This is a genomic window from Fluviispira sanaruensis (assembly GCF_004295685.1).
Lineage (GTDB): Bacteria > Bdellovibrionota_B > Oligoflexia > Silvanigrellales > Silvanigrellaceae > Silvanigrella > Silvanigrella sanaruensis.
Map to the genome: position 1 here is coordinate 115,343 of NZ_AP019368.1, position 115,343 is coordinate 230,685.

99 protein-coding genes, 1 tRNA gene and 1 other RNA gene (2 of these 101 running past the window's edge) are annotated in these 115,343 nt (G+C 32.4%); 56 read left to right on the forward strand and 45 right to left on the reverse strand.

Annotated features, from left to right (window positions below):
- Together icd and EZS29_RS00510 are read left to right on the forward strand one after the other, a co-directional pair.
- Window positions 1-208, forward strand: the 3' portion of a protein-coding gene (gene icd, locus EZS29_RS00505; protein ID WP_130605469.1) for an isocitrate dehydrogenase (NADP(+)). Its footprint begins 1,025 nt before the window's first position; the window shows 208 of its 1,233 coding nt (coding positions 1,026-1,233); its start codon lies off the left edge, out of view; its stop codon occupies window positions 206-208.
- 4 nt (window positions 209-212) lie between these two features.
- Window positions 213-1,295, forward strand: coding sequence for a hypothetical protein (locus EZS29_RS00510; protein ID WP_130605471.1), 1,083 nt, complete (start codon window positions 213-215; stop codon window positions 1,293-1,295).
- On the opposite strand, the gene EZS29_RS00515 is transcribed toward EZS29_RS00510, so the two are convergent.
- Window positions 1,265-2,065: a YkgJ family cysteine cluster protein gene (locus EZS29_RS00515; protein WP_130605473.1), complete on the reverse strand. Its 801-nt coding sequence runs from the start codon at window positions 2,063-2,065 to the stop codon at window positions 1,265-1,267. The two genes, EZS29_RS00510 and EZS29_RS00515, sit on opposite strands and share 31 nt — an antisense overlap.
- A 151-nt stretch (window positions 2,066-2,216) precedes the next feature.
- Here EZS29_RS00515 and EZS29_RS00520 point away from each other — a divergent pair, with 151 nt between their 5' ends.
- The 14 genes from EZS29_RS00520 (at window position 2,217) to EZS29_RS00585 (ending at window position 13,905) form a co-directional block, all read left to right on the forward strand.
- Window positions 2,217-4,379, forward strand: a complete 2,163-nt coding sequence (locus EZS29_RS00520) for a sensor histidine kinase (RefSeq protein ID WP_130605475.1) — start codon at window positions 2,217-2,219, stop codon at window positions 4,377-4,379.
- Entirely contained in the window at window positions 4,376-5,782 is a 1,407-nt protein-coding gene (locus EZS29_RS00525) for a sigma-54-dependent transcriptional regulator (RefSeq protein ID WP_130605477.1), read from the forward strand. The genes EZS29_RS00520 and EZS29_RS00525 overlap by 4 nt, the downstream gene beginning before the upstream one ends.
- Window positions 5,779-6,897: a lysylphosphatidylglycerol synthase domain-containing protein gene (locus EZS29_RS00530; protein WP_130605479.1), complete on the forward strand. Its 1,119-nt coding sequence runs from the start codon at window positions 5,779-5,781 to the stop codon at window positions 6,895-6,897. The genes EZS29_RS00525 and EZS29_RS00530 overlap by 4 nt, the downstream gene beginning before the upstream one ends.
- A 227-nt stretch (window positions 6,898-7,124) precedes the next feature.
- A complete protein-coding gene (locus EZS29_RS00535) occupies window positions 7,125-7,556 on the forward strand; it encodes a hypothetical protein (protein WP_130605481.1) in 432 nt (143 codons plus the stop codon).
- Between the two features lie 106 nt (window positions 7,557-7,662).
- Window positions 7,663-8,166, forward strand: a complete 504-nt coding sequence (locus tag EZS29_RS00540; protein ID WP_130605483.1) for a hypothetical protein — start codon at window positions 7,663-7,665, stop codon at window positions 8,164-8,166.
- 49 nt (window positions 8,167-8,215) lie between these two features.
- Window positions 8,216-8,542, forward strand: a complete 327-nt coding sequence (locus EZS29_RS00545) for a hypothetical protein (protein WP_130605485.1) — start codon at window positions 8,216-8,218, stop codon at window positions 8,540-8,542.
- An 81-nt stretch (window positions 8,543-8,623) separates the two neighbouring features.
- The gene (locus EZS29_RS00550) at window positions 8,624-9,082 is read left to right on the forward strand and encodes a Sec-independent protein translocase subunit TatA/TatB (protein WP_130605487.1); all 459 of its coding nucleotides are present in this window, start codon (window positions 8,624-8,626) and stop codon (window positions 9,080-9,082) included.
- 317 nt (window positions 9,083-9,399) lie between these two features.
- On the forward strand, window positions 9,400-9,660 hold the full coding sequence (locus EZS29_RS00555) for a hypothetical protein (protein ID WP_130605489.1): 261 nt from the start codon (window positions 9,400-9,402) through the stop codon (window positions 9,658-9,660).
- A 21-nt stretch (window positions 9,661-9,681) separates the two neighbouring features.
- Window positions 9,682-10,008, forward strand: a complete 327-nt coding sequence (locus tag EZS29_RS00560) for a hypothetical protein (RefSeq protein ID WP_130605491.1) — start codon at window positions 9,682-9,684, stop codon at window positions 10,006-10,008.
- Window positions 10,009-10,095: 87 nt separating this feature from the next.
- Window positions 10,096-11,022: a DnaJ C-terminal domain-containing protein gene (locus tag EZS29_RS00565; protein ID WP_130605493.1), complete on the forward strand. Its 927-nt coding sequence runs from the start codon at window positions 10,096-10,098 to the stop codon at window positions 11,020-11,022.
- Window positions 11,023-11,117: 95 nt separating this feature from the next.
- A complete protein-coding gene (locus EZS29_RS00570; protein ID WP_130605495.1) occupies window positions 11,118-11,420 on the forward strand; it encodes a hypothetical protein in 303 nt (100 codons plus the stop codon).
- Window positions 11,421-11,425: 5 nt separating this feature from the next.
- The gene (locus EZS29_RS00575; protein ID WP_130605497.1) at window positions 11,426-13,219 is read left to right on the forward strand and encodes a lysozyme family protein; all 1,794 of its coding nucleotides are present in this window, start codon (window positions 11,426-11,428) and stop codon (window positions 13,217-13,219) included.
- Window positions 13,220-13,223: 4 nt separating this feature from the next.
- Window positions 13,224-13,550 carry a DMT family transporter gene (locus tag EZS29_RS00580; RefSeq protein ID WP_130605499.1) on the forward strand — a complete coding sequence of 109 codons (327 nt, stop codon included), beginning with the start codon at window positions 13,224-13,226 and terminating at the stop codon, window positions 13,548-13,550.
- A 40-nt stretch (window positions 13,551-13,590) separates the two neighbouring features.
- Window positions 13,591-13,905 (forward strand): DMT family transporter, encoded by a 315-nt coding sequence (locus EZS29_RS00585; protein ID WP_130605501.1) that lies wholly within the window; start codon window positions 13,591-13,593, stop codon window positions 13,903-13,905.
- Here the strand turns inward: EZS29_RS00585 and EZS29_RS00590 are convergent.
- From EZS29_RS00590 to EZS29_RS00600, 4 genes are all read right to left on the reverse strand, one after another.
- Window positions 13,902-15,113, reverse strand: coding sequence for an MFS transporter (locus tag EZS29_RS00590; protein ID WP_130605503.1), 1,212 nt, complete (start codon window positions 15,111-15,113; stop codon window positions 13,902-13,904). The two genes, EZS29_RS00585 and EZS29_RS00590, sit on opposite strands and share 4 nt — an antisense overlap.
- Window positions 15,114-15,173: 60 nt before the next feature.
- Complete coding sequence (locus tag EZS29_RS00595; RefSeq protein ID WP_130605505.1) at window positions 15,174-15,509, reverse strand: hypothetical protein; 336 nt, start codon at window positions 15,507-15,509, stop codon at window positions 15,174-15,176.
- A gap of 32 nt (window positions 15,510-15,541) precedes the next feature.
- Window positions 15,542-15,682, reverse strand: a complete 141-nt coding sequence (locus EZS29_RS15790; protein WP_172603691.1) for a hypothetical protein — start codon at window positions 15,680-15,682, stop codon at window positions 15,542-15,544.
- 180 nt (window positions 15,683-15,862) lie between these two features.
- Window positions 15,863-17,626: an acyl-CoA dehydrogenase family protein gene (locus tag EZS29_RS00600; protein ID WP_130605507.1), complete on the reverse strand. Its 1,764-nt coding sequence runs from the start codon at window positions 17,624-17,626 to the stop codon at window positions 15,863-15,865.
- A 216-nt stretch (window positions 17,627-17,842) separates the two neighbouring features.
- On the opposite strand from EZS29_RS00600, the gene EZS29_RS00605 reads away from it, so the two are divergent.
- The 5 genes from EZS29_RS00605 (at window position 17,843) to EZS29_RS00625 (ending at window position 21,168) form a co-directional block, all read left to right on the forward strand.
- Entirely contained in the window at window positions 17,843-18,985 is a 1,143-nt protein-coding gene (locus tag EZS29_RS00605) for an acyl-CoA dehydrogenase family protein (protein ID WP_130605509.1), read from the forward strand.
- A 91-nt stretch (window positions 18,986-19,076) separates the two neighbouring features.
- Window positions 19,077-19,538: a 6,7-dimethyl-8-ribityllumazine synthase gene (ribH, locus tag EZS29_RS00610; protein ID WP_130605511.1), complete on the forward strand. Its 462-nt coding sequence runs from the start codon at window positions 19,077-19,079 to the stop codon at window positions 19,536-19,538.
- A complete protein-coding gene (gene nusB, locus EZS29_RS00615) occupies window positions 19,535-19,978 on the forward strand; it encodes a transcription antitermination factor NusB (protein ID WP_130605513.1) in 444 nt (147 codons plus the stop codon). The genes ribH and nusB overlap by 4 nt, the downstream gene beginning before the upstream one ends.
- 36 nt (window positions 19,979-20,014) lie before the next feature.
- Complete coding sequence (locus tag EZS29_RS00620; protein WP_130605515.1) at window positions 20,015-20,755, forward strand: hypothetical protein; 741 nt, start codon at window positions 20,015-20,017, stop codon at window positions 20,753-20,755.
- A gap of 20 nt (window positions 20,756-20,775) precedes the next feature.
- Entirely contained in the window at window positions 20,776-21,168 is a 393-nt protein-coding gene (locus EZS29_RS00625; RefSeq protein WP_130605517.1) for a PilZ domain-containing protein, read from the forward strand.
- Between the two features lie 8 nt (window positions 21,169-21,176).
- Here EZS29_RS00625 and EZS29_RS00630 read toward each other — a convergent pair whose 3' ends face one another.
- The 3 genes from EZS29_RS00630 to EZS29_RS00640 all read right to left on the reverse strand — a co-directional run bounded on the left by EZS29_RS00630 (window position 21,177) and on the right by EZS29_RS00640 (window position 26,410).
- Window positions 21,177-24,041 (reverse strand): DEAD/DEAH box helicase, encoded by a 2,865-nt coding sequence (locus EZS29_RS00630; protein WP_130605519.1) that lies wholly within the window; start codon window positions 24,039-24,041, stop codon window positions 21,177-21,179.
- Window positions 24,042-24,120: 79 nt separating this feature from the next.
- Window positions 24,121-25,662, reverse strand: a complete 1,542-nt coding sequence (locus EZS29_RS00635) for a penicillin-binding transpeptidase domain-containing protein (RefSeq protein WP_130605521.1) — start codon at window positions 25,660-25,662, stop codon at window positions 24,121-24,123.
- A gap of 64 nt (window positions 25,663-25,726) precedes the next feature.
- Entirely contained in the window at window positions 25,727-26,410 is a 684-nt protein-coding gene (locus EZS29_RS00640; protein ID WP_130605523.1) for a hypothetical protein, read from the reverse strand.
- A 118-nt stretch (window positions 26,411-26,528) separates the two neighbouring features.
- On the opposite strand from EZS29_RS00640, the gene EZS29_RS00645 reads away from it, so the two are divergent.
- From EZS29_RS00645 to EZS29_RS00660, 4 genes are all read left to right on the forward strand, one after another.
- Window positions 26,529-26,966, forward strand: a complete 438-nt coding sequence (locus EZS29_RS00645; RefSeq protein WP_172603692.1) for a bactofilin family protein — start codon at window positions 26,529-26,531, stop codon at window positions 26,964-26,966.
- A 56-nt stretch (window positions 26,967-27,022) separates the two neighbouring features.
- Entirely contained in the window at window positions 27,023-27,520 is a 498-nt protein-coding gene (locus EZS29_RS00650) for a hypothetical protein (protein WP_130605527.1), read from the forward strand.
- Between the two features lie 88 nt (window positions 27,521-27,608).
- Window positions 27,609-28,550, forward strand: coding sequence for a COX15/CtaA family protein (locus EZS29_RS00655; protein ID WP_130605529.1), 942 nt, complete (start codon window positions 27,609-27,611; stop codon window positions 28,548-28,550).
- Window positions 28,525-29,715 carry a multidrug effflux MFS transporter gene (locus tag EZS29_RS00660; RefSeq protein ID WP_172603693.1) on the forward strand — a complete coding sequence of 397 codons (1,191 nt, stop codon included), beginning with the start codon at window positions 28,525-28,527 and terminating at the stop codon, window positions 29,713-29,715. The genes EZS29_RS00655 and EZS29_RS00660 overlap by 26 nt, the downstream gene beginning before the upstream one ends.
- A gap of 4 nt (window positions 29,716-29,719) precedes the next feature.
- On the opposite strand, the gene pgtP is transcribed toward EZS29_RS00660, so the two are convergent.
- The 9 genes from pgtP to rnpB form a co-directional block, all read right to left on the reverse strand.
- Window positions 29,720-31,102 (reverse strand): phosphoglycerate transporter protein PgtP, encoded by a 1,383-nt coding sequence (gene pgtP / locus EZS29_RS00665; RefSeq protein WP_130605533.1) that lies wholly within the window; start codon window positions 31,100-31,102, stop codon window positions 29,720-29,722.
- Between the two features lie 436 nt (window positions 31,103-31,538).
- Window positions 31,539-31,850, reverse strand: coding sequence for a hypothetical protein (locus EZS29_RS00670; RefSeq protein ID WP_130605535.1), 312 nt, complete (start codon window positions 31,848-31,850; stop codon window positions 31,539-31,541).
- A gap of 180 nt (window positions 31,851-32,030) precedes the next feature.
- The gene (locus tag EZS29_RS00675) at window positions 32,031-32,699 is read right to left on the reverse strand and encodes an O-methyltransferase (protein ID WP_130605537.1); all 669 of its coding nucleotides are present in this window, start codon (window positions 32,697-32,699) and stop codon (window positions 32,031-32,033) included.
- Window positions 32,700-32,793: 94 nt separating this feature from the next.
- A complete protein-coding gene (locus tag EZS29_RS00680) occupies window positions 32,794-33,132 on the reverse strand; it encodes a 2Fe-2S iron-sulfur cluster-binding protein (protein ID WP_172603694.1) in 339 nt (112 codons plus the stop codon).
- 16 nt (window positions 33,133-33,148) lie between these two features.
- Window positions 33,149-33,928, reverse strand: coding sequence for an enoyl-CoA hydratase/isomerase family protein (locus EZS29_RS00685; protein WP_130605541.1), 780 nt, complete (start codon window positions 33,926-33,928; stop codon window positions 33,149-33,151).
- Window positions 33,929-34,013: 85 nt separating this feature from the next.
- Window positions 34,014-35,129 carry a DsbA family protein gene (locus EZS29_RS00690; protein WP_130605543.1) on the reverse strand — a complete coding sequence of 372 codons (1,116 nt, stop codon included), beginning with the start codon at window positions 35,127-35,129 and terminating at the stop codon, window positions 34,014-34,016.
- Between the two features lie 73 nt (window positions 35,130-35,202).
- Window positions 35,203-36,015, reverse strand: coding sequence for a hypothetical protein (locus EZS29_RS00695; RefSeq protein WP_130605545.1), 813 nt, complete (start codon window positions 36,013-36,015; stop codon window positions 35,203-35,205).
- Window positions 36,016-36,110: 95 nt separating this feature from the next.
- Complete coding sequence (gene metK / locus EZS29_RS00700; RefSeq protein WP_130605547.1) at window positions 36,111-37,355, reverse strand: methionine adenosyltransferase; 1,245 nt, start codon at window positions 37,353-37,355, stop codon at window positions 36,111-36,113.
- A gap of 76 nt (window positions 37,356-37,431) precedes the next feature.
- Window positions 37,432-37,782, reverse strand: an RNA gene (gene rnpB / locus EZS29_RS00705) — RNase P RNA component class A.
- Between the two features lie 1,562 nt (window positions 37,783-39,344).
- Between rnpB and EZS29_RS00710 the strand changes: the two genes are divergently transcribed.
- Window positions 39,345-40,454 carry a hypothetical protein gene (locus tag EZS29_RS00710; RefSeq protein ID WP_130605549.1) on the forward strand — a complete coding sequence of 370 codons (1,110 nt, stop codon included), beginning with the start codon at window positions 39,345-39,347 and terminating at the stop codon, window positions 40,452-40,454.
- Window positions 40,444-42,234 carry an ATP-binding protein gene (locus EZS29_RS00715; RefSeq protein WP_130605551.1) on the forward strand — a complete coding sequence of 597 codons (1,791 nt, stop codon included), beginning with the start codon at window positions 40,444-40,446 and terminating at the stop codon, window positions 42,232-42,234. Before EZS29_RS00710 ends, EZS29_RS00715 begins: the two co-directional genes overlap by 11 nt.
- On the opposite strand, the gene EZS29_RS00720 is transcribed toward EZS29_RS00715, so the two are convergent.
- A complete protein-coding gene (locus EZS29_RS00720; protein WP_130605553.1) occupies window positions 42,196-42,771 on the reverse strand; it encodes a hypothetical protein in 576 nt (191 codons plus the stop codon). The genes EZS29_RS00715 and EZS29_RS00720 overlap by 39 nt on opposite strands.
- Before the next feature lie 957 nt (window positions 42,772-43,728).
- Here EZS29_RS00720 and glyS point away from each other — a divergent pair.
- From glyS to EZS29_RS00745, 5 genes are read left to right on the forward strand one after another with little or no spacing between them, the layout of a single operon-like run.
- Window positions 43,729-46,926: a glycine--tRNA ligase subunit beta gene (gene glyS, locus EZS29_RS00725; RefSeq protein WP_130605555.1), complete on the forward strand. Its 3,198-nt coding sequence runs from the start codon at window positions 43,729-43,731 to the stop codon at window positions 46,924-46,926.
- A 3-nt stretch (window positions 46,927-46,929) separates the two neighbouring features.
- On the forward strand, window positions 46,930-47,895 hold the full coding sequence (gene ribF / locus EZS29_RS00730) for a riboflavin biosynthesis protein RibF (RefSeq protein ID WP_130605557.1): 966 nt from the start codon (window positions 46,930-46,932) through the stop codon (window positions 47,893-47,895).
- Window positions 47,879-50,206, forward strand: a complete 2,328-nt coding sequence (ppk1, locus tag EZS29_RS00735) for a polyphosphate kinase 1 (protein WP_172603695.1) — start codon at window positions 47,879-47,881, stop codon at window positions 50,204-50,206. The genes ribF and ppk1 overlap by 17 nt, the downstream gene beginning before the upstream one ends.
- Window positions 50,206-51,780, forward strand: coding sequence for a Ppx/GppA phosphatase family protein (locus tag EZS29_RS00740; protein WP_130605561.1), 1,575 nt, complete (start codon window positions 50,206-50,208; stop codon window positions 51,778-51,780). The genes ppk1 and EZS29_RS00740 overlap by 1 nt, the downstream gene beginning before the upstream one ends.
- 13 nt (window positions 51,781-51,793) lie before the next feature.
- Entirely contained in the window at window positions 51,794-53,575 is a 1,782-nt protein-coding gene (locus tag EZS29_RS00745; protein ID WP_130605563.1) for a hypothetical protein, read from the forward strand.
- Here EZS29_RS00745 and rnhA read toward each other — a convergent pair whose 3' ends face one another.
- The gene (rnhA, locus tag EZS29_RS00750; RefSeq protein WP_130605566.1) at window positions 53,576-54,034 is read right to left on the reverse strand and encodes a ribonuclease HI; all 459 of its coding nucleotides are present in this window, start codon (window positions 54,032-54,034) and stop codon (window positions 53,576-53,578) included.
- Between the two features lie 75 nt (window positions 54,035-54,109).
- Here rnhA and EZS29_RS00755 point away from each other — a divergent pair, with 75 nt between their 5' ends.
- The 5 genes from EZS29_RS00755 to ubiG all read left to right on the forward strand — a co-directional run bounded on the left by EZS29_RS00755 (window position 54,110) and on the right by ubiG (window position 58,507).
- Window positions 54,110-54,733 carry an outer membrane beta-barrel protein gene (locus EZS29_RS00755; protein WP_130605568.1) on the forward strand — a complete coding sequence of 208 codons (624 nt, stop codon included), beginning with the start codon at window positions 54,110-54,112 and terminating at the stop codon, window positions 54,731-54,733.
- Window positions 54,711-55,376, forward strand: coding sequence for a hypothetical protein (locus tag EZS29_RS00760; RefSeq protein WP_130605570.1), 666 nt, complete (start codon window positions 54,711-54,713; stop codon window positions 55,374-55,376). The genes EZS29_RS00755 and EZS29_RS00760 overlap by 23 nt, the downstream gene beginning before the upstream one ends.
- A complete protein-coding gene (locus EZS29_RS00765) occupies window positions 55,279-55,965 on the forward strand; it encodes a GNAT family N-acetyltransferase (protein ID WP_130605572.1) in 687 nt (228 codons plus the stop codon). The genes EZS29_RS00760 and EZS29_RS00765 overlap by 98 nt, the downstream gene beginning before the upstream one ends.
- A 118-nt stretch (window positions 55,966-56,083) precedes the next feature.
- On the forward strand, window positions 56,084-57,271 hold the full coding sequence (locus EZS29_RS00770) for a 3-oxoacyl-[acyl-carrier-protein] synthase III C-terminal domain-containing protein (protein WP_130605574.1): 1,188 nt from the start codon (window positions 56,084-56,086) through the stop codon (window positions 57,269-57,271).
- 489 nt (window positions 57,272-57,760) lie between these two features.
- Window positions 57,761-58,507: a bifunctional 2-polyprenyl-6-hydroxyphenol methylase/3-demethylubiquinol 3-O-methyltransferase UbiG gene (gene ubiG / locus EZS29_RS00775; RefSeq protein ID WP_130605576.1), complete on the forward strand. Its 747-nt coding sequence runs from the start codon at window positions 57,761-57,763 to the stop codon at window positions 58,505-58,507.
- 20 nt (window positions 58,508-58,527) lie between these two features.
- Here ubiG and EZS29_RS00780 read toward each other — a convergent pair whose 3' ends face one another.
- From EZS29_RS00780 to EZS29_RS00800, 5 genes are all read right to left on the reverse strand, one after another.
- The gene (locus EZS29_RS00780; protein WP_130605578.1) at window positions 58,528-61,617 is read right to left on the reverse strand and encodes an efflux RND transporter permease subunit; all 3,090 of its coding nucleotides are present in this window, start codon (window positions 61,615-61,617) and stop codon (window positions 58,528-58,530) included.
- Window positions 61,618-61,634: 17 nt separating this feature from the next.
- Window positions 61,635-62,561: an efflux RND transporter periplasmic adaptor subunit gene (locus EZS29_RS00785; protein WP_130605580.1), complete on the reverse strand. Its 927-nt coding sequence runs from the start codon at window positions 62,559-62,561 to the stop codon at window positions 61,635-61,637.
- An 8-nt stretch (window positions 62,562-62,569) separates the two neighbouring features.
- A complete protein-coding gene (locus EZS29_RS00790; RefSeq protein ID WP_130605582.1) occupies window positions 62,570-63,919 on the reverse strand; it encodes a TolC family protein in 1,350 nt (449 codons plus the stop codon).
- Between the two features lie 245 nt (window positions 63,920-64,164).
- Window positions 64,165-64,485, reverse strand: a complete 321-nt coding sequence (locus tag EZS29_RS00795; RefSeq protein ID WP_130605584.1) for a MerR family transcriptional regulator — start codon at window positions 64,483-64,485, stop codon at window positions 64,165-64,167.
- A gap of 4 nt (window positions 64,486-64,489) precedes the next feature.
- Window positions 64,490-64,843 (reverse strand): response regulator, encoded by a 354-nt coding sequence (locus tag EZS29_RS00800; RefSeq protein WP_130605586.1) that lies wholly within the window; start codon window positions 64,841-64,843, stop codon window positions 64,490-64,492.
- Between the two features lie 133 nt (window positions 64,844-64,976).
- On the opposite strand from EZS29_RS00800, the gene EZS29_RS16160 reads away from it, so the two are divergent.
- Entirely contained in the window at window positions 64,977-67,250 is a 2,274-nt protein-coding gene (locus EZS29_RS16160; RefSeq protein WP_130605588.1) for an NADP-dependent malic enzyme, read from the forward strand.
- Window positions 67,251-67,300: 50 nt separating this feature from the next.
- Here EZS29_RS16160 and pepQ read toward each other — a convergent pair whose 3' ends face one another.
- A complete protein-coding gene (gene pepQ / locus EZS29_RS00810) occupies window positions 67,301-68,623 on the reverse strand; it encodes a Xaa-Pro dipeptidase (protein ID WP_172603696.1) in 1,323 nt (440 codons plus the stop codon).
- A gap of 225 nt (window positions 68,624-68,848) precedes the next feature.
- Between pepQ and EZS29_RS00815 the strand changes: the two genes are divergently transcribed.
- From EZS29_RS00815 to EZS29_RS00830, 4 genes are all read left to right on the forward strand, one after another.
- Entirely contained in the window at window positions 68,849-69,502 is a 654-nt protein-coding gene (locus EZS29_RS00815; RefSeq protein ID WP_130605592.1) for an NUDIX hydrolase, read from the forward strand.
- Window positions 69,503-69,579: 77 nt separating this feature from the next.
- Window positions 69,580-70,392, forward strand: a complete 813-nt coding sequence (locus EZS29_RS00820) for a Cof-type HAD-IIB family hydrolase (RefSeq protein WP_130605594.1) — start codon at window positions 69,580-69,582, stop codon at window positions 70,390-70,392.
- Between the two features lie 131 nt (window positions 70,393-70,523).
- On the forward strand, window positions 70,524-71,384 hold the full coding sequence (locus EZS29_RS00825) for an HlyD family secretion protein (RefSeq protein WP_130605596.1): 861 nt from the start codon (window positions 70,524-70,526) through the stop codon (window positions 71,382-71,384).
- Window positions 71,385-71,388: 4 nt separating this feature from the next.
- Window positions 71,389-72,939, forward strand: coding sequence for a DHA2 family efflux MFS transporter permease subunit (locus tag EZS29_RS00830; RefSeq protein WP_130605598.1), 1,551 nt, complete (start codon window positions 71,389-71,391; stop codon window positions 72,937-72,939).
- A 75-nt stretch (window positions 72,940-73,014) separates the two neighbouring features.
- On the opposite strand, the gene EZS29_RS00835 is transcribed toward EZS29_RS00830, so the two are convergent.
- Window positions 73,015-75,600, reverse strand: a complete 2,586-nt coding sequence (locus EZS29_RS00835) for a non-ribosomal peptide synthetase (protein ID WP_130605600.1) — start codon at window positions 75,598-75,600, stop codon at window positions 73,015-73,017.
- Between the two features lie 339 nt (window positions 75,601-75,939).
- On the opposite strand from EZS29_RS00835, the gene EZS29_RS00840 reads away from it, so the two are divergent.
- The 3 genes from EZS29_RS00840 to EZS29_RS00850 all read left to right on the forward strand — a co-directional run bounded on the left by EZS29_RS00840 (window position 75,940) and on the right by EZS29_RS00850 (window position 82,280).
- Window positions 75,940-80,571 carry a non-ribosomal peptide synthetase gene (locus EZS29_RS00840; RefSeq protein ID WP_130605602.1) on the forward strand — a complete coding sequence of 1,544 codons (4,632 nt, stop codon included), beginning with the start codon at window positions 75,940-75,942 and terminating at the stop codon, window positions 80,569-80,571.
- A 180-nt stretch (window positions 80,572-80,751) separates the two neighbouring features.
- On the forward strand, window positions 80,752-81,342 hold the full coding sequence (locus EZS29_RS00845; protein ID WP_130605604.1) for a cupin domain-containing protein: 591 nt from the start codon (window positions 80,752-80,754) through the stop codon (window positions 81,340-81,342).
- Between the two features lie 65 nt (window positions 81,343-81,407).
- On the forward strand, window positions 81,408-82,280 hold the full coding sequence (locus tag EZS29_RS00850) for a phytanoyl-CoA dioxygenase family protein (protein WP_172603697.1): 873 nt from the start codon (window positions 81,408-81,410) through the stop codon (window positions 82,278-82,280).
- A gap of 165 nt (window positions 82,281-82,445) precedes the next feature.
- Here the strand turns inward: EZS29_RS00850 and EZS29_RS00855 are convergent, their stop codons facing one another.
- Entirely contained in the window at window positions 82,446-83,000 is a 555-nt protein-coding gene (locus EZS29_RS00855) for a hypothetical protein (RefSeq protein ID WP_130605608.1), read from the reverse strand.
- A 107-nt stretch (window positions 83,001-83,107) separates the two neighbouring features.
- Window positions 83,108-85,561 (reverse strand): leucine--tRNA ligase, encoded by a 2,454-nt coding sequence (leuS, locus tag EZS29_RS00860; protein ID WP_130605610.1) that lies wholly within the window; start codon window positions 85,559-85,561, stop codon window positions 83,108-83,110.
- A 295-nt stretch (window positions 85,562-85,856) separates the two neighbouring features.
- Between leuS and EZS29_RS00865 the strand changes: the two genes are divergently transcribed.
- Window positions 85,857-86,405 carry a DUF1003 domain-containing protein gene (locus EZS29_RS00865; RefSeq protein WP_130605612.1) on the forward strand — a complete coding sequence of 183 codons (549 nt, stop codon included), beginning with the start codon at window positions 85,857-85,859 and terminating at the stop codon, window positions 86,403-86,405.
- 3 nt (window positions 86,406-86,408) lie between these two features.
- Here the strand turns inward: EZS29_RS00865 and EZS29_RS00870 are convergent, their stop codons facing one another.
- Window positions 86,409-87,143 (reverse strand): EI24 domain-containing protein, encoded by a 735-nt coding sequence (locus tag EZS29_RS00870; RefSeq protein ID WP_130605614.1) that lies wholly within the window; start codon window positions 87,141-87,143, stop codon window positions 86,409-86,411.
- Window positions 87,144-87,192: 49 nt separating this feature from the next.
- Here EZS29_RS00870 and EZS29_RS00875 point away from each other — a divergent pair, with 49 nt between their 5' ends.
- From EZS29_RS00875 to ligA, 3 genes are all read left to right on the forward strand, one after another.
- Window positions 87,193-89,547 (forward strand): DNA translocase FtsK, encoded by a 2,355-nt coding sequence (locus EZS29_RS00875; RefSeq protein WP_130605616.1) that lies wholly within the window; start codon window positions 87,193-87,195, stop codon window positions 89,545-89,547.
- 27 nt (window positions 89,548-89,574) lie between these two features.
- Window positions 89,575-90,933, forward strand: a complete 1,359-nt coding sequence (locus tag EZS29_RS00880) for a helix-turn-helix domain-containing protein (protein ID WP_130605618.1) — start codon at window positions 89,575-89,577, stop codon at window positions 90,931-90,933.
- 76 nt (window positions 90,934-91,009) lie between these two features.
- The gene (gene ligA, locus EZS29_RS00885) at window positions 91,010-92,980 is read left to right on the forward strand and encodes an NAD-dependent DNA ligase LigA (RefSeq protein ID WP_172603698.1); all 1,971 of its coding nucleotides are present in this window, start codon (window positions 91,010-91,012) and stop codon (window positions 92,978-92,980) included.
- On the opposite strand, the gene EZS29_RS00890 is transcribed toward ligA, so the two are convergent.
- The gene (locus EZS29_RS00890) at window positions 92,966-94,132 is read right to left on the reverse strand and encodes a ComEC/Rec2 family competence protein (RefSeq protein WP_130605622.1); all 1,167 of its coding nucleotides are present in this window, start codon (window positions 94,130-94,132) and stop codon (window positions 92,966-92,968) included. The genes ligA and EZS29_RS00890 overlap by 15 nt on opposite strands.
- 209 nt (window positions 94,133-94,341) lie before the next feature.
- Between EZS29_RS00890 and EZS29_RS00895 the strand changes: the two genes are divergently transcribed.
- Window positions 94,342-94,418, forward strand: a tRNA-Arg gene (locus EZS29_RS00895).
- Window positions 94,419-94,450: 32 nt separating this feature from the next.
- On the opposite strand, the gene EZS29_RS00900 is transcribed toward EZS29_RS00895, so the two are convergent.
- From EZS29_RS00900 to EZS29_RS00915, 4 genes are all read right to left on the reverse strand, one after another.
- Window positions 94,451-95,818 (reverse strand): hypothetical protein, encoded by a 1,368-nt coding sequence (locus EZS29_RS00900; RefSeq protein WP_130605624.1) that lies wholly within the window; start codon window positions 95,816-95,818, stop codon window positions 94,451-94,453.
- Between the two features lie 24 nt (window positions 95,819-95,842).
- Window positions 95,843-97,174, reverse strand: a complete 1,332-nt coding sequence (locus EZS29_RS00905; RefSeq protein ID WP_130605626.1) for a site-specific DNA-methyltransferase — start codon at window positions 97,172-97,174, stop codon at window positions 95,843-95,845.
- A 94-nt stretch (window positions 97,175-97,268) separates the two neighbouring features.
- Entirely contained in the window at window positions 97,269-98,276 is a 1,008-nt protein-coding gene (locus EZS29_RS00910; protein WP_130605627.1) for a hypothetical protein, read from the reverse strand.
- A gap of 492 nt (window positions 98,277-98,768) precedes the next feature.
- Complete coding sequence (locus EZS29_RS00915) at window positions 98,769-99,008, reverse strand: hypothetical protein (RefSeq protein WP_130605629.1); 240 nt, start codon at window positions 99,006-99,008, stop codon at window positions 98,769-98,771.
- A 163-nt stretch (window positions 99,009-99,171) separates the two neighbouring features.
- Between EZS29_RS00915 and EZS29_RS00920 the strand changes: the two genes are divergently transcribed.
- Window positions 99,172-100,077 (forward strand): DNA adenine methylase, encoded by a 906-nt coding sequence (locus EZS29_RS00920; RefSeq protein ID WP_172603699.1) that lies wholly within the window; start codon window positions 99,172-99,174, stop codon window positions 100,075-100,077.
- Window position 100,078: 1 nt separating this feature from the next.
- Here the strand turns inward: EZS29_RS00920 and EZS29_RS00925 are convergent, their stop codons facing one another.
- From EZS29_RS00925 to EZS29_RS00950, 6 genes are all read right to left on the reverse strand, one after another.
- Window positions 100,079-101,026, reverse strand: a complete 948-nt coding sequence (locus tag EZS29_RS00925) for an acyl-CoA desaturase (RefSeq protein WP_130605633.1) — start codon at window positions 101,024-101,026, stop codon at window positions 100,079-100,081.
- Window positions 101,027-101,230: 204 nt separating this feature from the next.
- Window positions 101,231-102,088: a 16S rRNA (cytidine(1402)-2'-O)-methyltransferase gene (gene rsmI / locus EZS29_RS00930; RefSeq protein ID WP_130605635.1), complete on the reverse strand. Its 858-nt coding sequence runs from the start codon at window positions 102,086-102,088 to the stop codon at window positions 101,231-101,233.
- An 8-nt stretch (window positions 102,089-102,096) separates the two neighbouring features.
- Window positions 102,097-102,939, reverse strand: coding sequence for an MBL fold metallo-hydrolase (locus EZS29_RS00935; RefSeq protein WP_130605637.1), 843 nt, complete (start codon window positions 102,937-102,939; stop codon window positions 102,097-102,099).
- 15 nt (window positions 102,940-102,954) lie between these two features.
- Entirely contained in the window at window positions 102,955-104,562 is a 1,608-nt protein-coding gene (locus tag EZS29_RS00940) for a hypothetical protein (protein ID WP_130605639.1), read from the reverse strand.
- A 24-nt stretch (window positions 104,563-104,586) separates the two neighbouring features.
- Window positions 104,587-106,599: an ATP-dependent helicase gene (locus tag EZS29_RS00945; protein ID WP_130605641.1), complete on the reverse strand. Its 2,013-nt coding sequence runs from the start codon at window positions 106,597-106,599 to the stop codon at window positions 104,587-104,589.
- Between the two features lie 17 nt (window positions 106,600-106,616).
- On the reverse strand, window positions 106,617-107,486 hold the full coding sequence (locus EZS29_RS00950; RefSeq protein WP_130605643.1) for a prepilin peptidase: 870 nt from the start codon (window positions 107,484-107,486) through the stop codon (window positions 106,617-106,619).
- Between the two features lie 92 nt (window positions 107,487-107,578).
- Here EZS29_RS00950 and smpB point away from each other — a divergent pair, with 92 nt between their 5' ends.
- Entirely contained in the window at window positions 107,579-108,043 is a 465-nt protein-coding gene (smpB, locus tag EZS29_RS00955; protein ID WP_281276325.1) for an SsrA-binding protein SmpB, read from the forward strand.
- On the opposite strand, the gene EZS29_RS00960 is transcribed toward smpB, so the two are convergent.
- Both EZS29_RS00960 and EZS29_RS00965 read right to left on the reverse strand, forming a co-directional pair.
- Entirely contained in the window at window positions 108,040-108,504 is a 465-nt protein-coding gene (locus EZS29_RS00960) for a hypothetical protein (RefSeq protein WP_130605647.1), read from the reverse strand. The genes smpB and EZS29_RS00960 overlap by 4 nt on opposite strands.
- Before the next feature lie 5 nt (window positions 108,505-108,509).
- Complete coding sequence (locus EZS29_RS00965) at window positions 108,510-109,154, reverse strand: hypothetical protein (protein ID WP_130605649.1); 645 nt, start codon at window positions 109,152-109,154, stop codon at window positions 108,510-108,512.
- A 461-nt stretch (window positions 109,155-109,615) separates the two neighbouring features.
- On the opposite strand from EZS29_RS00965, the gene EZS29_RS00970 reads away from it, so the two are divergent.
- Window positions 109,616-109,819 (forward strand): hypothetical protein, encoded by a 204-nt coding sequence (locus EZS29_RS00970; RefSeq protein WP_130605651.1) that lies wholly within the window; start codon window positions 109,616-109,618, stop codon window positions 109,817-109,819.
- A gap of 109 nt (window positions 109,820-109,928) precedes the next feature.
- Here EZS29_RS00970 and EZS29_RS00975 read toward each other — a convergent pair whose 3' ends face one another.
- Window positions 109,929-110,339 (reverse strand): hypothetical protein, encoded by a 411-nt coding sequence (locus tag EZS29_RS00975; RefSeq protein ID WP_130605653.1) that lies wholly within the window; start codon window positions 110,337-110,339, stop codon window positions 109,929-109,931.
- A complete protein-coding gene (locus EZS29_RS16165; RefSeq protein ID WP_281276289.1) occupies window positions 110,333-110,464 on the reverse strand; it encodes a hypothetical protein in 132 nt (43 codons plus the stop codon). The genes EZS29_RS00975 and EZS29_RS16165 overlap by 7 nt, the downstream gene beginning before the upstream one ends.
- A gap of 120 nt (window positions 110,465-110,584) precedes the next feature.
- Between EZS29_RS16165 and EZS29_RS00980 the strand changes: the two genes are divergently transcribed.
- The gene (locus EZS29_RS00980) at window positions 110,585-111,475 is read left to right on the forward strand and encodes a shikimate dehydrogenase family protein (RefSeq protein WP_130605655.1); all 891 of its coding nucleotides are present in this window, start codon (window positions 110,585-110,587) and stop codon (window positions 111,473-111,475) included.
- Here the strand turns inward: EZS29_RS00980 and EZS29_RS00985 are convergent.
- Entirely contained in the window at window positions 111,465-112,667 is a 1,203-nt protein-coding gene (locus EZS29_RS00985) for an aminotransferase class I/II-fold pyridoxal phosphate-dependent enzyme (protein ID WP_130605657.1), read from the reverse strand. The two genes, EZS29_RS00980 and EZS29_RS00985, sit on opposite strands and share 11 nt — an antisense overlap.
- A 114-nt stretch (window positions 112,668-112,781) precedes the next feature.
- Here EZS29_RS00985 and tilS point away from each other — a divergent pair, with 114 nt between their 5' ends.
- Both tilS and ftsH read left to right on the forward strand, forming a co-directional pair.
- Window positions 112,782-113,921, forward strand: a complete 1,140-nt coding sequence (gene tilS, locus EZS29_RS00990; protein ID WP_130605659.1) for a tRNA lysidine(34) synthetase TilS — start codon at window positions 112,782-112,784, stop codon at window positions 113,919-113,921.
- Window positions 113,922-114,079: 158 nt separating this feature from the next.
- Window positions 114,080-115,343, forward strand: partial view of an ATP-dependent zinc metalloprotease FtsH gene (gene ftsH / locus EZS29_RS00995; protein WP_281276290.1) — the 5' portion only. The gene runs 710 nt beyond the window's last position; only the first 1,264 of its 1,974 coding nucleotides appear in the window; its start codon is at window positions 114,080-114,082; its stop codon lies beyond the right edge, outside the window.

The window sequence follows — 115,343 nt, forward strand, 5'->3', positions numbered from 1 at the left end:
AGACAAAGTAAATCCAGGTTCCGTTATTTTAAGTGGAAACATGATGTTTGAATATCTTGGTTGGATTGAAGTTGTACAAATGATTGAAAAAGCATTTGAAAAAACTTTGGCGCAAAAAATTGTTACTTATGATTTTGCACGTCAACTTGAAGGGGCGAAAGAAGTTAAATGTTCGGAATTTGCCAAAGCAATTATTTCGAATTTATAAGTAAATGGAATATAAGAATAATACAAAATTCTTAATTCAAGTTAAAGCTTTTTATGGTAAATACTCTGTGCTTTTACCATGGTTGAGTTTATTATGGGGAATAATTTCGAGTTTTTTGTTAATTCGAGATTATTCCAAATCAATTCGCCTTTCAGTCTTTACACTTTTGTTCTTATTTTTTATTATTTCAATGTCAACTTGGTATAGTTTTATAAAAAATAGTTCATCAGATAATATTCAAAATTTAAAAAAAATTCAAAAAAGTCTTCATAAAAGAAAAGATCTATTTGAATTTTTTGGCTCAACAGCTACGCAATATTTTGTTCAATATATATTTATGTTTTGCCTACCTTTTGTTTATTTTAAAAAGAGTTGGTTTTGGTTTGTATTATTACTTGTATTTTCTTTACTTACATTGTGGGATCCTTTTTGGACAAGATTATTTCGTTATTCTTTTTTTCGACTTTTACTTAGATTTTTAGCTTTTTATTTAACATTTTCATTTTCATTTGTAGTTTTATTTCCAAAAAGTTTAGATGTTTTTTATAATTTACTTCTCGTTTTCGGTATATTGATAATTTTCCCATGGAAAAGAATATTTTCGCATAATAATTTTAAATGGACTCAATTTATTTCGACATCTATCATGGCTATAATTATGATTATTCATGCTTTTCTGCCATATGAATTTAAATTTCCTCTTCTTTCGATTTGGATCGAAGATGCACGTTTTTCATTTGAAAAACCGAAATCTATTGATTTTAAATCAATAGATACAAATAAAATAGATAAAAAATATTTTCTCGGAAAAATGAACTCAAATTCTAAACTTTGCTCTATTACTCCGATTATTGCGCCTATTGGTGTTTCATATGAAATTATTCATGAATGGTATGTAGATAATCAATTTATTGATAAGATATTGTTACCAGAAGTTAAGGGGCTTAATAATAAAGATAAATTTAATACTTATTCATGTAAAAGATACTTTCCAAATATTAAAAATGCAAAAGAAATAAGAGTAAAAGCATTTTTAAAAAATGGTATATATATTGGTCAAGATAGTTTTTCAATTAAGTCTGATTGAGCCTCTTCTATCGCTAAAAAATCTTTTTCAGTTAAAGTGTAATCAATACTTTTTAATAATTCATAATAAAGGGAAAAATCATTTAATTCTTGCGCATATTCTTCTTTAAGTTCATTTTCAGAAAGTTTTTTTTCTAATAAAAATGAGCCCAATCCTTCTTTTGTACACAAAGCAGCAAGTAACAGTGGCAAATGCCCAATGGTGCTTCTACCAAAAAGATTACGCTCATATTGGCGAATTTTATCTTGCGCAATAGAGCCATTGAGAGCAATGCTATCAACGCTTCTGTGCTCACTTTTTAATTCGCACAGTTTTGGAGAATCAATGCTATTGTAAAAGTCACAGATCAGTGGACGATAGTCAAAAATTCCACAGGATCCAGAATGTATTGAGTCATCTTTTTTTAAAAGAAATGGACAGGGTAGTTTTTCCTGTAAAAATGCTTTTTGATCTGAATCGATTAAGGGTAATTTCCCATTTTTTTTTGTAAACTCAAAATATTGATCTTTGTATTTAAATAACATTTCTGCAAGATTATTAAGATTGTAACCAGTCGCAAGCAATTTATTGAGTAAGACAAATGCTTCTCCTGCAGTTGCTGGTATGATTGGGAAGTGACAGCAGGCACCACAGCCTTTCTGGCAGGTAATATTTTCATTTGGAAAATCGATTAAAAATTGTTTCAATGAATTTTTACTGGAGACTTCATATTCATTATAGGTATTATCAATATAGGGTATTAATTCTGTGATTGCTGTCTTATAATCCATTGCAAACTCTCTTATCAAGGTGAAAACAAAAAAAAGTTAATACCTTGGTTTCGTAAGTTTTCCAAGTTATATTTATAATTTGATTCTATATTAAAAAAAAGTAAATTTATACTGAGATGGTTTGTGAATACTTAGGAGATAAAAATTGCCCATGAATATTCATTCACGTATGTATAAATTAATCCTCTGGATTATTTTTTCAATTGTAATTGCCGTGTCTGGAAGTGCGTTGGAAAATAGTATAATGAATGAGGGAGTTCTTTTTAGCAACAAATTTTTTGGTAGCTCAGTTTATTTATTTTTCTCAGCAGTGATATTAAATGTCATTCTTCTGCTTCTCTTCGTATTTTTAACTTTTAGGAGTGGTGTAAAACTGATTGTTGATAATTCGCGCGGGGTTTTTGGAAGTAAATTAAATACCAAGCTTGTCACTGCATTCTTATTTTTCTCTTTATTACCAACGGTTGTATTGCTTTATATGTCAACAAAATTTGTCAACACAAATTTTGAAAAATGGTTGCCTGCAAATTTTGTTGAAACAACAGAAGAAACATTAAATAGTGAAGCAGCCTATCAAGCACAGATTTATTCTTTAATTAATTCACAATCTCCTAATAAGGATAATTTTCAAGTATATGATTTTGTAAAAGAAAAAAAGAGCAAAAAATTATTACATCTTTCAAAAAAAGCTCAGACATTAGAATCTGATATAAAAAAGAGCCTTGAAAAAAATAATTCAGCTTATCATATTAAAGCCTCTTGGTTTGAGTTTGGGACAGAGCGAATGATTTTAATTGCTGAGAATTCTAATTATATTTATGGGATTATATCACCAAAAATGCTCCATCCTCAATGGCTATTATTAAAGAACGAATATCCAGAATCTGTAAGTTCTGCAAAAGTTATTAGACTTTCCTATTATATAATGCTTGGTGTTATTACGCTTCTTATTATATTTTCTGCAACATGGCTTGGTTTTACTATTGCAAGAGAAATCACCGTGCCTCTGCAAGTTCTAGCAAATGCAACTGAAAGCGTTTCTCATGGAAATTATTCTGTGAAAATAGATGATATTGTATCGGATGATGAAATGGGTAAACTTGCCCTCAGTTTTCGTTCAATGGTAAGTGATTTAAAACAAGAAAAAGAAAGAGTAGATTTATTTTCTGATGAATTAAAGCGGAAAGCAGAAGAATTGACAATTAAATCTGAGTATAATGAAGTATTGCTAAAAAATGTGAATGCTGCAGTTATAGTTTTGAGTGCAAATCTTTATGTAGAGACTTGGAATCAAAGAGCGGAAAATCTTTTCAATAATAAAGAGGGAGATGTCATTGGGACTCATATTTCAAAAGTTTTTGCCGAAAAAGATTTTCAGCAAATTATTTTAAAATCGCTTTCTGATGTTTCGAATTCACTGCTAAAAAGAGTGGAAATGGAATGGAGTGGTTTTCTTTTTGATAAAGAATATCAGTTGCAGATATCTATTAGTTTAATCTGTTCCCCTAGAGGAAAAGTGGGAAAAATAATTTTTATCAATGATATATCTGATTTTGCAAAGGCACAGCGATTGGCAGCATGGAAAGATGTTGCAAGTCGTATTGCCCATGAAATTAAAAATCCTTTAACTCCGATTAAATTGGGAGCGCAAAGACTTGAGAAAAAGTATACAAATTATTTTATTGGGAATGATAGGGAGACATTCAAAGAATCGATAAAAGTTATCTTACAAAGCACAGAAAGTATAAAAATATTGGTAGATGAATTTATAAAATATGCAAGAATGCCTCATTCAATGTTAATAGAAGGAAACATAGTTGAAGCAATTTATATGGCAATGCGTGGTTTTGTTGGAAATACAGAAAATATATCTCTTATTTTTGAAGTTTTTGTAAATGATAATATGTATCGTTATGAAAACGAGGATAAAATTGATTACTTACCTGAAATTCTTTGTAATTTTGATAGCAATCAAATAACTCGTTTATTTGTTAATTTAATAGCGAATGCCGTAACAGTATCAGCTGAAAAAGTTACGCCAGTTATAATTTCGATTTATGCTAAAAAAAATGATAATATTTTACGAATAATGGTAAAAGATTCTGGTTCTGGACTTACATCTGATGTTAAATCAAGAATTTTTGAACCATATTTTAGCACTAAAAAAACAGGAATGGGCCTTGGACTTGCGATCGTCAAACAAATAGTTGATGAGCATTTTGGTCATATTTCAGTGGAAGAAAATCATCCTAATGGAACAATTTTTACTGTAGATATTCCAAAAGGAATTAATTTTATTAAAGAGGAAATATGAGCGATTACTTCGGAAAAATATTAGTCATTGATGATGAAAAGGATATTTGTTCTACTCTATCTGGGATATTATGTGATGAAGGCCATAAAGTTTTAACTGCAAATAATGCAGAGTCAGGTTTGAAAATTGCTAAAAAAGAACTGCCTGATGTTTGTTTTTTAGATGTATGGTTGCCTGATATTGAAGGGACTGAAGTCCTTGAGCGTTTAAAAATTGTAAATCCTGATCTCTCCATAATTATGATGAGTGGACATGCAAACATCGAAACAGCAGTCAAATGCACACGTTTAGGAGCGATGGATTTTATAGAAAAACCTCTCAGTCTAGACAAGGTTTTACTGAGTGTTCAAAACTTATTAAGAATTAAAAATTTACAATTTGAAAATCAAAATTTGAAAAATCGAGTTGAAAAGAAATATACCCTTTTAGGCAAATCGGAATCGTTGCAGCATATTATCTCAGCGATTGATATGGTAGCAAAAAAAAACACAACGATACTCATTACAGGTGAAAATGGCACAGGTAAAGAAAATGTATCAAGATTGATTCATGAAAAATCGAATCGAAGAAATAAACCTTTTATTGCCATTAATTGTGCAGCTATACCTGAAGATTTAATTGAAAGTGAATTATTTGGTCATGAAAAGGGAGCTTTTACTGGAGCCATAGGAATTAAACGTGGAAAATTTGAATTGGCTCACAATGGCACTCTTTTTCTTGATGAAATAGGAGATATGAGTTTAAAAACACAAAGTAAATTGCTGCGTGCGTTACAAGAACATAACATAGAGAGACTTGGTTCTGATGAAACAATATCTGTCGACACAAGAATTATAGCTGCAACAAATAAAAATCTTGAAGAAGAAATTAAGAAAGGAAATTTTAGAGAAGACTTATTTTATAGAATTAATGTAATTCCAATCCATTTACCTCCATTACGAAATCGTAAGGAAGATATTGAACTTATATCATCTCACTATTTATCTCTATATTCAGTTGAAAATAGTATTAAAAATAAAATTCTTTCACCGCAAGCAATTCAAGTTCTAAAAGCATATCCTTGGCCAGGTAATGTGCGAGAGCTAAAAAATATCATGGAAAGATTGTCAATTATGGTCAAAGAAGATATTATAGAGCCCAATCATTTGCCATACCCTATTCACTCTGCACGAGCTGACAAGCATGAAGAAGAGTTTCATCTTTTTTCTTCTGATGATTTTCGTGAAGCAAGAGCAAAGTTTGAAAAGATTTTTATTCAGAAAAAGCTTGAGTCTTATGATGGAAATGTGTCAAAAACAGCGGAGTCTATGGGAATGGAGCGAAGTCATTTGTATAGAAAAATGAAGCAATTGGGATTGATAAATGAAATTGAAAAATTATCAGAAGAGGATAAATTAGAATGAAATCTATAGCTAAGTTATTGTTATTATTAATTATATCAATTTCATTCATATATTTCATGCATACAAAGAACATTTTGGATGTTAAATCGCTCGCTTATGCGATTGAAAACAATAAAAAATATTTATTATTAATTTCGATTCTGCAATTATTAAATTGTCTTTTTATGACCCTTCGCTACCATAGTTTACTTAAAATATTTAGTATCAAAACAAATTTGCAAAATGTAACTGCAGCAACTTTTGTGAGCAATGGGATTGGGCTTTGGATGCCAGGTTCACTAGCGATTATTGAAGTCATTCGCATAAGTCTTATGCTTGGAGCTCATTATCAAAAAACAGATAATTATTCAAATATGACGCAAATTAAAAATACGAATCTTGCTGAACTTGCTGCTAAATCAAAACTCGCAGCAGCATCTTTATTTGATAGACTAATTGGATTTTTTGTTATGCTATTTTTCGGAAGCATAACAACATTTATTATTTATCTTCAAACAATTCATTTAAATGATACTCTATATTCAAAAAATTTATTATTTCTTTTTTCACTATCTTTTATCTTGATGCTCATAATTATTGTTGTTCCATTTTTAGCAAAATCAATTTATTTTCGTAGGTTTTTAGAAAGAGTTGAAAGACTCATTTTGACAACATTTAAAAGTGGGAAAATGCATCTATTTTTTAAAAAAATCTTTAGCGAGATAAATTCTCTTTTAGATGTTATTTCTTTAGGAATTCGTTCCATTCGCTCTTTTTTGGGGCCCATTATTTATAGCTTTATTTGCTTAATAATGGCAGTCTTTGGAACTTATTATTCAAGCATAGCGATCTCAAATCCTATACCATTGCATGCTATTTTTGCAACTGTATCAATATTATCAATAGCTTCATTGATTCCTATGGGTTTTGGTGGGGTGGGGGGCATGCAATTAGTCGCTGTTGTCCTATTTTCTATTTTTGGCATATCTCCTCAAGCCGCGAGTTCTGCTCAACTTTTACAGACGAGTGTCAACTTATTGGCTATTACAGGGGTTGGCCTGCTCTTTGCTCGATTGAGTGCAGGGCAAATACGTGCGATTTTAGATGCTAGAAAAAAGGAAACAGTGGTTTCTTAAAAATTTAAAAGAAAAAGTGTGCATTATAATAATAATCAGACACACTTATTATAAAAATGTGATATACTTTCCTTATGAACTTCGTTGCGCTATGTAAGGCCTTAATAATTTAGTATATTTCAAAAATCCTTACAATTTAGAACCCAATGGCGCATATGTATGTTATTGAATAGTGTGAAGAAATATTTATTTTAGGGTTTTTATACAGAAAAGAAAGGAGGAGGCATATGCAACCCAAAATATTAGATAATAATTTTATTTCAAGTTTAGATCTTGAAAATATTAAGATTCTAAGACAGGTGTATGAATGGGTTCAATACCATACTGAATTATGCCATCTTTATTCTGTAGAGGAATCCTTTGAGAAAAAAGGTATTTTAAAAGAAAAAGTAGCATCCTCTTTTGAAAGAGGCAGATTATTGATTGAGAAAATTATTCCTCTGCAAGTTGAAATGCGCAAAAGACCTTCAATTCCATTATCGGGAGTGAATCGCTTTGCACCTCCGAAAACAGATGCCTTTAAAACTGTTCGAGCTGAATCAGCGGTTAAAAAAAACGTCAGTTACCCATTCAACGCAGAATTTGGCACGAAAGGGAATGCAAAGAGGATTCCATTGCCAAGTCGAACATACTTAAAAAAGTCTAAATTGCAAAACTGAAAAAAACTGATCAATTTTTAAAAAAATTGATCAGTTTTTTTTTATTAAGAAATTAATTTTTATTTCCTGTAATAAGAAACGGGTGGATGCTTTTTAAAGGAAATTTATGAAAAAATTAATTTCAATTTTGTTTTCTATTGTTATAATATTTATAGTTATTTATGCAATGTTTAAATTCTTAAATGGTATTCAAAAACAAAAAGATAAAAGCTTGTCGCACTTTGAAAATAAAAGTATCAACATATCAGGTTTAAAATCTAAGTATCAATATATTATTGAAGGTATGTTTTGGGATAAAAATGACCTTTTCGTAAATATTGACCAATTTCAAGTTAAGCCAAATCAAGTTGATCTTATCCAAAACCAGAAGTATTATCTTTTTTTGAATCTTGCCGATCAAGATAAATGCTATTTTGGAGACTTTATTTATAAAAATTTATCTAACAATTTTTTTATTTTTTCAAAGTGGCGTAGTTTCAAAGCGGATAAATTTATAAATTATGCAAATTATATAAATGAAAATATTATGTTAATAGTATATAATGAAAGTCATTTTTATGCTGAAAAGAATAAACAAAATTGTCAGTTTTGGGTTAAAATTAAGAGCTAAATTACTTATACTTATATTATTTATTCCATGTAGTTCTTTTGGAACAAATATGAATACTATTGAAATGAGTGTTTCTAAGTGTAAAAAATTATCAATGCGTAATATACTAAAAATTGAATCGAAAGCGAAAAATATTGTTAATATTAAAAAAGATAATATAAATAATCGTCTTTTACTATGTGGATTATCTGTAGGGAAAACTCAAATTAAAATTTGGCGAGCTGATACTTGGGAGGAAGAAACTATTATAGCTCATGTCAAACCTACTAGAAAATTACAATCTAATTCGCCAAATAGTACGTATGATAAAAGTTATCCCAAAAATGAATTTTTGCTTGAAAAGAAAATTGCAGGTTGGGGGTTCTCCTATAAATAAACTTGCTTTCAATAACTATGCTTGCTATCTGAATAGAGTTTATTATTATTGATTAAGCTGATTGCTTAGAGGTAGTTAAAAGTGTTTGGATTCAGTGGCGGTGAAATCCTTCTTATAGCATTTATTGCACTCATACTCTTTGGGAATGACAAGTTACCAGAAAATATGAAAAAACTGCTTAAGGGCCTTAACCAAGCAAAAAAAGTTGCGAGTGATGTGCAGCAGTCTTGGCACGAGGTTAAAACCGATGTCCAAAGAAGTATCAATCTGGACCTGGAAAAAGAGGAGCTTTTGGAGCTGACAAAGCCTATTGAATTTGATTATAACGTCAATATAGCTGATATTCCTTATTATGAGAACCCAAAAGATGAGATCGTTTCTCAAGATGAAATTGATGAGTTTCACAATTCAGAGCAGCAAAGCAATGAAAACACAAACCAGCAAGATATTGATATTACTAGTGAAAAATTTAATGATTTGCAACCTTCCTCCGCGCTGGAGTATTTAAAGTCCAATCATTTTGTGGGTCCGAGAATATAATTAATCCGTTTTAAATAATATTTGACTACTTAAGCAGTCACATAAATGACTCATGCTATAATTATTAATCCTCTATTTATTATGGCGATACTTTATCCAGAAGAGCAGGAATTGAGGGGGTTATATTTTGATCCATGAAGTTTGATATATTTGATTTTATATTAATATTATTTTTAATAATGACTGTCTTTATTATTTTTTATTTTATAAAGTCATTTAGGAAAAGCTTCCATAAGAAAAATAAGAAAATCAGATTCGTATTGTTTAATAAAAGAGTGCAGCGGGTTAAAAACTTTGAAAACTTATCGGAGCGAATTTTGTTAGATATCTTAGAAGCGCTGAAAAATGGAGAGAATTCGCATGAGCAAGCAATAGCTCTTCTTCCGCTCCTTTTGGATATTAGAAAAATAGGAGAGCAATTAATTAGACAGCAGAATTTTTTTCATACATTTTTATTTCCGATGTTAGAAAATAGATTAAAGCCTAGATTAGAAAGATTGATTCATGTTGAAAAGTTGCTAAAGTCGCTTCCTAGAAAAGGTTCATCATGTGAAAATTTACAAAATGAGCTTTCATAAACCAAAGGATGTTATTGAATTATGGAAAATATAGAGAACTTATTCAAGCGCACTAAAAGAAAATCAAGTGAAATATGGTATTGCAGAGAGTATTGGAGTGGTGATTCTCGCGATGGACAATACGTTAATGGTGATGGTTACCACTATTTTGAAATGTTAGGCGATGGTTTTGTGCAAAAAGCCTTTGAGTATTATGAAACAGATGATGGGGAAGAAAAAGTGACTCCGACCCCTGAACTCGTTGGAATTAATTGGTTTGAGTTTTTTGGTTTTGAAGATGAAGAACTCCTTGAAGAAGTTCCTGAGCATGAATTTATCTATATCGAACAACTTATTAAAAAATCTTGATCCTCCCTTGCCATCAATCAATTGAGCATTAAATTTCTCCAAACCGAGGCACGAGTGAGTGTTGACGTTGGTAATTTGGAGAGAGAAATGAAATACTACGAAATTCTTGGACTCAATAAATCTGCTAGTTCTGATGATATCAAAAAAGCTTATCGGAAATTAGCTATGCAATATCACCCAGATAGAAATCCAGGAAACAAAGCTTCAGAAGAAAAATTTAAGGAAATGTCTGAAGCTTATGCTGTCTTATCCGACCCTGAAAAAAAACGTCAATACGACATGCTGGGAGACACGCGCTTTTCTCAGCAGCAAAGCTCAGGATTTCAAGAAGATATTTTCAAAAATATGGATTTTGAAAGTATTTTTAAGGATATGGGTTTTTCTGGTTTTGGTGGAATGGGAGGCGGACGCTTCGGAGGGTTTGGGAATAGAACTCAGAATGCTCGAAGTGGGAGGCGTGGGGGTATGCGCGCTGAACCTGAGGATTATTCAAAGTATGATCTTGAACATGACCTAGAAATAGGCTTCATGGATGCTTATAATGGTTCAGAACGGCATGTGAGTTTTACATTAAGTAATGGTGAAAGAATTGATTCAAGAATAAAGATTCCTGCAGGGATTGATTCAGGCAAAAAATTACGAATTCGCAGCCATGGACAAACTGCTCCTGATGGGCATAGAGGAGATCTCTATTTAAAAGTAAAAGTGATGCCTCATCCCGATTTTGTCAGAATCGATAATGACATTGAAGTACCTGTAAGCGTTCCTTTCAGCACACTGTGCTTAGGTGGGCAGATAGAAGTTAAAACTCCTCAAGGTATAAAAAATGTGAAAATTCGTGCGGGAATGCAAAGTGGTATAAAAGTTCGCTTAAAAGGTCTTGGTTTTCCGCTCATGAATACCAGTGAAAATGCGGATCTTTATGCTATTTTAAGTGTCAAAGTTCCAAGCGAAAGCGAAATAAATCAAGATTTAAAAGAAATTCTTGAGCAACTTCAAAAGAATGGATATTAAGTGTAGAACGAAAATGTATATTGTCTGTAAGATTGGTTTTTATAAAATTTAAAACCAATTATGATTTATTTTGAAATACATAAAAAGGAAAATATATGGGAATCAATTACGTTATAAATAAAGGGATAGCTGCTGTCAAAAATGAGCTTATAGAAATTCTTGCAAGAGAAATAAAGAAAGATTATGTTCATACTTCGTGGGATAATAACGATCTTATTATTGAAATTAAAAAGATGGGCTCCAGTAAAATAAATATAGCGTTCAAAGAGATCGGTAACGAAGTAAGAATAAATGAAGTAAAACGCAATATTGCTATGATGCATAAACCATTTACTGCAGAAGTTGAAAAAATGGTTGATGATATTTTAGTCAATAAGCTAGGAGCTAAGAGGGCATAAAAAATTTGAGTTACATTCTTGTTTCTCAAACAAAAGAAAGTTTAATTAAGCACGCTTTAATTCTATTATTTGCAGTGTTAAGCGTATCATGCTCAACAACTTTCTTAGCTTCTGATAAATTAAATCAAAAACAAAAACAAGATTTCAAAATGAATCTTGAAGAATTATTTAAAAATAAAATGATTCAAGAAGATCTTGATATAGCAACTACGACATATCAAGTGCTTTCTGCCTTTGAAGAAATAAAAGATAGTAAATTTGAGTTCGCTAATCGAATTTCAAAAGATTTATTATATACAAAAGGTTTATCAAATTCAATATATAAATTTGCATTTAAAGCTTATTCAATATCATCTATTCTTCTGCTGAATGAAAAAATTTCTAATAAAAATATGAGCAATGATATTGACTTTTTTTCATTTCAAAATAATCAATGCGAAATTCTTTGTGATAGTTATGGCTGGAAATCATTAGCACGTGATGATTCATCTTTGTTTACCCCTGAAGGCTATAAAGAAGAAATTTTATCAGATGACTTCTTTGCTTTTGTTAATAAGCAAAAGCCTGAATGGATTTCGGAGTCGATCTACTTAGATCAACATGTAGCAGCTTATAATAGTTATATTAAAAATCTGATCAAAAATGAAAACAGTTCGGTGAGTGATTTGCATTTAGAGAAATTGGAGGATCAATCAAGCATAGATAAAGAAGAAGTCGATGCACTTTTTTCATTTGTGAATGGTGAATTTACAAAATCTAAAACAATTTTTTTGAGTTTAGCAGAAAAGTCTTCGAATCCACAAGAAAGAGCTATTTATTATTATTGGATTGGGCGTGCGTATACTGCGGAGAAGAAAAACGAGGATGCTAGAAAGTATTTTGTAAAATCTGGAATAGAAAATCCTTTGAGTTTATATGATGCGTTATCAGGGCAAATGATAAAAAACCCTTCTGGGCGTTCCTCAACAAATGAGCTATCTCCTTTCCCAGATTCTTGGGAAAAAGAGATGGAAAAATGGGTTACTTATCCCTCTATTATTTCTAATTCTAATATAATAAAAACTTTAAAAGCAGCAATTATACTGGCTTCAAAAATTAAGATTGAAAAAAATATATTGCGACTCGATGAATACCAGGATTTTATAGTTAAAAACGAAAATATTGAAACTTTACTCTTAAAAGATGAAATCAATTGGTTAACTAAAAATTGGCTGAAAGAATTTAAAAATTGGCCAAAAAATGAAAAGCCAGACATAATTGGAAATAATATAGCATGGCTCTTATTTATTACTGGTCAAAATGTACAGTCAATTATGTTTGTTTCACAAATAAAAGACACTCTCGATCCATTTTCTGACAATAATAATTTTTTATATTTCCTTTTTTATCCAAGATTATATAAAGAAGAAGTATCTTTTGCAATCAAACAATGTCCTGTTGATCCCGATTTGGTATATGCAGTCCTCAGACAAGAGGTTTTTTATAACCAAAATACGGAAAGCAAAGATTCTATTTTGAGAAAGACATGCTCATTAAAAGCAAATCTTGCAAATTATAGAAATGGTATAGTCACTTCTTTATCGGGTTATCATGTTGGTGAAGAATTAACGGATGAGTGGATAAAATATAGAGCTAAAATAAATGATGATGCTATTTTTATGGAAACAATTCCTGATGAGAAAGCTAAAGATTTTATTAAAGAAACCGTAAAAAATTATTATAATATTAAATGGATTTATTTTAAAAAAGATTCCATAAGTGAAACGCTTATGAATTTGTTTTTTGCATTTGAAAGGTAATTTAATGGCTTGGGCATATTTAGTGTTAGCAGGGCTTTTTGAAGTGGTTTGGGCGATTCATTTAAAAGATGTCGATGGCATTTCTGCTACTAAGCCTTTAGTGATTACTTTAATTGGGATGATTATTAGTTTTGGCTTCCTCTCGCTTGCATTAAAAAAATTACCTATTGGCACCGCCTATGCAGTATGGACAGGCATTGGTGCTCTTGGAGTCGCTATTTATGGGATAATCTTTATTGGGGAATCTGCAAGTTTATTAAGAATATTGAGTTTAATAGTCTTGGTATTGGGTATATTGGGTCTCAAATTTTTTACCCCTCAAAAGAATTAAATCAGTCAATTTTAAAAATTAAAATGAGAGGATAAAATATATGGCTTGGGTATACTTGGTGATTGCAGGTTTATTTGAAGTTGTTTGGGCTGTTGCTTTAAAAAATGTTTATGGCTTTAGAAATATAAAAGCTTTATTGATTACAATTATTGGAATGATAATCAGTTTTGCTTTTCTTGGGTTGGCATTGAAACATCTCCCAATAGGTACAGCTTATGCAATTTGGACAGGGATTGGCGCGGTTGGAGTTGCTATTTATGGGATTATTTTCTATTCAGAAGTGTTAAATTTCAAAAGAATTTTCTGTTTGATCTTAGTTCTTGTTGGAATTTTTGGTCTTAAAGTTTTTAGCTAGTTCTGCTTCTTCAAATAATAAGCTTTTTCTTTTGTATACATTCTTTTTTGATAGATAAATAATATGAATATAATATTTATTGAGCAAAAAAAACTTAAAATAATGAGCATAACGAGCGATGAAAAATATTTTTCTAATAAATAGACCACTCCCCCTGCAAGTGGAGCTGAGATAAGGAGAATAGATGTGTTTGCTCCGAATATATTTCCAAGTTTTTCAGCAGGAATAAGTTTTACTCTTTCTATTCTAAAAAATATACCAAATAAAGAACTGCCTGTTATTAATAAGCCAAAAGCAAATGAAAAAAATATTCTTCCTAAATCTGATGCAATTAGGATGGCGCTCATTAAAAGGCAGAAGGATCCCATGTAGGCAAAGAATATTTTACTTTTATTCTGCATAATTTTAGGAATAAAGTATGCAAGTAGAAGTGAAATAATTCCACCTAGAATATTAGGTAATGTTGAGAGAGATTCACTTGTTTGATAATGAGTTCTCATAATTGGAATGAGCAGGGTTTGGAAAACACCAAAAAATAAATTCAAGAGAATTTCAGCTAAAGTGATCATTAAAAAATATTTATTTGAGAGATGAAATTTAAAAACAGACAAATTTATTAATTTTTTTGAGAAATTATTAAAATTTACTTTAATTCTTTCTATTTTAATTGTTTTAATATTTATAAAAAATGTTAAAATATAGCTTAAAATAATAATAAAAATAGTATTTCTATTATTAAAAATAGTGAGTGAAGCACCGATAAGCATAGGCCCTATTAAGCGGGCTGCTGGTTCAAGTAATTGTGATTTTGTTTGGAAATGAATCATTTGTTTTTCATCTAAAATGCGACTCGCTGTTGTCTCATAAAAGACCATGAGAATACCCGAGCTGACAGTTATAATAGGTGAAATAAGCCAAATATAAGGAAAACTGTAAAAAATATACCAAACAAATAATAAGAATACTCTGGAAGACTCAAGCGATCTAATAATCCAAAGGCAATTTTTTGAATCTGCAAGATTGCCAAAAAAAGGAATGAGGAAAAGTCTTGGCAAAAAGTCAAACATATACACGAGGCCCACTAAGGCTATATTCCCATTAGATATACTATAAATAAACAACGGTAAATAAAAGCCCTTTGCATTATCACCAATTAGGCTCACAGTTCTTAAACTGGAAAATGAAATAAAGCTTTGCATATTTATCATTTATTTTTCTCTGTTGTTTATTTACTACAAAATAAGGCTACATATTATTTGGGTTGATATTCACTTATGATAAATAATATTAAAGATCTCCCAATAACAATTTATTGCACCTTCTTCAGAATGAGACTTAATAGTCACATATGCGAATGCGTCGTACCATTTTTGTGGATAGCTTAACTTTACACCTTCTGGGACTTGCAATTGAATTTTGCAGTTTGGTGGTAATCTTAATTGACTTGTTGCTTTGAGTCCCTTTTGAGGTAAAAGGCGAGCGATTAAAGTGATTTCATTTTCATCGAGATTAGGGAGCGAATATTCTTTATGTGTCTGAAATAGATTTGCAATTAAGAATTTTTCCAGTGCATATCTAAGAGTCTCTGTAAACATCATCATCACTTGCCCGCCGCCTATGCGACAGGCTATTTCGTTTATAAGAAAGTTATTATTTTTCTTCCTGCAAAATTCGATGGAATTGCTTCTAGAATTTGTGCTAAAGTTTTTCCGATTATTTGAGGAAAATAAGTGGATTCTACCAGCAGAACTTGTATTTTTTCTAAGTCTGAATTCACAATGATCTTCCTCTTAAAAGAGTGTTTTAAAACGAATATGTAATGACAAATAATTCATTAAAATTATCTATAACAAAAAAAATATTTCAAGTTTGTAAGCATTATAATTAAAGTTAAACTAAAAAATATAGAAGGTGAGGTGGTTCTAAAAAAATAAATATAAAATAAATGCTTAAAACACTATTTAAAATTATCGATTGCAAAAGGATATTTTTCAGTATCAATCAATTTCTTAGCGATGATTTTAATTTTATCATCGTGATTTGCTTTTAAATTATAAATATTTTGATTGATTCGCGCTTTTGCATTTCGAATAATTAATTTTGCCATGGTGAGTTCAGCTTCATTTTTCTCAGGGCCACCATGCTTTTCTAAGACGGAATTGATCCTCGATAAAACAGAAGAAATCACATATGTGTCAATGGCGATGTCTGCGAGTCGTGACAATTGCAATTGCTCATCAACAAGTTTGTGTCCGTAAGTGCGAATGAGTTTAGAAGCAGAAGTAGTTAGCGCATGTGTGGCTGTTGAGAGTCTTTCGCATTCTTTTTCGAGGGCAGGGTGAAAACCTTCTAGCTTTTCTGTCAGCACACTCTTTTTAACTTCACTAAAGGCAAATTCAGATAAAAAGCCAATTTTACCTATAGCGCTGTTTAAGAAGTCTACACTTTTTATATTTTGAAGTGACTGAAGTTCTTTGCCTAGACGTTGGTATTGAGAAGCAGGCTCTTTCAAACCTGTCATCGCTATAAAGAGTCTTAATATTTCGTTTGTTCCTTCAAATATAAGACCTATGCGCCCATCTCTGAGCTTTCTTTCAATGCCATATTCAACCATATAACCATTGCCACCGTGAATTTGCATGGCAGTGTTGATTGTTGCCCAACTTGCTTCCGTAACAAATACTTTACAAATAGCAGCCTCAATACTGTAATCTGTGTCGCCAGAATCGACTAAATTGGTTGCGAAATAGGTTGCAGACTCAGAAGCATAAATATGCATTGCCATTTCACTTAACATGCTTTGGATAAGGCCAAAGTCAGAAATACTGTGGCCAAATGCTTTTCTATTTTTTGTGTAAGTTATGCACTCGTCCATAGCGGATTTCATAGCGCCCAAAGCACCGCCTGCTAAGCCCATGCGACCTTGATTTAAAATTCCCATGGCAATTTTAAAACCGTCACCTGACTTTCCTAATATATTCTCTGCAGGGACTTTTACATCTTTAAAAAAGACTTCAACAGTGGATGAAGCTTTAATTCCAAGTTTAAGTTCTTCAGAACCATGAGTGACACCACCCATGTCTCTGGTTACGATAAAGGCGGTGATTTTGTCTTCGCCATTAACTTCTTCCTTCGCAAATACGGTGAAAAAGTCGGCGAAGCCTCCATTTGTAATCCATAATTTTGAGCCGTTGATCACATAATGATCGCCTTGTTTAACGGCTCTCGTTTTAATTCCAGCGGCATCGCTTCCTGCGGTTGGTTCTGTTAAAGCAAAGGAGGCAATCATCTCGCCCGTCGCAAGTTTAGGCATATATTTTGCCTTTTGCTTTTCATTTCCATATAAATAAAGTCCTTTTAATCCTATCGAACTGTGTGCACCCGCAGTTAAAGTAACAGATGCGTCGTGTTTATTTAAAAGTTCAAGAGTTCTTGTATAAAATGTTTGGGTAAATTCGCTTCCACCAAAAGCTTCAGGAATAATAAGTCCAAAGAGCCCCATTTCTTTCATGCCCTGAATAATTTCTTTTGGTAATTTTTTTTCTTGGTCGAATTTTAGACTATCAACATTTTGTTTCATCCAATCATTAATTGAATTTGCCATCAAGGTGTAATCATTTTCTCGATTGGTATTAAAAAATGGATAATGATGCAGAGATTTTTCTGATATATGCCCATTAAATATGCTTTTCATGAAACTAAATTTTGTATTACCAGACATAAAACCTCCTCGTTCTTACTATTTTCAATCTGGATAAGATAACTTTACAATAGTAAATTAGCTGAATTGAATGAAGAGAGCAAACTGTTTGAAATGCAAACTGTATTTACTGTCAATGTCACTTATAGTGTATTGCAAGCATTGCTAGTTTTAAAATTTAAACATATTTTGAAGTATAGAGAATTTTATTTTATTTATTTTTAGGAGAAAAAAATTATGGCTATGTTTGAATTAAACGAAACCCAAAGGCAATTGTTTGAAATGGCAAAAGATTTTTCTAATAAAGAAGTGTGGCCTAAAGCACGTGAATTGGACGAAACAGCAAAATTTCCAATGGAATTATTAAAGAAGACACATGAACTTGGAATGTTAAATGCATTTGTGCCAGAAGAAGTGGGTGGACTTGGGTTAGGCACATTTGATCATTGTTTAATTTCTGAAGCTTTGGCCATGGGGTGTGCTGGATTCTGCACGGCAGCTTTGGCCAACGATTTGGCAGCTGTTCCGGTTATTCTTTCTGAAAATAAGCATGCATGGAAAGATTTTTTGGCACCTATGGTTGAAGAATGCCAAATGGCTTCCTACTGCGTAACAGAGCCAGGCGCAGGAAGTGATGTTGCAGGGATTAAGACGACTGCAAAAAAGTCTGGTGATAAATATATTATCAATGGGTCAAAAATGTGGATTACAAATGCTAAATACGCTTCGTGGTTCTTTGTTCTTGCTAAAACAGACTCATCTAAGGGGCACAAAGGAATGTCAGGATTTATTGTATCTGCAAAAACCCCTGGTATTACGATCGGTAGAAAAGAAGATAATATGGGCCAACGTTGCAGTGACACACGGGGTGTGACCTTTGATAACGTTGAGGTGCCTGCTAAATATTTACTTGGTAAAGAAGGCGACGGGTTTAAGCTCGCCATGGGAGCATTTGATCGGACAAGGCCTGCGGTTGCAGCCGAAGCACTCGGTTTGAGTCAGCGGGCGATGATGTGCGCAATTGATTATGCAAAGCAAAGACAGGCATTTGGAAAAACTATATCGGAAAATCAGGGTGTTAGCTTTATTATTGCAGAAATGGCACGGGATATTGAAGCTTCGCGTTTACTCGTGTGGAAAGCTGCTGATGAGGTAGATGCGGGGAGAAAAAATACTTATTATGCGTCAATTGCTAAAATGTTTGCTGCGGATGCCTGTATGAGAATTACCACAGATGCGGTTCAGATATTTGGTGGATATGGATATAATAGAGAATATCCAGTTGAAATGCTTATGCGGGACGCAAAGATCTTTCAAATATATGAAGGCACATCCCAAATTCAGAGAATGATTGTAGGAAGAATGCTGCTAGACATCTAAAGAATTCTTTAAATAAATGAATTGCTGTGCTAAACAAACTGCGGATTGGTGTCTTCTTTTTGTGAATTTTTAGAAAGATTTGGTGTCAGAGATGATAAAGACTGCAGAAGCAAAAATTGGCATTGTGGTTGCAAGATTCAATGAGGTTATAACGTCTCGTCTTGCTTCAGGTGCAAAAAATATTCTCATTCGGCGTGGTGTAAAGCCTGAAAATATTATTGAAATTGAGGTACCAGGGGCGTTTGAAACCCCATTTGCAGCTCAACTTTTAATTGATAATAAAAAAGTTCATGGAGTCGTTGCTCTTGGAGCTGTGATTCGTGGATCGACAGATCATTATGATTATGTTTGCTCATCAACAGCGTCTGGTTTGATGAATGTTCAGCTTTCTCGTTCAGTTCCTGTTTGTTTTGGCATACTTACTTGCGATACAATGGAACAAGCAATTGATAGAGCTGGTGGAAAACTTGGCAACAAAGGCAGCGATGTTGCTGATTCGTTATTAGAAATGATCTTGCTTAGATCCTCATTATTAGGAAATTTATCATTATGATTGAAGGTGTAACTGGACTCAAACCAGCCGATTTTAAACAAGTGAGAAGGTTTGCAGTTCAATTTGCTTATCAGCAAGATGTAAATCAACAATATGTTATGCAAAAAAGTGTTTTAGAACAGTTTATTAAGCAATCTGAAGTGTCTGAGAATCAAAGAGCCTTTTTGCGATCTTTATTAGCTGCTGTATTTGAGAAAAGCAAAATAGTTGATGATTTAATCGAAAAAAATGCAAAAAATTGGAAAATTTCGCGCATTGCTCGAGTGGATTTAGCAGTTCTTAGAATTGCAACAGTTGAGCTTTTAGAACGGGGCGATACAGATATTGGAGTTGTTATTTCAGAAGCTGCTTCTATTGCGCAAGAATATGGCTCTTCAAACTCGGCTTCATTTGTTAACGGTATTCTCGATGCGATTGCTAAAACGGTACGTTCTGCTTGATTTAATATTTATTGATCAAAAAGGCGAATTATTGAAATGAGAGAAATTTACCTACTAGAAAATATCGAAGCCTGTGCGCGATTTGTTACTGAACGTGTTGCTCAAGGATATTCTTTAGAGACTTTTTTAGGTATTGGAACATTTTCAAGTCAAGTTTTAAAAGATCAAAGTAAAGGTGTTTTTATTCAAGCTAGTCCAGCATTTCTTGAGAAAGAATTATCGGAGAGTGTTATTCTAGGGCATTTTTCAGTATTTGAGCAGGAATCACTTTTATTGCAAGTAAATGAAGAAGGACATAAATCTTTACCTATTTCGAGATGGTTTCTTGTAGGCCAGCATTTAAGCTTATTTTCCTCTCCTCGTATTGATGTTTTAAGATATTTGCCGCTTAAAGAACTTATGGGAGTGAGAACTCCTGAAGAATTTATGCAAGTATACTTAAGTTATTTATTTCCAAATATTCAAGAAGTCAGAGCACAATCTATTTTATTTCTTTTTGATATAAAAATGCTTTGTGATTATATACGTTCATTTTTTATGTGGCTCATAGATAAATATGAATTAGTAGGTTTGAAAGAGTCTATACTAAATTATTCAGAAATGGATTTGCAAAAAAAAGTAACGGAAGAATTTCTTTGGTTCTTAGCAGATTCAGCATTACACCCTTGTATTGGGGTTTTTCCGTCTACCCAAAAATGTTTTGATTTTCTCATTCACTCTGCTCGTATTTTACGAAAACAAGGTAATCTGACAGATGAGACTTTATTCAAGTTTTAATTTTATCATTGGTGAAAAATATGGTAAAAAAAAGTCATGAAAAAAGAAAAAGTAAGAGACATGATATTAATTTTATAATTTCGATTTATCAAAATAAAAAGCCTATAGCGCTTCATAATGCTGTTAAAGATTTTTCTTTAAATGGTTGTGCGATTTATATTTCAAATAATCATATTTTCAAAGTGGATGAAGTTGTAGAATTGCATGTAGAAGAGAATTTTATTAAAAAAAATTTAGAAATAAAAATTGAACCAATTGTGGGAATAATTAAATATTTAGATAAGGAAAATATATTTTATGCAGGGATTGAGTTTAATAATCTTAGTGAAAATAATGTAAAAGTAATAAAATATATTATCGAAAATGGGGTGATTTTAAAAAAATTCCCACAAACTTGGCAGCTATCTAAATAGTATATTTTTTATATATTATAAACTTCAATGCTATCTTCGTCATTTGACTCAATTTCAGAATCATCAGAAGGTGCTTTTAGAAGCTGCAAAAGATCGTCGCGTGAAAGATGCTTAAAAACTTCTTCGTCTTGTTCAACAAATCTTTCAAAAATCATTCTTTTTCGACTAATAATATCATCAATTCTCTCTTCTAATGTTCCCCTTGTTACGAGTTTATAAACTTGAACATTTCTGATTTGACCTATGCGGTGAATTCTATCGGTTGCTTGATTTTCTTTTGCAGCATTCCACCATCTGTCAAAGTGAATAACAACACTTGCTGAGGTTAAATCGATCCCAGTACCACCCGCTAATAAAGATCCTATAAATACTTTTACATTTTTATTCTCTTGAAATTCTTTAACAATATTACCTCTATTGACAGATTGACCCGTTAAAATCACATGCTGAATGCCTTGAGCATTCAGTCTTTCCGAAAGTTTAGCGACCATTTTTGCATATTGGGAGAAAACCACTACTTTTTGGTTACTCTCGAGAGCCTCTCCAAGCAATTCATCAAATACTTTTAACTTTCCACTACCTAGCTGTGAGTATCTTGGATCAATTATAGAAGGGTCGTCACATATCTGTTTTAAAAGGCTTATCAAACTAAATATATGAATATAAGGAACAGGACTTTTTTCATTTTGTAAATCATCGATTAATTTTTTTCCTTTTAAATTTAAAACTTCATTATAAAGTTTTTTCTGAGCTAAATTTAAATGACAGTAACGAATATCTTCAACTTTATCTGGAAGATCGGTCAGGACATCAAGTTTATTTCTACGCATTTTAAAAGGATGTATAAGGCGATGAAGTTCAATGTCGGCGATTGGGTCATTGTTTTCATCGTTTGACATATATTTCTTTTTAAATTCACTATCACTGCCTAAATAACTAGGAGCAATATAATCAAATAAGTTTTTAAGTTCCATTAAATCATTTTCAAGCGGTGTCCCTGTTAAACAAAGACGCATATTGCTATCAATTTTGCATGCGGCTTTATAGGTCCGAGTGCTTTGATTTTTAACTAAATGCGCTTCATCTAAAATAACTAAATTCCACTTTTTTTGCATAATGAGTTGAATGTCTCTTAAGAGAATTCCATAACTTGTTACAAAAACAAAATGTCCTTTTGTATTTTTTTGTATATCCATTAAATAGTTTTTGCGTAGCGAACCATGATAACAGATACATTTAACTTTTGGGATATATTTAGTCATTTTATCAAGCCAATGGTCAATCACACTGGTAGGACAAACAACTAATGATATTGAAAAATCATCACGTTTAGCAATACTAGAAATAAGACCCATCGCTTGGTGAGTTTTACCAAGTCCCATTTCATCTGCAAGCAGACCACCAAGTTGGTTGCTATAAAGCCACCAAAGCCATTTTAACCCATCTTCTTGGTATGGGCGTAAGTTAAGCTGAGTTTCTTTTAATGATGGTAATGTAAGTTTCTCTCTCGATATGAGACCTGCACGTATTTTATTTATAATATCTGCTTTACCTTTGACTTTACTTTCTGTGCCAAATTGTTCATGAAAACGTATAAATTCGAGGGTTGAGAGTTTAATTTGTCCATCGTTCTGTAATTTATTTTGGAGCCAGTCAAACTCGGAGTTGATCTTTACAAATCCTTTTTCAGTTTGCAGATACTGTTTACCTTCGGCTCGAGCTCTTAATATCTGTAAGAGTGTTCCAGAGGTATTTCCATCTATTTTATCTTCAGCTTTTGAATTAAACTTAGCATCTATTAAAATTGCACCATCTAAAGATTTATTCAGTGTGAATTCTGGAATAATGGTTTTATTAAAAACTTTAACTTTGGATAAACTATTATGTAAAACAACTTCAGCAGTTTCTTTTAAGCGCATAAACTCACTTTCAATCAAAGTTGCTGCTGTGTCTCCTTCTACAATTCCTGATTTAGGATATTCTTGCCAACGTGAAATTTGAGTTGTGTTCATTTTGTCAGAAAAAGGAATATAACCGATTTTTGCATAAAAGATTCCATGTTTTCCGACATGAGATGTCTGGAGATCGCTTAAAACTATTTTTTTTATTGAATTATTATCTTTATAAATATTTATGTTTTTTTGAATTAAAAAACCAGAATTTTTATGATTTTTAATATCGAAATATCTTTTTGCAGTTACTCCATGATCGATGAGTTTAAGAACACTTTTTGACGCTTTTTCATATTGGTTGGTATTGAATAAAAGTTTGCAAGTGTCATCAATGCCAAAGCGGTAGTTTAATTTTTTTGTAGCATCAAGCTTAACGAGTACATTCAACCACGGTTCTTCTTTGTCTAAATCAATAGAAATAATTTCCAATACATTGGAAGTAAAAATATTTTCAAAACTATTACTTTCTAATGTCTGTTTCGCATCATTTATTATTTCCCATTTTTCTTGTGCATTGAATGCACTCGATTTATTTTCATCCGTTTGGGTGAGTTTTGGTTTGGCTGTTGTGCTATTTAGATAAAGTTCAGATCCGCCTGTACCTAAATTAAATTTTTGTAAATAGAGAGCTTTTTCTTGATCTAGATATATACAAAATGCAGCAATATGTGCGCATTTTTCAGCTCTTCTTCTATTTGCTTGGCAAGTACATTCCATCCATTGAACAAATTTTCCGTGCGCATGAATTTTCATCCGCACTTCATAATTTTCACCAATACCCGCCTTTACTTTTCCACTTAAAAGCTCTCCGTAGGAGTTGAAATTGTAAACTCCACCAGATCTAAAAATTGAAATTCCATTTTGCCAATTATTAGCAAGGAATTGTGGGAAAACGAAATCAATAAACGAATGAGAAGTCATTTTTATTCTGTCTAAATTTTTGTTTTTAGTAAATTATTTACTAAAAACTTATGGTGATAATAGGAATTAGAATAGCGAATTAATTACTGCGACTCGCTACTCGACTGTCATTTTTTTCAAACTTTAAATAATCTGCAAGAGTTGTTTGAGCAACTGAACTTGCTCTGACGACCCAATTTTGTGGGCTTGCCACGACTGTCCCAATAGCTATGCTATTCGGAGAGTTAAGTGGAGCAATACCACTAAACCAAGTGTAAAGAACATCCCTATTTTCTGGATCGAGCAAAGTTCCCGTCTTGCCGCCAATTTCATTGGCGTCCGCTCGAGTTCCTGCTTTATGAAAAGTTCTACGGCTCGTACCCGATGATATTGTTGCTAACATCAAGGTTTCTATTTTTAAAGCAGTTTGTTGAGAGATAATTCGTCCAATTTGCATAGGTTTTGCTCTGTAAACTTCCTTTCCGTCCGAATTGTAAGCCGCTTCTATTAAATAAGGTGCCATCATTATACCATGATTATTAATAGTTGCAGAAAGAAGAGCCGCATGTACGGGGTTTAATTTCGTAGCGCCAAATCCTGCACCTGCTTCAGCCACTTCTTGAGGAGTTGCTGTGTCAGGGTCAGGGAGCAAAAACATACTTGTTTGCAGCTTTAAATCGCTTGGAATAGGTTTATTGAACATAAACTTTTCAGCATAGGACTTCAGTGAAGCTAAACCAACCTCATATAGAGCTAAACGGGCGAAGGCTGTGTTACAGCTAGAGCCAAAAGCTTTGGCAAAGGTCATTTTTTGCTTATCTCGAGAAGGATCGGCTAGCCAATTGCCATTTCTGAGATTGCCGCAACCTCCACGAAAAGAAATTTCATCGTATGGATTCAAATTTCTTTTTTCTATGGCGGCCGAAGCTGTGATAATTTTCATTAAGCTTGCTGCTGGTGCGCGCGAGCTGACCGAAACACTGGCATTGCGGTTGCCACCATTTTGTGAAAGGGCAAGGATTTTTCCTGTTTTTGGATCAATAATGGCTGTTGAACCATTAATAATTCTAGATTGACTTAAGTACTTTTCTGAAGCGTCTTGCAATTGAGGGTCGATTGTAAGTTCTAACTTATAATTTTTGTAATATGAATATATTTTTCCATTTTTTAAAAACATTTTAGCTGAGATTTCCGGCCATTCTACCTGGCCAAACGGTGTGTTCAAAGGTGTCCCGTTGTTATTTAGAGATTCTCTGGGATCGGTATAAGCTTTTACTTTGACAGTATTTGGGTTTAATTTTTTAGAATTAATTAAATATGAGCCAGAATATGCAGAAAAAAGCACAGGTTGAGCAGTGACATAATTTGTTTTTAAATCATTTCTTCCGTAGCGTTCATAATTACTTGCTTTATATTTTGACTTTTTACTTTGTTTGTAAGTTTTTTTAAATTTGAATTTATTTTGATTTATTTTTTGTTTAGTTAATTTTTTATCTTTGGCTAAAAATGCGACAGTTTTTTGAGTTTTTGAATTAATGTTAGTATTATTCACTTGCGCATGTATTGGTGTCGAGAAAAAAAATAAAGAAACAATAAGAGAATGAAGAGGCTTTTTTAAAATATTAGAAAAAGAAAAATCCATTTTTGTATCCTCAAACTCCGTTTTTTATAGTGTACCATAAACCAGCTTGGTTTTGTTCAAAGTATTATAGCTTTAAATCTTTTTGGGTCAGGATCCAGCTTTTCAATACCGTGAGCAAAACTTTGTTCTGGTACTTTATCGGTATAAATCGATCAGATTGAAACTCCCATGAAATTTGCTTTTCAAGATAGTCAATCGAAGTTAAATATCTTGATTTTTTCTCCTCAACAAGACTTTTCGGCAGATTCGAAAAAATAGAAAGACAAATATAAGTTGCGGTCGGACAAAATTCATAAATTTTTGTTAATACACGTTTACGTAATGATATCATTTCGTTTTTAAAGTTTGCGTCTGTAACCTTATTATAGCTACCTATAACCACTTTCCCGTGAGGAGAGAGACCTTTTTCAATGATTTCCTTTTCTTGGCATTTAAATTGAAAATCATCGAAACAAATTGGGACTTCAATAACTTCAATATAAGGTAGGGTTTTAGAATTTACTTTCCATGAAATATAAGCAAAAGGTAAAGTATCATAAATACCTCTAATTGATTCTCCTGTGCTTGGAAAAATGGGATAAAACAAAGGTATATTCGTGTCAATATTATCATCACAGTGACATTTTAATTTTCTTTTAGTGACAAGATTATTAAGTAATAAATTATCTTTCCAAATATTAGGTAACAGTTTTAAATGAGGCAAAGAGTCAAATAATTTATTTGCGGCAATTCGTACTTCATGAGTCATAATGTTGTCCTATGCCATTTTTGGGCTCGCAGAATTTTCTGCAAATTTATATTTTTAAGATGTCGATTCTATATGTGGTTACAGAATACCTCAATCTTATCATTTTAGGAGTCAAAAGGTGTTTTCAAAAGTGAAAGATGCTAAAGTCTTGTCGTCAGTACAAGGTATTGAGAATTCTTCAAAAAAATATAAAGGTGTGCCTTTTTCTTTGCTGGGCAATCAAACATTTTTTCAAGGAAAAGTTATTTTAAAAGGTGAAGCACGATTGGCAGGGCATGTTGAAGGCACTATTATTTCAGAAGATATTTTGATTTTAGAAGAATCAGCTCTAATTAAAGGTGAGATACATGGAGTGATTGTGGAAATAAGCGGTATTTTTGAAGGTAACCTTTATGCTGCTGACACTTTAAGGCTCACATCTTCTGCCCGAGTGGAAGGAGAAATATCTTCTTACAAATTAATTGTGGAAGAAGGTGCTAAATTGCGTGGAAAACTCTCTTGCTTAGAGGCTCCAAGGCATTCAGTTGATGAAATCGTTTTGAGCGTAGTTTCTTAATAAATTGAATGCATGTTTAAATTTCTAATTCCTTTCTCTGCAAAAGGAGAATGCGGTTGAATTCAGATAATGTTGCAGGCAAAGAATCTATCAAAGATCTTTATAATGAAGCTAAGCAGAGAATTAGATTGATTTTGAGTATGTTTGGGCGCTATGAGCCTGAAAAAATCAATCCATTACCTGACGATAAATCTTTTGCTGCAATTTCTAACTTAATAAATAGTATTATGAGTTCAGCTCAATTTGAGTCAGATAATCAATATCGAAATGCAATTGTTGAAATTTCAAATTGGATGAATTGTGCATTTAATAAAGAGTTCTTAAATAAACATGAAGCATTGTATCCAAATCCTTTGTATGTTGTGAGAAAAGGAGCTGAAATTCTACACTCTTTTTTGCATAGAGATTTAAGAAGAAAACAATTTTCTTCCGAAGAAGATGAAATTTATAGAAATTATATAACAATGATTTCAAGTTTGCCTGATCCGCGCAATAAAAAACTCGATCAAGAAGATGTTGATGGTATGATTGATAATCTTTTAAAATCAAGTTAAATTTTAACCTGCATATTGATTCTCAACTGTCTCTTCGTTATTGTCCGTTTTTGACTGATTTTTATTCAATCGCCAAAACGGAAATTTTATGAAAAATATTAAAAATTTTGCATTTTACAGTTGGGCTTTCCTTGTTTTTAATTTTTTTGTTGTTCTAAATGGTGCCTTTGTGCGGGCCACGGGTTCCGGTGCGGGCTGTGGTGAGCATTGGCCTCTCTGCAATGGCCAGTTCATACCTGATTTTGCAAAAGTTCATACAATCGTTGAATTCTCCCACAGAACATTGAGTGGGCTTGCTGGAATAGGTGCAGTTGTCCTTCTTGTTTGGTCTTTTAAAGTGACTGAAAAAGGCAGCCCTATTCGAAAAACAGCTTTTTGCTCATTTTGCTTAATGGTCTTTGAAGCCCTGCTGGGAGCAGGTCTTGTGCTTTTTGGTTTGGTGGCAAATAACTCTTCTGTTTTTAGAGCTTATGTTATGTCCTTGCATTTAATAAGCACTTTTCTATTACTCGCTTCAATTGCATTAACAGCTTATTATTCTTCGGGTTTTGGGATAGCTCAGCTGCGGGGACAAAATAAAAAAATATTTTTAATTGCGATAGCAATTTTTGGATTATTTTTTATTGGAGTAAGCGGTGCTATAACTGCTTTAGGGGACACACTCTTCAAACCAAATTATGTTGGCGAAGGGTTATTTGCAGAAAATGAAGGGACAACACACTTTTTGAAGTCGTTGCGAGTCTATCATCCTATTTTTGCCGTTTTAATCTCATTCTATATCATTGTAATGACTTGGAACTTTGTTCATAAAAACTCTGCAAAAAGAATTAAAAAATTTGCTTACTTTATTACGTGTATTATTGTAGTCCAAATCTTGTGTGGTTTTATTAATATTGTTTTATTAGCACCTGTGTGGATGCAAATTGTACATTTATTAACGGGTGATATTGTTTGGGTTGCTTGTATTTTATTTTGCAATGAAGTCCTTGCTGAGGAGAAATTTCTTGAAAAAGTGTTCCGATATTCTTAAGATTTTTATATTGATTTTGGTTATTTCTCTGCCTTCCTTTTCAACAGATTCTTATATTCCATCCCTTCCGCACATGGTTGAAGATTTAAATACAACCCAACCTCTCATTCAATTGACGCTCAGCTTTTATATGATTGGCTTTGCTATCTCTATGTTAACTTGCGGATCTTTATCCGATCGATTTGGGAGAAGACCTATTTTATTATTTGGCCTATCATTATTTTTAATAGCATCGTTTGCATGTGTTTTTGCCCAAAACGTTTGGTTTTTAATTATTGCTCGCTTTTTTCAAGCGCTTGGCGGTTGTTGCGGAATCGTTTTAGGGAGAACAATTGTGCGCGATTCCTTTGAGAAGAAGGATCAAGTCAAAGTTTTAACTTATATGGCAACAGGTATGGCTATTTCCCCTGCAATTGCACCGATAATCGGTGGTGTTCTGCAAACCTACTTCGGGTGGCGTTCTTCATTTGTTTTATTAATTCTCTTATCAGCATTAATATTAGCTTTAGTTTATTTTAAGATAGAAGAAACAAATAAAAATTTAAATCCCAAAGCTACACATTTTGTGGCTCTTTTTAAGAATTATAAAGAAATTTTATCGAATAGAACTTATTTAGGATATACTTTAACTATTTCATTTGCATGGTGTGCTTATTTTTCATTTATATCTTCTTCGTCTTTTATTTTTCAAGATATAATAGGTGTGTCTTCTGTTATTTATGGTGTTATATTTGCTTTGGTTTCTATTGGGTATATTTTTGGGACAATTATGGCGAGAAAATTATCAGCAAAATATCATTTAAACTATGTGCTAAGCTTTGCAACTCTAATATGCTTTTTAAGTTCTTTAATGTTAATAACTTTTGCATTATTTAATTATGTTTCAGTGTTGGCTATTTTACCACCAATTATAGTATTGATGTTTGGTATTGGTATTATTTTTCCTTTGACTCAAGTTGGTATGATGGATCTCTTTCCTAAAATGCTAGGAATTGCTTCGGGATTATTCTTTTTTATTGAAATCATGTTTGGTGTATTTGCAGGATATTTATCAGGTTCATTTAAATCAGAAAATCAAATTCCAATGGCGACTGTTATTTTTATATCTTCAACTTTTTTAATTGTTTTTTATTATCTTTTAATTATGAAAAAAAAGAATGTCTAGCAAACTAAGCAATCTTTTTTTCTTTTAACGATAAAGTTTCTGTATTTGGGTTATAGCTGCGAGCTGCATATAAGAAGGATAGGAACAAGCAAGCAAAAATTCCGCATGCAATAGTGACGATAAAAAAACTATCCCAGCCAAATTTATCAATTATAATACCGATAGGACCACCAGCAACAAAAGCTCCTAAATAACCAATCCATCCTATAAAACCTGTTGATGTTGCTGCTGCTTTCTTGTGGGATAGTTCTACGGCTGCTATGCCAATGAGCATTTGTGGGCCAAAAATAAAGAAACCTAGTGCACCAACTATTAGAATATCTAAATATAAATTCGAAACTGACATCTGCCAGAAAATTGAAATTAAAATGGTTACGAAAACTGTATAGAGAAAATTAACTGGACCTCTTCCACCTTTAAATAATTTATCAGATAACCAACCAGCTGCAAGACTGCCAAAGACTCCGCCAATTTCGAAAGCAAAAATAACTTTCCCAGCATCCATAGAGCTTGTGTAACCTTTTTGTTCCATTAAATATGGCATTGTCCAATCATTAACAGCAACTCTTATGATGTAAATAAAGAAGTATGCTCCAGCTAAAATCCAAATATATTTATTTTTCAAAATATACTTCATAAATATTTCTTTTACAGTAATAGTTTTTTCAGTATTTTCTTTTATCTGCGTAATAGGTAATTCTTCATTTTTATACTTTTCAATAGGAGGCAAGCCCAAAGTGGCAGGCGTGTCGCGCAAGCGATTGATAAGCAAAAAGCCAGTGAAAATTGCTAACCCACCTGCAACGTGCATTGCAGAGCGCCAGCCCCAATATTGGACGCAAAATGCAATGAGCAGAGGTACGAGAGCCCCTCCTACGTTGTGTGAAGTATTCCATGCTCCCCACCAACGCCCTCGCTCAGACTGTGAATACCAATAGGTTAGAAATTTTGCGCAGGGAGGCCATCCGAATCCTTGAAACCAGCCATTCAACATCCAGCAAATTGCAAAGATCCAAAAGGAAGACGCTGTACCAAAAATAATATTTAAAACACCAGTTAAGATTAGGCCAATGGCCATAAAATATCTAGCATTGGCATTGTCAGAGAGCATGCCACTTATGAATTTACTCAAACCATAACTGATGGCCATTATACTACCAATCCAACCTAGACTTGCTTTGTCCATATTTAAATCCACAGCTAAACTTGGTATGGCAAAAGTAAAAGATTTTCGCGTGACGTAATAAACTGCATAGCCGATATACATTGAGTAAAAGATTCTAATTCGCCAATGCTTGTAGTCATTGTCTATAGTTTTTGCATCAGTTATTTCAGGTAGAGGTTTTGGTTGCTTTAGAGAAGAAAATAAAGCAGAAAATTTAGCCATAGAAACTCCTACGGGGAAGCTTTTTTAAAACCTCATTTATTATTAAATAGTTATCAAAACATCTGTTAGACAGGTGTTGAAAAAACATCTGGAAATACACTCTTAATGCACTCTTTTGAAAATAACCATAGCTAGACAGGAAAATTTGCTAAAAATATACTCACTCAATAATATTTAAATATTAAAATAATATTATAAATAATTATAATAATTAATAATATTATAAGTTATTTTTTGTAATTATATTTTAAATATAAAAATATTAGAATAAAACTATATATTTTATTATATAACAGAGTTTTTCGAGTAAGGAGATATGGGTGATATTTTCTATATAAAATACCGAAGATAGAAATAAAATCCAATTTTTTCTATCTGCAGGGATAATAATATTAATGTTTTGCATGAATCAGTTGCTGTATGGTCGAGGCAATACCTATATCATTGCTTTACGAAAAACATGTTGGCAAAAATTATTATTGATATTTTCTATCGATTTTTTCGGTTCAAACTCATGTTGAATATCATTTTCGTCAATTTCATTCAGCAAAGTATTATCAATATCAAAAAGATCATCTTGATTGAAAATGCTTAAATCACTTTCACTTTCTTCTGAAATCTGCGGAACATGAGAAAATTTTCCTTTGGCAAGATTTGTGTGCAAAATTTCGGCTTTAGTTTGCCCATGCTTGTAAGAAAAAAGAAAATTTAAGCAAATGAAGGTGACTACAAAAAGTGTTATTTTCACTAGGAATCCTTTATAAAGTTTTTATATAAATAAAATTCAGTAATTAGAGTTCATTCTACGGAAATTTATCCCTAGAATGCAGCCATGAGAAAAGGATGCTAGAGAAAACCATGAATAAATGCAATAAAATAATGCAAATATGAGGAAATGTGTGTAACTATCCAATATTTATTGATTATTTTAGGATACGCGTACCCCAACGGTTAAACCTTCGCCTGTAGGCAATATAGTGGCTATAAATTGTGAATTATTGGCAATTCTGTAGTTAAACTCGCGAATGCTCTTGACTTGTTTTTCTAATTCTAAAGTTTCAAAATGACTGTCGTTAATATGTCCCCAAGCGAAGGTGTTGTCCGCTATAATCACCCCACCAATTTTAATATTTTTCTCAGCCCAAGTGAGATAATCAGGATAAGAGACCTTGTCTGCATCTATGAAAATAGCATCAAAAGGTGCTTCTTTTTCGAGTTCTGCTAAAACAGAAAGCGCTGAACCGAGATGTTGCTTTACTAAGTGATCAACTTTTGCATTTTTAAATGACTGTGCAGCGGCTTCAAAGTGCTTCTGTTCGATTTCGATCGTGTGTAAAACTCCTTTATTTCTCATGCCTCTTGCAATACAAATTCCTGAGTATCCAGCAAGAGTTCCGACTTCTACAACTTTTTCAGCTTTTGCCATGGAAATAAGAATTTCTAAGTGTTTTCCATCCATATCACTGACATGAATTCCTGGAATATCTAGTTTTTTTGCTCTTTCACGAATTTCTTTTAAAATATTGTCTTCAGGTTTAAAAGTATTTAATGCATAGGTTGTTATATTTTTATCATTTTGTAAAAATTCTTTTTGCATACGTCCCTCATTTAGTAAAATAAGAATCTTTCATCAAGAACATAATTAAGTGAAGCAATTTTTGTGTGTATCATAAAAGAATGTTTAAGGCAATTTACCAATAATCAGCTTGGATTGTGATATCACCACTCACTCTGCAGAGGCAGGCTAATCTTTCGTCAGGTGATTTTTGATTATTCGCAAGTGTTTCTTTTTCAAAATTATTTTTTTCTGAAATAGACTGAGGATTTTTCTCTGTTACCTTAAGGTGACAAGCACCACAAACTCCAACACCAGAGCAAGCAGAACCTATAGGTAATCCCCTTTTTCGGATAAATACCCATAGATTTGAGCCTCCCCGCATTTGAAACTCATCTATTTTTTTTCCAGTTTTATTCAGGACTGTTACTGTAATTAATTTTGCAAGAATTTCTTTGCTTGGAACTTTTTCCATAGGTTTCTCATTCGTATCAAAATTGAGCGGGTCTTTTTTCAATAAACGCACTGATTCCTTCAACAGACTCAGCTTGGTTTAATAAATGACCGAACTGATGTGATTCTATATCACAAGCTTCTTGAAAATTGCAGTTTTCGCCAGAACGAATAACGAGTTTTGCTGTTTTTACAGCTAAGGGTGAATTTTTAATTATTTTATCAGCGATTTGTTCTGTAAAAAAAACAAGATCTTCATGTTTAACAACATGATTGATCAACCCAAAGGTATATGCCTCGGATGCAGAGTATCTCTCAGCAGTTGCAATCCATTCAATGGCCCGTGCTGTTCCTAAACGTTTTCTTAACCTCTGCGTTCCTGAAAACCCTGGAATGAGCCCTAGAGTCACTTCAGGCAATGAAAAACGTGCATTTTCAGATGCAATAATAAAATCACATGCAAGGGCAAGTTCAAGCCCTCCTCCTAAAGCAAAGCCTTGTATACGTGCAATGGTAATTTGTGGGAGCTGCTCAAGTGAATTAAAGATTTCAGCACCCCACTTGGAAAAGTTTTCACCTTCTCTATTTTTATTATGCAATTCTTGTAATTCTTTTATATCGGCTCCAGCAACAAACGATTTGTCACCCGATCCGCTAACAATTAAAATATGAACTGAACTATTATTTTTCAAAATATCGCAACATTTTTTAATTTCTGCTAAAACATTTTTGTTTAATGCATTTAAAGCTTTGGGACGATTGATCTCTAAATATGCCTTTTTATCTTTTATTTCAAACTGAATGATATTGTCTGACATATAAAACTCCAAAATAATATAGACTACAGCCTAGAAAGCTATTGTCTATATTATTTCATTTTTAAAGGATCTGCTATTTGAATTTTTAATTTTTTGCTGCAAGTTCTTTTTTAATAATTTGGTCGAATTCAATTTTAGGTTGGGCTCCCATGAGTTGTGTTCCATTGATATAAAATGCCGGTGTAGCGTTGATACCAAGTTTCTGACCATATTCTATTTCATTTGCAATTTTTTCTTTGACTGAAGAATCATTTTTGCATTTATTAAATTCATTTAAATTTAGACCAATATTTTGTGCAATTTTATTGTATAAAGTTGGCCCAAGTTTTGTGTTATTTGCGAATAAAGCATCATGCATTTGCCAATACTTATTTTGTTGAAAAGCGCATTCTCCAGCAATTGCAGCGTTCATTGCTTCTGGATGAATTTGTGTAATAGGAAAGTTTTTAAATACAAAGCGGACTTTTCCTTTATATTCCTTAAGTATTTCTTCCACAACTTTGTTAGCATTTGCGCAGAAAGGGCATTGGAAATCAGCAAATTCAACTATTGTAACAGGCGCATCGTTTGGACCCTTACTGGGAGAGTTTCCAATATCAATTTTTACTTTTGGCTGAAATGGTTTTGGCATGCCCGTGACTTCAATTATTCCTTTTGCGCTCGCATCGGCAATAAAGTTTTTAAAATAAGCATTTCTTTTTTCTTCACTTAAATAATTGCGAACCATAGCTGCCTGTTCGTTAAATGGCTTGCCTTTTAAGCGGGGATGGTCTGCATTTTGTGTAATAAATGTCTTGATTTCTTCGGAGGATACAGTTTGAATTTCTTCAAGAAACATCTGCTGTGCTGTTGATAAACTTGCGATATTTTTTTTCTTCATATAATCTTTTATGACGTTATCAAAATATCTTTTTGCTAAAAGTTCTTCAACTATGGTATATACTTTGCTCTCTGCATCAAAAAGACTTTGACGTTCTTGAGAAGAAAGATCTGAACGTTTTAAAGTTGCATTGCTATATGTTCCTAAAGAATCACCTGAAAAGTTTTGTGAAAAATCTAAGCTTTTTGGTATGCTCACTGCACTCGGAGTCGTAGAGTTTGAATTGGAAAATCTTTTGTAGTCGTGAAAAAAAAGAGGAATTGAGCCTGCAATTGCTGCTATAATAAAGACTCCACCTATGATAAATTTTCCTGATGACATGAAAACTCCTTATGAATACATACAAATTGAACTTATTCCTTCTAGTGCTCTTTAGAAGGGCAGATCAAGGTCTCTATTTATTTTGCACGCTTTTGATATTTTCAGCAAGTTCTTTAGCATAACGGGATTCTTCAGTCGTCCCATCAACATTTGGTAGTGTTTCAGCTTTTTTAAAAAGTTCCAAGGCCAGATTTTTGTCGCCTGTTTTTTCCTTAAGAACACCAAGATACATTGTATTTAAACGAAATTTTGGACTTGTTTTGATTGCTTTATTAAAATAATCTTCCGCAATTTTTTTATCACCAAAAGAAATAATGCCACCTGGTAATTCTTGATAATAACGACCCAGAATTCTATATGGCCCTGCCCAGTGGTAGTTTGGATCAATTTTTGCAGCTTCAATTAATGCATCTCTACCTGGTTTTGCATTGCTTAATGCAGTAAAAATTCCTTTTTCAAGTCCATAAGAACCGAGATCAATTGCATACCAATAATGTCCTTCTACGCGATTCGGATTTACTTTTCTTGCTATTTCTCCTGCTTCATACCCAAATTTAAATATTTTAATTTTATCATCACTCGTAAACTTTTCGCGAAGTATAAAATTTCCACCGTAATATGCTAAACGTGCAATTTTCCAAGCTATCTCAAAATCATTTGGTATTTTATATCTTGATTTAAGAAGAGCAGCTATTTCTTTTTCTGTTGGTTCGTCATGTCGCTTTTCCCACAAGAGATCGAGTTGCTTTATCGAATAAGTGACTTTTATTTGTTCGGTTTTTTGATTTGTGTCTGTATCATTAGCAAAAGAGTTTAAAGAAAATGTACTTGAAAATAAGACAGTAGTAGATAAAATAATATTTTTTATATTTAAGGAAAAAACCATATGTACCCCTATCGACAATTCGAGAAATTAATTCAATTTCGATAGGGTATATTTTTTTTTTAAGGCTGTAAATAATTTAAATAATCTAAAATTAATTAAACACAGTGCTTAAGGTCATCAATTTTATCTAACTTTTCCCATGGAAAATGATTTCTGCCAAAATGACCATAGGAAGCAGTTTCGTGATATGTGAAATTATTATTTTGTGGATTTAATAGATCAAAAGTATTTACTATGCCAGAAGGAGTCATATCAAATACTTTTCTCACAGCATTTTCAATCTTTGCTCTTTCAACTTTTTCTGTTCCATAAGTATTTACATTCACACTTACAGGTTGTGCGACACCGATTGCATAAGCAATTTGTACGAGAGCTCTTTCTGCTAAGCCAGCAGCAACAATATTTTTAGCGATATAACGTCCCATATAGGCTGCAGAGCGGTCTACTTTAGAAGGATCTTTCCCTGAAAATGCACCACCACCGTGTGCTCCGTGACCACCATAGGTATCAACAATAATTTTACGGCCTGTTAAGCCACAGTCACCCTGCGGACCTCCAATTACAAATTTACCAGTGGGATTTATGTGGTATTTTGTGTTTGAGTCGAGAAGATGTGAAGGGATTGTTTTTTTAATAATATTTTCAATAACGAAATTTCTAATAGTTTCTTGGGAAACTCCGTCTGCGTGCATTGTGCTGACAACAACGGTGTCAATTCGTTTCATTTTCCCATTGTGATATTCAACAGTCACTTGGGATTTTGCATCTGGACGCAGCCAATTTACACTGCCTTCTTTTCTTGCTTTTGAGAGATTGCGCAGGACTGAGTGAGCATATTGGAGAGTAGCTGGCATGTATTCAGGAGTTTCGTTTGTCGCATATCCGAACATCATACCTTGATCGCCAGCGCCCTGTTCTTTATGTAAACCTTCGCCTTCATTTACGCCCTGAGCAATATCAGGAGATTGTTGATCAATAGAAACAATCACACCGCAGCTTCTATATTCGAAACCATTATTTGGGTCGTCATAGCCGATTTTCTTAATAACATTACGTGCTATATCTGAATAACTTTGCATTTTACGAGAATGTTTTTTTTCGTTATTGTGAACAGTTTCCGTGTTTAAAGTGATCTCTCCTGCAATGACGACAAGACCAGTTTTGCACAAGGCTTCACAAGCCACACGAGCTTTAGGGTCGAAAGCTAATAATTCATCAAGAATTCCGTCAGATATTTGATCGGCTACTTTATCTGGATGTCCTTCGCTGACACTTTCAGAAGTAAAATATGTAATTTCTGGAGAAGAAGAGGGGGTCAAGAAAAGCGAGCGTTGAAACATATTATGATTTCCTTTCATATCAACCGCTGCGAACAAGGTTACCTTTATTTATTCTACAAAAGGTAACAAAAAAAATTAATTCGGGCAATTTATAAGCCGGATTCTGTTTCTACTACAATTTCTCTTGATGCTACGTTGCCGTAACATTCTTTGCAGTCAACCCGAGTGTGATAGCGAGCCGAGCAGGCTCTCCACCCCTATTTGACTTTGCTTCGAGTGGGGTTTGCCAGATCGATTGTCACCAACCGAATCCGTGAGCTCTTACCTCACGTTTTCACCATTGCCGGCCTTGCGGCTTAGGCTGTTTGTTTTCTGTTGCACTTTCCGTCGAGTTACCCCGCCTGGCCGTTAGCCAGCACTCTGCTCTTTGAAGTCCGGACTTTCCTCGCTCCTGTTTTGCAGGTCGCGCTGTAGTTCAATTACCCGAGTTGAGATCCATATAATCTCTCCCACATCAAAGCAAGAAAGTTTCAAAATATTTTCTTAAAATGGAGAAGATTTAGATAAATGAGTTAAATATTAGGAGAATACAGATAGTATGGATCATCATTTGTCAATGGTATTATTTTATTTAAGAATAGATAATTGAACGTTTACAGGATTTTCAGGGTTATTTTTTATCTTTTTTCAAAATTTATATCAGAAAAACAATAATTTACAATATGCTGCCAATTGTGTGTTGAGTGTTTGAATAATTATTATAGTTCTTCAACAGTTTTTTTGTTTGTCTATATTTATACTTCTAATAGTAAATTCAAAATTAAATTTATAGTTAAAGAAATCTGTCGATTGTCTTCCTCTTTAATTGCCTTGGGTGTTATACCAACTTAAATTGCATCTAATTTCATTTATTCTAAGTTAAATTTGAATTTATCTTATACCTTTCTTTAATGTGTAAATTGATAATATAAAATTTACATAAATTAAATAATTAGTATAAATAAAAAGATGTTTTAGTATGAAATAGATTATCATTTTTTTATAAAAATATAGCTCAATAAATAAGTATTTGATTTTTAATAATAAAAAAATAATGCTTCGTTTGAATAAATCCATTTTTTACAAGGAAGGAACGCAGCATGAAATTTAAAGTACACCATACGATAAAAGAATTAAAGATTTTCTTAAAAAATTTTCCATCCAACAAAGTAATTTTAAGAATTATGAGGGTTATTATGAAGATAAAAAAGTGCTCTAAAGAATTAATTTTAAAAATAATTGGATTTAATCAAAGAATATTTCATTTTTGTCAGATAAATATTCAGAGTATTCAATTGAAGGGCTTATAGATGAGAAGAAATCAGGACGCAAATATAGATTAACTGATAATGATAAGGAAGAGCTACTTAATGAAATCTAATGAAATTGTGTGTAATAATAAGTATACAACAGGAAGTTTTATTTCAGAGTTTATTCAAAAAAAAAATTAAAATAAATTTTTGAGCAGAATTAGTACTTATTATTTAATGAGAAAAGTTGGATTAGTAAAACTAAAACCACGACCTATGCTTGAAAAAAATAACCCTAAATTAATAGATGAATGACTTGATCATTTCCCTTATAAAATAACTGAAATACAAAATGAAAATCTATGTAAAAATGTACGTATTTATTACCAAGATGAATCCCGTTACGGACAAATGACTATTCAATCAGGAATACTTTTTTCATTATAACGTAATAAGAGAATATAAAATGCGATCTGCCATTAAAAAAAACTCGTCAATATATAATTTAGATGGAACAACATTTGATCGGACATAAGCTAAAAAATGAAGATATTTAAATGAGCTGAAGATTGACTCACTATTATATTTTTGCAAATATATATGAAATAACGGAAGAAATTAATCTTAAGTTATTTAATTCAAATTTTTTTTTGGTTTTATTTATTAAAATTATCTGAATCTAATTTCTCTTTTAAAATCTATTTAAAAGAGAATTATTTCTTTAATTTAAAATAATATTTTATATCTATAAGAGTTTTATATGTATTTGATAGTTAAACTTGCACTCATATTTATAAGCACCTTTCTTTCAAAAGGATGCTTTGCTTTAAAAGAAGTAAAAATTCACGCTATATTCCCATTTCTTACAAATGTTTCTATCGTTGATAATGCGTCTTATCCCCCAAGCGTGCGACAGCAAATTCTTGCAGGTATCCCTATGGCGCTCATGTATTATCAAGATAAGGCTGAAAAATGTGGATATTTTTTTAGCTATAAAATGAATAGTTTCAATATGTTTGATCATGATAGCTTAAAGCAAAGTATATCTAAAGTAAATAATAATGCTCCGTGGATAGTCTATGGGCCTGAAATGAACACGGGTTATTATTTAATTAACTCAAATTTAAATTCAGAAATTCCACATTTAACTTCCTTAACTCTTCTTAAAAATAAAGGGAATCAATTCACATTATCTCCAGATGTTGATCTTGAAATTAAAACATTATTTAATGTTGTAAAAGAGAAAAAAATTAATAGAGATTTTATGATAATTTACGACAATACTTGTGATATGTGCAAAATTTATCAAGAATCTGTATTAAAAATAACAAATTCAATGGGCTTTAACTTGTTAGGGAATTTCTCATATAAAGGACATAGTATAGAGGAGTTAAATGATTTTATATTATCAACTAAGCCAGATTTTGTTTTTTTAAATGTGAAATCATCGGACGCGGGTTTATTTATGTCAAGATCCACTTCGCTTAAAACACTTTTTATTGGGACAAAAATTTGGGGGACAGACGTTAACAGTAATCCTGCTTTAACTTATAACTTAAAAAATGTAAATGGCTTTACGGTTGGGCCAAAACCACCAGAAAAATATCGAAGTATACGAATGCAAGTTATTGATAATAATTTGCAATCTATGCGATTGAGGGATAACCCATATTATATGAAATATTTTATAAAAGTAGTGACTGAAACTCTGTGTAAATATAAGCCTAAGAATAAAGATGAATTTTATAAAATTATTCAGGAAAAAAAAGTATTTAAAAGGGATAGCTTTAATTTTGCAATATATACTTTAAAGGATGGGAATTTAAAATATGAGAAAAGTTTTATAGTGAAAGATAATAATGTACAGTAAAAAAGTTAAAGCAAAGAAAAAAAGAGAATATTTAAATTCAATTATATTTTCAATTTTAAAAAGATCAATAGTTTTTCCGTCTATAATTATAGCATTGATTTCTATTATTTTTATTTTTGTAATTTTTGTTTATAACAATAACAAGCAGATAAAGTCTGCCTTATTAAAAATAAAAACAATTTCTAAACTATATGAGAATTCAATTATTGTATCTTATAATAGCAGTGAACTCTATTATAAGAAAGAAGGGTATCAAATTGAAGCAAACAATAAAATTTCAGTTATGGTCTATGCAAACGAAATTACGGATATAAGAAAAAAAAATGATTGCATTGATCCTGAAGTATATAACATTATTTTTAAAAATTCTTATATTTGTTACATAAAAAAAGTAAATTACTCTAGGCATAGCTTTTACTATCTTATAAAAGAAAAATATGACAATAAATACATAATATATTTTCAATTTATTTTAATATTTTTCTTCTTTATCACTCTTTCCTTTTTATTAAGCTTGTTTTTTATAAATCAAGATAAAATATTATTGCAATTAAAAATGGACTCTAAGCGTTTCGATGATTGCTTGAATTTGATCAATAAAGGTGATTATAAAAAAACGAAAGGAATATTAAATAAAATAACAATTTATGAGTTGTATAATGCAATTTTGAAAATATCTAATTTTAATCAAAAAAAGCAAATAGTAAATAATGAAGTAGAAAAAAAATCAATTATAATTCATGATCTTTCAAAATTTATAAATTGTATTCCAATTGATCTAACAAAAGATAATTTTGATTATGAATTAATGATAAGCTTTATAGTAAATATGAGGAATCTATTAAGACAAAATTACGATACAATAAATAAATATGATATTCGAAAGTGTATCATTGAAGGGGCTTCAGTACTTATTGCAAATAAAATAGAAATTGATTTGTCGAAAATAAAAAGCCATATTTTTATTGGCAATGAAAACGCAATGATCCAAGTATTTATTAATATATTTTCGAATATACTCGAACACTCCTATATTGCTCTTGTTAAAGTTTATTTAAAAACAAGTTTAGAGACGATTGATAACAATATATTTTATGTATTCATAGTTAAGAATACAGGTTCATTTGTTAATATAAATACAAATGATGATATATTTTTGAAAAACTTTACAACTCAAGAAAATAAAAACAAGAGATTCGGAACTGGTCTTTACTTTTGTAAAAATATTATTGAAAGTTACGGCGGGAGAGTTAGTTATAAGTCTAAAGAAAATAATCATGTGAATGATTCTTATTTTCAATTAAAAATAGAGATTCCTGCTTTTAGTAATGTTAATGAGCCCTGCAAAAATATCAAAAAAAATGATTTAAAAAGATTGGAAGAGAACAAAATTCAATATATTGATAACTTTGTTATTTCAGTGCTTGAGGATGACAAGTTTTTATTAAAGAAATGGAAAGAATTTCTTGGTGAAACAAAGGTTTATTATTATGAAGATCCGCAGGATTTTATTTTAGATTATAAGGATAATAGTGATGTTTCTAAAACGAACTTAATAATAACAGATTATTATTTTAATAATAAACCGGTGGATAAACTGTTGGATTTTGAATTTTTGAAAGAAGTTATGGGGTTTAGTGGAAAAATATTTTTGCATACCTGCATAAAAAGCTTTATAGATCATAAGAATAATTTTGATTATATTATAGATTCAAAAGATATTTATTTTAGTAAAGAGAAATTATTTCTTATTTTTAATAATTTCAATGAATTTGATTAATTCTTTTAAGTCACTTTCTTTTTCTAAATTCATCTGTTCATGAATTTTTAAAATAAATTGATATATAATAGCTAACCACTCCTCAGATTCTGAAATATCGATTAATAAAGCTGTTAAGGTAAATATTTTAGTAATTTTTTCCTTTGATATTCTGTCATCTCTATTGAGAATATTTTTGATTCGCTTATGGATCAATGCTCTTCGTAAAATTGGTCCGCTTTCTAGAAAAAATTTTTTTAATATATCTAACCATAGATTGTCTTTTTCTTTTGTTTCAGAAGATATTTCCTCAATTTGATATAGAAAATTAAATATATTTTCATTTGTTAACGCGGCAAACTTTTTTAAATTTATTATACTTGCTGTTAATGGAGAGTATTTCTTGAGACGAATTTTATTATAATAACTTCGATCGAGTTTTAAAATATCAGCTACATCTTTGTTGCTATATCCTGTACTATTATGAAATTTTTCTAAATAGTGCCCGAGTGTTCTTAGGTGCTTAGCTTCTTCTTCTTTTTCATCGATCTTTAGCATTGAAGTCTCTCATAATGTCTATTAAAAAAAAAATAAAAGCCTATTAATGTGGCTTAAATCGATATATTATTAATATAAAAATATCAAGAAGTGTAGAAATATATTCCCAACGTTAAAAAATGAATTTTTTTAAGTATACGAAAACAAAGATGATATTGTTTTGAATGAGTATTTCAAGATTTAAGATATTGAAAGTATAGAAAAAAAGAAATGTCATCGCTTGATTCGAGGTATTAAAAACCATTGACAAAACCGTTCATGGTATATTAAGCCCCGCAAGGGTGTATTGCGCTCATGTTCAAGTATAAAATAATACCGAAGAATTTTAAGGGGATTTTCTTATTGATAATATAATATGGAATGAATTTATATATTTTATTAAAAATAAATTATATATAAAAAAATATTTTATATTATTTCAGAAGCCATTGGTAAAACAAACTTATTACTAGAGTTGCTCTTGCATGTAAATGAATAAGATATGATTAATTTCAGTTTTGATATATGAAATTGGTCGGGGTATATTATAATAGATTTTCTATAACTTTCAAGCAAAATACCCTATCAAAAATAATATGTACCTAATTTGAATTTATCTATAACCATTATTTTTTTGGAAGTCTTTCGTAATTATGAAATAGACTTTTAGCTTTTTGAAAGCCCCAGGGATCACAAACTCTATGTTATGAATAATAAAATAGCAAAGTCGTATTTTTAAGCAAAAAATAGACTTTACACTTTTAAAGGACTTCTATATTAAATTGGTACAAATTTTGCTTTCAAACAAAGGGAATTCTTTGAACTGCAATCATTTTCAAGATTGTTTCTGCAAGGATGTTGTTATGATTTTTAAGAATATAAAAATGTAATCTTGTTATTTTAATGTGTTATGGTTTTTTCCGCCCAGATAGTGGAAATTGTTAAATTAAAGTATTTCTCTTGTTAAAGGTGAGGCTTGTGGAAATTAGAAACTTTCAAGAATTTATTATCGCTCTTTGCAACTACTGGGTCGATCATGGCTGTATTTTAAGTCAGCCGTACGATGCAAATATGGGCGCAGGAACATTTCATCCGCACACATTCTTGAAAGGCGTTGGGCCTGAACCATGGCGCTCCGTTTACGTACAACCTTGCCGTCGTCCTGTTGATGGTCGATATGGCAAGAGTCCTTACCGTTTTCAACATTATTATCAGTTACAAGTTTTATTAAAGCCTTCACCCTCTAATATTGTCGATATTTTCTTAAAATCCCTTGAACATGTTGGGATTAATTTAAAGAATAATGATATCGGTCTTCTCGAAGATGACTGGAAAGGCCCAACATTGGGCGCTTGGGGATTAGGCTGGGAAGTCCGCGCCAATGGTCAGGAAGTTTCACAATTTACTTATTTTCAACAACTTGGTGGCCTCGATATAGACGTAGTATGTGGAGAAATAACATATGGACTTGAGCGTCTATTTATGTACGCAAAAGGATATAAAAATGCTCTCGATATGCCGTTTAATGAGCATTATACATACGGAGATATCTTTTATCAAAACGAGTATGAATTCTCTCATTATAATTTTAAAGAAGCTAATATCAATGAACTATTAGAAAACTTTAATAAATATGAACAGCGTGTTTTTGAGCTTTGCGACAAAGGCCTCGTTTTACCAGCGTATGATTATGTGCTGCAAGCATCTCATGCTTTTAATATTCTCGATGCACGCGGCGCTATTTCAGTTAGTGAAAGACAGCGCTATATAGGGCGAGTGAGAGATTGTGCTAAAAAATGTGCTGTACAGTATCGAGCTGAACGCGAAAAACTTGGCTTTCCTATGTTAAATAAGCTTGATACAGATGCAAGAAAACCCTTATTAAATAATAAATCAGTTATAAATATTAGAGAAAGTCAACCAGAGGTTATTTATAATATAGAAAAAGATTTTTTAAATAAGAATGCTTTAAATGTATTATTTGAGCTTGGAGTTGAGGAAATGCCTCCTGCATTTCAAATTTCAGCCCGTGAAGAATTGTCACATAAAATTGCTGAATTTATAAAGCAAAAGAAAGATAGTATATATAAGACCTATCATTCTGAAAAAGAAATGCCAAAAAATATTGCGGAATATGTTTCTATATTAAATAATATAAAATATTCTGCCCAAATATCTTCTAGGCGCTTAAGCATTTTATTTGAAAATATTCCTAAATCAGAGCCAGATCAAAAGATAGAAATTTGGGGGCCTGTTGAAAGAGTAGCAAAAGCTGCAGACGGTAGTTTATCTCAGGCAGGTTTAGGATTTTGTAAGAAAAATAACATAGATCCTTTACATGTTCAGTTCAAAGAAAAAGCAAACGGAATCTTTCTTTATGCTGAAAAAGAAATGATCGGCAATGATTTCCCCACTCTCTTAGGCAAAAATTTTAAAGAATGGTGTTATGGATTGACTGCGCCATTGAAAATGAAATGGTTACCATCCGACATCAGTCCAACTTTTATTCGCCCTGTAAGGTGGGTATTAGCTCTGGTTGAAAATAAAATAATTCCTTTAGACATGTTCGGTATTAAATCTGGGCGAGAAACTTATGGCCAAAGAATTTTACATCCAGAATCAATTATTATTGAAAATGTTCTAGATTATAAAAAATCTCTTGAAAAAGTTTTCGTGCTAAATTCTGTTGAAGATCGAAAAGACTTAATACTAAAACAAGCAAATAAACTTGCCGAAAAAGTAAATGGTAAATTATATTATGATGAAGAATTATTGCTAAAATGTGTTGGTTTATTTGAAAATCCTGATGTTTTTATCGCAGAGTTCGATAAAAAATATTTGCGCTTACCAAAACGCTTAATTTCAGGCGTATTACGTGAGCATATGAATTATTTTTCAGTAACTTCAAAGAATGGGAGCGAAATTCTTCCATATTATGTCGGTGTTGCTAATTATAAATGTTCAGATATGAGTGCAATGATTGAAGGCACCAAAACTGTTGTGGTTGGCAGGTTAGAAGATGGAGCTTTTTATTATGACACTGATCTAGCAACTCCTATTTATGATTTTAGAAATAAGTTAAATGATCAACTTTTTCAGGCAGGAATGGGGTCTCTTTTTGATAAATCAGAAAGGGTAAAACATATTGGAAAACAAATTTACTATTTACTAGAATCAAATCCTGAAACAAATTTAGAAAATATAAATATTAATTTAATCGAAAAAGCAGCTGAATTGTGCAAAGCAGATTTAAAATCAGGCTGTGTCCAAGAGTTTCCAGATGAAATGCAAGGTATTATGGGTGGTGTTCTTGTTAGAGAGCAAAATATTTTAAATGATAACCATAAATCCTCGCTCGTCGCAAAAGCAATAGAAGAGCATTATATGCCTATTGGAGCTCAATCTTCTTTGCCATCAACCAGATTGGGTTCAATTTTAGCATTAGCGGATAAACTTGATTCATTGTGTATCATGATTAGCTATGGAGCTGAAGTTAAAGCTAACAAAGATCCTTTCGGTATGCGTCGTTTGGCTCTTGGAATTGCTCGTTTATTAGGGCTTAAAAATGAGGACAATTGCCTGTTCATATCTGTTCAACAGGCAATTGAATTAACTCTTAAAATATTAAAAGAAGCGAATCGTAAAATATTACCTGAGAGCGAAAATAAAATTTATAATTTTATACTTGAAAGAATGAAAGCCACACTAAAAGAAGATTTCGATGTACGTTCTTTAGAGGCACTTTCACAGCAGCTCATATCTGAACCTCTCTATAAAGTGAGAAGTTTAGCTGAGGCAATTGCCAATGCACTGCAACAAACGGGGAAAGGTTCTTTGCTCGAAGCACTCAATCCCTATCGCAGGGCACGGAATTTGACTTTAAACTGGAATGATAAAAATGTAAGCATATCACTCTTTAAGGAAAAGGAAGAGTCAATATTATTTGAAAATCTTATCAAACTTGAGTTAACTATAAAAGAACTTCATGCAAAGGCAAAGTTCGAAGAATTGCTCATTGCGCTGGCAAGTTTAACTGAGCCAATGGCCGCTTTTTTCGACAATGTTATGGTAAATGATCCTGATGGTGATTTGAAGAAAAACAGACTATGCCTTTTAATGAGAATTCGTTCTCTTTATGAGGACGTTGCGGATTTTTCTCTCATTCAGGTACAATAATTTATGTCTTTAAAAGACTCATTTCAAATATTTGGCGACAGAGAATCTTTCGATAAAAAAGAAAGAATCTCTTTAACAATTGGTAATTTCGATGGTGTTCATTCTGGCCATTTGTATTTAATTAATGAATTAAAGAAAAGCTCGCCAGATACAAAAATTGCTCTTTTGACCTTCGATCCTCATCCCGCAAATTTTTTCTCGCATGACAATTCAAAACCACTTCTGACATCTTTAAACGAAAAGATTGCTTTATTGTTAAAGGCAGGAGTTGATCTTGTCATGGTACAATCCTTTTCACAAGAATTTTCTGAATTAAGTGCAGATGATTTTTGTTTGTGGTTAAAAGATCTTTTCCAAATTGATACAATATTAATTGGTCATGATTTTTGCTATGGAAGACAAAGAAAAGGTAATTTTACGCATATGAATTGCTTTGCAGAAAATGTAGGATGGACAATTAAACAAGCTTCTGCTTTTAAATTATTTGATGAAAGAACAGTATCATCTTCAGCAGTGCGAGAAGCTTTATTTTTAGGTGATACGGAATATGCAGAGAAACTTTTAGGCCATTCCTATTTTTTGTCAGGCATGGTAGTTAAAGGAGATCAGCGTGGCCGATTAATTGGTTTTCCAACAGCGAATATTTTACTCGATGACAATCTCGTTGTCCCAAAATACGGGGTCTATGCTTGTTACGTTGAAATAGATTCTGATGGAAAATTATTACAAGCTGTAATGAACTGTGGTGTTCGTCCAACTATTGCAAGTGGCTTGAGATTACAAATTGAAGCTCATATTCTTGATTTCTCTGAAGACATTTACACCCGAAAAATTAAATTTCATATTAAGAAATTTTTACGAGGTGAAATGAAATTTAATGGAATCGAGCAATTGAAAGAGCAAATTGCAAAGGACGTCCAAAAAACTAGATCTTATTTTATGGATGACCGAAATGAGCAAAATATCTAATCCTGACTTAAAAAAAAACAAAAATATTATTCCCTATTCTAGTCAAAATCAAATAAAAGAACTTGTTCAATTAAAACAAATTCATTTAGATGATCATGATCTTTATCTCAATAGAGAAATTGCATGGTTGTCTTTTAATGAAAGAGTATTAACTGAAGCAGAGAATAAAAATGTTCCTTTATTTGAAAAAATAAAATTTTGTACAATATTTGCTTCAAACTTAGATGAATTTTTCATGGTCAGATTGTCAGGCTTATTAAAGCTTGTTGTTAAACCAAATAATATTTATCCTGATGAAGATGAATTTGATGAAACATTAGATGAAGTCGCAATTAAAGTACGGGGATTGATTAAACGTGCAGAACGATGTTTGTATACACAAATTTTTCCGATGCTGGCGAATCACCATATTTCAATTGCAAATTTAGATGAATTGACTCGATCGGAAGAAGAGAAATTAGACGCTCATTTTGAAAGCCAAGTTTTTCCAGTTCTCACCCCTCTCGCAATAGATCCCGCACACCCTTTCCCCTATTTGTCAAATTTATCGTTATATTTAGCAGTTACTTTTGAAGGCATCTCTGAAAATGGAGAACCACTTTTAGCTTTAGTTGAAATTCCGCAAAAAATTCAAAGACTCATTCCTGTAACAATTAAAGCAAATAAACATAGATTTTTTCTTGTTGAAGAACTTATTAAAAGTTATATGCCTGCTTTATTTCCTTGGACTAAAGTTATCGGAACCTATTCTTTTAGAGTAACAAGAAATCTTGATTATCAACTGCTTGAGGGTGAAGTCAAAGATCTTATGAAATCTATTGAGTATGAATTAAAAGATAGAGAGCAAAAAACAGTTGTAAGACTTGAATATGAAAAAAATATGCCCGATTGGTTGCGTAATAAATTGGCAGCTGTTTTAGAGTTAGATACCTCTGATCTCTATGAAATTGATGGTATGCTTAATTATCGTGATCTCGCTGCACTGCTTAAAGTTGAGCGTGTGGATCCAGAATTAAAAGATCCTTCATTTAATCCAAGATTAAATATTTTACTTGTAGATGAAAATCGAGACATATTTGATATTATACGTGAAAAAGATATTTTATTGCATCATCCCTATGATTCATTTGCCAGTGTTCTCGATTTTCTAAGAAGTGCCGCGAAGGATGAAAAAGTATTAGCAATTAAACAAACACTTTATCGTTCAGGCGGGGATTCTCCGATCATTGAAGCTCTTGTGAATGCAGCGGAAAGAGGAAAACAAGTTACTGTTGTCGTAGAATTAAAAGCAAGATTTGATGAAGCAAATAATATTGAATGGGCAAAAAGACTTGAAAGAGCTGGAGCGCATGTGGTTTTTGGTTTTATTGATTTAAAAACACATGCAAAATGTACATTAGTTGTTAGAAAAGAAAAAAATAATTATCTGCAGAAATATGTACATTTATCAACAGGAAATTATAACAGCGCAACTGCTAAACTTTATACCGATATTGGACATTTAACTTCTGATGCCGCTCTGTGTGATGATGTGGCAAATTTATTTAATTTTCTTACTGGCTTTAATATATTAAGAGATCAAGAGAAAACCCGATTTCGAGCGCCCGATTTCGAGAAGATTAAAGTAGCTCCCTTTCGATTGAGGGAACAAATTATTCAACTCATTGATCATGAAAAGAAATTACACACACCTGATAATCCCGCACACATCATTTTAAAAATGAATTCTTTGGTAGATACCAAACTTTGTCATGCTCTTTACAAAGCAAGTCAAAAAGGTGTAAAAATAGATTTGATTATAAGAGGTGTTTGTATTTTAAGACCAGGTATTCACGGTGTTTCTGATAACATTAAAGTTATTAGTATTATTGATAGATTTTTAGAGCATTCAAGAATCTTTTGGTTTAAAAACAACGGAAATCCGCTTATTTATTGTGGTAGTGCAGATTTTATGCAGCGAAATATGGATAAACGAATTGAAATCGTATGGCCAATTGAACCTGTAGAATTAAAATTAAAAATTACTGGAATTTTAAATAATTTCTTAAAAGATAATTGCAAAAGTCATTATATGCAAAGTAACGGCACATATATTAAAAGTCAAATTCAAAACGGAGAAGCCACTTTCCGATGTCAAGAAAAGTTTATTGAAGAGGCAAGACGGTATGGGGTAAAATCAATTGCATATGACCAGGCAATAAAACCGCTTTTCGATAAAAAAGATTTTGAACGTATTCCTGAGCGTTTTATACCGTCTTTAGTAGTCGAAGAGCAGAAGAAAAACGTGACTAAGAAAAAGAAGAAAAAGTAATGTTAAATTTGCCTCTCAGAAATATGTTTGAAAAAAAAAGAATTGCAGCAATTGATGTTGGATCAAATAGCGTTCATATGCTTTTAGTTGAAATGGAATCTCCTGAAGAATATAAAGTTATAGATTCAGAAAAAGAGCAAGTGCGATTAGCGGCATCTTTAGATTCAGATGGTAATTTAAATAATGACGCTCTCAATCGTTTGCTTTCTGTTTTAAAAAAAATGAAAGAAATAGCAGATTTCCATGGTGCACATATACGTGCAGTTGGCACAAGTGCCTTGCGTGAAGCTAAAAATGGCAATGACTTTGTTGCTAAAATATATAAAAAAACAGGGATTGATATTGAAATAATTTCTGGGCATGAAGAAGCTCGTCTTGTTTACTTAGGCGTGCAGCAAGGATTGCCCATACAGGATAAATCAACTTTAATCGTAGATATTGGTGGTGGCTCCACGGAAATCGTTGTGGGTCAGTGGGGAGAGGAGCGTTTTGCTACATCCTTAAAATTAGGTTCAGTACGATTGACGCAAGGATTTATTCAAAGTGATCCATTGAGCGATGAAAATTTAAGATCGCTTGAACTTTATATTAATACACGCCTTGAACCTGTTTTATCTGAGGTCGAGCGAGTTGGTTTTGATTGTGCAGTCGGTTCATCAGGTACAATAAAAGCAGTTAAATCCTTGGTTTTGGGGTTGACAAACGCTGAAACTCCGCCTTCACTTCATGGTTCTGTCTTAACTGCAAAAGAAATCTGGATAGCAAAGGAAGCAATTTTAAGATCGCGTTCTTTAAAAGATAGAAAACAATTACCAGGTTTGGATTCTAAAAGAGCTGATATAATTGTTGCGGGAATATTTGTTCTCAGTGGCATCACTAAAATTCTAGGAGTTCGCGAATGGATGATTTCCTTAACAGCAATTCGTGAAGGAATCTTGTACGATACGATGCTCAGAGATGGTTTTTGGTTGCAAGGCGATACAAGTGACATACGTTGGCGGTCCGTTCGTTCTTTCGGGCAAAAGTTCCATATAGATGAAGCTCATGCATTTCATATCACTTCATTTTCCGTAAGTCTTTTTGATCAATTATATGAAAAACATAATTTATCAAATTCTTGGCGTGAATATTTACGCTCTGCAGCTTATTTACATGAATGTGGGTTATTTATAGGTCACACTGGTCATCATAAGCATACCTTTTATTTTATTCGTAATGCGACCTTGCCTGGTTTTACAACTCGTGAGATGCAAATAATTGCAACAATAGTAAGGTATCATCGCAAACGCATGCCTCGTGAAAATGATGAAGTTTATTGTGACTTTGATAAAGATATGCAAAAGGCTGTGAATATATGTGCATCCATTTTGCGCTTGTCAGTGAGTTTAGATAGAGGACGTCAAGGTAAAATTCATGAAATTAAACTCAACGATTTATTTATGGAGAAAATGAGTCTTTCCCTTTATATGCGCGCTGGTCAGGACATTGAGCTTGAAATGTATGAGGCTGCAATTGAAAAAAAAGCATTTGAAAATGTTTTTTCAAGTTCTCTAGAAATTGTTTTAGAGCATTGAAAGGTAATGGATTTTGAAGCTAAAATATTTTACGCAAATATTATTTTTATTTACTTTTTCTTCGCAAGGTTTGGAAGTTTTTTCTTTGATTAAAAATGAAGAAAATATACTTCAAAATGATAATATATGTCCAAGAATAGGTGCTCTATCAGGGCAAATAATGATTCCTGAAGATTTAAATTATTTTAAAAAATATAGTAATAATATTATTATTAGGATTGGTGGGATTCAATACACAGGTGCTGAAAGTTACTCTTTTGAATTTTATCCTGATAACAACGGCTGCTTTTCTATTCCTAAAAACTTTGTCCCTGCTGGAAGCTCTTTTAGTTTATATTTTTGGGATCAAAGTGGTCAGTTAAATAAAAGAATTCTTCCTGTATATGTTGCAGATGTGCCTAATTATTATAATGTCATTTTAAAAACGCATGCTTATACTACAGCGTTAGCTGAATTATTCAGTGAAGATAAAAAACAGCATTTTGAAAACACTGGAATGTGTGGTTATATTGATGGAGTCAATCCAATAGATATATCTGGTTCACAAGCTTATTTGCAAAATAATTACGGTAAAGTATTTACAGCTAAGTATTTTACTGCAGATGATTTACCATCTCGTGAATTGAGTGCAATGACTCAAAGTGGGCATTTTTGTTTCTTTAATGTAAATACTTGCAGCAATGATGAACAGCAATGTAATCTAGAGTCAGATAATTATAAATTAAATATTTATCTTCAGAATGGAGAAAATTTTAACTTTGATTTACTGCTTTCTCCTTTTTCATTTTCAGATGATTTACTCTTTGACTTAAAGACGTCTATTTTTAGACCAGTTAATATAAAGGAGTTAGCTGGTGGAAAAAGTATGTCCTACTTAAATACTCCCGAACTATCCTTAAAAACATCACCTAATTATTCATCTGTAAATATTTCAAATGAGATTAAAAATCAGTTGGTATATTTTCCTCTCGGGAATGATCTTTTAGCAATTAATTATAATTTGCCATTCGAAAAAAAGGGGCAATTCTTCATATTGAAGACAAATGCAGAGCTTTACACAAAAAAATTGCTTTCATTGCAGGCGGAATATAAACCTGGCCAAGTATATGTCGATAAAACTTCACCATTAATATTAAAAATATTTAATCCAAATTTTATAAAAGATAATAAAGAATATCTAAATCCATTAATGACTCAAGATTTAGGTGGTACATTTTTAGCACTTAAATTAAATGAAAATTTTTCTGCGAATAATATATCTGTTTTCCTAAGAGATTTTGCTGGTAATAACTACTCTGATTTCTTTTCAATTAAAAATAAATTTAATAATGATTTGATGGGATTTTTTTATAATATTCCTTCTGGATTTTATCAGTTATTTGTTGTGGATAATATGACGCAGCTTATTATTTATACCACATTAGTTCAGTCCATTCCGAACAAAACTCAAGTTGTTATAGATGAAATAAATATGGATAAAGTTTTGCAACACGCAGAGGAAGTCGCATATGATCCAAGTATGGTTTATATCGTAAATTCAAATTGGAATGAAAATGAAAATTATTTGCAAAGCGCGGACGTGAATTTTGATTTTTATGGCAATAATGAAATTTTAGAACAGATTTTTTTGAATTCTAATAATTCATACTTATCTGGTTCGCAATTTGGTTTTAATAATTTATTTAATCGGATCAGTATTGATGAATTATGTAAAGTAAATGATGAAAAATTTAATCAATTTGATACAAAATCACCGCTCGATTTTTTATTTACTAATGACCAAAGTGACAGCTAGTCAAAATTTTTCGTCTATTCCTTTTTTATTTGTAATTGCATTTCTTGCAAGTTCATCACACATCTCATTGTATCTATCCCCCGAATGCCCTTTGACCCATTGCCATGAAAGAGTGTGCTTTCTTTGAAGTAGACTCAATGCAAGCCATTCATCTTGATTTTTAACAGGTTTTCCATTTTTGGTTTTCCAACCATTTTTTTGCCAGTTCTCTAACCAACCTTCTGTAAAAGCATTTTTGACATATTGGCTGTCAGTGATAATAAGGACAGGCATAGGGCGCAATAAACTTTCGAGCCCCTTGATGACACCTAAAAGTTCCATTTTATTGTTTGTTGTTTGGATCTCATAACCAGATATTCTTCTTTTATGTTCTCTAAATAGAAGAACACAGCCCCATCCGCCTGGTCCAGGATTTCCAGAACAAGCGCCATCTGTGTAAAGTGTTACGTGTGAAGTCATTTATCTGCTCTCTTAAAGCCAATGCTAAAGTTTATGCAAATGCTTTTGAAAATGTTGACATGAAAGAATATTCGAATGCTAGCTGAAATGCCACCCGTTCAAAATAATCACAATGAAACCTATCCTATGGTCGATGGGATATCTGCACAACTTGTACCTCTTAAAACAGAGAATATGACATTTCCTCAAACTGTATTTTCATTTGGTGTTTATAATGAAAAAGTCCTTTCATCCACTGCAGATGAGTATTCGACTTCAGGATATGGATACTCTCTGGGAATGCAACATCATATTAGAGGAATTTGGAGTGGAGGAATTGATATAAGATGGTCTGACTGGCTTGCAAACGGCAATTCCAAAGAATCTAATACGAGTCCATTGTCGATTTACTCTAAAATAGAAGGGACTCCTCGCTTAAATTTTCTGTTAGGAAATGATTTAGGAAATATGTTTCGCCCCTATTTTACTGGTGGAATAGGATATACTATATTTTTTGATGAGAGATCTTTATTTGCAGCTCGTGCAAAAACAGCTTTTGGTCAAATTTCTGCAACATACGGAGTTGGATTTCGTGTTACATTTCCCAAATCAATTGCTCTTAAATTTTCGTATGAACGGTGGCGGGGCATACAGACTACGGATTATCAAGCGCAAATTATCCGATTGGAGTTGGTATTTGGGGACGTTGATAATATTTAAAATTATATTAATTATATTATTTTTCCCATGGAATGCTCATGGGCAAAGTGTGATATTTTCCAATCCTGTCGGTGAAAAACTCCCTGAGTATAAGGTTATTTCTGTAAATAAATCTATTATGAGTTGTGGTGATAGATCCGATTTATATATTTATTCTTCCTTGGATATTAAAGCTATTTTATCGATTGCAAATTTTCTCTCCGATGAGAAAGTCTCTATGAAAACTGATTGGAATTCATTTTTACCGATGACTTATAATCTCACTTCCTCAGGTCTTAATGAGAAAGATATAGAAAATTTTCCAGAAGATATAAAAAGAATTCTTTATATTTGCACAACTTGGAATGAAAGCTTTCAATTAAAACTCTTTTCGATACCTAAAGTAGCCATTGAAAACATTACTAAATCAGTTAAAGCAAATAGACCATGGCAAAATTTAAGTCAGGAAGAGGCTGATCAACTTGATCATTTTTCAGAAGCAACTCTATATGATTTTGTTTATATTGTTCTTCGTTCTAATGTTTATAAATCAATAAAAGGTGGTTTTGAAAAAAATTCAACATTATGGTCAACTCCTTTTACTTGGCGAGTTATCAATACGAAAGAAAAAGACATTAATAGCGAAATGGAGAAGAAAGATTAAAAATATATTATTTTCATGGGCTGGAAATATTTTTTCAGCTTTTATAAAAGAAGAATATTTAGAGCATGAATATTTTGATTCCTTTCTTTCAAATTTAGTTTTACTAAATGAGTTTGATGAAAATCCTTTTTTTAATTTGGCTGATGAGTTATTTATTGCGAAGCAAATGTACGAAATTTCTTTGGCAGACACTTATTCACAGTCTTTAAATTCTTTTGAAAATTTTTTTAGTCAGTGTGTTCATGCTACAAATGAAAAATATTTTTCTAATTTTTATGCAATATTTGAAGATAAAAAATTAATTTCATTTTTAAATATGAATGTAATTATGAATGAAGCTGAAATGGATTATTTGTTTGTCTCGAATGATTATAGAAGACAAGGATTATCCAATCTATTATTGAGTATTTTTGAATATTCAAATAAGTATATTGGAAATCATCAAGTAAGCAAAATTATTTTAGAAGTTGGTGAAAATAATACACCAGCTTTATCATTTTATTTAAAATCTGGTTTTATAAAAATTTCAGTCCGCAAAAAGTATTATAGAAATATGGAAAATGCTTTTGTTATGGAAAAAAATCTTTAAAATTATTATTTTTATCCAGCCTCTTTTATAAAATTTACATTTTAAGTATATATCATATTATAAATATTTGCTAAAATCCAACTCATGATCTTTTTGCACTTTTCAATGAGGTAAGCATATGCGTTTCATTCTGTACGATTTTCATATTATTCGCCCTCAATATGAGTCAATACAGGGGGATGCGCTTAATTGGATCGCTCAAGCGCATGCTTTCTCAAAATATAAAGAGAATTTAGCGCAGGGACGCAGAAAAAACATTGATGAATATTATGAGCTCATTCAAAAAATTGTTCTAAGATTTGCCTGCAAACCTGAAAAAATTAGCAAGCGTGGATCGGATATTTCAGATTTTCTCCATACAAATTGGGATGCAATGGAAATATTTAATTTGAATAAAAGTGCGTCAGGTGTTTTAATGCACCAGCGTATGCAGTTTTTTGAATATAAAATTCAAAATATTTTGCAAATTTTATATAGAGACATTTATCATGCGCCACAAAATCTTATTCATGTCACTTGCACAGGCTATATATCACCATCTGCTCCACAAAAATTAGTGGCTGAGAGGGGTTGGGGAAGTTTTTGCCAGGTGACACATGCTTATCATATGGGATGTTATGCATCTCTCCCTGCAATACGTATGGGAAAAGGTTTTTTGCAAAATGAAGAGAGATTTTTGACTCATTTAAATGAAAAAGTCAAGAAAAAAGTCGATATTATCCATAATGAATTGTGTACGCTCCACTTTAACCCTGCAGCACACGATCCTGAACAAATTGTGGTCCAGAGTTTATTTGCCGATGGGCATATTAAATACTCAATATGTGAATATAATGATTATACAGCTATCGATATGCAAAATGCATTCGAATTAATTGCTGAGCAAGAAATATTGTATGCCGAGTCATTTGACGCGATGACTTGGCGACTTTCTGATTTTGGTTTTCAAATGACCATTTCGAGAAAAGTTCCATCAATCATTGCAGAAAATATAGAAGTATTTCTTTATAATCTATTTGAAAAAGCTGGATTGAATTTTAGAGAAGAGAAAGAAAGAGCTATTTTTGCCATACATCCAGGAGGGCCGAAAATTATAGAATATATTAGAGATATTTTGAATTTATCAGCAGAACAAATAAAGTACAGCCAAGCCATTTTATTTGAATATGGCAATATGTCTTCGGCAACTCTTCCACATATTTGGGAGCAAATCTCTCAAACTAAAGAAGCAATAGGCATGCTTGTAGTGAGTTTAGCATTTGGCCCAGGGCTCACCATGTCTGGCTCAATAATGAGAGTCATATGACAATCGTTGATATAACATTTTTAATTTTTATAATATTCCATTCATTAATTATGCTTTTTGATGAATTTTATTTTCATAGGAAAAGAGGATTGACTAAATGGGAAAGAATTGGCCATCCATTGGATACACTGTCAACTCTTCTCTGTTTTTTAATTATTATATTTTTCCCAATGACAAAATTATATATGATTATTTTTGTATTATTAGCTATCATCTCATGTGCATTAATCACTAAAGACGAATTCGTTCATGCTAAATACTGCAGTAAAATTGAGCATCTATTACATGCATTTTTATTTATTTGTCATCCGATATTGTTGATTTTTATTTTTGTATTTTGGTCGGCATTTTCAAAATCGTATTTTAGTTTTTTATTACATGTAGATTTAAATTTTTTAAAGAGCATTATTATATTCCAGTTTGTATCCATTAATTTGTTTTTATTTTATCAAATTATATATTGGAATATAATTTGGAAAGGTAGTAAATATGTTGAAAAAATATCAAATAAATAATGAAATATATAAACAAATGGGTGACGAGTGGTACGTGAGTGATAACTATGTCGCTCTTCTCCGCGCGGAGGCAAGAGCACGTAATCCATGGGTTAGTAAAAAAATAATTGAACTAATAAAAAAAGAAGATGTTACTGTTTTAGATGTTGGTTGCGGTGGAGGATTGCTTGCAAACGACTTAGCTAAAATGAATTATAAAGTTACTGGTGTTGACATTCATCAAGAAGTTCTCAATGTAGGAAAAAAATATGACAGCACAGGAAGTGTAAAATATCTATATGCCGATGCACATGCTCTACCATTTCCTGACGCTTGTTTTGATGTCGTTTGTATTTTAGATGTTCTTGAGCATGTCGATAACTACATTCAGGTATTAAATGAATGTGTACGTTGCTTAAAAAATGGTGGGTATATTTTTTATCATACATTTAACAGAAATATATTTTCATTATTGTTTGTAATTAAGGGAATGGAGATCTTTGTTAAAAATACGCCTAAAAATTTACATGTTCATCATTTATTTATTAAGCCTAAAGAAATTAAAGAAGTATTTAAAGAATTGAATTGCAAGTCAAAAGAAATAAAAGGATTAAACCCTAAAATATTTTCAAGAGAATTTATGAAATTAATCTTAAAAGGCGAGATAGACGAAAAATTTGAATTTGAGCTAACAAACTCATTAATAGCTGGATATATTGGGTATGCTGAAAAATTAAATTAACAGAGTAAATTTAGTCTCAATCAGTCAATCGTATTGCTTTCCTTTAGTGTATGTGTGTGCTGCTTTTTTCTTTGCAAAATATTTTTCAATTTCATCTTACTTTCGTCTATAAAACTATAAAAACAAGGCACAATGAGCAACGTTAAAATAGCAGATGAGATGAGCCCTCCGACGACAGTAATACCCATATTTGCTCTACTTTCATGCCCGGGTCCCGTGCTTAAAATGAGTGGAATCATACCGGCAACCATTGTCAATGTTGTCATTAAAATAGGTCTAAAACGGACATAAGCTGATTCAAGCAGTCCCTCATTTACTGCCATACCTTCTTTGGTTTTTTGTTGAGCAAATTCTATCAATAAAATTGCATTTTTTGTCACAAGTCCCATAAGCATTATGATTCCAATAATAGCATTAATGGACATGGGTTGTCGAGTTATAATTAATGCTAAAAATGATCCTGAAAATGCAAGAGGGACACTGAGCATGATTGAAAACGGCCCCATAAAATTTTCGAATTGTGCGCAAAGAACCATAAAAATAAAAAGGACTGCTAATAAGAGTGTTGAAGAAATTATTTTAATACTCTCATTCAAAAATTCTGTGTCGCCACCTAATTTGTTTTTAATCTCAAAAGGCATTGTCTTTTTCATATAATCATTAATTTGTGCAGTCACACCTGCTAAATCTTTACCAAAGTATTTTGCTTTAATTGTTATTTCTTTTTCTCCATTCAGATGGCGAATTACAGATTCAACTTTAACTTTTTCGATTGTTGCAATGGTTGAAAGAAGCACAGAGTTTTCATTGCGTGTTGGTATAAAAACTCCTGCTAGGGAATTAAGAGTCTGATTGTTATTATTTGGTAGCATAATTTTTATGTCATAAAAGCGTCCATCAGCAAAAAAATCTCCGACTTTTTCACCAGCATATAAATATCTTATTGTATTTGCGATATCTTGTGATGTAACTCCTAAACTTGCTGCTTTGACTCGATTTGGAATAATTTTATATTCATAAGTAGAATCATCAGCATTGCTTGAAGCATCTTTTACATCTGGAAGAGTATTGATAAATTCAATCAATTTCTGAGAGTATTGTTCGAGAGATTGAGGGTTACTAGAGAGGATACTGATTTGCAAAGGATAATCACGAGTGCCAAAACCTACTTTTTCTTCAGGATTTTGAATAAAGTGTTTTAAATTTTCAGATATGTTTTGTTTGAATTGAGCTGTGGTAAAATTTCTTTTTTTGGGATCTATTAGTGTAATATTATAATTTATGTCGCTTGCAACACCTAACTGCCCTCCACCCACTCGCATTAAGACGCTTTCAACCCCTGGATAGGAAAGAATATATTTTTCAATTTCTTGAGCCCTTTTGGTGGAAACTGCTAATGGTGTGTCCTTAGCAAGAGTAAAAGATATTCTCGTTTTACCATTATCTTCATCAATATTGAGAGTCATTGGTACAAATTTTAACAGCACGACGCTTAAGATAAGAATGACAAGGGCGCCTGATAGTGTAGATTTCTTATATCTCAATAAAAAGCGTAATGTATTCTGATATTTTTTTTGAAATTCAGTAAATTTATTATCAAAGAACAAAGCATATTTATTTTTTTGTGAGTTTAGGTGATTGTCATCTTTTAATAATCGACTGCTCATCATGGGCACTAAGGTAAAAGCAACAAAAAGTGATATAATTACAGATGTAGCGACTGTGATACCAAATTCAAAGAAGAATTTACCAATAACACCTTCCATAAAAGCAACAGGAATAAAAACGGCAACAATTGCTAAAGTAACAGCAATTGCTGCTAAACCTATTTCAGCTGTGCCGTCATACGCAGCAGTGAAAATATTTTTTCCGAGAGTTCGATGTCGATGAATATTTTCGATAACGACAATTGAGTCATCTACCAATATTCCAATCGATAGCGTAAGTGCTAACATTGTTAAATTATTTAAAGTAAAGTTTAAAGCATTTGCTACTATAAATGTTCCTATAATTGATGTCGGTATGGACACAGCACAAATAACAGTATTTCGCCAGTCGTGAAGAAAGATAAAGACAACGAATACAGCAAGTATGGCGCCAAGTAAAAGATCAAATTTAACCGATTCAATCGATGAAGAAATCCAAGTTGAATCATCAAAAATGACGGAAAGATTGAGATTTTCTCCTTGGGAGGTATTTATTTTCTTAATTAGCTCACGGATATTATTTGAGACTTCAACCATATTGGATTGTGGTTTTTTACCAATATAAATAAAAATAGATTGTTTACCATTGAATTCTCCGTAGGACCTTGCCTCGACAACACTATCTTTAACTTCAGCAATATCTTCTACACGAATGATGTTTTCAGGATTTAATTCTAGAGGTATTTTTGCTATGCTATCAATAGTTGTTGGAATATTTTGGGTAGACATACCTGTGACACTTGTTGGAGTGCGCAGAAGTCCAGCTGGTAAGGTAACAATTTGGCTTGCAATTTGATTTTTAATCTTTATGGGTGATAATTGCATTGAATTTATGAGAGCGGAATTTAATTCTATATGTACTTCTCTTTCTTGAGAACCGATCACATCTATTTCACCTACACCTTTTATTTGTTGTATTAAGGGTTTCAGTTCAAAAATGGCATAATTTGACAGTTCTCTTTTAGAAAGTTTTGTCGAAGATAGGGTTAAACCCAGAATGCTATCGCCATTCATTTCATATTTTTCAACGATCGGAGTGTCAGCATCTTTAGGAAAATATATTTGGCTGACTTTATTTCTCACATCTTCAATGGCTCTATCTGCTTTTACATCGAGTTCAAATTCAAGAGATACATTAGCACCATTTTGGTAAGCCGAACCGTTCATATTTTTAAGACCAGTAATACTTCTAAAACTTTTTTCCATAGGTTTTAACAGGAGTTCCTCAGATGTTGAGGGATTAGAGCCCGAATAGGCAACACTCACAGTGATCAACGGCAATTCAATGTTGGGTTGGTCTTCTATACCAAGTTTTGGATATGACATTAGACCAAATATAATGATTAATAGATTCAAAATAGATGCAAAATATGGTCTTTTGATAGAGACTTTTGAGAGTAGCATTTAAATTTCTCTTAATATTAATTAGATTTAAGATTGATTTCTAAAAAAGTACCTGGCACAAGTGTTCCAGAATAATTTTTTACATCCGCATAGACATCAAAGGTTCTTGTTGATTGGTCGATAACTGGAACAATTCTTTTTATTATTGCGGTCCCTTTTTCGCCGGAAATGGGATTGATCACATCAAATTTCATTCCAAGCTTTATTTGATTAAAGTATGTTATCGGCATTTGGGTATATAAACTAAGATTTTTCATTTGTGTTATTTGTAATGCAGGGGTACCTTCAGAAAGATAGTCTCCAACATTTTTTAATATCTTAGAAATAACTCCTGAATAAGGGGCATAAAGTTTATTTGCTTTAAGAATAAATTCTTTACTTTCTAAAGTTACTTGTGCATTTTTTAAATTTAGAATTGCGGTTTTGGTATTTATTTTTTCATTTTCTAAAGTCGTCGTATTGATAATTCCATTTTTCTGCTGCTGAGTAATACGGGTTAATTTCTTTTCTTGTTGTTCAAGTAATAATTTCTTATTTTCAACTTCAATTTGCGCAGAGCGAACGTCTATTGATGCTTGCTTTTCGGCTAGTGAAGCAAGCAATTGGCCTTGCTTCACTTCTTCGCCTGCTTTTACATAAATATTGCTGATTGTGCCCGAAGTTAAAAATCCTATCGAACTTTGATTTTCGGCCTTTATAGAAGCCGGGATTCTTGGCACATTGCTTGAGTCCAGAGAGGTATCAATGATATTTGCTTTTATATCCTGCAGAATATCACTTTGTTTAGCAGATTCTTGGGCTGGTGGAGAGATTTTTTCTTGAGCAGGTGCCGAGCTTGTTGCAGGTAATGAAATTTTCTCTGTGCTCTGTTTTTTACATGATAAAAGGCAAAACACACTCATTATAATTATTGGGCTTAAAATTTTAATTTTTCTCTGATACATAGAGCACCTTATTGAGTTATTTTAGGTATATCACCTAATGAAGCTTGTAACTTAAGCCATGAAATATCAAGATTATTTCTCATTTCAGCTAAATTTATTTTTGAATTAGTTAAACTATTTTGCACTAATATAAGTTCTGAGGCAGATAAATCACCTGTCTGGTATTTTAAAAGAGACAACTTTAATGCTTCTTCTGAAATTTGAACAGCTTCTTTGGATTTTATTAAATTTTCGTTAAAGTTCTTAAAGTTATTATAGGCTAAAATAATTTCTTGACTTATTGCGAGTTCTGATTGCTCTTTATCAAGAATAAGCTTTCTTTTTTTATTTAATATTGACATTTGATTATCAGCTATGATGCCTCCGTCCCAAATATTCCATTTCAAGCTCAATCCATATGTGAACTTTGTTTGAGGATAATAAGTATAATTTGGATCGTTTGGGCTTGCAGTTTGAGTTGACTTTTCATAGCTATTTCTTGCAAAAGCATTTATTTTGGGTAAATAATTGGATGAAGAATGTAATAAGTTATATTTTTCAGCACTGATTTTGTTCTCAAGGCTTTTTATTTCATTTCTATTAGTTTTTCCTTTTTTGATAATATTTTCAAGTTTCTCAATTGGTTTATTTCTTAATTCAAAATAAGATTTATTTTCATAGGAAAGCTTAAGATTGCTATTAATATTTAAAAAAGTTTTTAGTTCACTTATTTTATTTTGTAATTCATTTTCTGCTTGACTGAGCTTTATTTCGCTTTCAATATATTTTGCTTGAAACTGTAAGAGATCAATTTTTGTTTTGTTTTCATCACCACTTTCAAAGAGAATTTTTGTCTCTTTTAGTTGATCAGCTATACTTGTTAACTCAGTTTTTTTAATATCAATATTTCTATAAGCTTGTTGGACATTTAAAAAGTATTCTGCAGCCTTTTCTCGGGCTTTAATTCTCTCTGCAAAGAGGTCAAAATTTGCAGCCTTTCGAAGGCTCTTTTTTGCCATTAGGTTAGGCAGTTCTGTTATAAGCCCTGTTAATGGTTGATTCACCTCTAGAGCAACGCTTTCGCTCTGTGAAGGAATATTGGAATTATAGTTTTCCCTTTGATCTTCTGCAAAAGTAAGATCTCCAGAGATGCCTATACTCGGGCCAATGTTAAAATAGGATAGTGTTTCAGAATGGTCATAATAGTTTAAATCTTGAGCGGCTGTTTTTACATTAAAGGAGTTATTTTCAGCTAAATCCATAGCTTGTTCAAGAGTTATAAAAGTTTGTATTTCATTATTTATTTGTGTTTGCGAAAGGCTAGAATTTTTTATAAATAATAAAAAAATAACTAAAAAAATATATTTAATAACTTGCATAATTATCGGTGAGCTCTCCTTGCTATATTGTCCATTAAGAAATATCCCTCACTAACGAATGTAAAATTACGTTATGCGCAGTTTATTTTCAATCAAAGTGCATAAAAATTAAACAGCTGGGTTATCTTATATTTGCAATTATTTTTTGGTTGAATATTTAAAGTAATTAATTTTTTTAAAATATTCATTTTCAATATTGAATTTGTCTAACAAACATAAAATAGTTTGTCAAGAAAAATAATTAATTATAAATTTAATTTTTTTTCTAATATTTCTATCAGAATCTTTTGGTCAATAATTTGTTTTTTAAGCTCTCTTAATTCAATTTCTTTCTCTTTTAAATAGCTTTCAAATTGAATTATATCTTCTTTTTTTTCTTTATATAAATCATCTTTTATAAAAATATAGTATTTACCATCGCGAAATTGAGATCTTATTTTACCTGACTTCAGTTTTCTTCTCAGTGTTATTTCTGATGTTTGTAAAAGTTGAGCAGCTTCATTGAGTTTGAGCCAATGGCCTGGCTCATTTATTTCTTTTATTCTTGCAGATAATTTTTTTGCCATATTGTTATCCTAAATATTTAAGGAGTTCGTCGATTGAATAAGGTTTTTGCAGGCACGAAAAGTTAGAATATGATTTTTTTAATTTTTCGATGCGGTTGTCGGCAGAATCATCGCCTGTGGTTAAGATAAATTTTTCTTTAAATGTTTGATTTAATAAGTTTTCATAGAAATCAATTCCATTTTCTCCATTTGCTAGAAAAAGATCGCATATTATTGCGCTTATTTCATTGGTTTTTTTTAAAATCTCAAGGGCATCCTTCAGATTAAGTGCTGTCAAAACATCAATGCCTTTTTTTTTCATTCTACGTGCGGCCATCTCAAGTAAATCTGAATCATCGTCAATAATTAGAACTTTCATAATGAGTTATTACCTTTTTTTACGGTTTTTGCACATAGTTCACTGATAGAATAGCACATTGCATGCTTTAAATATAAAGGGTACCGTAGACTGAGGTTGTTCCCATGACATCATTTAGAGGAAAGGAATTTACATGGGTTTGAGAGAAGATGCACTTAATTATCATAGCAAAGGCCGCAAAGGCAAAATTGAAACAGGAATTACAAAGGAGTGTAAAAATCAAAAAGATATCACTCTTGCATATTCTCCAGGAGTCGCTGAACCATGTAAAGAAATAGCAAGGGATCCCTCTCTTGTTTATGAGTACACAGCAAAAGGAAATTTAGTGGCAGTTGTGACGAATGGGACTGCTGTTCTTGGTTTAGGCGCGATCGGTCCCATGGCAGGTAAGCCTGTTATGGAAGGAAAAGCCGTACTATTTAAAATATTTGCAGATATAGATTGTTACGATATTGAATTAAACGCAAAAACGCCTGAAGAAATCATTTCTGCGTGCCGCATGCTTGAACCTACTTTTGGTGGAATTAATCTTGAAGATATCAAAGCACCCGAATGCTTTGAAGTGGAAGAGCAATTGCGTGAAGAACTCGATATTCCTGTTTTTCATGACGATCAGCACGGAACGGCCATCGTCAGTGCAGCAGCGTTGATTAACGCTTGTGAAATAACAGGGCGTAATATCTCTGATGCTATATGTGTCGTAAATGGTGCGGGAGCGGCTGCGATTGCATGTGCACAAATGTATATTAATATTGGTTTAAAAAAGGAAAATCTTTTTCTTTGTGATTCCAAAGGTGTGGTTTATAAAGGACGCACGGAAGGAATGAATAAATATAAAGAGCGGTTTGCGAATGATACTAAGAAACGAACTTTAGCAGAAGCTATTGATGGTGCAGATGTCTTTTGTGGCCTGAGTGTTGCTGGTGCTGTTTCGAAAGAAATGGTTGCGAGCATGGCCAAAAATCCAATTATTTTTGCTATGGCAAATCCAGATCCCGAAATCAGTCCAAAAGATATAAAATCAGTTCGTTCCGATGCAATTATTGCAACTGGTCGCTCTGATTATCCGAATCAGGTAAATAACGTTCTAGGATATCCTTATATATTTAGAGGATGTATGGACGTTTTATCTAGAAGAATAAATGAAGAAATGAAAATGGCTGCCGTCTATGCGATTGCAGGGCTTGCGAAAGAAGATATTCCTGAAAGTGTGACACGTTCTTATGAAAGTATATCTGGCTTTGGCCGTGAATATCTTATACCAAAACCATTCGATCCTCGTCTATTATTAAGAGTTGCTCCCGCAGTTGCGAAAGCAGCTATGGAAACAAATGTTGCACGTAAGAAAATTGATCTCGATGTTTATGTCGACCAATTGGAATCACGATTAGGTGTATTGCAATCCGTAACTCGGAAAATTAAGCGTGGAGTTGTTATTGCCAATAGAGCAAATGGTAAGAAAATGCGGGTCGTTTTGCCAGAAGGAACAAGTCCAAAAATTTTAAAAGCCGCAGAAATTGTTCGAAGTGAGGGGATTTGTGAACCCATTTTATTGGGCAATGTGAATAAAATTCATGAACTTATTCGAGAAGCAAAATTAGAAAAAAATCTTGATCAGGTTACTATCATTGATCCCGCTGTGGATAAAAATACCGATGTCTATGCATCAGTATTACTTGAAAAGCGCGCAAGAAAAGGTGTGACAAGGATGGGAGCTCAAGAGCTCATTTCTGGTGACCACCATTATTATGCAGCGATGATGGTTGAATCTGGGCATGCTGACGCTTTTTGCTCTGGAGTTCACCACAATTACGGCGATGCCCTCAGACCTGCTTTACAAATATTTGGGGTACAAACAGATAAAGTTCTTGCTGGAATTTATATGCTGCTTTGGAAGGAAAGAAGTATTTTCCTAGCAGACGCAACGGTAAATATTAATCCAAGTGCAGAGCAATTAGCCCAAATTGCAATTCAAACGCATGATATTGCAAAAATATATTTAAATGAACACCCTAGAGTTGCTATGCTCAGCTTTAGTAATTTTGGAAGCACAAAACATCCTGAATCGGAAAAAGTTTGTAGAGCAACTGAAATCGTGAAAAAAATGCGCCCAGATATTGAAATTGATGGAGAAATGCAAGCTGACTTTGCATTATCCTCTGAATTATTAGAGCGCTCGTATGGTTTCTCAACCCTAAAAGGTCCGGCAAATGTACTTATTTTCCCAGATCTCACTTCAGGAAATGTTGCATATAAATTGCTTGGAAAATTGGGTGGAGCTACGACAATCGGTCCAATTTTGACTGGTATTAAAAAACCAGTGAATGTTTTAGCAAGAAATTCTGATATTGAAGAAATTGTTAATTTAATCACATTTACTGTGCATAGAGCGCAAAATGGAATGTAATTTTGTTATTAAAATAATTAAAAAAAGATCTCAATGAATGAGATCTTTTTTTATGGAAGAAATTCTCGTGTTAAATTTCTTTGTGAATAACCTTGAACAACAACATTATCTTCAATTCTTATGCCCCCAAAAGGGATAAGTCTTTCAACTAAATTCCAATTTATTTTATCTGCATAAGAGCTGTTACTTCTAAAATTATTTAATAAGATTGGAATAAAATATATTCCTGGTTCTATCGTAACAACCATATTTTGTTCAAGTGTACCAACAAAACGTAAAGAACTAAAAATATTTTTTGAATTTTTAGGAGCTGGATTGCCTTGTACATCCAATTGTTTTCCTCCTATATCATGTACTTGAATACCAAGCATATGTCCCAAGCCATGCGGTAAAAAAACTTTTGTTATTCCTTCATTTACAGCGGTTTCATAATCGCCTGCTATTTTAAGCACTCCAATGTTTTCTAAAATTTCTGCAATTTTTAAATGGCATTGAGTGTGTAAATCAGGAAAATATAAGCCAGTCTTAACTTGAGAACACAATTCAAGCTGCATTTTTTCAGATTGAATTAAGAGGTCTTGAAAATCATTAACCACTTTATTTTGAGTATATGTTCTTGTTATATCTGATGGGTAATTATTAAATGATGCGCCAGAATCTATTAAAAGGACTTTACCATTTTTAGTAATTTCACGATTATGATAATGTAAAATAGCTCCGTTTTTATTGAGTGCAACAATTCCTGTGTAGGGGAGATCGGAATCTACACAATCCATAGCTTGTAAATATGTCATATGAATTTCATATTCAGAAGCTCCATCTAAGAAAGAGTTTTTTGCTGCAATATGTCCTTTAGCAGCAAGTTTATTTGCTTCAGAAATACAATAAATTTCATAATTAGACTTATATCTTCTGTACCAATTTAAACGCGAAGTCATGAGCTCACAATTGATTCGAACATTATGGACGGCTGCGTATTTTGTTTCATTGCCAATAAATACAGAAAAACTGAGATCGCCAAGTTGTGACCAAATTTTATCAATGGAATTGACTTCAATTACTTCAAATTCTTGAGCCCAAAAAGGATTGATAAAAGGTTCATGGTAGTGCCAAAAATCATCAGGTGCATAATAAACAAGAAGAGGTTTTTTTCCAGGTTCGTATTTTATAACGTGGTGAGCGCCTTTTGCAGGGCACCAATGGGCAAAGTGCGGGTTAGGGCGGAACACTGCATTTGCATCGTCAGTAAAATACGTAAAAGGTTCTCCTGCTCCTAAAATGAGGGAGCGGTAGTTGAGCGCAATAAGAGCCTCAGCAGCATTATTCATTCTTTGTTTAATATGTTCTGAAAAAAGAGCTGGCAGGTTGTTCATAGAATTTCCTTTTGTTTTAGAGAAGTCCTTTTCCATAGCATAATCTAATCAATTTTAAGAGAAAGTGAAATGGTTTCAATTTTTTCTTTTTTCTTGCTACTAAGAAAACGGTTTTTCTAGCGAATTTTGTTAAAAATTTGATTTAAGCTTTTATTGTTAAGCCATTTGTGCTATATGTCCTTGTTTTATAAGTTGTTTGTTCTAAGATAAGAATGGAAGTAAAAAATGTGTGAAATAAATAAATACGGAAATCGTGATATCATTTTGAGAGCATTAAAACGTTATAAAGATGAATCAATTCTTGGAATATTTAAGGGTTATGAAGAACAAACACAGGAACAATTGATTTCTTTGTCGCGGATGATTGATTTTATCAAGAGTGAAGAAAATTGTTTTCAAAGAAGTAATTTATGCGGGCATGTGACTGGTTCATCGATGGTAGTCAACAAAGATTTTACAAAAGTTTTGATGACTTTTCATGCAAAACTAAAGAAGTGGCTGCAACTGGGTGGACACTGTGATGGTGATCATTTGGTGCACAATGTTTCTCTGCGGGAGGCAAACGAGGAGTCTGGCTCAAATCTCCTTCACTTATTAAACTATTTTGCTTTTCCTCAAAAATACAATATGAATGATCTTGAAAATATTATTCCTTTTGATTTAGATATACATGAAATACCTGCAAGATTGGCAGAGCAGGCACATCTTCATTATGATATACGTTATTTAATCTTAGCAGAAAAAGAAGATGATATTTTAATTTCTGAAGAATCATTAGATTTGCAATGGATACCAATTCATGAAATTCAAAACTATACTAATGAATATAGTACAATTAGACAGTTTAAAAAATTAAATTTATTGATTCAATCTTTATAATATTTTATAATAAATTGTAGAAATGGAAGTATAATAATTTCCATTTTATAAGTAAAAAATTTGAGTTGGGTGAATAAATGAAAGCTGTGGCTTTAGATCTTGATGGAACGTTGTTGAATTCTTCGCACACTGTCTCACTTTTAGCAAAAAAAACTCTAGTAGAGTTGGAAAGTTTTGGGATAAAAGTTGTTTTAGCCAGTGCAAGACCTATACAATCAGTGCTCACTATTGCACAAAGTATTGGTCTAAAAAATGAAATGATGATTGCAGGAAATGGTGCTATTATAGCGCAGAGAGATCATAAAATTCTTTATAAGAAATCAATAGAAAAAGTGGATTTAGAGCATATTTTTAAAATTTATAAAGAATATACTGCGCAATATGCAAATGAAAATTTGACCATGCATATTTACAGTGAATTTAAGTGGCTTGTCCCATTGAATAGTCATAAAGCGCAAGAAGAAGCGAGAATAATAGGATTTTTACCTAATATAATTGGTGAAGAAGCTTATGAAGTAAAGAGTGCTGAAAAAATAATGATCGTATCAGAACCACTTATTTTAAAACAATTTTCCAAATTTTTAACCGAGAAATTAAGTCATCTTGGTATTGTGTTATCAAAACCAGATTCTCTGGAAATAAATGCATACGGTGTTTCTAAGTACACAGGAGTTTTAGAATTTGCTAGAATTAATAACTTATCAATAGATAATTTTATTTGCATAGGTGATGGTGATAATGACGAAGCTATGCTTAAGAATTGTGGCTTTGGTGTTGCAATGGACAATGCTTCTTTTGCGGCAAAAAATGCCGCAAAAGAAGTGACTCTTTCCAACGATCAAGATGGTGTTGCGTATTTTTTGCGAAAATATTTTTCATTAAATGATTAAAATAATATTCATCTGGTAAATATTGCATGTTGTCATGCTTTTGAAAGAATAATGCTAGTCATTTTGAATTAACTATTTTATTATTAGAGAAGTTTAATTTTATTTACTTTAATAATTAAAAAGGATTTAAAGTGAATATATCTCCCAAGAAACTTTTTTTTTCAATTGCAGCTTCAATCGGTTTAGTTATAATTTCATATTTTATAATGCAAAATGTTTTTTATGTTTCGACGGATAATGCTCAGGTGGAAGGCCATGCAGTCTTACTTGCGCCTAAAATCAGCGGTTACATCACTAAAGTGAATGTCATTCAAGGACAAAAAGTAAAGAAAGGGGATATTTTAGTTGAAATTGATGATAGGGATTATCAAAATACTTTAAAGCAAGCAAAATCGAATTTAATTTCACTTGAAGCAAAGCTTAGAGATTCTGAAAGGAATTTTAGACGTTCAGAAAAATTATATAAATCAGGTGCAACAACTCAACAACAATATGACTCAAGTTTTGCAAATTATACCGATAATAAAGCGCAATTTGATAGTGTATATACCCAAGTTTTACAAGCAGAACTAATTCTTGAATTTACAAAAATAACAGCTCCAATAAATGGTATCATTGCAAAATCATCTGTAGAGTTGGGACAATTTGCAAGTCCAGGAGTTCCTTTAATTGGATTTGTGGATTCAGATGAACGCTGGATCACTGCAAACTTTAAAGAAACAGATATTGAATCCATTCGTATTGGATCGAATGCTCAAATAGAAGTAGATGCAATTTCGAGTAAGAAATACGATGGTTCTGTTTATTCAATTAGTTCTGCAACAGGCGCAACATTTACTTTACTACCACCTGATAATGCGACAGGGAATTTTACAAAAGTAGTACAAAGAGTCCCTGTTCGAATTAAATTGGAAAAATTAAGTGAAAAAGATATTGAATTATTAAGATCTGGACTTTCTGCAATAGTAAAAATTAAAAAATCATCTGGTTAATAAAATGACTTTAAATTCAAGATTAATCGTTTTCGTTGCTGTATTAGCATCTCTTCTAGAAATAATCGACACATCTATTGTAAATGTAGCAATTCCTACAATTATGGGAAATTTAGGGGCTACCCTAGAAGACGCAAGTATGATTGTAACGGGTTATACTGTGGCAAATGCAATCGTATTGCCTGCTTCTGCATGGCTGGGTGAAAGAATTGGTCGAAGAAATTATTATTTAGGTTGTATCATAGTTTTTACAACCACTTCTGCTGCATGTGGATTAGCCCCTAATTTAAGCTCTTTAATTGTCTTTAGGATCTTGCAAGGTTTGGCAGGTGGAGCTCTTTTACCAACTTCGCAAGCATTGATTTTTGAGCAATTTCCTAAAGAGAAAGCAGGAATGGCTGGCGCAATTTTTGGTATGAGCGTTATGATTGGGCCAACCTTAGGTCCTGTTTTAGGAGGTTATTTAACTGATGAGTATGGCTGGAGATCTATCTTTAATATCAACTTGCCAATTGGTTTATTAACTTTATTTGTTGGTATGACTTGTATTCAAAATCGCACAGATTCAGAAAGTGCAAGAAAATCTAACTTAGATATGTATGGTTTGATACTGCTTATTTTAGGTGTTGGTTGCTTGCAATTTTTATTGGAAAGAGGTCAGGCGGATGATTGGTTTTCTTCTAAAATAATTACAACTTGTGCAATTGTATCTTTTATTGCAATATTTTTATTTATTTGGTGGGAATTAAAAGTAAAAGAACCCATTATCAATATAAAATTATTTACCAATCCTATTGTCCTGGGAGGCGTTCTCCTTATGGCATGTCTCGGATTCTTTTTATATGGGATTGTCTTTGTTCTTCCTGTTTTTTTAAATAATATTTTTCATTACACGGCGACACAAATAGGGGTTTTATTTATTCCAGGTTCACTATTGACAGCTATTTTAATGCCATTTGTCGGGAAAAGTGTTCAAAAAATATCTGATCCAAGATTTTTAATTGTAATAGGTTTAATATGTGTGGAACTATGTTTATATTCTATGACTTACTTTTCTCCATTTACCTCGCAAAATGAATTATTGGGAATGTTATTTATTCGTGGTATAGCGATGGCGTTTCTTTTTATTCCAATAAATTCTTCAATATTGAGTCAATTTTCTGGTTATGAACTAGGTCAAGTTGCTGGTCTCATGAATTTATTTAGACAAGTTGGTGGAAGTATGGGGATTGCGCTCATAGATACTTTATTATCAAGAAATATAGATATTAATTATTTAAATTTAATAAGTAAAATATCTTTGCTAAATGTGAATGTTCAGGATGTTTATAATTCAACAGCAAATAATTTAGCAGTTAAATTTAATTCTAGTATAGGTATGGCTGAAAATACAAATGCTGCTTTGAAGAACTTGTATCAGAGGGTGCAAACACAGGCATTTACCTTGAGTTTTTTGCAGCTTGTCGTTATTATGATGTTTATTTTTAGTTTATCTTTTATTCCGCTTATGCTTGTTAAGATTAAAAAGAAAGTGAAACCAGTAGATTCTCATTAAAAATAATATTTTAGATGAAAACCAATTAATATAATTACTTTTCATCTAAAAAAGAGAAGTAAGAAGAGACCCACATTAATTCTTTAAAAAAGAAAAGCAAAAATGTAAAATATATTTACCCATTTTTTCAATAGAAATTTTATCACTAAAAAGAGTGTGATGAAATGTATCAATTACTTTTTTTGTCACAAGAAAACTCTTATCAGGGGGTAAGAACCAACCATAATTATTATTCTTTAGTTCTTGCGAAGAGGATTTATGCATCACTTCTGAGTGCAAATTTTTGCATTCAATAAAAAGGCATGGATTTGTAAAATCATTCTGCACATAATTTACCACTAAATTCTGATTGTGTTCAATTTCCCGTATAATTTTTTGACCTAACTCAGTATTTTCTGAAAGACCTCTAATCCACAATTGAGTCTTTTTGTAAAAATCTCTTTCTTGAGAAGTTCCTAGGCTCTTTAATTTAAAACTATCAATTAAAATAAGAGAACAATTTTCAATATCAAGAGATTTAAGCTGCTTAAGCATTTCAAAAGCAACCACTCCACCCATGCAAAAACCACCCAGGATAAAAGGCCCATTTGGGCAATGCTTTCTTATGATATTAATATAGGATGCAGCCATTTCTTCTATACTTAAATAAGGATTTTCCGTATCTGCAAACCTATCATTACTCAGGGCATAAAAATCAAGTTCGTTTAGAGAGGTGGTTAACTCTTGATATAAATGTGCCATACCGCTAGCAGGATGAATTAAAAATAATTTGGGAGCATTTTCATTATGACATAAATGATGGAGATTGTAGTGCGCTTGAGAATTACAAATAGCGAGTCCAAGTTCACGTATTGTCGGTTTTTGAAAAAGTATATTTGGCGGTAAATACGAATTTAAGTAACTATTAATTCTATCCGTAACAGTCATAGCAAGTAATGAATGTCCACCTATATCAAAAAAACTTGTGTCAATACCCATTTTATTCTGTGGCAAAAATTCTCTCCAAATTTCTAAAAGCGACATTTCAAGTGGATTAGTAGCATTCTTTTCATTTACTTGAATCGAGTAATTATCCGCAAACAAATGCAGTTCTTGAAAATCAGTTTTTCCTGAAAGAGTGAGGGGAATTTTATCCAGAATAACAAAATGATTCGGAATGAAAGAATCAGGTATTTTATTTAAAAGTTCGAGCTTAACTTTATTATAAAAAACAGATTCAATTTTCACAGACTGATTTACAACAAGAAAAGCAAAAATTTGTTGAATATTTTGTCTTACATGGACAATTACTCTTGTATCTAAAATATTATCTAAAGAACAAATTACTTTTCTAATTTCTTCTAACTCAACTCTTATCCCTCTTATTTTAACTTGGCTATCAATTCTACCGAAATAGTAAATTGTACCGTCTGGTTCTGATATAACCTCATCGCCTGTAAGGTAACAGTGAATATTATTTTTCCCAACAATAAAATTTTTATTTGTTTCTTCTGAATTCATTAAATAGCCATCTGCAAGGATGGCTCCTTCTATACACAATTCTCCTTTCACACCATGAGGCACAGGATTCATATTGCTATCTATTATATAAAATTCACACGCGCGGCTGTTTTTTTCAATTGGAATTTTATTTTTGTATTGATCAATATTGTAACGATCTATTCTAAATTTCGAACATGTTACTGTGGCTTCGGTAGGCCCATATGAATTATAAAAAACATGATGAGGGTGCAGTTCAAGCCAAGTAGCCGAGTCTAAAGCGCTCATTTCCTCACCTGTAAATAACCAATTAACTATTTGAGGAATTTTAATTAATGAAAACTGAGACTCATTCACAAGTAATTTAAAATATGAGGGAGTGCATTTACAAAAACTAATTTGTTTCTGAATGAGATACTGTAAAAATGCTCGTGGTGAACCTTTGGTATCCTCCGAACACACAGAAATTGGCTTACCATAAGTAAGCGCTACTAAAGTCGTTGTTATTGAAGCATCAAAAGTTAAATTGGTGGAAAAATCGAAGCGATCACATTCTTTGATGATATCTAATGATCGAAACCAAGCACAATAATGCCACAAAGCTCTATGAGATATTTTAACTCCTTTGGGACGACCTGAAGTGCCCGAAGTGTACATAATATAAGCAAGTTGGTCACAGTTAACTTTAAGTGACATATTTTCTAAATTAGTTTCCGATTTATAATAGCTTTTTTCATTTACTTCAAATAAAAGATGAGATTCTGAACTATTTTCTGCAAAGTAAGCCCTTCCCTGATTCAACATTACTTTTACACAAGCATTGTTTAGCATATAATCAATACGTTCTTTAGGACACTGAAGATCATATGGGACAAAAGCTCCCCCAGCATAAAGAATAGCTAGCAGGTCACTTAATGTTTCAAGTGATATACCACTTGCCAAACCAATGCACTCTCCTGGAAAAATTTCACGTTTTAATTTCTTTTTGAAAATATTCTGTAATGATAGAGATTTCTGCTTTACTATTTTCCAAAATATGTTCGCTTCCAAAAAGAGATCATTAAATTCAATAAGGCTGTCAGAGGAGTTTTTTTTAGATACTTTATTCAAAATTTCTAAAATCGTTGCATTTGAATTAAAATCTTTATTTTTCCAAACTGAATTAACAGAAGATAATGTCATTTATTTAACCTTCAAAATCATAACTTAATATTTATAAAATTTTGTTATAATTCTTCATAGCAAGCATAATGATTTAATTTCTCTAAAAAGAGTTTTAAGAGGAGGTCTTCAACACGCATATTAAGAGCAAGACTTTCCATCTCATACTCCTTGCTTAGAATTTTTTAAAATCTCTTTATAGCTTCTATCAAAAAAAACTGACTGTCAAAAATTTTTTAGCTATTCTATTCTGAGAAAATCACTGTCCTTTTGAGCCACACTCTAGAATATTAAGCATACTCTAAGTCAATTCGTCACAAGAAATGACCCTGATGACAAGATTTATTTAAAGGAGATAAAATGCAACTCGTAAATAACTGGGAAAGAAACTCCACCGTTAAAAATAAACCGAGACGCATACTCATCAAAGATAGCTCAAAATATTTTTTCCCAATTGCGGAACAACCTTTATGCATTCATCCAATTATTGCGGCGATGGGTGAAGAAGTGGTAAACTCCATTCTTGTGCAATCAGCATACTTTTTTATGCAGAATATATTAATTAATGAAACTGAAGTTGTTTGCAAAATAACTCAGAAAATAATACATGAAAAAGCACAAATTTCTTTATCTGATGAAATGGTACACCAATTGCTGACAGTCATTGTCGATGAAACATATCACGCATATATAGCGCATGATTTTATTCTACAGGTATCAAATCTTACAAATATTAAGCCTATAGTTTATACTGCAGAATCAAGTTTAACACGCTCAATTAATTTTATTCTTGAAGTCCTACCTGAAAATTGCCATCTATTCTTTGAAATTATTGCTTTATGCATTGCAGAAAACTCCATAACAAAAGAGCTCGTGACAACAATTAAAGACCCAGATGTTAATATATTTTTTAATGAAATAAATGCTGATCATCTGATTGATGAGGGTCGGCATTGCGTCATTTTTACAGACTTATTGACAAAAATTTGGCTTCATATTCCAGAAGAAAGAAAAAAGACAATTGGTGCATGCCTCCCAGATTTTATTTGCAAATATTTAAGCTGTGATGTTAAAAAGATTAATGACAGAAGAGTTTTATCGAATCTTAATATTGAAAATGATGTTATCGAAGAAATTTTAAACGATACTCATCAGAGTTTTGAAGTGTCTCCTTTCTACTTAAACAATCCTATTGTTAAGAACATTCTAAGTCTTCTAAAAAAATCTAAAATCTTAGATCATCTAGAAACATCTCAAGCATTTCTGAAATTCGGATTTTTAGAGGAGCAAAAAGTTACAAAAAATGAGAATAGTGAGCATGATGAAAATTATGCAGATTCTACTTTTGCAAAGATCTCCTCAGGACTGATCGATTTTCTTCGGCCTGTTGAAAAAAATATCCTACCTGAAAAACAATTAAATCAATCAATAACCCTCAATTTTGATATCAATCCTAATGTCTGTAAAAAATTAATTTTGTCTTATTTAAATGATGTTACAAATAATATTACCGAAGAAGATAAGACCAGTGATATTTTTGCCAACAATTCTTTAGGAAAAAAAGACAATTCTATATTTATTTTTTTTTCTGAAAGTTTTATTTCAGAAAAAATCCATCCAGAGGACTTACAATTACATATTTATAAAGATGAATGTAAATTTTTAAAGATAAAAATAATTTACAATTCGAAATTTTACGATAAATGCAGAGTTGATGAGTTTTTAGAAAATATTTCATATTATATTAATTTAGCAATAAATAATCCGAGTTGTCATTTAAAAAATCTACCACTTGTTTCACCAAAACAAAAAGAACATTTACTTTTACAAGCAAAAAGAAAACCAGAAAATATAGACATTAATGAAACGGTTATTTCGCTATTTAAGAATCAGGTTATCAACTACCCCAGTCAAGTTGCAGTGATGAGTGAAAATGAAACTTTGACATATAAGCAACTCGATCATTTATCTGATATCGTTGCTTATAACTTAGAAAAATTAGGATTAAGTAGTGAATCTGTTATTGTTATTATTCATAATAAAACAAATAATTATATCCCAATTATACTCGGAATTATGAAAGCGAAAATGATTTTCATTCCATTATCGCCAAAAGAGACAGACTCTAGATTTCAACATATGCTTAATGAGATTAATGCACAGCTTATCATCAGTGATTCTGAAAATATTATTAGCAATATTTCACATTTTTCATGTATACATTCTTTAAAAATTATAGCATTAGAAAATCAATCAGCAGATATCTCTTCACAATCCCTTTACCCTTATAAATCAAATTTAACAGCGGAGGACTTAGCGTATATTATTTATACGTCCGGTACAAGTGGAATGCCTAAAGGTGCCATGATTACACATGCATCACTGATTCATTTCGCAAAATCAGCAGCTAGAGTGTTTCCTATCAAAGAAGGCGATAAAATTTTGCAATTTTGTCCATTTAATTTTGATGCTTCTTTAGCTGATATTTGCGTATCGCTTATTTCTGGCGCGAGCATTTGTTTATACAATCAAAAATTATTAAGTACAAGTTCGCATTTCTTTGAAATATGTCAGCAGTATAAAATAACAAATCTCAATTTACCCGCTACATTTTGGGGACAGATCGTACAAGATATGATTTTATTTTCACTTAAACTTCCTGAAAGTCTAAAAACCGTTGTGATTGGTGGAGAGGCGCTCGCACCCGCAATTTTAGATCAATGGTTTCAATTTAGTACTTCCGATATTAGAATTCTTAATACTTATGGTCCCACTGAAGCAACAATTGCTGTCACAGCTTGTGAATTAAATAATTATAAATCATATAAGAACCCTGAAAAAATAATAGGCCAATCTTTTAAAAATTCATTGCTATTCGTTCTTGATAATCATGATCGTATTCTCCCTATCGGTGCTATTGGCGAACTTTACATTGGAGGTTTAGGCGTTAGCCAAGGTTATTTTAAACGCCCAGACCTCACTGAAAAATCATTTATATATAATTTGAATTCTATAAATAAAGATCTACCTATCACTCAACTTGTTTATAAAACAGGAGATAAGGTACGTTGGATTAATGAGAACACACTTGAATTTATTGGTCGATCTGATAGACAAGTTAAAATAAATGGAATTAGAATTGAATTAAGTGAAATAGAATATCTACTCAATAAGCACCCTTTAGTAGAAAGCAGTTTTGTTATAAATCACAAAAAGGGAACAGTTCCTTTTATAGCAGCCTTTGTAATTACTAAAAGTCATGAGTTAAGAGAAAAAAGTGTAATATCTGCATCAATTAAAAAACATATAATGCTTAAAATTCCTGAACATATGCAACCAAAATATATACAAATATTGAAAAAATGGCCGCTCAATAATCAAGGAAAAATTGACAAATCTCAATTGATTGATTTTCTATCTCTAGAAGAAAATTTTCAGGAAATAAAGAATATTGAAAAAGATTTTATTGATGTAAATTCGTTAGAGGTTGTTTTGAAAGATATCTGGCAGAGTTTGCTAGGCGTCCAAGAAGTAAGTGCAAAGAGTCATTTTTTTGAGTTAGGAGGACACTCCTTACTCGCTATGAGATTAATTGCACATATAAAACAGGAAGCACAAATACATCTCACTGTTCGTGAAGTTTTAGAAAATCCAAATTTTAATTGTATGCTTAATCTCATTCAGCACCGCAAAAGGAATCAAACTGCGTGTGAAGAGATAAAAACGGGAGCGACTTCAGGGCCACTTAGCTTTTCACAGGAAGCACTATGGGTACTTCATCTCTTGCAAAATGGAAAAAGTATAAACTATAATATAGCTTATGCCTTGCATTTAAAAGGATCAATTGATCCCTTTATTCTTGAAGAGGCAGTTAATTATATTATTGATAGACAATGGATTTTACGTAGTATTTTTAAAAAGGACATAATAGCTTCTCAAAATGTAATACCTCAACGTGTTATTTTAAGACCCAAGCTTGTTTCCCTCGAGATTTTTAGAGAGCTATCTTTAGAAAGTGCAAGAATTCCCTTTGATTTATCTAATAATCCGCCCATTTTATTGCAGCTATTTCAGATAGATCCAAAATATTTTATTTTATTTGTAAATCATCATCACATAATTCATGACGCTTATTCAATAAATATTTTTATTAAAGAATTGAGTTCTGTTTACAATTCATTTTTATATAGCGCAAAAATTAGTCTTCCTAAACTTCAACGTCAATTTGTCGATTATGCAGATTGGCAAAGATCTTCTGAAAACACGACAGTGACAAAAGATCTAGATTTCTGGTCTCAGCAGTTAAAAAACTATAAACCTATATGTCTGCCTTTCCGAAAGACTAAAACTCACTTAAATCCTTCAGCCGGTGACAGTTATTATTTCTCCTTAGATTCAGACATAACTTTAAAGCTTAAAACTATATGCAGTCAAAACGACTGTACATTATTTGTTGGTTTTTTAGCTATTATGAATCTTCTTTTACATCGTTATAGTGGCGAAAATGACATAGCATTTGCGACTGCCATGTCAACGCGTGATCATCAAATTGATGAGCATTTAATAGGTATGTTTGTAAATGTCATCATATTACGAAATCAGCTGCAACCTGAGTGTTCATTTGTCAGTCTTTTAGACTCAATTAAAAAAACACTTATTGAAGCAACAACCCATCGCTTTACTCCATTAGAACTTATAAGTCGCTCAATGAATCTACAAAGAATGACATTTTGTCACACTTTAGTTGATATTATTGTTAATTATCATAATTTTGATGATAATTTTGCAAAATTTATCGCAAAAGATGTTCATAGTGAAATTGAATTTATTGATAATAAAACTTCTAAATTTGGCCTATCGTTTGACATTTATAACTATAATAAATTAATAGATATTAAAATTGAATTTTCGAAAGATCTCTACGAATTTTCTTCCATTAAAAAAATTTCAGAAGATTTCATTTTTTTGACAGATACATTGACTAAAATGTAATTATCTGCAGAATTAAAATTAATTATCGAGTATATGGAAGGTAAAGAAAATGAAATACTATTATCTTTACCTTCACAATTTATCCTTTGCTTCAAGACTGAGATGTTTGTAAAAGTAAAACACGATCCTAATCTGAGAAAAATGTTTTTAGGTTCATCTTTTAAATAGGAGACTGCAATAATGATTAATCTTTCACGTTTAGAAACGCAGACGCGTGAAAAGTGGAATAGTAATTCTTTTTTAGAGCATAATCAAATTGCTTTTTCTGAAGATAGTTCTTATTTAAAATCCCTTGCAGAAATAACTCCATGGGTAAATTATGAAAAATATATGAAAGCTAAACTTATTGCTGCTGTCCCTGGTCAAGTAGGATTACTCCATATTAAATTTCCACCAGAAATGGCGGAAGATAATAGAATTCATACCCACCTTTATACTGATAGACTTGTAACTGTATTAGAAGGTTCAGGATATTTTCTGATCGCACCGTTTGGAGAGCAAATTAAGAGTATTCCTGTTTCCATCGGCGACAGAGTCTGGATGCCAAGAGGTATTCGTCATACTTGGTATTCAGGAAAAAATGGCCTTGTAGTAGAATCTATCCATAATCCATTTATTGCATTTGATGACCCAGATATTCTTGTTTACGATGAAGACCTTGGCTTTATAGATATTATGTCAGACGGATCCTTTGTTGAGAAAAAACTTACTGCCGATATTTCTGGTAAACTTTATCGTTTTAATAAAAAAGAACATTGTATTGGAGAATAATCCAATCATAATAAAAATCTCACTTTTAAGAAGATATCTATATTAAATTTTTAAGGAAGCATACCTTGATAAGCCAAGCTGATTTACTCTTATATCATGAGCAAGGTTATATAATTATTCCTGACTTTGCTTCTATAAACGAATGCTCTGCCTTACGTGAGCATGCTGCTGCATTGGTAGAAGCATTTGATCCAACAAGTGAGCCAGGTTGTCTATGGAACGCAGACTTGCCTATGAATCATGTGTCAGCTCATTTTTTTCGTGAAAGTTTGAATAAAGCGAGTATTTTTTTTGAATCGAGCACAATACTGAGCAATGGCCTCATGCATTATGATAAAATGAAAACAGCAATTAAAATTGGCCATGCACTTCATGATTGTGATCCCGTTTTTCAATCGTTCACTCACTCTTTACGCATGAATCAATTGATGCAAGCTTTAGGATATAAAACCCCTTTCATTGCACAATCAAGATACTTTTTTAAGCAGCCTGGTCTCAAAGGGGCCGTACATCCTCATCAAGATTCCTCGGTCGTTTACACAGAGCCTCTATCATGTTGTGCTCTCTGGATAGCTTTGGAAAATGCTACAATTGAAAATGGTTGCCTGTGGATTATCCCCAATTCTCACCATAACGGATTGTTGTCTCGTGTCATGAATGAACCGAGTGCTTCCGACGGGAGACGTTTTCTAAAGTTTGCTAATACACCGCCTTCAAATGATAATTTATTTGTGCCACTTGAGGTTAAAACAGGTTCGGCTATTCTCATGAATGGAGAACTTATTCATCAGAGCAAGGAAAATAAATCAAACGTTTCAAGACAGGCGTATGCGATACATTTTTTTGAGGGTTTTAAAACACATACTTACTCTCATGATAACTGGTTACAACGACCAGGTGGCTTTGGTGAACTCACTCTATCATCCAATCACATTTGAAAACAAATAATAACAATATTGATAGACTCGCTTTATTTGTTAATTATTTAACGAAAAATATTTTCGCAAAAAATACACAACACCATCTTGATTGTTTGAAAGAGTAACTTCTTTTGCAGCATTTTTTTGCCGCAAGGAAACCAGTAGATTTTCATTAATATAATATTAAAAGAAAAAATCATCTACTGTTTTTGCAGTAGGGATAGAGACTTCTTGTAACTCATAATCATCGCCAAATATTATTTTCAAAAATATATTTCTTGACTCATAGTTTGTAAAATTTTTAGATGTTTCAACCCAGAATTCATTTTTTGGAACGGGAAAGTTTGAGTCCGAGCTCGTCTTAATAAATTCAATAATATTTTTTAAAGAATTTAACAGACCATTTAATTCTTGACTCATACGATCCTGAAACTGCAATAGCATTATGATTGGACCGACAATTTCCATGAGGTGACTGTTTTTTTCTTTCATTTCCATAATTGTTCTGCGTAATTCAGATTCTTGTAAACTTTCATGAATAGCAATATTTTCTATTTTAGCTACCGTAATTTTTGTTAATTTATTGAGCATGTCCTTTTGCTCTTCAGTCAGTGAACTTAATTTTTGGAAATAATCTCCAATATTGATAACTGCTTGTTCAGATATGGAAGTCACTCTTTGAGAAAAAATTTGCATAATATTTGAAATATGTGAGTCAATTGCTACTTGAGATTCCATTTTCCCCTCGCTGATGAGTTCTAAGTATATCTTAGACTGATAGTAGCAGAGGGGGGACGGGAGATGCGAGAAGTCAAATTATTTTTAGAATAAAAATTGACTCTCTGTTAGGTTGCCACAAAGTTCAAAATTCTATTTGCTACATAAATAGTTTTTCTTAATGTTTTTCCTTCGAGAGTTGCTTTTACATTACTATTTTCCATAGCTGCCGCAACGGCGATCTCTTGGCTAGCATTTAACGGAATTGTTATCTCTCCTCTATGCTTGCCATTCACTTGGACGCCAATTTTTATTTCATTGTCGATAATAAATTCTGGGTTATATGATGGCCATTCACTCAAAGAAATAAATTTATATTTGCTACTTTCTGGAGATACTTTTTCTTCGACAAAACATTTATACCAAAGTTCTTCACTTAAGTGTGGAGCAAATGGAGAGAGAATTTGTAAAAATTTATTTAAAATTTCTTTGTTTTTGCATTGAGATTCTGCAACGGAATTTAGAAAGATCATCATTTGTGCAATCGCTGTATTGAAACTTAAATTTTCTATATCTTCTGTTACTTTTTTGATTGTTTTATGCAGTACTTTTTGGTCCTGTTGGGTAGCAGGTTCTGAGTTTAATAAACTCTTACCCTCATCCGAAAGATAAAAACGTTCTACACGACTTAAGAAACGGTGCACACCTGCAAGGTTGCTGTCATCCCATTCTTTTGTTTGGGTGAGTGGTCCCATAAACATTTCGTAGACTCTCAGTGAATCTGCGCCATACTGATCTATCACTTCGTCAGGGCTCAAACCGTTGCCTTTCGATTTAGACATTTTAGCACCATTTTTGCAGATCATGCCTTGGTGAACCAATTTTTGGTAAGGCTCTTTTACTGGGCATATACCGATATCAAATAAAACTTTTGTCCAAAATCTTGAGTAAAGCAAATGCCCAACCGCATGTTCTTGTCCGCCAACATAGAGGTCAACAGGCATCCAGTATTTGAGTTTTTCGAAATCTGCTAATTGTTTGCTGTTGAACGGATCCACATACCTTAAGAAATACCAACTGCTACCAGCGCTGCCAGGCATTGTGTCTGTTTCAACAAACTCTAATGTTCCATCTTTTGCTTTCTTTTGCACCCAACTTGTAATTGCAGATAAAGGGCTTTTGCCATCTCCAGTGGGCTCATAACTTTGAACTTCGGGTAAAGTTAAAGGTAGTTCAGACTCTTTGAAAGCTCTTAAGACATTGCCTTGAGCGTCTTTCATAATAGGAATAGGTTCTCCCCAATATCTTTGCCGGCTGAAAACCCAGTCTCTCAATTTATAGGTAATGCTTTTTTCACCAAGATTTTTCTCAACTAAATATTGAATGATTTTATCTTTAGCCGCTTCAATATTTAAGCCATTGAGGAAATGAGAGTTTATAATTTCTCCGTCATTCGTATAAGCTTCTTTTTGAATGTCAAAGGAGTTATCTTGTGCTGATACAACTTGAATAATTTTTAAGTTAAATTTTAGGGCAAATTCATGATCTCGTGTGTCATGAGCAGGAACCGCCATGATTGCTCCTGTGCCATATCCCATCATCACATAATCACTGATCCAAATTGGGATTTTTTCATTATTTACAGGATTAATTGCATATGAACCTGTGAACACACCTGTTTTTTCTTTATTTAATTCAGTTCTGTCAAGATCACTCTTACGTGAAGCAAACTCACGATATTCAGCAATATGAGCTTTATTTTCTTCAATAGTAATGTTATTAACGAGTGGATGTTCGGGGGCAAGTACCATATAAGTTGCACCAAACAATGTATCTGGGCGAGTAGTAAAAATCTCAATTTTCTCTGACTCGAAATTTTCAATAGCAAATTTTACTTTTGCACCAATGGATTTTCCTATCCAATTTCGTTGAATTTCTTTGGTCGATTCTGGCCAATCGAGTTCGTCTAGATCTGCTAAAAGCCGTTCTGCATAGGAAGTTATTTTAAGCATCCACTGTTTCATGGGGACCCGGAAGACGGGATGTCCACCGCGCTCACTTTTACCTTCTATAACTTCTTCATTTGCAAGAACAGTCTTTAACACTGGGCACCAATTCACAAAAACTTCGGCTTGGTATGCTAGTCCTTTTTCAAATAATTTAGTGAAAATCCATTGTGTCCAATGAAAGAATTTAGGGTCACATGTAGCGACTTCTCTGCTCCAGTCATAAGAAAATCCAATACTATCGAGCTGCTTTTTAAAGTTTTCAATGGATGCATATGTTAACTTTGCAGGGTGTTCCCCTGTGTCTATTGCATGCTGTTCTGCAGGTAAGCCAAAGGCATCCCAGCCCATGGGGTGCAAAACATTATACCCTTTCATGCGGTAGTAGCGTGAAGTGATATCTGTCGCTGTGTAACCAAGCGGGTGCCCTACGTGCAATCCTGATGCGCTTGGATATGGAAACATGTCGAGCGCATAATACTTTGGCTTAGATTTATCTTCATTTGTTATGAAGATGTTTTTATCTTTCCAGTATTTTTGCCAGCGCGGTTCAAGTTGCTTATGTTGGTACGCCATGTCAATCCTCGACAGTAAGTGTTGTAAAACCCACCCTTTTTACCCATAGGGTGCAGATAAATCGAGCTCATTTGTAACAAAGAACAGCATTAAGTGGAAGAGAGTTTCCTAATACAGAGTTAATAATTATGAGTTTTTTTTAAAAGCACTCATTGATATAAAGTTTGCTGATGACTGAAGAAAATACATTGTCACAAAAAAGTCACAAAATATTTACAAGTAGGTGACGATTGTGTAAACTCAGGAAATGCTTTGCTCCTCATCGTAACAAAAATGACATAAGTAGGTGATTCTAATGCAGTTGGCTAAGAGGAAATTAAAATCTTTCAAAGAAATCCGTGATAAATCCGGCAATAGCTTTTATGAATTTTCAACTTCCTGGTGGGCTCTGCTGTTTTTTATTTCACTTGTTGGTGGCTGCGTTATTTGGAATACTTTTATGGCTCCAACTTTGAAATTCGACCCTTATCCCTATAATGGATTGCGCACGGTTTTAGCACTTTTAGGGGCAATTCAAACACCTATTCTTTTACTTTATAGTCGGAAATCAACAGACTATAGAAAATCGTTGCTTGAACAAGACTATGAGCTTGAAAAAAAGATTTTTAAGAAAATTGAAATCATTGAGTCTGAAATAAAGCACGATAGAGAAATGTACTTAAAAGAGTTTAAACAAATTTCTCGACTCACTCGAAAACTATCAGGAAGGAAGAAAAAAGTTAAAAATTTAGAAAATATTAAAATGGAGAATAATGATTTGCTTAAAGCTGAAATTCAGAAAAGTGAAATATTGAAGAATAAAAAAGCAGAGAAAATAGAGAGTGTGGAGAAAATATCTGCTTAATTTTTATAATGTTAAATCATTTTGATCATCGACATAAGCTTCTCCCGCTTTGCTTTCTGCAACGACAATTGCACCCGCTGCTGCCATAGCGAAAGAAAAAATCGCGCCAATGAGTGGTATGTAATTCCATATCCCCAGGCCGACACAAAGTCCCCAATTGCGAAGACCAAAAATAAATCTTTTTCTTAATGGTAAATTCATGAGTAGCAGCGTTCGATCAATGCTGCTCCAGCCTAAATACCAGATACCTATAAAAAAAACGAGGGGGGCAAAAATCTGGACAAAAAATGATATAATAATAACACCTTTAGTTACTTCTGATATGATGCTGTCAATAAAATCCATTAAACTTTGTTTGCGTATGAGCGTTCCAGATGTTTTTTCGAATGCTTTTTGTGCAATAATATCGTAAAGTGGGCTTGCAAAGGCATTTACAAATGCTGTGCCAAACACCCCATAAAATAAAAACCCAACTATCCAAACTACGATTTCGATAAAAGTGGGATTAAAAATGTGGGAAATGAATGAATCTTGCCACTTTAATGATAATGAATTGAATAAAGGATGAATCCATTTTGCTATGACTATATTTCTAATTATCCAAGTGTATAAGAGGAGATTCAGTATGTGGGGAGTTACCCCTAATAAAAGCATACCTTTATTGAGTTTAAAAAATCTGACAGAATGGAGCGGGGCCTTAAATCCTATAATTATTTGTTGGATAGGTGAATGGGACATTAGGTCCTCCTTTATAATTTAAGAATAGTTCGACTTATGGAGACTCTCAATGGCAATGTCCTCTGAGTTACAAAATAAAAATCAGAATCCCACTAATATGCAAAAAAATGCGGCAAATAATCAGGAATATTTTAAAGAATATATACATGTACTCCTGTTAGGGATTACATTTTGTATATTCGTCTCAATTATTACATATAATCCAGCAGATCCAAGTTCATTTAATATAAGTTCTCAAGTAACAAATAAAATTGCAGAAATCACAAATACTTTTGGGCCTATAGGAGCATCCATAGCAGATTGGTGTTTTCAAGTCTTTGGTTTAGGTTCAATCGTATTTTCAATGGTATTTATTGCTCAACTATTAAATACATTTCGGAGACCTAAACAAAAAAGTAGATTTGTTTTAAGAATATTTGGTTATCCACAACTCATTGCTTGTTACTTAGGTTTATTATCGTTAATTTTACCAGAAACTCATTTCAGAGGAATAGATATATACACAGGTGGTTTACTTGGATCGAGTATTTCTCATTACATAACGTTGTTGGTTGGTAAATCAGGCGCAATTATTTCTTTATCAATTGCGGGTATAGCGAGTTTGACTTTATCTTTAGGTATAAGGCCAATTGCGACTGTATCATATTTATTATCACTGTTACCTTTTCACACTACAAAAAATTTTGTTGGTGTTGTGTCTGATGAGATACACGAAAGTGAAAAGGAATATGTTCAACTCACGCATGAAGAAATATTTAGGCGTAATCGAGAAGAGATCAGAAAAAATCTGAGTGAAAGTGGTCTGAAAAATTCAGGGCAAAGTGAAGATCATATAAAAAACAATTTACAAATTTCAGAAATTGAAAATACATCATCACTTAATATTATTAATACCGCATTTTCAATTGCAAAATCAGATTACGACACCTTAGTAAATTTACTTGATTATCATAAAGCTAATTTTCCTAAAAAGAACTTAGAACTTGAAAATCAAAAATTGAAAGCTGAAGCAAATCAAATCGAGGAAAAATTAGCTTCATTTGGGGTAAAAGGAACTGTTGTGAAAAGCCAGAATGGTCCAGTAATTAACGTTCATGAGTTTGAGCCTGCAGCAGGAATTAAAGTAAATAAAGTTCTTTCTCTGCAAGATGATCTTACATTGGCATTGCGAGCGCAAAGTGTTTTAATTGGCTTACAGCCCGGAAAAAGTGCGCTTGGTATCGAAATTCCAGCATCAATTAGAGAAACGGTTTCACTTAAAGAAATAATGGAATCCCCTCTCTTTCAAAACCCTAAAATTCCTTTGCCTGTTGCCCTGGGTAAAAATGTGGATGGCACTCCATTGATTGCAGATTTGTCCGCTATGCCGCATTTGCTAGTTGCAGGTTCAACGGGCTCAGGCAAAAGTGTTTGCATTAATGCAATGCTCTTAAGCCTGATGATGAGCAAAACACCTCGCCAGTTAAGACTGTTACTAGTCGATCCAAAAATGTTAGAACTGTCAAATTATGACGGAATTGGTCATTTACTTATGCCTGTTGTCACTGAACCAGATAAAGCAGCTGGTGCTTTAAAATGGGCAATAGAAGAAATGGAAAGGCGTTACCGCTTGATGAAAAATTATCAAGTCCGTAACGTCATGGCTTTTAATAATGGGATTGAAAAGGGTGAAATAAAAGATTTAGAAAATAATAAAGCACTTGATTATTTACCTTACATCGTTGTTGTCGTTGATGAATTAAGCGATCTTATGATGACTGCCCCGAAAGATGTAGAAGATAGTATTCAAAGATTAGCACAAAAAGCACGAGCTGCAGGAATTCACCTTATACTTGCAACACAAAGGCCAAGTGTGGATGTTTTGACTGGTGTTATAAAAGCAAATCTCCCTTGCCGCTTGAGTTTTCAGGTGTCTTCTCGGCATGATAGTAGAACAATAATTGAAAATATTGGTGCAGAACGTTTACTTGGAAAAGGTGATATGCTCTTTTTACCACCTGGAATAAGTAAAGTCATTCGGGCCCAATGTGCATTTGTTAATGATAAAGAGATAAATGCATTATCCAGCAAATTGCAAAAATTATATCCCACATTTTATGAAGCGAATGTTATGCAAGATATTGAAAGAGCATCACAAGATTTAAGACAAAAAAATGACAAAGTAAGTTCATTAAGTATGCCCTCAATCTTGGGAGATAATGAGACGATAGATGAAAATACTCTCTATGATAAAGCTGTTGAGTTTGCTCGTGAATGCGGAAACGTGAGTACGTCAAGTATCCAGAGGGAATTCCGAATAGGTTACAACCGTGCGGCTCGATTGATGGATAGAATGATACGTGAGGGAATTGTCGGACAGTCGGAAGCTACTGGCAAGCCAAGACCCGTATTAAAAAGATTTTAGGGCTGAAATCTAAAAAGGACTGTGGATATGAATATAACGCAAGTCGCATCTCCAAATGACAAGAATGCTCTTGGCGTTACTTATGAAACGGCAAATATTGTCGGAAGTCGTCTGAAGCAAGCTCGTGAAAGTCGAAGGCTATCTCATTCCCAGGTTTCAGCACGTGTAAAAATCAGAGATAGGTATATTGAGGCGATCGAAGCAGGGGATTGGGATGTTTTGCCTCCTGGTTTGAATGGCAGAGGGTTGATTCGTCTTTATGCGCGGGAGCTTTCTGTTCATATTCCTGAGTTTGAATCTTTTCAACATTTGCAAACAGTGAGAGTAGAAAGACAATCAGAAAGTTTAATGTCCTCGTCGACAAAAAAATCTAAATATCATCCAGCTGCAGAAGAGTCTGCTGAGGTGATTCGCTCAATTTCTAGGAGAGATTTCCAAAAAGTAACAGGAAGTGATGTTCCTGCAGATTTTAATTCACCTGCTTCTTTAACAGAAGAAAATTCTCAAACTAAATCCTATAACCGACCAGCATATATTCCGCAACGCCCTCATTCAAATGCAATTGTAACCCCAAATGCGTTTGAAGTATTAGGAATTGAGGTTGAAGAAAAATCCAATTACCAAGTACATAAGACAAACTATAATAGTTATACAGAAGCCGCACCGCTGCCTAGGGCTGAGCCTGTTAAACGATCTATGCCTGAAAATAATTATTCGGTTGTAAAAGAAAGCACAATTGAAGTAAAATATACTGAAAATGAACCGATTTATCATTCCAGAGTTGAAAATATTCAAAATGAAAATATAGAATTTAAAGAAGAATCTGGGAAAAAAAGAAGATCTGTCGATTTAGCACCAATGCGCATAGTTTTGGGTTTGGCTTTTTTTGCAATATTTGGCTTTATAACGCTCTTTTTGAGCTCAAAAAATTCACATCAAAATAAAGTAACAAATTTAAATGCAAAATCTATAGAAAACAATTTAGAAGTAGCAGAGCCAATTCCTTCAAGCGTTGTTGATCCAAATATTCAACAAAATAAAGAAATTCAAGAAACAACAGAGACTGCTGGGCAAACACAAACAGTAGCAGCCGGTGGGATGAGCATTTCATCACAAAAAGTTTCAAATTCAATGATTATCGAGCACACGGCAAAACTGAATGTGACGAGTAAAGTAAATATCATTGTTGAGTCTGATGGGAAGCAAATTTATTCTGGAACTCATCCAGTTGGAGTTTTTGAAATTCCTTTTAAACAAAAAGCTGAAATCACGATAAGTGATGCTTCAAAAGCATCATTAACTTATGAGGGCTGGGATCATGGTCCTCTAGGATATGTGGGTAGAAAAAGAAAGATCATTTTAAATGCCCAACCTTATGTTGAATAAATCATAAAATGAAAAGCTTGATTGTTGTAGAATAAGATTGTTATAACCTCTCCTGACTCTTAGGGAGGTTTTTTACGTGTCATTAAAAATAAATGCAAAAAATGAAATTGAAAATTTAGCATCGCAAATCCTTTTTCATAAAAAATTATATTATAAAGGAAAAAGCATAATAAGTGATGCTGAATATGATGCTCTTGAAAATAGATTAACAAATTTATGTGCAGAACATCCTATTTTAAGCATAGTTGGTTATCCGTTTGAAGAGAGTAATAATAAAATTTCTCATTCCATAGCTATGCTATCATTAGCAAAAACATATTCCTTAGAAGACATATTTGATTTTATTAGCAAAAACAAATGTATTGCCATGGATAAAATTGATGGAATGGCTTTATCAATTGAATATGATGAGAATGGTAATTTTTTGCGAGCCTCCACACGTGGAAATGGAAAATTTGGTGAAGATGTAACTGAGCATGTTTATCATATAAAAGATATTAATAAAAAAATTAATTTAGTAAATAATGATCGAAAAATAAGAATTGAAATAAGGGGAGAAGTTTATTTTCCACTTTCTGAGTTTCCTAAATTTACAGATCGGTTTGATAGTTTTAGGAATGCCGTTCCTGGAACATTAGGAAGAAAAGACGTTGAAGAAGCTCTAGATGTTTTACGTATTTTAAAATTTTGCGTCTATGATGTAATCGCTTTTGATAAAAATAATAATTATATCTCAGCACGTGATTTTAGCGAGCTCTTTTCTTTAGAACCAGATTATTACTCTAAATTAAAATTTTTAGATAAAATTGGCTTTTATACTTCTATTTCACATGTACAAGAAATAGAGAAGTTAAAAGATCTCGATAGCCTAAAACTTTTTTTAAATGAGTTATATGCTTCAAGTAGGGATTATCAAATAGACGGAATTGTCTTTCGCTTAAGAGATGAAATTATTTGGGAATCATTGGGTAATACAGCTCATCATCCTAGAGGAAGTTTGGCATTTAAACAAGCTGGAGACACTGCTGAAACAGAAATTCAAGCGATTGAAGTCAATGTTGGTCGAAGTGGAAAAATTTCCTTTCGTGCAAAATTAAATCCTGTTTATTTATCTGGTGCTAAAATTTCGTATGCGACCCTTCACAATGCTGAGTTTATTGAAAATGGCAATTATGCTGTCGAGGCAAAAGTTGAAATCATTCGCAGTGGCGAAGTTATTCCAGCAATTCTTCGCTTAATTGAACCTGCAGAAAAGAAATTTAAACTTCCAACCCAATGTTTATGTAGCTTTCCATTGACGCGAAAAGGCCCAGATTTATTTTGTCTAGAAAATCCCAATTGCACTTTCAAAGATCAAGAAAGTTTAGTTTATTACGTATCTTCCTTAGATATAATGGGTGTATCAGACAAAATCGTTTTAAAAATTCGAGAAGCTGGTTTAGTACAAGAACCTGCCGATTTTTATAAATTGACAGTGGAAGATCTTTTACAAATCGAGGGATTTGCACAAAAGTCATCAGAAAATGTTATAGCTGCAATCCAAGGGGCTAGAAAAATTCCATTAGCAAAATTTTTAACGGCTCTTGGCTTAAAACGAGGTGGTGCTGTCAAATGCCAAGAAGTTGCAAAAAAATGTAAGACATTAAATAATGTTTTAAAATTAAAGGTAGAAGATTTATTAATTGAAAAAGGCTGGGCACAAAAATCCGCAGAAGATTTTATAGATTCTCTTGTAAATAAAGAAAAAATAATTCAAAATTTATTAGAATTTGTTACGATTATAAATGATAATTCAGGTTTATTAAGTGAGGAACAAAAAAATCATCCGTATTTTGGAAAAAATATATGTATAACAGGAGCTCTCTCTAGGCCAAGAGAAGAATACAAAGCTATGCTTGAAAAAGCTGGAGCAAAACTTGTATCGGCAGTGAGTTCAAAAACTGACTTTTTAGTTTGTAACGAAAGCTCAAGTTCTTCAAAATATAAAGATGCTCTAAAACATAATGTAAAAATACTCACAGAAGCTGAGTTTTCAGAGCATCTTTAATTTCTGAAAATGGAATCTCGTATAGTAGATTTTTCTTTCCTTATAGAGATCTGAAATAACCCAAAGTACAACAAGAACAATGCTCAAATAAAAGAGCCCTTCCAGTTTAAAGAGTGGGTTGTTTCTGTCAAAAGGATTTATTAAGTTATATGGATTGGAGAAGGCTATAGATATCCTTTTCAGTATATTGAGTGAAAGATCAAAAATATTTATAAGTTGTTTATAATAAAAAAAATCTTCAGAAATTATTAATAGAATTAAAGTAAGTGGCGTGATCAAAAAACAAACGACTGGGAGTGCTATTATGTTTGCAAGACATGAATTGAGTAAATGAATTGAAGAGAAAGGTGACAAAATAATTCCTGTAAAAATAGAGGTAAGACATGTGCTTGCAAGCGCAACTAATATTTTTGATTTTTTAATAAAAAAATATGAAAGATAAATTGATATTTCTGCACAGGATGCTCCTATAGCAGAAAGTAGAAATGAAAAATTATATAAAATATTACCAAAAAATAATGAAATAAGGATTAAGACAAAAAAACGGGTGAATGTTGAACTAGGAATATATGGTAAGTAAGGGAAAAAGAATAAATGCTGAGATTGAAAACTTTTAATTTTGATTAAATATGTTAAAGAAGAAACTCGGATAAGTGCACCTGTACAACCAAAGATATGACATAATATGAGTGAAATAATAACAGAAAAGAATGTTCTGAATTTATTTATAATATTCATGAGCTGAAAGGGTGCTATTAATTTTCGTAGACAAAAATAGAGAAAATAAGCTATAAGTTTCCCAAATCCGCTTGTCAGAGGTACGACTTGTCCACCAGATATAGCTAATAAATGAATAAGTCCAGAAGATTGGAATTGTTTTGCCTCAAAAAAAGAAAGTTTTCTTATATTCGCTAAGAAATTAAGTGCTAAGTTTTTCTCCTGCATGGAGATAGCAATATTCTGAGCCTTTGTTTTTATGTGCGAAGTAATATTGAAAGTATTTTCAATGACTCCATTGTCCGAGAAAATGTAAATTGAGTTGTGGATGATTATAAAAAGCAATGAATAAGTAATAAGAGCATGAATTATGCCTTGCGAGTATTGAAAAGCATAATTTCCATCCTGTAGAATTTTTAACTTTGTGAACTTCAAGCTTACCCCATTTCTGAGCTATGAGAGATAAATCTTTCTCTATTTCTAAGCTATAAGCTATATTCTTGTGCGTTGGATATTTCATTAAAAAAAGGGGGTGTTCAGAATTTGTTGAGAAACGTCCAAAATCTGACATAAATTCAACATATGCCAGAGTCTCACTTATAGGCTTGACGGAGAGCTCTTTTTTTGTCAATGATAGTGGAAATGTCGCCATAGCTCAGTTGTATAGAGCACATCTTTCCTAAAGATGGGGTCGTAGGTTAGAGTCCTACTGGTGACGCCATTTTATAACGAGAAGCTACATAAAAGTTAATATCATAAATTTTTGAGCTTTATATTTCCATCTTCATCTATAGAAGCGACAAGAGAACTCTTAGGGTTTATTTTACCTCCATAGCCTTCATAAATAATGCTTGAATCTATCTTATTATATGCATTAGGCAGTGTAATAGCTCGCAACTCTTTGTGCTTTTCGTATAAATCTTTTGAAGCGATTTTTATTATTTTATAATATGGAAAGTGTGTATCTCTTTCGGCATTGCGAGAGGGGATAATAAGAATAACAATGGCTAGAAAAGCAATGTGAAAAGAATAGTTTATTTTTTTACTATTAAAGAACTCTTTTAGCAGAATAAATATTGGTAATATTACGAGAGGAAATATATTTGCTAATATTAAATAGCTTTCCCGAGACCAGGATGGTAAGCATGAGTACCCATAATAGCAGAGCAATAGCACGATTAGAAAGAATTGGACTATAGGTTCTTTGAATAATTTCTTGTAAAATGCAATAATAAATAAAGAAATATATACAATTAAAAATGGGGGAAAATAAAATTTATTTAAGGTTGAGTAAGAAGCAGTATTGAAAATATAGCTAAATCCTTGACCAAAAGCACCTTTGAAAAATAAAAATCTTTTGAAGGCGAGAGTTGTTCCATTTTGGTAGTTTGCTATTTGGTTTGAATTATTGAGCATATAAATTATAAATGGAATTTGTAATATCAAAACTATGAGTGCTGATAATGCAAAAAACAAAAATTTATTTTTAATGCCAACAGTTTTTATAAAAATAAACAAAAAAATACTTGCGGCATAAAAAATAGCTGGAGAATGGCATTGCACTGCGATCCAAGAAAATAGAATAATTATTGAAACACTCATGATATTTTTATTGTTAAATCCATCTTTAAAGAAATCTTTGTAGATTAATAGAGCTAAAGATAGATTAACAAAAGCAGCAGAAAGATTTGGGTTCCATGAAGTGGATGCAAGTGAAGCTACTAATGGACTTGTTATGTAAAATAGGATAAGACTAAAAATTAAAATAATTGAAGGAAAATATTTTTTTGCCATTATATAGAATAGTATTGCATTTGCAATTGCATTAAAAAAAGTTAATCCATAAACGGCAGTATGAGGTAAATAATTAAAAAATGGGCCTATATTATGATATATAAATTGGAGAACCCAATAGAAAAAGGGACCAAATGAGTAACCGCCTGTAATTATGGGGGTCCCAACTAAATGTATTTGATTGGAGCTTGCTATTCTCCAATCACGCGTTTGATCCCCTAGCATCCAATAGCTATTATTAATATCATATATTATATAAATATATGTGAAAATAAATATTGCAAGTGTTAATAGATTAATAATTAAATTCTTATATTTTTCAATCATTTTCTCTCCAAAATTGAAGACACTTTATTCAAGATTAACCTTTTTTCTTAGTTCAAGGAATTTAAATCCTCCACCACCTTGCCACATGAGTTCACGTGAAATTCCATTTAAATCATTTCCCCTTATAACATTACACAGCCGTGTGTGTGCATGAGTATAAATCTGCTCTCCTTTTTCAATTCCGATCCATTTTCTTTTCATTTTCTGGGCAACAGCTGCAGTTGTCCCTGATCCGAGAAAGCAATCTAATACCCATTCATTTTCTGAAGTTGCAATTGATAATATACGTTCTATAAGAGCTTCAGGTTTTTTGCCATTACAAAATGAAACACCTCCCTCTCTAGCAATTCCATTCCATGGGATGTCAGTCCAAATGTTAGTTAAAATTTCAGATGGCCTAAATTGTCCATTAATCATTTGAAATCTTTTGTCATAAAATATTATTTGATTGCCATTTAAAAGGTAGAAATCATCCTTATTTTCACTCGATGTCTTGAAGACAATTCCTTTATGTGCTTTTGAATGTTCAATTATTTCATTTCTTTTAATTTTTGCACCTCCTCCAATGGGAGCAAGCCGAAAAACTTGCTTTGGGTTAGATAAAGCGAAATTTGCAATATCTTTTTCAAGATCTTTTTTGTTAATTTGCGAGCTTTGAATTAATGATTTAAATGAACACTTATTAAAGTTTAATTTTACATATGCATCTTTAATACTTTCAAATTTCCAAAGTGAATGACACTCTTCTCTATTGTATAACCAATACGAGTAAAATTTATCATATTCTTTTTCTAAATAAACAGGATTGAGTTTTATCTTATTTTTGTTTTTGGAATAAAGTAATAAATAATTTGCACAAGATAGTAAAACTTTCCCAGTTACTTTAAAGCCGGAGGGAGCGTGTGTTTTGACAGTTATAGTATTTAAATAGTTTTCCCTACCAAATATATTATCAAGTAAAACTTTTGCATAAGCGCATTCTGTGTCATCTAAATGGAGAAATAAGCAGCCCTCTTCATTCAGAAGATTTTTGCAAGCTGTCAGGCGCAGTCTCATTAATTCTATCCAACTTTCGTGATCAAATTCATCACAATATTTAAGCTTCATACCTTTGGAATTAATGCTTACTCCAGTATTAAAAGGTGGGTCAAGATATATACATTTGATAGTATTTTTAAATGAATTTTGTAGGTATTTTAATACATCAAGATTGTCACCATGAATAAGTAGATTTTGTGAGTCTTTTGAATTTTGTGAAAGATTTGTGTTTTCCAAAAGTTGAGGAGATCGCGTTTGATTTGCAATTTTGCATATAATAGCTTTAGATTTACTTTCATCCTGTTTATTTTCTAACATATATTCCTACGACATTTTTATGAATTTGAGATCTTTCTATTATTAATTATTTATGTAATAATAGCAAGATTCAAACTTCGGAATATATTAACTATTAAAATCTATTTAGTTCTTCATGAATTCTTTTTTCGGTGGCAATTTTTTCTTTGAGTAGGGCACTTGTCCGATTCAAGTTATTTTTAATATCATTTGTAATGAATTCATGAAAATGTAAGCGTATAGAAGCGATTTCGCTGCTTGCAAATAAAGCAGTTTCTTTTAAACTGTTATTATTTAGATTGAGCAGTTTATCGTAAGTATTTTCGATTGCTGTTTCATTTGTGCTTTTTGAGTTTAGCTGTGCCTTATAATTTTTATTTTGCAAATTATTTTTTAGAACTTTGCCAAATTTAATCTCGCTTATAATGAGACCGTCAAAGTATTCGTTTCTGCCTATTAAAATAAATCCATTGAGAATTTCAATTCCTTCGAAATGCTTACCAGAACCAATTCGAAATAAATTTTCAATTTTTATCCCTTTAAAGTTATTACTATCATTTCCATTAGATCCATTGATTTTACTCATATTTTTTTCAATAAATGAAAATATTTTTTTTAATGCATTTACTGAGTGAATTTTACTTCTTTGTTTTTTATTATCAATCATTTGAGAAATGTTAATAAGAGTTTGTATATATTCTTTTAAAGGATTATTTATAATATAAATTAGTTCTTTGTTGGATTGATAGACAATTGGCGCATAATTTAATATATCAGTTAAATCTTGAGCTGTTTTATAAAATCCATTTTCTTTGAATAATTCTTTAATTTGTACAAACTGGTCTCTATATGTATAAATATCTTTGTCTTGAAGTTGTTGTTTTCTGATAGTAAAAATAATTTTTGAAAATACAATAAAAAATAAGATATTTATTAAAAAAGAGGTATATTCAAAAAGTGCGTTTAAAACAGTTGGTAGGATATAGAAAGCCAAAAGAACTCCAACAAAATATAGAATCCAACTGTATGATTTGAAATTTGATTTTTTGTTTGTAGGTTTAGTCCTCGAAGAAGAAGCTTCGTCGATATATTGGATAAGTGATGGATTTGAATTGTAAAACATTGTTTGTTTCTCTCTGTATAGGGTTACACGGAAAGACTATAGTATTATTTTTATAATATATAAAATAATTATCCAAGTTAAAATTTTTTTTATATATTTCTAAGGACAAACTTTGAGATATTTGATCAATATTGGTTATCAATGATGATATTAAATAAATCTTATTTTTCTCATTAATTTTATTTTTAATAAATGCAAAAATGATCAATTTTGCTTGTCTATTTTAACAAAATTCATTTCTTTAGTCCGAGAATGGACTCCATTAAATAATTAAGCAAGTGGAATTATTGTCTTTAGTTTATTAAAATTGATATATTTAGATAAACAATAATTTTCTATGAATATAATCTTTAACTAATTGTTAAATATGTATGTGATATATGAATAATTATTTATTAAATTTTTATCTTTTAATTATGCAACGAGAAATGAGGCAGAGGAATATTATAGGAAAAAGTCATCACGAACTATTTATATAAATATATAATAATACTAAGTATTTCTATCAAGATCTTCTTTGGAGGAGCTCTCATCAAAGATCTCATTACACTTTCTACACATATACTTTATTTTTTTGGGACGTATGGTAATACCAAATGTAACAAGGAACCAACCGATGCCAGAATATTCGGCTTTTGGGGTCACCATGTGATGGTATTTATTGAATCCATCTCGACACGTTTTAAGAGTGATATCATTTTGATGCGATACAGATGCCATTTTTTCAGTCATAAAGCCTCCTTATTTGGGTATTGCATAGAAAACTCTATAGCATAACTTGCTTCTCGTTTTCTACTTTGATTTATAGATACTCTTAATGTGTGCTTATGTGCTAGTAAATATGAATTCTCAATGGTGATTCCATTTTTCAATGCTTCCATTTTGGAGTTTGGCTATGAAAGATTCTAATTTTCTCTTTCCATTAAAAGAGAAATCGAAACCAATTTTAAAGTGGGCGGGTGGAAAAACTAATTTATTACCTCATCTTATTAAAATTTTTCCAAAGAATTTTGATAGATATATTGAGCCATTTATTGGAGGTGGTGCGGTTTTCTTATCACTGAAAAAAGGCACTTCAGCTATTATTAATGATTATAATGAAGAAATTTTTAATTTGTATATTGGTGTTCGGGAAAATCCAGCAGAGATAGCAAAGTATTTAGATAAGTTTTCTTCTCTCTATTCAGAAGAATTTTATTATAAATTAAGAAAAGAAATTCCAGAGAATAGATACGAGAAAATGGCAAGAACAATTTTTTTGAATAAAACTGGATTTAATGGTCTCTATCGACAAAACTCCAAAGGTGAATTTAATGTGCCGTTTGGAAAAAGAACCTTTTGTCCGAGCTTATATGAGAGTGATAATTTGTTTAAAGTCTCTGAGAGACTTAATTATGCTCAAATTTTAAATGAAGATTTTGAAATGATCATCGAACAGTCGGGACGAGGTGATTTTGTCTATTGCGACCCCCCTTATGAACCTCTATCTATTACTTCATCATTTAATTCCTATAATAGTATCGGTTTTAATCGGAAGCAGCAAATTCGATTGTATGAAGCTTGCGTGAGAGCAGCAAAAAGAGGGGCATGTGTTGCTATATCGAATTCTAATTCAAACTTTATTTTAAATTTATACAATGACTTTTTAATAAATAAGTTATTTGCTAAAAGAGCAATTAACTCAAATGGAAATAAAAGAGGAAAGATTGAAGAAGTACTTGTACTGATTTGTGAAGAGAGCGTTTCGAGTCTTTATTTCAATCAAGAAATTAGAAAAACCTTAGATTGCTCTCTTGCTTAAATTAAACTGCTTTTTTGTGAGGAATGAGCTCTGGAGTCACTTTTGGAAGTGTTTCTTGACCGTTTTTAATGGTATCGTCCTTCTTAGTGACTCTGTTTGGCAACTTAATATCTGTAACAAGACCAAGTTTTTTTAGACTAGAAATCATGATCCAAGTTTGGTCAAGTTGCCACCATTCCCAACCGTGACGAGCGGCTCTAGGTTGAGCGTGGTGATTATTGTGCCAGCCTTCGCCAAAGGCAAGGATACCGACCCACCAGTTGTTACGAGAATCATCATTGGTGTTGTGTGGACGAGTACCCCATTTGTGCGTTGCTGAGTTTACAAACCAAGTCACATGGTAACCCGAGACAAGTCTTACGAAAATACCCCATATTATGAAACTCATAGCATTATACCAGTCAAACCCTGCTGTGCTACCGAGAAGGCCACCAAGTGCAAATAAGCTGAGACCTACTGCAATTTGGATGAGGATCATATTTTTTTCTAAGAACATGAAATACTTAACTTTAGCTATGTCAGGGCAGTAGTGTGACACTTCTTCAATGGAATTTAAGTCAGCACGTCTATTGAAAATAAAGCCAATATGTGAATGCCAGAAGCCTAAATTCATGTCATGTGGGTCATATTTGGTATCCGAAAAAGCATGGTGAACTCTATGCTGTCCAACCCAAGAAATTGGACCACCTTGGCAGGCAAGAGTTCCGCAGAAAGCTGCAAAGTTTTGAATAATTGAATTTGCTTTAAAGCCTTTATGGCTAAGAAGTCTATGGAAACCAAAAGTAATACCAACCATACCAGCAAGGTAATGCATTACGGCAAATACGATGAAAGCTTGCCAAGTAAAATAGTACCAGCACAAAGTCAATGCTATGATGTGCACTGCGGAAATCCAAATGAAATTTCTCCAATTAAATTTCGTTATTGATGCAGATTCTCTTAATTTCATAAATACCTCTAAAATTTGAAAAAAGTGTTACCCACTCTTCATGAGTTCTAACGGCAATTCTAAAGCATTGTGAAGGCTTTAAACGTAAAAGAACTGTAAAGATGTCTAAGTATTTGAATTTATTTATTTATATGTCTGTTGGAATGAGCGATCTTTTAAGAAAATCTATATATTTGTAATTTAAGAGTATTTTTTAAGATCCTGTTAAGACTTGATTTTTAAATATACATTGTAAATTTCTTTGGAACTTTGCTCGTATTTTTCTGCTAAGACTTTACAAGCTTCTTTTATGTGCATGCCATTTTTTACTAACTCCAAGACTTCAAAAGCAATTTCTTCACAAGGTTTTTCTAACTTTTCATTTAGAATTGGCTCGATATTGACTGTGATTACAAATTCACCTTGAATTTCAGATTTTTTTTCGATTTCTTTTAAAATTTCATCAATACTACCATTAATATGTTCTTCGAATTTTTTAGATATTTCTCTAGAGAGAGTTAACTGAATTGGAGTTTGAAAAAAATATTCTTTTATATTTTTTAATGTATCTATGATTCTTTTTGGACTCTCAAAAAAAACAGCAATGCATGGCGCAATTGATTTCCAACGAGCAAATTCTTTGCACTGATCCTTTTTGCTTCGTTCTAGAAATCCTGAAAATAGAGTGCGCGGTTGAATAAATCCACTTGCTGCGAGTGCAGAAGTCATACTACTCGGGCCTGGAATACTTAAAATTCGAATTCCATGTTTATGAGCTGCCCTTATGAAAAATGAACCAGGATCGGAGATGCAAGGAGTCCCAGCGTCTGAAACAACGGCCGCACACTTGAGTTCTGAATTTAATAATTTATTTATTAAAAATTCAGATTTTTCTTTTTCATTATGCACATGAAGACTTTCAAGAGGTGCTTTTATGCCAAAATTGTGTAATAATTTGCTTGTATGCCTTGTATCTTCACAGGCAATAAAACTAACTGAAGATAAAATACTTTGAGCGCGTTGAGAAAAATCACCTAAAGTACCAATAGGAGTCGCAACGATATAAAGAACGGGTTCAGACATTATATTCCTTAATTATAATCAAAAACTTCTGCACTATACTTGCCTTTTTCATCTCGTTTAATTGTGCCAAAAGGATGTTTTACATCGTGGGTAAAAAATAATTTCGCATTTTTAGCATACAGATCATCCAAAAAATTCTTTTTCTCATTTATAACAAGTTCAGGAAAACGATCATATCCCATGGAAATTGGTATATGCATCCAAGCAAAACCCGGTATGAGATCACTCGCAAAAACAAGTAAATAATTGTCTAAATGAATTTCTGCAAGCATTAAACCTGGGGTATGACCATGCGAAAAACGAAAAGTGACAAAGGGATTTAAATCACATTTCCCATCGCTTTCAACTAAAACAAGCCTACCCGATTTATCAAGCAAATTATTTAAAAGTGGAATAAAGGATGCTTTGTCGCGCGGATGTGGGTTTTGTGCTCTTTGCCACTGTTCTTTTCCTACATAATATTTTGCATTTGGAAATAAAAGTCTTAAACTTCCATTTCCAAATTCTGAGAGTAGCCCGCCTGCATGGTCAAAATGCAAATGAGAAAGAACAACTGCATCAATTTGCTCGTGGGAAATATTATTTTTATTTAAATTTTTTATGAGAATATGTTCACTTTCATTGACTCCATATCTTTCTTTAAGTTTTGGCTCAAAAAAAGCTCCCACACCCGTTTCAAATAAAATATTTTTGCCGTTTTTATCTCGAACGAGTAAAGCTCTGCATGCTAGATTGATTTTATTGTCTTGGTCACATTCAACCCAAGTTTCCCACATAGCTTTAGGAGCGTTGCCAAACATAGCACCACCATCCAATTTTTGGGTATTTCCTTCAATTGGAAGAATTTTCATTTTTTGTCTCCAATTTTATAAATTTGTAGGTTCATAATTTTGATCAAAATAAGGTTGCTTAAACTTCAATAAAGGAACAATTTTATTTAACATAATTTCGGTGTTTATGAATACCCATTTTCCTTGTCGTTGAATATTTGGATTTGGAAGAGGTAACGTCTCTTTAGATGAAATATTATTCCTAAATAATAAAGTTTTTAATATAAAAGATTCTATTGAACTTAAAACTTCGGGCCGTAACTCTTTACCGTCATTTTGAAATAAATCGCCTGTTGGAGAATAAAGTTTCAATTCGGGTTTAAACATTGACCCATCAGATCCAAAAGTTATTACTGTTTTTTCTGAGTAGCCTGTGATTTTATTTATTTTGTTTTCAAAGGATGAGAAATAAGCTTCTCCAGAAGGGGATGAAAAATAATCAGATAATATATTTGAATTATGGCGAATTCTTTCTGAAAAATCGATCAGTTCATTTTGTATCCTAATCATATCAAATAAAAATGATACGCTTAAAATATTATTTTCCGCATGATTTTCATACAAATAATCCTGTCTTGACGACGCGATAGAAGTTAAAATATTATTATCATTTTTATTATTTTGAGGGCTTAGGAGTTTTTCAACAAAAGAAACATTATTTGAATAAATTAACGTCTTTCCTTTGAGGGTCCAAAAAACTTTAAAATTCAATTTAAAATCAGCATTTATAAATTCTATTATTTCTGAAAAATTCTTTCTAAAAGTGTCTCTTTTAATTGATAATCTACCGCAATAATCCCAGGGATTTATTTTAATTGAGCAAATAGAGTTGAGAAATTGCTGAGGATCTGTTATTGATAAACTTATATGTGATTCTTTTATGCTTTGATTCGTATTCATATTTAAAGTATCAACTGAAATATCAATGGAATATTGTTTTAAAAAGTTTTCTACATCTTTATTTGTTTTATTAATTAAGATCTCTTGTAATAAATTTGCCTTATTTAAAAAAGGAGATAATGCTAATAAAAGAGTATTTTTAACAGAGAGATCAAGCTGTATAACACCACCTAACAATAAAATTTGTCCATTCCACAGTTCTTCTAGTAAAGAGGATAATGGTTTAGAAAAAGGACTATTTTCATTTTCAAGTAAAATTGATTCACTTTTCTGTGGTGTGTTTTTCTCCAGAGCCGATAAAGTTATATAATTCCTCTTCTCAAAACCGTATAATTTAGGATCGAATATTTCATTTTCATCACTTGATTCATCTTCGATAAAGTTAAGGTAATCACTTAAAACTTCATCGAGTTTTTTAATGGAACGATTGCTATGCTGTGGTTTTAAATCCAAAATAAAAAAGCCAGATGCGCCAATATTATTGTCTGGGGACTTTTTTACTTTGCTATTATCATCTTCACTTTCATCATTTTTTAGTATTAAAGAAAACTTTTCTTCAATATTTTTCGGGTAATTAAAAGAGGCAGCTATTGCAGCTTTCTCAACTTTTTTTACTAAAGAAGAGATTTCGGGTGTGTTATTTTTAGTATTTTCGAATAAATAAAAAATGAGTAACCCCATAGATATAATAATAATAAATAGACATCCGAATATATACTGAATTATTTTTGAAAAATTTTTCATAAATCACCCAAATCCTAAATGCAATTACCGAAAAAGTTCAAATAATTTCCTTGCAGCTTCCATTCTTCTCGCTTCTTCTGATTGAGGATCGGTTCTGCAAAATTCTACTAAATCCTTTGGTATTGCAGATAAAAAGCGGGATGGCTTTGGCTCTCTTTCTGAGTTACAAGAACGACCTTTTTTTCGGAATCCACAATGAGAAATATACAATCTATATTTAGCCCGCGTTATGGCAACGTAAAATAATCTTCGTTCTTCTTGTTCACCGTTTTTAACTGCAATACTTCTTTCATGCGGCAAAATTCCTTCTTCTACACCAATAATAAAAACATTTGGAAACTCAAGTCCTTTAGATGAGTGAATCGTCAAGATCTGTACTTTCCCAGAAGTATCGTTTGCAGACTCAAATTTTGCTTCATCAAGATGGAGTGCATCAATTACAGATTGTATATTTTCTTTTTCGAGTTCAAGCTTTTCTATAACTTTTAATACTCTATCTACGATATCCATACGAAATTGTGCAATCTGCATATTAGCAGAAGATACTAAAATATCTTTTTTCAGGCCAATATTCTCATAACATTGTCTTAGAGCAGATGAAATATCAACTATTCCTTCTGAGTATTTTAGTTTTGCACCAAAATTATCCCATAAGTGCACAAATTCCCAAACCCCTTTGTGTGTATTGGAAAAAAATTTTAAAGAATCCAAAAAAGAAGCATTCGATTTTATTTTCTGAGATTGTAAAAATATATCTTTAATTTTTTCAAGAGTTGCTATACCAATTCCTCTTGAAGGTAAATTTAATATGCGAAATAAGCTGTTTAAATCTGAACTATTATGTGCGAATTTTAAATAAGAAAAGAGATCTCGAACTTCTTTGCGATCAAAGAATTGAGTGCCACCATGTATGTGGTAAGGGATCTTTTTTTCAGTCAAAACTTGTTCAAGTGGAAGTGATTGACTGTTGGACCTCACTAAAATTGCGATTTGATCAAGGTTAAAATTCGGACAGGATGATCTTAGTTTTAATATATTTTCTGCAACAAAAAGTGCTTCATCTCTCTCGTTTTCGCATTCTTGAATAATAATTGAGTATTTATTTTCTTGCTGGCTCCATAATTCTTTTCCTAATCTCTCCGTATTTTCTCTGATCACACTATTTGCCGCGTTTAGGATATTTGGACTGCAACGGTAATTTTGTTCTAAGGTTACTTTTTTTGCTTCGGGAAATGATAATAAGAAATCAGAAATGACGGATGGTTTTGCTCCTCGCCATGAATAAATACTTTGATCATCATCTCCAACAACGCATACATTTCTTGATTTTGATGAGAGCATGCAAATAAATTCAAATTGTGAATGACTTGTGTCTTGATACTCATCAACCATAATAAATGAAATATTGTCTTGAACTTTTTCTAAAAGATTGGGATTTCTTTTGAATCCATTGACAGCTAAGTAAACAATATCATCAAAATCAACTAAATTATATAATCTTAATCTACGATTGTACGAGTTAAATAATTGCTTTAAAATTTTGCTATCGAATATATTTTTTTTGAGTTGAAAATCTTCATCATTATAGAGACAATCTTTAAAATGTGAAATTTTTTGCGCAGCTTCTTGGAGAGAAAGTATATCTTCAAGATGAAACTCGCGAATAGATTCACGTAAAAGATTTTTGCTTTCACTTTCATCGGAAATTGAAAAATCTTTTTGTAAGCCAAATTCAGCGTGATTGCTTCTCAGCAATTTTAAGGCAAATGAGTGAAAAGTTGATAGTTCTACTTTTTTTGCTAATCTTTCACCGACGAGTGAAGCTAGTCTCTCTTGCATTTCTTTTGCAGCTTTATTGGTAAAACTGACTGCCACAATACTTTCTGGGCGCACTCCTGAATGAATCATCCAAGCAATGCGCGAAGTAATAACTTTTGTTTTACCAGTTCCTGCTCCTGCCAAAACAAGTAATGCTCCTTTGGAGGAAATAACAGCTTCTTTTTGCTCATTATTAAGTTGATTTAATATATGCTGCATAAAAAATAATTTACCTATTAAAATGCGCCAATAAATAAAAATGAGTTAATTTCATTTCCATAAATACTGATTGTCAGAGAAGAGATAGCTAAAAATGGGCCGAATGGAATCGCGGTAGAGAGGCCTTTTTTTGAATAAACTCCAATTATAATTCCAATAATTGCTCCAATTATGCAGGCTAAAAATAATGTCAATAAAACTCCTTTCCAACCGAGGACGGCGCCGATAAATGCAAGATATTTAATATCACCCATTCCCATTCCTTCTTTGTGGCGGAAAAGTTCATAAAGTTTTGAAATACAAAATAAACCTCCACCACCAATTGCGATACCGATTAAACTTTCAGCCCAACCCATATCTGGATTAAGAAAGCTGATGATAAAGCCCACAATAACTCCTGGTAGTGTGATTGAGTTTGGTAGGATTCTGTACTTAATATCGATAAAAGATAAAGGTATCCCTGTATATAAAAGCCATAGTGAGATAAAAAATGGTACGTAAGCTGAGTAATGAAAACGACCAAACTGAGAAAAATTATTTGAAAATAAAAATGGAAATGAATCAATAATAATATAAGGATTTAAAAATTTAAAAAAGATGAATAAAGTTAAAATTCCGCTTAATAATTCTACAAAGGGATATTGTTTGGAGATTTTTGTTTTACAGTTTTCACATTTCCCTTGAGCATAAATATAACCAATAATTGGTATGAGAGCTATTGGAGAAATTATTTTTTTGCATGATGGACATGAACTTCTTGGTAATATAAGTGAAATATTATTTGGTATTCGATAAATAACAACATTTAAAAAACTACCAATACTCATTCCAAAAATGAAAACAAATATTCCGAAAATAATATTCAATGTATTTAATTCGTTTGGCATTTGTTTTTCCTTGACAAATTAAGAGTCTTCAATCAACTATTCTAAAGGATAGTTTCTGCCTTATAAATTACAGCAAAAGGCTAAACAATAGAATTGAACATGAGAAAACTATGAAATCAATCTCAAAAAATAGAAAAGCTTGGCACGACTACTTTATTGAAGAAAAGATAGAAGCAGGTGTGAGCTTAAAAGGCAGTGAAGTAAAAGTATTACGCGATGGACATGGAAGCATTGTCGAAGGTTACGCCATGGTGCGCGATGGGCAAGCCTGGCTAGTGAATGCCTATATACCTTCGCTAAAACATGCAAGTTACTTAAATCATAACGAAAGAAGAGATAGAAGACTTCTCTTACACAGAAATCAAATTGAGCGCCTCGATGCGGCAACTCGGCAAAAAGGCTACACACTCATTCCGCTAGAAATTTATTTTGATGATAATAATCGGGTGAAAATTGAACTTGGCCTTGCTAAAGGCAAAGCACATCACGATAAGCGTGATGCGGAAAAACAAAAAGATGCTAAAAAAGAAGCACAAAAAGCAATGAAGAGGTATTAATCGACTTCTACGTTCAGAATAAACTCTTTGTCTGTTTCAAAACTATTGGCAGTTGTGAGCAGTCCTTTTTGTCTAGCAACAATTTTTATTGCTGTTTTCCCCTTGCCAATAAAAGCAAATTTGTAAACTACACTTCCAGAAGCTCCTATGAGACCGTTTTTAGGGGTACAGCAGGAGGTTTTGCCTTCATAATTGACAAAAGCATTGTTAAAGCTGGGTTCTAAATATGAATAAGCGGTAGTGCTTATATCTCTTACGACGAGTGCAATTTTTTCGTCTTTATCAATGCTCACTGCGACTGTGTCTTTATCGACCCCATCAACAACAAGATAGCCATTGATTTTATATCTTTTTATTTCATCATTTGGAGGCATATTTGGATTATTTGAGGATGAAATACAGCCACTGAGTGCAAAAGGTGCTGATAAGAGTATGCTTGCCATAGTAATATACTTTTTCATAAATTTTAACTCATGCTGCAAGTTAGTTTAGTTAAAGACTCTTTCCCTGTAAGCAAAACGGAATCCCATGAGCGACGTGCTTCATCGCCTTGAAACTCTTCATCATAAGTTTCCAAGAGGTCTTGAATTCCATCAGCATCTTCAAGCAGACTTAAAGCGTTTACTGCTGAGCGGAAATAGCGTGCTGCTTCATTGGGATGGCGTTTTACTTTTAAGCACAAACGTCCCATTTCTTCATACCATTGCGCCTTTTCTTCTGGGAGAGCATATTCGCCGCTTTCCCCAAGTAAGTAGATATAAGAGTTGAGAGCTCGCACATGATCGCGTGCAGCGATCATTTCTGCAATTTTAGGTGAAAGTGATTGAATTGTCTTGCGAGCGCGAACCTGTTCTCTTCTTTTGTCCTCTATGCTTTCTTGTGAATTTCTCTCAATGATCCGTTCACAATAAGCTTTTAGGAGGCGTAAATCTTCTGGAAGTACTTGATCTCGTTCGGTTTCTAGAGTTGGGTTGATTTGACGAAAAAGACTCAGCAACTCTGAAGGTTGAACGTGTAAGTAGCTTGCGAGGACTTGTATAGCCCATGGCCTCTCATCAGGCCATACTCTTTCAGCTCGTTCCATTTGCCTAATCAGTTCGTGCATATCCATAGCTTCTCCTTGATGGCTTCTTCTCATTTAATACAATACAGCAAACAACAAGCCCTTAAACATTGGCCAACAAATACATGCGACTTTAGATTGCAACGGTCAAGACAATTTTTTGTCTCTGCTTCAATCTCTTTGGTTTAGATTCCTTGAATACAAATAGGTTATCAGAATATTTGGCCGCTAACTACATGAAAAGCAATGTCAAACAAATTTATGTACATTGCATAAGAACAACTTAAGTGAATTTTGTTTTGTTTAAAAAATAAGCACAGTTTCGCATATCTCTTTTTTTAAAAAAGAGTGAATCAGAAATGACACACTTTCAAAAAAAAAAAACAGAACAAGCTAAAAAAACTAAAGATTTATTTATAAAAAAACTGGCACAATTTTTGCTTGTTGATTTAAGTTGCAAACTTTGTCGAGACAAATTTATTGCGTTTAACCTAATAAAGGGGATATACATGCATACACTTTTGAATACAATAAAAAACATGAATCAAAGTTCAAATTTAGGAACGTCTGCAAATATGAATAAATTGATTGCGGAAAGTATATTTAAAGATTTAAAATCCCATGGTTTTGCAGATAAAGATATCGTTGCTGTTTCATCAGAAATACTAAATAAATTAACAGATGATTTAAGAAATCGACTTGAAAAAAAATAAGCAAAAAAATAAAATTGAAGAAGCCTGAGAGATTTCTCCATCAGGCACTTGAGGCGGGTCAGAATGTCTTAGAAACAATTCTGCATTTAAAGAAACAGGTTAAAATTAATTAACCTGCTTTTTTGAGATGTTTGTCAGATGTTTTTCTAGCAACAACTTTTCTAGCAGTTGTTTTTCTTTTAGTTTTCCGTTTGCGAGTTTTTGAGACTACTGAAAGCTTAGTCTTTCTCTTAGCTTTTCTTTTAGTCTTTTTTACGCCGGTTTTTGTTGCAGTTGTTTTTTTACGTTTTCTTTTCGTAGCAGTTGTTTTCTTACCAGCAGTTTTTTTACGTTTTCTTTTCGTAGCAGTTGTTTTCTTGCCAGCAGTTTTTTTACGTTTTCTTTTCGTAGCAGTTGTTTTCTTACCAGCAGTTTTTTTACGTTTTCTTTTCGTAGCAGTTGTTTTCTTGCTAGAAGTCTTTCTACGTTTTTTACCAGCAGTTTTAGTTTTAGTGCCAGCTTTTTTTCTTCTCGTTACCATGACGTTTCCTCTCTCACATCACTGAAGACGTTTATATTTGCCACATAGCGTCTCTCGACGCGTCTATTGCGCAATCGAGCATCATCACGACGCATTCTTTTTGCGCTTTCAATTTTTATCGTCATCGGTAAAAATACCTTGAGTTTATTTTGTGAGTCTGCAAGCAGAGTAAACAACTTTTGGGCTAAAGAATGAAAAAATAGCGATACATAATTTATTAAATAATAATAAAAACAGGTGTTTATATGAATAAAATGAATTCAGTGTCAACTTCTTTTGTCCCAGATGGGAAAACAAAATATTGTTTTCTTTTTGGCGCATCAATTGAAAAATCTCTTTCTCCCGAGCTTCACACGAAGTGGTTTCAGATAGAAAATTTAAATTGCATTTACCTTCCAATGCCTATCAGAACAGTTGAATTATTTACTGCTTTATTATTAAATATTGTTGAAACAGAAGGATTTATAGGTGGAAATATCACAGCTCCATATAAAAATAGTGTTGTGAATATGAATATTTTTACAATGACTGCAACTGTGCACGCAATACAAGCAGCAAATACAATATACCAAGATAATAGAGGAAACTGGTGCCTTGACAATACAGATATATTTGGGGTCGAAAAATCAATTCAACACCTTATAACCAAAGAAGAAAAATACTATGCTCTCGTTTTGGGCGGTGGTGGTGCGGCAGCTGCTGCACTGTATAATTGCAGTGAAGATAAGAACTGTTTAAAAACTTTTTGTTTTACTCGGAATCCCTCTAAAACAATTGCTTGCTTTCCTTTTCTTATGCAGCAAAGGGATGTTGAAACGCATTTTCTAGTAAATGAAGAACTTGAAAAAACGATTGAGCAAATTTCTCAGGATAAAGTTAAACTGGTACTTATCAACACTCTGCCAATCGGTTTTGCTACGAACGAAACGAATCCGTATGCACTCTATGTAATTGAGCAAGCTTTATTTAAAATCAAGAAAAATAATATTTTCTATTTTGATATGATTTATGCGGATACTATGGCAATATCTTTTGCAAGAAAAAATAAAATAAAAGCCATAAACGGGAAAAAAATGCTGGAGGAGCAAGCAAAGAAAAGCTTTGCTCTTTGGCGCAATCAACTTATTAAGAGTTAAGTAATAAATCAGCCACCGTATGGAGTGTTTCGTCTTTCTTACAAAAAGCAAAACGTACCCATGGTAAGCTTTTGGGCGGATTCTTATAAAAAACAGAGACAGGGATGGTTGTTACTCTATGTGTTTCAACAAGTTGTCTTGCATATAAAACATCAGACATATCACCAGCGAGCCCTTCAAAATTCGCTGTTAAGAAAAATGTGCCTTCACAACTGCTCGTGTGGTAACCCGCTCTCTCTAAAACAGATTTCAAATAATTTCTTTTTGTTTCATAACTTTTCTTTTGTTCAGACAAATAGTTTTCAAACCATTTTTTATCGGACATAACTTCAGCCAATCCCAGTTGAGTGAATGGACTTGTGCAAAAAACTGTTGCTTGATGAACAATGCGAATTGCATTTGTTAAGTTAGCTGGAGCGCAGATCCACCCCGTTTTGAGTCCTGTAAAACCAAATGTTTTTGCAGCGGAACTGATCCTTGCAACGAGATGCTGAATTTTGGGTATTGTGCAGAGCGAAATATGTTTATGTGAGGCATAGGTTAAATTTTCATAAACTTCGTCACTTAATACGATCGCATTATTTTTTAAAACCTTCGATGAAATGCGATCAATTTCATCTTCGCTAAACACTTTTCCTGTTGGATTGTGCGGTGAATTAAAAATGAGAAGTGAAAATCCCCCTGCCGCAGCAGCATCGAATTCACTCCAATCAATTGTCCAGCCACCTCCCCTTACACCAACAGGTGTGTCTGGAGAATGCAGTCTGATGGGAACAACTTCTCCCCCCGCATTCGCAATGGCTTGATAATAGAGATCGAATGCAGGTTCAAAAACGAGGACTCTGTCGCCTGGATTGATAAAAGCATTTATAGCGCTATAAAGAGCTTCAGAAGCACCTGTTGTAATTGTTATTTCGCTTTCGGGGTCATAAATAACTCCAGAAGTCGACTCCACATAATAAGACACTTCCCTTCTAAGTGCTTCTTCTCCTTGGGAGGGTGAGTATTGATTGTGACATGACAAAACTTGTTTAGAGATGGATTCCAGTAAGCGGGTAGGGCCATAAAAATCAGGAAATCCCTGACCAAGGTTTACAGCGTTATAAAGCTTTGATAATGCTGTCATTTCTGAAAAAATGCTTTTTTGGGTCGCACTCCAACGTTTGGCAATTCTGTTTGTGGTTTGCATCATAATACCTTTAGATAATTTTAATAATTTTCACACATTCATGCTATAAAACAACTTAAAAATATGCTTTATTGGCAAGTTGTGAAAGCGAGCCTTTAAAAGAGGAGCTATCAATTTGTGTTATCAGGAAACAACTTTTCTATCAAGTTTGTGCCTGATATCTTAAAATTTCAAGAACTATATAGAAATAATAATATTATTGAAGAGGCAAAAATGGAGAAGAGATGGCAAAATTTAAACCGATTTGAGTATAAATTGTTATCTGATTTACTTCATTTAGAAAAAAATTTAGACTTCTCTGGAAAAAGTATTTTGCTGAATCTGCAAGTTTCAGGTGGTATGGATAGCATGTGTCTTTTGCATGCTTTGACAAAAGTTTTGCATTCAAAACTTTTTAATCCCAAAAATAAGTTTAAGTTAATAGCTCAACATTTTAATCATAAAAAGCGTGGAGAAGAATCTGATTTAGATGCAGAACTTATTCAAAAAATTTGTATAGAAACTGGAGTTCCTCTTTATCTCGAAATCGCGGAGGAAAAAACCTTTAGCGATGGAGAGAAAAATTTTCAAAACAACGCGCGAAAATGGCGGAAAAATAAAGCTCTATTATTATCAGAAAAAATAAAAAATGAATTGAATTGTGAGCATTTTTATATCGTAACTGCGCATCATGCGCGCGATCATGTAGAGACCGTATTATTGCATATCTTAAGGGGTTCTGCCCTGCAGGGTTTAAAAGGGATTCAAAAATTTTCTGATGATAAACTTTTTTATAGGCCATTTGCAAAAATTAATTTTGAGGAAATTGAAGAATACTCAAATGAATTTTCTATTAAATATAGGTTAGATATGTCAAATTTATCTAATGATTATGATCGAAATTATATAAGAAATCATATTCTTGGACATTTGAAAAAGTTAAGACCAAATTATCAGCAAGCATTTCACAAATTGTCAGAGCATGCTATTGAGCAATTGATGCTTAATGAAACATTTCTTAATTCCAGTTTGCAAGGCAATTTTGTAATTGATAAGGGAACAAGATCTTCTGAGCTTTTTCATATTCTTATCCATAAAGAGAAAAAATTGCTAGGGGTTGTGACAAAAAACTGTATAGACAATATTCTCTATGAAGTGGAGCTTATGTTTAAAAAGAAGATAATAAAAAAAGAGATTAAAATAAGTTCAGGATGGGAAATTCATTTGTCAAATAATAATAAAAACATTGAGATAGATGTTTTTAGAGAAAAAATATAGAAGAGTTAAGAAAGTATCCGATAAGGAATGACTTGACTTAGTGTGGTACCGTTGCAAACTGTTTAAAAGGGTGTAGAGATCGCCCGTTTAGTAGCATAATATGATACTTGATCGCCTCCAACCAAACCAGAGGCTAAAGTGAAAGGTAAGGAGCTCGAATGGGTAAAGAATCTTGGTTAAAAGCCGCGCTGGTGTGGGCAGCGATGATAGTTTTATTTGCTTTGTGTTTTAAGTTATTATACAAACCCCACGAAGATGTTCAAAAAACATATCCACAATTTCAAAGTTATATTGAAAAATCTTTGGGCGACCAACAGAGTATTGTGAGTGTAACCGTTCGTTCTGATAATCTCCGTGGCGACGAAATTATAGCAAAACTCAAAGACAACTCAACTGTTACGACCTATGGCCCCGCTGACGATGGCGTGCGCTCTCAGTTACGAAAAGAGCTGGAAGCTAAAAAAATTCCTATCAACTATGAAAAGCCAGATGACAGCAGTGTTTGGTGGGTGAGCCTCATTACGATGTGGTTACCAGCACTTTTAATTGTTGGCCTTGTGCTTATGTTCCTTCGCAATATGCAAGGTGCTGGCGGGAAAGCAATGTCATTTGGCAAAAGCAGAGCTAAGCTTCAGTCCGAAGGTGCAAATAAAGTTACTTTTAAAGACGTCGCTGGTATTGAAGAAGTTAAACAAGAATGTTCAGAAATTGTTGCGTTCCTAAAAGATCATAAAAAGTTCCAAGATATAGGAGCAAGAATTCCTAAGGGAGTTCTTATGATGGGAGCACCAGGCACAGGTAAAACTCTTTTAGCACGCGCAATTGCAGGCGAAGCGGGGGTTCCTTTCTTTACAATTTCAGGTTCTGATTTCGTTGAAATGTTTGTTGGTGTTGGAGCATCACGCGTGCGTGATTTATTTGAAAATGCCAAGAAAAACTCACCCTGTATTATATTTATCGATGAAATCGATGCTGTCGGTAGACATCGTGGTGCAGGCGTTGGTGGTGGGCATGATGAAAGAGAACAAACTCTCAATCAGTTGTTGGTTGAAATGGATGGTTTTGAAGCAAATGATGCTGTCATTATCATTGCAGCCACAAACCGTCCCGATGTCCTCGATCCCGCTTTGTTAAGACCCGGCCGTTTTGATAGACGAGTTATGGTTGGTCTACCCGATGTCCGTGGACGTAAAGATATTCTTGGCGTTCATATGAAAAAAATCAAACATGCAGAAGATATTAATGTTGAAAGAATTGCTTTAGGTACTCCAGGCTTTTCTGGAGCAGATCTTGAAAATCTTTGCAATGAAGCTGCACTTATGGCTGCTCGTAACGGCATGAAGCGTGTGATTGAAAAAGACTTTGAAGCTGCAAAAGACAAAATATTAATGGGACCAGAGAGAAGAAGTGCAGTACTGCCTA

Excerpts from the sequence above, each read along its gene's own strand:
- EZS29_RS00970 (WP_130605651.1), top strand. The coding sequence starts at position 109,616 with ATGCATACACTTTTGAATACAATAAAAAACATGAATCAAAGTTCAAAT.
- EZS29_RS00685 (WP_130605541.1), bottom strand. The coding sequence starts at position 33,928 with ATGTCAGACAATATCATTCAGTTTGAAATAAAAGATAAAAAGGCATAT.
- EZS29_RS00635 (WP_130605521.1), bottom strand. The coding sequence starts at position 25,662 with ATGGATTTTTCTTTTTCTAATATTTTAAAAAAGCCTCTTCATTCTCTT.
- EZS29_RS00960 (WP_130605647.1), bottom strand. The coding sequence starts at position 108,504 with ATGAAAAAGTATATTACTATGGCAAGCATACTCTTATCAGCACCTTTT.
- EZS29_RS00740 (WP_130605561.1), top strand. The coding sequence starts at position 50,206 with ATGTTAAATTTGCCTCTCAGAAATATGTTTGAAAAAAAAAGAATTGCA.
- EZS29_RS00620 (WP_130605515.1), top strand. The coding sequence starts at position 20,015 with ATGAGAGAAATTTACCTACTAGAAAATATCGAAGCCTGTGCGCGATTT.
- EZS29_RS00900 (WP_130605624.1), bottom strand. The coding sequence starts at position 95,818 with ATGATTGAAAAATATAAGAATTTAATTATTAATCTATTAACACTTGCA.
- EZS29_RS00510 (WP_130605471.1), top strand. The coding sequence starts at position 213 with ATGGAATATAAGAATAATACAAAATTCTTAATTCAAGTTAAAGCTTTT.
- EZS29_RS00580 (WP_130605499.1), top strand. The coding sequence starts at position 13,224 with ATGGCTTGGGCATATTTAGTGTTAGCAGGGCTTTTTGAAGTGGTTTGG.
- EZS29_RS00815 (WP_130605592.1), top strand. The coding sequence starts at position 68,849 with ATGTGTGAAATAAATAAATACGGAAATCGTGATATCATTTTGAGAGCA.
- EZS29_RS00880 (WP_130605618.1), top strand. The coding sequence starts at position 89,575 with ATGAATATAACGCAAGTCGCATCTCCAAATGACAAGAATGCTCTTGGC.
- EZS29_RS00980 (WP_130605655.1), top strand. The coding sequence starts at position 110,585 with ATGAATAAAATGAATTCAGTGTCAACTTCTTTTGTCCCAGATGGGAAA.
- EZS29_RS00695 (WP_130605545.1), bottom strand. The coding sequence starts at position 36,015 with ATGGTTTTTTCCTTAAATATAAAAAATATTATTTTATCTACTACTGTC.
- EZS29_RS00720 (WP_130605553.1), bottom strand. The coding sequence starts at position 42,771 with ATGCTAAAGATCGATGAAAAAGAAGAAGAAGCTAAGCACCTAAGAACA.
- EZS29_RS00655 (WP_130605529.1), top strand. The coding sequence starts at position 27,609 with ATGAAAAATATTAAAAATTTTGCATTTTACAGTTGGGCTTTCCTTGTT.
- EZS29_RS00870 (WP_130605614.1), bottom strand. The coding sequence starts at position 87,143 with ATGTCCCATTCACCTATCCAACAAATAATTATAGGATTTAAGGCCCCG.
- EZS29_RS00605 (WP_130605509.1), top strand. The coding sequence starts at position 17,843 with ATGGCTATGTTTGAATTAAACGAAACCCAAAGGCAATTGTTTGAAATG.
- EZS29_RS00925 (WP_130605633.1), bottom strand. The coding sequence starts at position 101,026 with ATGAAATTAAGAGAATCTGCATCAATAACGAAATTTAATTGGAGAAAT.
- EZS29_RS00820 (WP_130605594.1), top strand. The coding sequence starts at position 69,580 with ATGAAAGCTGTGGCTTTAGATCTTGATGGAACGTTGTTGAATTCTTCG.
- EZS29_RS00710 (WP_130605549.1), top strand. The coding sequence starts at position 39,345 with ATGTATTTGATAGTTAAACTTGCACTCATATTTATAAGCACCTTTCTT.
- EZS29_RS00845 (WP_130605604.1), top strand. The coding sequence starts at position 80,752 with ATGATTAATCTTTCACGTTTAGAAACGCAGACGCGTGAAAAGTGGAAT.
- EZS29_RS00935 (WP_130605637.1), bottom strand. The coding sequence starts at position 102,939 with ATGAAAATTCTTCCAATTGAAGGAAATACCCAAAAATTGGATGGTGGT.
- EZS29_RS00940 (WP_130605639.1), bottom strand. The coding sequence starts at position 104,562 with ATGAAAAATTTTTCAAAAATAATTCAGTATATATTCGGATGTCTATTT.
- ribF (WP_130605557.1), top strand. The coding sequence starts at position 46,930 with ATGTCTTTAAAAGACTCATTTCAAATATTTGGCGACAGAGAATCTTTC.
- EZS29_RS00690 (WP_130605543.1), bottom strand. The coding sequence starts at position 35,129 with ATGTCATCAGGAAAATTTATCATAGGTGGAGTCTTTATTATAGCAGCA.
- pepQ (WP_172603696.1), bottom strand. The coding sequence starts at position 68,623 with ATGAACAACCTGCCAGCTCTTTTTTCAGAACATATTAAACAAAGAATG.
- EZS29_RS00640 (WP_130605523.1), bottom strand. The coding sequence starts at position 26,410 with ATGACTCATGAAGTACGAATTGCCGCAAATAAATTATTTGACTCTTTG.
- EZS29_RS00520 (WP_130605475.1), top strand. The coding sequence starts at position 2,217 with ATGAATATTCATTCACGTATGTATAAATTAATCCTCTGGATTATTTTT.
- EZS29_RS00600 (WP_130605507.1), bottom strand. The coding sequence starts at position 17,626 with ATGTCTGGTAATACAAAATTTAGTTTCATGAAAAGCATATTTAATGGG.
- EZS29_RS00715 (WP_130605551.1), top strand. The coding sequence starts at position 40,444 with ATGTACAGTAAAAAAGTTAAAGCAAAGAAAAAAAGAGAATATTTAAAT.
- ppk1 (WP_172603695.1), top strand. The coding sequence starts at position 47,879 with ATGAGCAAAATATCTAATCCTGACTTAAAAAAAAACAAAAATATTATT.
- EZS29_RS00790 (WP_130605582.1), bottom strand. The coding sequence starts at position 63,919 with ATGCAAGTTATTAAATATATTTTTTTAGTTATTTTTTTATTATTTATA.
- EZS29_RS00630 (WP_130605519.1), bottom strand. The coding sequence starts at position 24,041 with ATGACTTCTCATTCGTTTATTGATTTCGTTTTCCCACAATTCCTTGCT.
- EZS29_RS00875 (WP_130605616.1), top strand. The coding sequence starts at position 87,193 with ATGGCAATGTCCTCTGAGTTACAAAATAAAAATCAGAATCCCACTAAT.
- ubiG (WP_130605576.1), top strand. The coding sequence starts at position 57,761 with ATGTTGAAAAAATATCAAATAAATAATGAAATATATAAACAAATGGGT.
- EZS29_RS00530 (WP_130605479.1), top strand. The coding sequence starts at position 5,779 with ATGAAATCTATAGCTAAGTTATTGTTATTATTAATTATATCAATTTCA.
- EZS29_RS00830 (WP_130605598.1), top strand. The coding sequence starts at position 71,389 with ATGACTTTAAATTCAAGATTAATCGTTTTCGTTGCTGTATTAGCATCT.
- EZS29_RS00795 (WP_130605584.1), bottom strand. The coding sequence starts at position 64,485 with ATGGCAAAAAAATTATCTGCAAGAATAAAAGAAATAAATGAGCCAGGC.
- EZS29_RS00535 (WP_130605481.1), top strand. The coding sequence starts at position 7,125 with ATGCAACCCAAAATATTAGATAATAATTTTATTTCAAGTTTAGATCTT.
- pgtP (WP_130605533.1), bottom strand. The coding sequence starts at position 31,102 with ATGGCTAAATTTTCTGCTTTATTTTCTTCTCTAAAGCAACCAAAACCT.
- EZS29_RS00565 (WP_130605493.1), top strand. The coding sequence starts at position 10,096 with ATGAAATACTACGAAATTCTTGGACTCAATAAATCTGCTAGTTCTGAT.
- EZS29_RS00840 (WP_130605602.1), top strand. The coding sequence starts at position 75,940 with ATGCAACTCGTAAATAACTGGGAAAGAAACTCCACCGTTAAAAATAAA.
- EZS29_RS00975 (WP_130605653.1), bottom strand. The coding sequence starts at position 110,339 with ATGGTAACGAGAAGAAAAAAAGCTGGCACTAAAACTAAAACTGCTGGT.
- EZS29_RS00800 (WP_130605586.1), bottom strand. The coding sequence starts at position 64,843 with ATGAAAGTTCTAATTATTGACGATGATTCAGATTTACTTGAGATGGCC.
- EZS29_RS16165 (WP_281276289.1), bottom strand. The coding sequence starts at position 110,464 with ATGACGATAAAAATTGAAAGCGCAAAAAGAATGCGTCGTGATGATGCT.
- EZS29_RS00545 (WP_130605485.1), top strand. The coding sequence starts at position 8,216 with ATGAATACTATTGAAATGAGTGTTTCTAAGTGTAAAAAATTATCAATG.
- EZS29_RS00570 (WP_130605495.1), top strand. The coding sequence starts at position 11,118 with ATGGGAATCAATTACGTTATAAATAAAGGGATAGCTGCTGTCAAAAAT.
- EZS29_RS00905 (WP_130605626.1), bottom strand. The coding sequence starts at position 97,174 with ATGTTAGAAAATAAACAGGATGAAAGTAAATCTAAAGCTATTATATGC.
- EZS29_RS00770 (WP_130605574.1), top strand. The coding sequence starts at position 56,084 with ATGCGTTTCATTCTGTACGATTTTCATATTATTCGCCCTCAATATGAG.
- EZS29_RS00920 (WP_172603699.1), top strand. The coding sequence starts at position 99,172 with ATGAAAGATTCTAATTTTCTCTTTCCATTAAAAGAGAAATCGAAACCA.
- EZS29_RS00560 (WP_130605491.1), top strand. The coding sequence starts at position 9,682 with ATGGAAAATATAGAGAACTTATTCAAGCGCACTAAAAGAAAATCAAGT.
- EZS29_RS16160 (WP_130605588.1), top strand. The coding sequence starts at position 64,977 with ATGGGTTTGAGAGAAGATGCACTTAATTATCATAGCAAAGGCCGCAAA.
- EZS29_RS00585 (WP_130605501.1), top strand. The coding sequence starts at position 13,591 with ATGGCTTGGGTATACTTGGTGATTGCAGGTTTATTTGAAGTTGTTTGG.
- EZS29_RS00855 (WP_130605608.1), bottom strand. The coding sequence starts at position 83,000 with ATGGAATCTCAAGTAGCAATTGACTCACATATTTCAAATATTATGCAA.
- EZS29_RS00965 (WP_130605649.1), bottom strand. The coding sequence starts at position 109,154 with ATGGATATGCACGAACTGATTAGGCAAATGGAACGAGCTGAAAGAGTA.
- EZS29_RS00780 (WP_130605578.1), bottom strand. The coding sequence starts at position 61,617 with ATGCTACTCTCAAAAGTCTCTATCAAAAGACCATATTTTGCATCTATT.
- EZS29_RS00525 (WP_130605477.1), top strand. The coding sequence starts at position 4,376 with ATGAGCGATTACTTCGGAAAAATATTAGTCATTGATGATGAAAAGGAT.
- ribH (WP_130605511.1), top strand. The coding sequence starts at position 19,077 with ATGATAAAGACTGCAGAAGCAAAAATTGGCATTGTGGTTGCAAGATTC.
- EZS29_RS00950 (WP_130605643.1), bottom strand. The coding sequence starts at position 107,486 with ATGCCAAACGAATTAAATACATTGAATATTATTTTCGGAATATTTGTT.
- EZS29_RS00625 (WP_130605517.1), top strand. The coding sequence starts at position 20,776 with ATGGTAAAAAAAAGTCATGAAAAAAGAAAAAGTAAGAGACATGATATT.
- EZS29_RS00865 (WP_130605612.1), top strand. The coding sequence starts at position 85,857 with ATGCAGTTGGCTAAGAGGAAATTAAAATCTTTCAAAGAAATCCGTGAT.
- nusB (WP_130605513.1), top strand. The coding sequence starts at position 19,535 with ATGATTGAAGGTGTAACTGGACTCAAACCAGCCGATTTTAAACAAGTG.
- rsmI (WP_130605635.1), bottom strand. The coding sequence starts at position 102,088 with ATGTCTGAACCCGTTCTTTATATCGTTGCGACTCCTATTGGTACTTTA.
- EZS29_RS00785 (WP_130605580.1), bottom strand. The coding sequence starts at position 62,561 with ATGTATCAGAGAAAAATTAAAATTTTAAGCCCAATAATTATAATGAGT.
- EZS29_RS00915 (WP_130605629.1), bottom strand. The coding sequence starts at position 99,008 with ATGACTGAAAAAATGGCATCTGTATCGCATCAAAATGATATCACTCTT.
- EZS29_RS00945 (WP_130605641.1), bottom strand. The coding sequence starts at position 106,599 with ATGCAGCATATATTAAATCAACTTAATAATGAGCAAAAAGAAGCTGTT.
- EZS29_RS00680 (WP_172603694.1), bottom strand. The coding sequence starts at position 33,132 with ATGGAAAAAGTTCCAAGCAAAGAAATTCTTGCAAAATTAATTACAGTA.
- EZS29_RS00835 (WP_130605600.1), bottom strand. The coding sequence starts at position 75,600 with ATGACATTATCTTCTGTTAATTCAGTTTGGAAAAATAAAGATTTTAAT.
- EZS29_RS00910 (WP_130605627.1), bottom strand. The coding sequence starts at position 98,276 with ATGTTTTACAATTCAAATCCATCACTTATCCAATATATCGACGAAGCT.
- EZS29_RS00515 (WP_130605473.1), bottom strand. The coding sequence starts at position 2,065 with ATGGATTATAAGACAGCAATCACAGAATTAATACCCTATATTGATAAT.
- EZS29_RS00675 (WP_130605537.1), bottom strand. The coding sequence starts at position 32,699 with ATGCAAAAAGAATTTTTACAAAATGATAAAAATATAACAACCTATGCA.
- leuS (WP_130605610.1), bottom strand. The coding sequence starts at position 85,561 with ATGGCGTACCAACATAAGCAACTTGAACCGCGCTGGCAAAAATACTGG.
- EZS29_RS00985 (WP_130605657.1), bottom strand. The coding sequence starts at position 112,667 with ATGATGCAAACCACAAACAGAATTGCCAAACGTTGGAGTGCGACCCAA.
- rnhA (WP_130605566.1), bottom strand. The coding sequence starts at position 54,034 with ATGACTTCACACGTAACACTTTACACAGATGGCGCTTGTTCTGGAAAT.
- EZS29_RS00755 (WP_130605568.1), top strand. The coding sequence starts at position 54,110 with ATGCTAGCTGAAATGCCACCCGTTCAAAATAATCACAATGAAACCTAT.
- metK (WP_130605547.1), bottom strand. The coding sequence starts at position 37,355 with ATGTTTCAACGCTCGCTTTTCTTGACCCCCTCTTCTTCTCCAGAAATT.
- EZS29_RS00540 (WP_130605483.1), top strand. The coding sequence starts at position 7,663 with ATGAAAAAATTAATTTCAATTTTGTTTTCTATTGTTATAATATTTATA.
- EZS29_RS00590 (WP_130605503.1), bottom strand. The coding sequence starts at position 15,113 with ATGATAAATATGCAAAGCTTTATTTCATTTTCCAGTTTAAGAACTGTG.